Raw genomic sequence first — 81,659 nt, 5'->3', positions numbered from 1 at the left:
CGGTCGGGCCGTGCCGGAACCGAGGACGGAGCCGCAGCCCAGGCCCGCGTCCCAGCACAGGCCCCAGGCCGAGTCGCCGCAGCAGTCCCGGCCGGAGACGGCGAAGTCGCGGTGGGAGCGGTCGGCGACGGGTCCGGTGCCGGAGGCGGACTCCCGGCCGTCGGCACCCTACGGAGGAGCCGGGCGGTCCGGTCCGGAGCCCGTGGAATCGCAGTGGCAGCCGAAGCAGCCCGAGTCGGACTCGTCGGAGTCGGAGTCGGAGTCGGGGCTGCCCAGGTGGGAGGAGATCCCGGCGAGGCCGCAACGCCGGACGTACGCAGAGTCGGAGCCGGAGTCCGCATCGGAGTCGGACTCGACGGAGTCGGAGTCCGAACCCGAGCCGTCCGAGTCCGGATCCGAGTCCGAGTCCGAGCCGTCCGAGTCGGAGTCGGAGCAGGTCGAGGTGGTGGAGGCCGTGCCGAGGTGGGCGCGGGAGCTGCCCACCCGTCAGGTGCGGGTGTCGAAGGAGGAGCTGCGGCGGTCGACGGCCGAGCGGGAACAGCCGAAGTCCCAGTCGAGGACACGGTCGCTCTTCGGAGGGCGCCTGAGCGTGGAGCGGAGGAAGAGTGCGGCGGTGAAGACGTCGGAGCCCGTGCTGGTGCGGAAGAAGGCGAAGCCCTCCGGGAAGGCCCGGAAGCCCGAGCCGAAGAAGACGAGCTCGTCGGCGTCGAAGCCCAGGTCGCAGCCGCAGCCGCAGCCGCAGCCGCAGCCGAGGCCCCAGGCCGAGCCGCGACCGAGGCCACGGGTCGTGCCGGAGACCGTCCGGGTGGAGACCAGGACTCCGCAGTCGGAGCCCCGGTACAGGCGGCAGTCGCAGCCGGCGAGCCGGGACGAGCCGGAGATCGTGCGGGTGGAAACCCGGAGCCCGCGGTCGGCGCGGGAGCCCCGGTACAGGCCGGAGCCCGAGCGTCGGTACAGGCCGGAGCCGGAACCCCGGTACAGGCCGGAGCCGGAGCGGGAGGAGTTCCGCAGGCCGCAAGCGGCACGGCCGCAGGACCGGCGCGACAGCGCGCACTCCGAGGAACTGTTCAACCAGCAGTTCCGGGGCTCCGACGGGGTGAACCAGACGCTGGCCCGCTTCAGCAACCAGGACATCAAGCGGCGCCTGGACGCGTACCGCCGCCTCGGACAGGTGGAGTTCTGGGTCCAGTGGCAGCGACGCCCCGACGGGCGGCTGGTCGGCGAGGTCTACGCACTGCCTGAGAAACTGACCGGCCTGCAGCGGGTGATCTACGCCGGGCGCGGCCCGGTGCCGTCCCCGGACGCCGACGCGCGGCGGATGGCCGACCACCTGCCCATGGAGAGGGCACGCAGCCTGCTGATGCTGGAGAGCCGGGGGCAGCGGGTGCGGGCCCAGCACCTCGCGGAACGCTTCGGCCTGGACACGGTCGCGTACGCCCTGGGTGACGTGGCGGCGACATCCCTGCGCCTGCGCCAGCTCTACGACGACCTCGGGCCCTTCATCCACCTGCGCGAGGGCCCCTCCGGTGAGCCGATGCCGCTGCTCCTCGCCCACGACTACGAGGGTGGTCCGACAAGGGCGGCCACCGGGGAACCCGTGGCCGTGATCGACGAGCGCCACTACCCCCACCCGGACGACTGGAACACCGGCCGCGGGAGAGCCCGGTGAGGCGGCCCCTGCGTCCCGGGGCCTCCCCGGCTGTGCGACCCTGCGGTTCCCCGCCGCGTCCGGGGCACCGGAACCTCCGGCCCTCCCCGGCACGGTGGACGCCCACGGCCTTAGGGGTCCTTGCCATAGGCCCGCCCGGGTCGCGTGGTCTGGCACCGCACCTCTCGGCGTTGCCGAAAAGCCCTGGTAGCTCCGCTACGAGGACTCTCCGGCGCCTTGCGATGCACGGCACCGGATCACGCGGCTTCATCGGACGCTCATATGGCAAGGACCCTTACCCAGCCGGTTCCCGGCACCGACCACGCGGGCGCGCGTCGCACGACATGACCCCGCCACCCCCAGCACCCACGACGAAGCGCACCACAGAATGAGGGAAACGTGAGCAAGGCGACCGAGCAGAACGACGCCGCGGAGCAGGAGACGGCCGTGGACGCCGAGGAGACGGCGGCCGGCGAGGCAGCCGAGGAGATCGAGGGCGCCACGGAGAACATGCCGCCCGTCCCCGACTCGATCCGGGAGGCGGCCAAGCTGGCCCCCGACCACTGGCTCGGCATGGTCGACCCCACCTGGTCCGGCGAGGGCGCACCCCCCGCCTGGGCCGTCGTCGGGCAGTGGCGTTCCGGGCAGGACGGCGAGATCGCAGAGTGGCGGGACAACGAGGACTACCGGCCCTCCCCGACCGCGCTCGGCTGGCCGGAGCCCGCGGACGCGGCGGACGCCGCCGTGCAGCTCGCGGCCACCGGTTACGGCCCCGGCGAGGACGTGACGTCCGCCCTGGCCTCGCTGCCCGAGCTCGCCGTGTTCGTCACCGCCGACGGCGATCCGCTGGTCGCCGCCGCGCCGGACGGGGAGACGCCGGTGGTCCCGGTGTTCACCTCCCCGGTGTACCTCCACATGTCCGGCCGGCTGGCGTTCGAGCTGATGTCGGTGGCCGAGGTCCTCGACCGGCTCCCCGAGGGCCACCTGCTCTACCTCAACCCGTCCGCGCCGGTGAGCATGACGGTGGAGACCGAGGCGCTCCGCGAGGCGCTGAACGGGGGCGCGGACGAGGAGGAGTCCGGCTCCCGGATAAGCGTCGGCGGCGTCCCGGCCGAGCCGGTCACCGCCAGGGAGGAGCCGGCCGCGAAGAAGGGGACCGCCCGCAAGACGGCAAAGGCGGGCCCGAAGAACAAGGTCGAAGAGGTGGACGCGGCGGGGACCGACGCCGTCTGAGAAGCGCCCCGGCCGCGGCTCCCGGCTGCGGCCGGAACGAGGAGACCCGTGGCCGGCCCGCCGTGACCGGCCGGGGCTGCTCCGCCGCCCCGGCAAGGCGTCTCCGCGGGCAGCTCCTCCTCGCCACCCACCGCACGAGAGCGGGCGCCCTTGCAGCGGGGGCTGAGCCTGCGGCGGGCTCCGGTGGTGCCGGAAGCACTCCTCGGTTTGCCGCGTCCCCGGTGACAGCGCTGAACGGCGGCTCCCCCCACCCGGTCGCCGGGGCGGAGGAACTGCCGTCGCCCGTCCGCGGCACAGCACGAGGGCCCGGTCGCGCGACCGGGCCCTCGGTTCCGTCCGTCCGGTCCCCGCCGCCCCCCGACGGCGGGAGGGGGCTGTCGGACGTCAGGCGGTCCCGCCGCCGCGTCCCCGCCGCCGTACCGCGTAGGTGGCGACCGCGGCGCCGAGCAGGACGGCGGCTGCGGCTCCGACGGCGATCGGCGTGGTTGGCGTCGCGTCACCGGTCTCCGCGAGGCTCTCGGTGGCCGGGGTGTCGGAGAGGCCGCCCTGCGGTCGGGTGCCGCTGCCGCCGCCGGTGGCCGGGTGGTCGGGGACGGGGCCGGTGGAGGCGACGGAGCCGTCCTGCTTCAGCAGTACCTGCCGGTTGTTGGGATGCCGGAAGTCGAACATCGAGTCCAGCTTCCCGGCGCGCGCGTCGAAGGAGTGGTCGCCGATGCGGCCGGTGCCCCAGTTGTCCTCGATGAACTTCGTGATCGAGGTCTGCTCGGTGGCCGTGTGGTCGACGTGGTTGACCTTGCTCCAGGGGGAGATGACCAGGAGCGGCTGGCGGGTGCCGGGGCCGCAGCGGTCGGCGTAGCCACCGGCGGGTGCGGGGCCGCTCTGGCAGGCGGGGCTGTCCGTGGCCTTGCCGTTGGAGCCGGTGGCGGTGTCCTTCGAGCCGTTCTCCGGCTTGGCGTAGGCGTGGTCGTACCAGCCGTCGGAGTCGTCGTAGGCGACGACCACGGCGGTGTCCTTCCACTCCGGCGACTTCTGGATCTTGTTGATCTCCTCGACGAGGAAGTGCTGCTCGTCGACCGGGTCGCTGTAGGCGGCGTGACCGTCCTGGTACTCGGGGGCCTTCAGGAAGCTGACCGCGGGCATCGAGCCGGCCCGGAGCGCCGCGTCGAAGTCGGTCAGGTCGTAGTTGTGGTTGGCCTGCCCGCCGTGCCCGATCTCCGCGACCGACCTCGGCGGCAGGTGGTGCGGGTTGGAGGTCGAGGCGTAGTACTGGAACGGCGAGTGGTGCGGGCTGTAGTCGACGGAGGAGGCCCCGTTCACGTTGGCGTGGGTGGTGCCGCCGCACTTGGCGTACTCGCCGTCCTTGCCGCTCCAGGGCGTGCTGGGGCGGAAGCCGCCCTGGAACCAGCCCCAGGTGACGTCCTTGCTGTTCAGCAGGTCGCCGATGTTGCGGCCGGTCATCTTGGCCAGGGCGTTCTTGCTGGTGTGGTCGCTGTCGGAGCAGTCGTCGTAGGCCGGGTCGGGGTCGTTCACGACCGTGCCGACCCCCTTGTCGTCCGGGGAGGCCGAGGTGTAGGCGTCGGGCTTCGCCGTCTGCCGCGGGTGCTCGGTGCTGGAGGACGGGTCGGTGGAGACCACGCCGTGGGTCTGGCCGGAGACCAGGTTGAGCGCGCCCGGCGTCGAGGGACCGTAGGTGCTGGAGAAGGAGCGGTCGTTGAGCGCGTAGTGCTGGGCGTAGTTCCACAGGCCGGTGACGGTGTTGCCGTCGTAGTAGTCCATCACCAGGCCGGGCTCGCCGAAGAGGTTGCCCGAGCACTTGCCGGAGTCGGTGTTCTCCACGAACCTGTCGGCCCGGCCGCCGTTGTAGGCGTACTGCTCGGGGCCGTAGCTGTGGTTCTGGTCGCAGGTCACCGCCTGGCCCGGGGTCAGCCGCTTGGGGGTGTACTGGTTGGGGTTCTTCTTCAGCAGCCCCGCGGTCCGCAGGTTGTCGATGTCCCTGGGCGTGTCCTTGGCGGCCGTGAACTTCGTGCCGTCGGTGCCCGCGGCCTGCGGGTAGGTGGCGAAGTAGTGGTCGAAGGAGACGTTCTCGTCGAAGAGGACCACCAGGTGCTTGATGGGCGTCGTCGTCCGGGCGTCGTGCGGGGGATGCGCCGTGGCGGCCGTGGCGGGTACCGCTCCGGCCACGGCCAGGGCGGCGGCGCCGACCAGGGCGCCCGCCCGTGCCAGGGAGCGCCTGGCGCCGCGCTGTCTGCCTGTACCAGCCATGTCGTTCGTCCTCCCGAAAGCGGTGTGGGCCTCTCCTCACGGATCCTGTAGTCCGGTCGGTAAGCCCACACGGCGTCCGGATGACGGCCGGGTGAACGGGTGGTCAGCAAGGGGTTGGCCGCAGCTCGGGCAGCCCTTTGCCCTCCCCGGCCGCCCGTCCCCAGCACGCCCCGCGGCCCTCAGCCCAGCAGCGTCCGGCCGAACCAGTCCTCGGAGGAGCGCACGCCGGGCAGGGCGAAGAAGTAGCCGCCGCCGAACGGGCTGATGTAGTCGACCAGCGGTTCGCCCGCCAGTCGCTTCTGCACGGTCTCGAACTGGCGCGTCAGGTCCTGCTGGTAGCAGCAGAAGAGCAGCCCCATGTCGAGGTTGCCGTTGCTGTCCACGCCACGGTCGTAGTTGTAGGCCCGCCGCAGGATGCGCTGGTCGTCGGTGGGCGCCGAGCGGGGGTTGGCCATCCGGATGTGCGCGTCCAGCGGGATGACGTCGCCCTTGGGGTCCTGGGCGTACCGCGGGGTGTCGCTCTCCCGGTCGCCGTCCAGGGGGGCGCCGCTGTCCCGGCTGCGGCCGATCATCCGCTCCTGCTCGGTGAGCGAGACCCGGTCCCAGAACTCCACCAGCATGCGGATCAGCCGCACCACCTGGTAGCTGCCGCCGAGGGCCCACGCCGGTTCCCCGGAGCCCTTGCCGACCCACACCAGGCGCTCCATCTCCCGGCGGTCGGCGGTGTCGGGGTTGGCGGTCCCGTCCTTGAACCCCAGCAGATTGCGGGGCGCGCCCGAGGGCCGCGGCGGGCTCGTGAACCCGTCCATCCGCCAGCGGACCTGCATGCCGCCCCGGGTGTGGCGGGCCACGTCGCGCAGCGCGTGCAGCACGGTGTCGGGCTGGTCGGCGCTGAACTGCACACTGAGGTCGCCGTGGCACCAGTCGGGGTCGAGGTCGTCGTCGGGGAAGGACGGCATGGTCTTCAGCCGCCGCGGCCGCAGGTGGTCCAGCCCGAAGCGGTCCTCGAACAGGGAGGCGCCGACACCCACCGTGACGAGCAGCCCGTCCGCCGGCACGTCCGGACCGAGCACCCCGGAGTCGGGTGGCGGCGCGGTGATGCCGACGGGGTCCGGGGCGCCGCCCGAGGTCAGCAGCCGGGCCCGGTCGGTGACCGTGCGCAGCAGATCGGCCAGCTCGGCGCGGTTCTCGGCCGTCACGTCGAAGGAGACCAGCGCGCAGGCGCGGCCGGGCGCGGCGGTGACGCCTGCCTGGTGAGTGCCGTGGAACGGCCTGCGGGCGGGCCCGGCGCCGTCCGGTGCGGTGTCCGAGGCGGCGGCCGGGGTCGCGCCGTGGCCGGCGGCCACCAGGCCGGCGCCGGCCGCGGCCCCGCCGACGCCTGCTGCGGCGCCGCGCAGGAAGCCGCGCCTGCGCAGCCCCTGCGGCGTGTGCGGGCAGGTCACGATGTCCTCCGTACGTCGAACACGGCGGCGACCGGAGCCAGCCGCTCCACCGCCTCGTTCACGTCCGCGTCGACCCGTTGCCGGTCGGCGCGGTTCAGCTCCGCCAGGCCCTCCCAGTGGCCGTCGTGCGCGAAACCGTCCAGCGTGTGCCGGGTGCGGTCCAGCCAGGAGTCGATCTTCTTCAGCTGCCCGGGGATGCGGGCGGTCAGCATCGGGTGCAGGTGGTCCAGGACCGCGCGGGTGCCGTCGAGGTTGGCGCGGGCGGTGGCCAGGTTGGTGTGGCTGCCGTAGTCGGTACGGCCGGTCAGCTCGAACTGGACGGTGTTCTCCAGGATCTCGTGGGCGCGCAGCCCCATGTCCAGCGGGTCCATGCGCTCCTGGGCCCAGCTCTCCCGCAACGCCTCGACGTCCTTGACGAGTTGCGCGGTCGTGCGCCGGACGCCGGTGGTGGAGTCCTCGTGCCAGAGGCCGTACTCGATGCGGTGGAACCCGGTGAAGTCCTTGTCGTGGACGCCGTCGGCGAGCCCGGCGGTGGTCCCGTTGATCGCGCCGTCGGCGTCCCCGAAGGCGCCGTAGGCCGCGCCCATCCGCTCGTACACCAGGTGGGCGGTGAGCCAGTCCCGGCGCGCACCCGCGAGGTCACCCCGGTCCACGGCGGCGCGCAGCGTGCCGACCCGGTCGGCGAGTTCGTCCATGCGCCGCCCGACCCACTTCTGATAGTCGAGCGTGGCGGGGATGAGGTCGTGCTGGCTGACGGGGAGGGCGGCCGGCCCCGGGGAGCCGCCGCCGCTGACCCGCACCGTCTCACCCGTCACGGCGTCCGCGTCGTCCGGCAGGCACTTGAAGGCGTAGGAGCCCGCCCCGAGCCGGACCCGCAGCGGGCGGGTGGTGCCGGGGCCGAGCCCTTCGACCTCCCCGAGCACGGCGCCGCTGCGGGCGTCGGTCAGGTACACCTCGGTGGCCACCCCGGCCACGTTGTGCAGGTCGAAGACCTGGGTCCCGGTGTGCGGCCGGCGCCAGCCGGAGCCGCACCCGCTCTGTGAGACCTGCACCGAGGTGTGCGGCACACCGCCGGCGGCGGTCCCCCGCGCGTCGTCCGGTGCACCGTCCGGCAGGAGGACCGCGGTGACCACGGCGGCGACGACGACCGCCGCGCAACCGGTGATCACCACCGGCCGCCACTTCCGCCGGGGGGGTGGTTCGGTGTCCGACACGCGGTGACTCCTGGGACTGCCGTACTGACGCGGAGAGCTCATGCTCGGGACTGCAGACGGGCGGTACGTCGCCGCGGGGCGACGGCGTGGTGAAGCGCGGGTGAACGACTGGGTGGTGGGACGGGAGCGTAGCGCGGCCCGAGCCGCCCGGCGACCCCTCGCCGGGCGGCCACCAGACGCCGCTCCCCGGTCCGGCCTGATCCAGAAGAAAGACCTAGAGTCGGAGTCATGGGCGAGGACGAGACGAGCGTGCGCGTCGACAGCTGGATCTGGGCGGTCCGGCTCGCCAAGACGCGCTCGGCCGCGGCGACGGCCTGCCGCGGCGGCCATGTGCGGGTCAACGGGGAGCGGGTGAAGCCCGCGGCGAACGTGCGCCCCGGGGACGAGGTGCGGCTGCGCCAGGCCGGGCGGGAGCGGATCGTCGTGGTGCGGCACCTGCTGCGCAAGCGGGTCGGGGCGCCGGTCGCCGCCGAGGCGTACGTGGACAACAGCCCGCCGCCGCCTCCGCGCGAGGAGGTGCCGGTGATCGCCGTGCGGGACCGGGGCGCGGGCCGGCCCACCAAGCGCGACCGGCGTGAGACCGAACGGCTGCGCGGCGCCATGGGGTTGGCTCCGCGGCGCGGCAACGGCGGTCGCTCCGCCGGGGATGCGCGGGGCGAGGAGGACTGACGCCGCGAGGCGTGGGGCCGGGGCTGCGGAGCCCGGCCGGTGGACGGCCGGCCCTTCAACGCCCCCTGCGCCGGGTTGCGCGGGCGCCTCGCACGGGCGGCCCGGCGCGGTTGTGCACTGGCTGAGAAAGACCGGTGCGGACTGTGATGTTCCTGTGCAAGGGGCTGTTGGGATTTACGGCACTGCGACGGCGGGGCTAGGGTTCGTGCGATGTTCGAAGCTGCCACTCACCGCACATTCTCTGTTAGACGAGGGCGAAGCCTTCTGGGTTGCCTCCGGGAGGTCACATGACGAGTGAGATCGTCCCCCCCGCCGGAAACAGGCGCTCGCCGCTGCCCGAGGCCCAGCAGACGCAGACCGGCTTCGTGCCCCGCTCCCGGCCGGCCCCCTCGGTGGAGCAGGACGCCACGGCCACCGCTGCCGGGACGGGCGCCACCGCGACGCTGACGAGAACGGCTGCCACCGCGCGTACCCCGCGGACCACGGGCCATGCGGGCAAGCCGCAGGCGACGCCCGGCAAGCAGCGCGACGCGTTCTTCGACAACGCCAAGTACCTGGCGATCGTCCTGGTGGCCATGGGGCACTCCTGGGAGCCGCTGCGGGACGGCAGTCGGACGGCGAGCGCGCTCTACCTGATCGTCTTCGCCTTCCACATGCCGGCGTTCACCGTCATATCCGGCTTCATGTCACGCAGCTTCGACATGCGTGCCGACCGGCTCCAGCGGCTGATCACCGGTGTCGCCGTGCCGTACATCCTCTTCGAGACGGCGTACACCCTCTTCAAGCGCTGGGCGGACGACGACCCGACGTACCCCGTCAGCCTGCTCGACCCCTGGTACCTGACGTGGTTCCTGGCGGTGCTGTTCGTGTGGCGGCTGACGACCCCGCTGTGGAAGGTCGTGCGCTGGCCCGTTCCGCTCGCGCTGGCCATCGCGGCCCTCGCCTCGGTCTCGCCCGAGATCGGCAACGACCTGGACATGCAGCGCCTGCTGCAGTTCCTGCCCTTCTTCGTCCTCGGCCTGAACCTGAAGAAGGAGCACTTCAGCCTGGTGCGGAGCTGGCCCGTCCGGATCGCCGCGGTGCCGGTCTTCGCGCTCGCGCTGGTCTTCGCCTACTGGGCCGCCCCCCGCATGAACGCCGCCTGGTTCTACCACCGGGACGCGGCGCAGGAGCTGGGCGCCCCGTGGTGGAGCGGCGTGGTGATGACCCTCGCCACGTTCGGCTGCTCGATGGTGCTGACCGCCTGCTTCCTGGCCTGGGTCCCCGGCCGCCGCATGTGGTGCACCGCGCTGGGCGCCGGCACGCTCTACGGCTACCTGCTCCACGGCTTCCTCGCCAAGGGCTCCCGCTTCTGGAACTGGTACGACGTGCACTGGCTGCACACCCCCTGGGGTGCGGTCGTCGTGACCCTCATCGCCGGTGCGGTCGTCACCGTGCTGTGCACGCCGCCGGTGCAGAAGGTGTTCCGGTTCGCCATGGAACCCAAGATGAACTGGGCCTTCCGCCGGGACCCGGGCGCCGCCGCGCGGCACCGGGTCGGCAGCTGAACTCCCCCGGACACCTGCTCCGGACCTGACGGAGGGGGCGCGCGCACCACCGGTGCACGCGCCCCCTCCGCCTGTTCCCGGCACACCGGTCGCCGGCCGCGGCCCGGCCTCAGTCCTCCTTGGCGTCGGCGTAGCAGCTCACCACCGCGGTGGTGAACGGAAACCGGACGGGCGTGCCGGCGAAGACGACCTGTGCCGCCCGGTCGGCGGCCTCCTGGACGGCGGCCACGACGGCCGGTGCCTCCTCCTGCGGGCAGTGCACGATCACCTCGTCGTGCTGGAAGAACACCAGCCGGGCCCGCATCCCCGCCTCGTCCTCGCGCCACACCCCGCGGGCCCGCCCGCCGGCAAGCGTCTGCCGCAGGGCGGCCAGCATCAGCAGCGCCCAGTCGGCCGCGCTGCCCTGCACCACGAAGTTGCGGGTGAACCGGCCCCGGGCCCGGGCCGGTGCGTCCGGGCCGTACGTGCTCTCGGCGGAGGCCTGAGGCAGCCCCGCCTCCTCGGGCGGCTCCAGCGAGGCCGGCGGAGAGGTCCGGCCGAGCCAGGTGCGCACCAGCCGGCCCTCCTCGCCCGCACGGGCCGCCGCGTCGACGTACCCGACGGCTGCGGGGTAGCGGCGCCGCAGGTCCGCCAGGTGGGTCAGCGCGTCGCCCGAGGTCTGCCCGTACACCGCCCCCAGCAGGGCGAGTTTCGCCCGGGCCCGGTCCCCGCCGAAGGAGCGCTCGGCCAGGTCGGCGTAGAGGTCCCGCCCCCCGGACGCCACCTCCATCAGGCCCCGGTCCCGGGAGACGGCGGCCAGCACCCGCGGCTCCAGCTGTGCGGCGTCGGCCACCACCAGCCGCCACCCGGGGTCGGCCACCACCGCCCGCCGCACCACCCTCGGGATCTGCAGGGCGCCGCCGCCGTTGGTGGTCCACCGCCCCGAGACCGTGCCGCCGGGCAGGTACTCGGGACGGAACCGGCCCTCGTGCACCCAACTCCGCAGCCAGGCCCAACCGTGGGCGGTGTGCAGCCGGTAGAGGCGCTTGTACTCCAGGAGGGGCGCGACCGCGGGGTGGTCGATGCCGCTCAGCTCCCACTTCCGCGTCGAGCCCAGCTTGACGCCCGCCGCCGCGAAGGCCCGGACCACGTCCTGCGGCAGGTCGGGGCGGACCCGCACCCCCGGCCCGAACGCCCGGGAGACCTCCTCCGCCAGCTCCGCCAGACGCCGCGGCTCCCCGCCCCCGCCGTACCGTTCGCCGAGCAGCTCGGCCAGCAGCTCACGGTGGACGTCCGCGCGCCAGGGCACCCCCTCCGCCGCCATCTCCGCGGCCACCAGGGTCCCGGCCGACTCCGCTGCCAGCAGCAGCCGCAGCCGCTCCGGGTGGCGTGCCCGCCGGGTCCGGGCGACCTGCGCCGCGTAGACCTCCAGCAGCGCCTCGAACGGGTCGACGCCGGCGGGCAGCGGCACCGGGCCCGGGTCGAAGAGCGAGGGCTGGGTCTGTGCGGTCCGCGGCGGCGGGTCGTCGGGGACCGGCAGCCCCCGCAACCGTGCCCAGGCGGCGGCCAGTGACCTCGGCTGTCCGGCCTGTCCCTCCTCGTGCCCGATGAGCAGTGCCTCCGCGGCCTCGACGTCGTAGGCGCGCGCCACCCGCACCCCGGCCCGGAGCAGGGGGCGGTAGACGTCCGTGGTGCAGCGCCACACCCAGCGGTCCACCTCGGGCCGGGAGAGCACAGCGGTGGCCAGGTCCGGCTCCCGGCGGACGGGGCCCGCGGGCCGGCCGTCGGCCCCCAGCGGGCACAGCACCGCGCCGCCCTCGCGCCCCGGAGCCACCGCCCACCTCATGAGGTGAAGTCTTCCACCGGGCTCTGACAAGGGGCCGGAACGCCGGACGGGGACGGGTTCGGCGGCTGCCCACGGTGACCGGGGCGACGCACTGGGCCAACACCGCAGGGCCAGGTTCGACCCGCCGTGACAAGGCGCCTACGGGCGGTCGTGCACGTGCAGATGTGCTTGCAGACGCCCGTGCAGACGTACGGCCATCGACGTTATGATCCCCGGCAGTTGGTCAGTGTGGCCTGCACCCGTCCACCACTCGGCCCGCCGGGTCGGCGTACCGTCACCGTTCTATCCCGGGAGAGTCCAGTGCCCCACCACAACGGCATGGCCGCCTCGGAGCTGACGGGGGTCGTCTGGCAGAAGAGCCGGCACAGCAACTCCCAGGGCACCTGCGTGGAGTTCGCCAAGCTGCCCGGCGGCGACGTCGCGGTGCGCAACTCGCGCTTCCCGGAGGGGCCCGCCCTCGTCTACACGCCGGCCGAGGTCAGGGCGATGATCCTCGGGGTCAAGGACGGGGAGTTCGACCACCTGATGGCGGAGTGAGCGACCGGCCGCCTCTGGCGGCGGCCGGCCTTCGGGCTCAGGTCAGGCGGAAGCGTGCCCAGACCACCTTGCCGTGCGCTGCGTCGGTCAGCCGGTGCCAGCCCCAGGCGTCGCTGAAGCACTCCACGAGCTGGAGGCCGCGGCCGGACTCGGCGCACGAGTCCGCCTGACCGCCCGGCACGGGGGAGGCGTCGCTGGCGTCCCGCACCGCGCAGACCAGGTACCCGGCCCAGCGCATCAGGAGCAGTCGGCCGGCCTCGTTCGACGGGGTGTCGGGGCACAGACCGGGCAGGCCGTGGCGCAGGGCGTTGGTGACGAGCTCGGAGACGACCAGGGTGACGCCGTCCAGCAGGTCCTCGCTCCCCAGCCGCCAACCGACCAGGGTCTCCTGGGCGAAGCGCCGTGCCTGGCCGACGGCCTCACGGTGCGGGGGCAGCGGCCAGGAGGCGGACTGGGTCCGGTGCGCGGGAACGTCGGGGGGGAAGCCGTGCCATAACGGCGCGAGCATGGCCGAAACTGTGGTCCCCATGCGAGGCACTCCTGGCGTTCGCGGACGTCAAGGCCCGGGCGGCGATGCGTATCCGGCGGAATGATCACGAGCGTGCATGCGCTGCGCGTCCATGCTCCCGAAAGCCCCCGGGGGATGCAAGAGCAGATGCACGTGCACCTGAGATACCGCGACCGTTTCGCGCCACCCATCCCTTTTGTTCGTCGGGTTGCGCTCCGGCAGCAAGCGGAATCACGGCCTCCGTGGTGATTTCCGTAATCGCACGAGCACGCAACGGAGCCCACCCGTGGCACACTTCGGTGGCACATCTGCACGAGGGCGGCTCACGGGAGGGCCAGTGTCCGGAAACGAGTCGGGCGGATCGGTGGTGAGGCGCATCCTGCTGGGGTCCCAACTGCGACGGCTACGGGAGTCGCGCGGAATAAGCCGGGAAGCGGCCGGCTACGCGATCCGCGCCTCCGAGTCGAAGATCAGTCGCATGGAGTTGGGCAGGGTGAGCTTCAAACCGCGGGACATCGAGGACCTCCTGACGCTGTACGGCGTGACGGACGCCGAGGAGCGCGCGGCCCTGCTCGGCCTCGCCCGCGAGTCCAACGTCGCCGGCTGGTGGCACCGTTACGGCGACGTCCTCCCCGGCTGGTTCCAGACCTACGTGGGCCTGGAGGGGGCGGCCTCCCGGATCCGCACCTACGAGGTCCAGTTCGTCCACGGCCTGCTCCAGACCCCGGAGTACGCCCAGGCGGTCATCGCCCGGAGCCTGCCGGAGGCCTCCGAGGCCGAGGTCGACCGCCGCGTCGCCCTGCGCCAGGAACGCCAGAAGCTGCTCCTCGACGAGCGCGCCCCCCACCTGCACTGCGTCCTGGACGAGGCCGCCCTGCGCCGCCTCCAGGGGGGACGGGAGGTGATGTGCGGCCAGCTGCGCCACCTCATCGAGGTCTCCGAGCGCCCCAACGTCACGCTCCAGGTGCTGCCCTTCCGGATGGGCGGCCACGCGGGGGAGAGCGGCGCCTTCACCGTCCTGAGCTTCCCGCACGCCGACCTGCCCGACGTGGTCTACCTGGAGCAGCTCACCAGCGCCCTCTACCTCGACAAGGCCGACGAGGTGAGCGCCTACTCCGAGGTGATGGACGCCCTCGGCAAGGAGGGGCCGAGCTCCGCCGAGACCCGGGACCTGCTGCGGGGGATGCTCCAGCTCATGTGAGGCCGCCGGACACGCGGCGGCGCCGGCCGACCGCGGGGCGGCCGACCGGCGCGGGCCGGGCAGGGGCCGGGGCTCAGCGGCGCAGCGTCCGCACCGGGAGCATGCAGTGCGCCGAACTGGTCAGCATCTCCTCGTCCGCCACGAAGGTCCGCAGGTCCTCCTCGGTGACGACCTGCCCGGGCACACCCCGCGGCCACGGCCGGGTGGCGAACATGAAGTACACCTCGCCCCGCTTGACGGCGGCGTCCACCCACTGGGCGGGGGCCGGGTACTGGGCGGTGAACTGCGGCATGGTGAGCACCGCCTGGCCTGCCTCGACCAGCAGTGTCACGGGCACCCCCGGGGTCTCGGCGACACTGACCAGTTCACCGCCCACCGGCAGGCCCGCCCCCTCCAGCAGCGTCCGCAGCGCGCGCGTCGTCGCCTCCTGCCCTGCCGAGCCGTCCCCCAGCGAGTAGGCGAGGAGGAACGCGAGTTCGGCCCCGTCCTGCGGGTTCTGCCCGCTCCACCCGAGGACGGTGAGAGTGCCGAACACGTTGTCCCGGCCGCCGGCGGGTGCGGCATCGCGTGAGGTCATGGTCGGGGACCCTAGTGCGCCGCCGGCCCCGGCCGGACCCGTGTTCACCTGCGCGAGCGAGTTCGGCCCCGCAAACACCTCGAACGTGTCCCGCTCGCTCGGGTGTACTGACGCCACGCCTCTTGCCGTCCCCCGCTCCGGGGAGGCCCGAGGGCCGCCGGCGACCTCCCCGTCACGCTCGTGGCCTGCGGGAACGGGTGCCGGTGGGCAGACGGGAGGATTCCACCGATCGGCGTCAATCGGGTGATTCGCCGAATACCACCCGGAAGCGGGTTTCCTCTCTTCGGCCGCGGTCGTTATGCGGAGCGTCAATCGCGACGAGAACCGGCCACCTGGCGGACGTGGTCGCCTGTGGACCCCACCGGTACGTGCCGGACCCGGCCCCGCGTCACCGCCGTGGGCGAGGGGCGCAGGTGGTCCCGGCACCTGCGCCCGCCCCGGCCGGCGAGCCGCCGGCCCACGGCCGGACCGGTGCTCTCGCGTGAGGGGCTGAGGGGCCCGGCGGGCCGGCGCGCGGCGCCGGTACGCCGGGCCCGGGCCCGGGCGAGGCGCCCGGGTGCGGCAAACCGGAGGAGAGAAGACACGATGCGGCAGACCCTGAAGACCGGCGCGCTCGTCGCGGCGGCGGCGTCAGGCATCTTCATCAACAGCGGGACGGCCCTGGCGGACAGTGAGGCCGCGGGCGCCGCCGCCGGCTCACCGGGTGTGGTGTCCGGCAACGCAGTGCAGGTGCCGATCGACGTACCGATCAACCTGTGCGGGAACACCGTCGACGTGATCTCGGCGCTCAACCCGGCGTTCGGCAACACCTGCGTCACGCCCGGCGCCCACCGCGGTCGCGGCGGCCACCCGCACGGACCGGTGCGCCACGAGGACGGACCGGCCCACACCGAGCGCCACGGCCCCGTCCACTCGCGCGGGCCGGCCGCCGCGGAGCAGGACCGCGCCGGCCGGGACGGCGGCGCGCAGGCCTCCGGCACGGCGGCCCACTCCCCGGGCGTCGGCTCGGGGAACCTCGCACAGATCCCCGTGGACGTGCCGGTGAACGTCTGCGGCAACAGCATCGACGTCGTCGGCCTGCTGAACCCGGTCTTCGGCAACCACTGCGACACGGTGAGCCCCCACCGCCCGCCGGTGCGACACGAGCACCGGCCGCCGCACCACTGCTCGCCGCAGCACTGCCTGCCGCACCACCACCACCCGGACCGGCCCGGCCACGTCCAGCCGCCGGCCTCCCACCACGAGGTGCGGCACAACCCCCCGGCCCACCACGTCATGACGCCGGCACGCCCGGCCGTGGAGCGTCCGGAGCTCGCTGCCACCGGCGTCAGTGGCCAGACCGGCCTCGTCGCCGCGCTGGCCGGCGGGATGCTGCTGGGCGGCGTACTCCTCAAGCGGCGGGCCGGCGCGCTGCGTTGACCAGCCGTACGCGGTGCGTCCGCGACCGTGCCGTCGACGGGCAGGCTCGGCCCCACCCGGCACGGTCCGCACCGCCGGCCACATGAACAGACCATCATCCGGCCGCCGTTCGGGCTCCGCATCGTATGAGTGAAAGCCAGGAACCAGGCAGGCGCAGCCGAGTTGAGCAGGACGCACCGGAAACGGGCAGTCCGCTTCGAGAAGGGTAGATCACGTGTTCAAGAAGGTTCTCACGGGAGCCGCGATGGCCGTTTCCGTCGCCGGCGTGACCGCCGCGGCGGCCCCCCAGGCCATGGCGATCGGCAACGACTACGGCCCGACCTCCGTCAACGGCAACGGCGCCGCGCAGAGCTACGGCAACTCCACCACCCACGGCAACTGGAGCCCCCAGTTCGCGCTGATCCAGGGCTCCCTGAACAAGCCCTGCATCGCGCTGCCGGCCAAGGCCAACGTCGGGTCCATCCTCGGCCTCCTCAACATCGCCGTACAGGACATCAACGTGCTCTCCAGCCCGCAGACCCAGCAGTGCACGGAGAACTCCACCCAGCAGAAGGGCGACGAGGCGCTCTCACACATCCTGGAGGACCTGCCCATCCTCTCGGGCAACGGCGCCGGCAACCACTGACGGCACGCCACGTCCCGCCTGTGCCGCGGCCCGGCAGACGGACTTCTCGTCCGTGTGCCGGGCCGTCTGCCGTTCCTGCGTCAACCGGTGATTCGTCCGATACTCCGAGCGGGGGAAACGGGAAAAATCCCTGCCACCGCGTTTCGTTTGTCACCGGGCTTTCGTTAGGTCTTTCGCCAGCGGAGTTACGGGCATGGGAATCGCCCGTCCGGCACGAGATCCGTGACCGACACGAACACCGCTGCGGAAAGGGCTGAAAGTGAAGTACACGAAGGCTGCCGCCGTTGTCGCAGGCGCCCTCATCACGGCCGGTGCCGCAACCCCGGCGTTCGCCGACGCGGGCGCCGGCGGTGCCGCCATCGGTTCGCCGGGTGTCATCTCGGGCAACGTCATCCAGGTGCCGGTGCACGTCCCGATCAACGTGTGCGGCAACACCATCAACGTCATCGGTCTGCTGAACCCCGCGTTCGGCAACACCTGCGTCAACGACTGACTCGACGCATCTCTCTCGTCGCCGGGGCCCCGGGCACGCGCCACGTGTCCAGGGCCCCGCGGCTTGCCCGACGAAAGGCTCTTCCGATGCAGCACATGCGAACCCTCGCCGTGGTCGCCGGATCGGTCGCGGCGGCCCTCGGCGCCACCGCTCCCGCCTTCGCGGCGTCCGGCCCCCAGTCCACCATGACCAGCGGCAACTTCAACGCCGACAACATCCTGGTCGACGCCGTCCACAGCAACCCGATGGAGCTGGTGCGCGTCGACCCGCTGCGCCACACCGTCGCCGACGCGGCCCGCGGCGTCCACGAGCACGAGACCGCCCACGCCCTGCTGGGACAGACCAGTGACTGGCTCCACCGCAGCGCCCTGCTCGGTGGCGTCGGGCTCGGCGGACACTGACCACCGCACCTCGGAGGCGACCGCCCGGCCGGCCCGCCTCCGGGGCGGTCCGCCGCCGCCTCCCGTGCCCGAGCGGGACCGGGAGGCCGCCCCGGACGCCCGGCAGCCCCCGGCTCAGCCCCGGGCGTACAGCCGGACCGTGCTGCGCAACGGCAGCAGCAGGGCGCCGGCCGACGGCAGCGGCCGGGGAGTGCCCGTGGCCGGGTCCCAGGGCGGGGTGTCCCAGGCCATGCCGTGCGTGGGCGGGAGCGGCAGCGTCGTCCGGGTGGAGCTGAGCCGCAGTACCGCCCGCGCCCGCTCGGACAGCAGCTCGCCCAGTGCCACCGTCGACCCGGCGCGTACCAGCAGGGTCAGCTCCCGGTCGCCGCTCCACAGCGCGGGGAAGGCGTCCCCCTGACGGTCCAGTTGCACCAGCAGGGCGGAGCCGACGTCACGCGGCAGGGTCACCGTGTCGAACCGGCCGCCGCAGACCGTGAGCAGGGCGTCGTCGGGGTGGCGGGAGAGGTGGTCGCCCAGGGCCCGGGCCGGGACCGGCTGCTGCCGGCCGCCGACCAGCCGCCCTCCGGGGTTGGCGCAGTTCCGCGGTCTGCTGGTGCAGGCGCACGCCGGCACCCCGCGGTAGAGGGGCCACCCCAGCCTCTCGTAACCCGCCGCCAGCAGCGCCCTTGCGGTATCCGCGGGCCGGCTGACCTTCCCGATACCAGACATCCCTCACCTCGGCCGTGTCATCCCCGTGTCGTGTCCGTCGTCCCCGTGTGTGTCGCCCCGTGGTCCCGCACACCGCACCCACCGCACGCCCAGTGTGTTCGCCCGGATACGGAAAGTGACTGCTGTACGGCATTTGCCCACACAACACCCCGACCGATGCGTCTTGCCGGGTTCGTGGGCTGCATCACCTGTACGTGTGACGCCGGCCTTGCATTCCGCGGGAGAAGGGCCCTCGGACGGCCGTCGCCTGCCGGCCGGGGCAGGCGGGGGCCGGCCCTGATCAGTGGTGGAAGGCCGTGGCCATGTTCCGCGGTGCTCCGGCCGGCCCCTGCTGACCGTTCAGGTCGGGCAGGAGGCCGCGCAGGTCCGCCAGGAAGAGCTCGGCCAGGTCCAGGGTGAAGCCGTTGCGGCACACCACCCGCAGCACCGACAGGTCCGTGCGGTTCGGCGGGAAGGCGTAGGCGGGCACCAGCCAGCCGCGCTCACGCAGCCGGCGCGAGACGTCGTACACGTCGAAGGCCTCGATCCCGTCGGCGGTGGTGAAGGCGAAGACGGGCAACTGGTCGCCGCGGCTGAGCAGCCGGAACTCGCGCATCTCCCCGATCGCGTCGGACATCGCGCAGGCCACGTCCCGTGCGGTCTGCTGGACGGCGCGGAAACCGGACCGCCCCAACCGCAGGAAGGTGTAGTACTGCGCGGCCACCTGGGCCCCGGGCCGGGAGAAGTTGAGGGAGAAGGTCGGCATGTTGCCACCCAGGTAGTCGACGTGGAAGACCAGTTCCTCCGGCAGCACCGAGCGGTCCCGCCACAACGCCCAGCCCACGCCCGGGTAGACCAGCCCGTACTTGTGCCCCGAGGTGTTGATGGAGGCCACCCGCGGCAGCCGGAAGTCCCAGACCAGGTCCGCGTCGAGGAAGGGGGCCACCATGGCGCCGGAGGCCCCGTCGACGTGGACGGGCACGTCGAGGCCGGTGCGCTCGGCCAGGTCGTCCAGCACCGTGCAGAGTTCGGCGACCGGTTCGTAGGAGCCGTCGAAGGTCGAGCCGAGGATCGCCACCACCCCGATGGTGTTCTCGTCGCAGAGCTCCGCCGCGGCCGCCGGGTCGAGGTGGTAGCGGTCGCCCTCCATCGGCACCCTGCGCGGCTCGACCTCCCAGAAGGTGCAGAACTTCTCCCAGCACACCTGCACGTTGGCGCCCATGACGAGGTTGGGCCGGGCGGTGGCGGGATAGCGGTCGGCGTTGCGCTGCGCCCAGCGGCGCTTGAGCGCCATGCCGGCGAGCATGCAGGCCTCGCTGGAGCCGGTGGTCGAGCAGCCGATGGTGGTGTCCGGGTCGGGGGCGTGCCACAGGTCGGCGAGCATCGCCACGCAGCGCCGCTCCAACTCGGCGGTGAGCGGGTACTCGTCCTTGTCGACGATGTTCTTCTCCCGGCACTCCGCCATCACGAGGTCCGCCTCCGGCTCCATCCACGTGGTGACGAAGGTGGCGAGGTTCAGCCGCGCGTTGCCGTCCAGCATCAGCTCGTCGTGGACGAAACGGTGCGCCACCGAGGGGGACAGCGGGTCGTCGGGGAGCCGGTGGCGGGGCGGCGAGGCGGTCATCCCGCCCACCGGGTCGGCCTCGCCGTAGAAGGGGTTCACCCGACGCGGCCGGTCACCTGACGGTGCGCGGTCGCCCTTGTGCAGCGCCATGCGGCATCTCCTGGCCTGGAGGAGGGGCGGCCCGGGCCGGCGGTGCGGACGGGAGCGGACCGCGGGACGCTGCCGACGTTACGGGCGGTCACGGCGGCCCGCCCGTCCATCCGCCGGGCGCTGGGCCGATGTGCCGAGCCCGTTCACCCCTGCGCGGGTTCCGGCGCCCTGCCGTGGACGCGTCGCCCGCGCCGCGGGGGTCAGCCCGCGCTGCTCAGCGACAGCTTCGCCGCGAATCCCAGGAAGGCCAGGCCGGCCGTGGCCGAGAGGCTCGCGGTCAGCTTGCGACGGCGCCGGAAGGTGGCCGCCAGGTAGGTGCCGCTGAAGATGAGGACGGTGAGGTAGGTGAAGCTGAAGAGCTGGGCCCACGCGCCCAGGGTCACGAAGGACAGCACCGGGTGCGCGTAGTGCGGGTCGACGAACTGCACGAAGAAGGAGATGAAGAAGAGGATCGCCTTCGGGTTCAGGAGGCTGACCACCAGCGCCCGCCGGTAGGGCCGCTCCTCCCGGGGCGTCTCCTGCCGCTCCTCGGCCGCCGCCTCCGAGCGCAGTTCCGCCTGCCGCGCCCGGCGCTCCCGCCACAGCTTGGCCGCGCCGCGCAGCATCCCCACGGCGAGCCAGGTCAGGTAGCCGGCGCCGCCGAACTTCACCACGTCGAAGACCAGGGGGCTGGCCTTGAGCAGGGAGGCGACGCCCCCGGCCGACAGCGTCATCAGCACGGCGTCGCCGCAGAAGACCCCGGCGGCCGCGGTGTAGGCCACCTTCGGGCCGCGGCGCGCGGCGACCGAGACGACGTAGAGCGAGTTGGGGCCCGGCAACAGGATGATCACCGCTAGCCCGGCGAGATACGTCGGCAGATCCGTTATGCCCAGCATGGCCGCAGAATGCCACAGCCACCCCGGCACCGGCAGCGGCCATCCGCGATCCGGACTTGCCCCTCACGCGACGTGAGGCGGCACGGTGGGGGGCGAAAGCCGGGAAGCACCGGGCCGCAGACCGGCCGACCGCTGCCCGACGTGCTGCCGGGACGTGAGGAGACGCACATGGAGCCGCACCGCGGGCCGGCCGGCGGCCGGACGTACTCCGTCGGGGAGGTGGCCGCGCGTGCCCACGTCACCGTGCGCACCCTGCACCACTACGACGGCATCGGCCTGCTGGTCCCCGGCGCCCGGAACACCGCGGGCCACCGGCGCTACCGCGACGCCGACCTCGACCGGCTCCAGCGCATCCTCTTCTACCGCGAGCTGGGTTTCCCGCTGGGCGAGGTGGCGGCGCTGCTCGACGACCCGGACGCCGACCCGCACGCGCACCTGCGCCGCCGGCACGCCCTGCTCACCGACCGGGTCGCCCGGCTCCAGAAGATGGCCGAGGCCGTCGCACACGCCATGGAGGCACACAGGATGGGAATCGACCTCACCCCGCAGGAGCGCTTCGAGGTGTTCGGCGACGCCGACCCCGAGGTCCACGAGGAGGAGGTGCGCCGCCGCTGGGGGACGACCGACGCCTACCGGGAGTCCCGCCGCCGCACCGCCGGGTACGGCAAGGAGGACTGGCGGCGGGCGGTGGACGGCATGACGGAGATCCACCACGCCCTCGCCGAGCTGCTCGCCGCCGGCGTCCCGGCGCGCTCCGGGGCCGCCGCAGACCTGGCCGAACGCCACCGCCGCCACATCTGTGACCACTACTACACCTGCTCCCCGCAGACCCACCGCGACCTGGGGCGGACGTACGTGAGCGACCCGCGGTTCACCGCCGTCTACGAGGCGATCGCCCCGGGCCTGGCGGCGTACGTGTGCGAGGCGATCGCGGCCAACACCGCGCGGCAGGAGGGGGACGGCGAGGGCTGACCGGAGCGGCCGGCCGGGAACGCGGGGCCCGGGGACGCGGCCGGGCGGGGCCCCGGGACGCGGCGGCCCGGGGCGGCCTGCGGGCCCGGGCGGGCGGCCGGCGGGAACGGGGGCCGCCGTTGCCCCGTTGGTACTTTGGAGTCGGGCCGCGCCCCTGCGCCCGTACTGCTGCCGCCCGACGCCGGCGCCCGCATCCCCAGGAGCCCTCCCCCCGTGAACACACTCGCGCTCGGCCCCCAGTGGCTGGACCCCGACTACCTGATCAGTACCTTCGGGCTCATCGGTGTGCTGGTCGTCACCTTCGCCGAGTCCGGCCTGCTCATCGGCTTCTTCCTGCCGGGCGACTCGCTGCTGTTCACCACCGGCATGCTGGTGACGACCCACAAGCTGCACCAGCCGCTGTGGCTGGTGTGCGTCCTGGTGGCCCTCGCCGCCGTCCTCGGCGACCAGGTGGGATACCTCTTCGGGCGCAAGGTGGGGCCCTCGCTGTTCAGCCGTCCGGACTCCCGGCTGTTCAAGCAGGAGAACGTCGCCAAGGCGCACGAGTTCTTCGAGAAGCACGGGCCGAAGTCGCTGGTGCTGGCCCGTTTCGTGCCCGTGGTGCGCACCTTCACGCCGATCATCGCCGGCGTGAGCCGCATGGACTACCGCTCCTTCGTGGTCTTCAACCTCATCGGCGGCGTCCTGTGGGGCGTGGGCGTCTCGCTGCTGGGGGCGGCCCTCGGCGGGATCGCCCTGGTGCGCGACAACATCGAGGCGATGCTGGTCCTCATCGTGCTGATCTCGGTGGTCCCGATCGCCGTCGAGTACCTGCGGGCCCGCGCCAAGGCCCGCCGGGAGGGCCCGGCGGCGCCGGCGGAAGCCGCCCGGCCCGAACCGGAGAACGACTGGTCCGGACGGGGGTTCGATCGTGGTTACACTTCCGGCGAGTGGGGCAGTCGGGGTGGGCAGGACACGCACGACCGGTACACGCGCCACGACGAGACCATGCGTCTGACGGCGCAGTCCGACCCGAACCCGCCTGAGGACGGAACGGGACGCCGGGGCCGGCACGCCAGGCGCTGAGGCACTCCCTCACAGCCCGGTCCGCGTACCGGACCTCCCGCGCGCCCGTACAGCGGATCGGGCATCGTGTCCTTGTCAGACGAAGGACGCGAGGAGGACTGGAAAGACGTGGCGTCGGACCCGGAGGAGACTGAGGACCGCAAGTCCCAGTCGGACGAGGCGCACAGCGCCTTCACCCCTCCCCTGGGCGTGCCGTACCCGCCGGTGCCCGAGGAGGAGCACCCGACCTCGGAGTTCGCGCTGCCCGACGGCGCGCGGGCCGAGCAGACCGTGGAGACCGAGACCTCCGCGTTCGCCCCGCCGGGCAGCACCACCGGCACCACACCGCTGCCGGGCACCTCACGCGCCCCCGGCGGCTCCACGGCCCTCTCGGCCTACCCCGCGTTCACCCCGCCGCACGGCATCCCCAAGGTCACCCTCGCCAAGGAGACCCCCTGGCAGGACCGCATGCGCACCATGCTGCGGATGCCGGTGGGGGAGCGGCCGGTACCGGAGCGGGTGGTCCGCGCCGAGGACGAGAGCGGGCCCGCCGTGCCGCGCGTGCTCGACCTCACCCTGCGTATCGGGGAGATCCTCCTCGCCGGCGGCGAGGGCGCCGAGGACGTCGAGGCGGCCATGTTCGGCGTCGCCCACGCCTACGGGCTGGAACGCGTCGAGCCGACCGTGACGTTCACGCTGCTGTCGATCTCCTACCAGCCCTCGCTGGTGGACGACCCGGTCACCGCCAGCCGCACGGTGCGCCGGCGCGGCGTGGACTACACCCGGCTGTCCGCCGTCTTCGGGCTGGTCGACGAGATCACCTCGGAGAACGTCAGCCTGGAGGAGGCCTACCGCGGTCTCGCCGAGATCCGCCGTAACCGGCACCCCTTCCCCAGCTGGGCGCTGACCCTCGCCTCCGGGCTGCTGTCCGGCGCGGCGAGCATGCTGGTCGGCGGCGGGCTGACGGTCTTCCTCGCGGCGGCGGCCGGCTCGATGCTCGGCGACCGGCTCGCCTGGCTCGCCTCCGGGCGCGGCCTGCCGGAGTTCTACCAGTTCGTCCTCGCGGCGATGCCGGCCGCCGCGCTCGGCGTCGCGCTCAGCGCCTTCCACGCTCCGGTGCAGTTCTCCGCCATCATCACCGGTGGCCTCTTCGCCCTGATCCCCGGACGCGCCCTGGTGGCGAGCGTCCAGGACGGGCTGACCGGCTACTACATCACCGCGGCCGCCCGCCTGCTGGAGGTCGGCTACCTGATCGTCGGCATCGTCATCGGCGTGCTCAGCGTCCTGTACGCCGGTGTCCAGCTCTCGCCGACGTTCAGCAGACTCAACCCCGAACAGGCGCTGGGCACCTACGACGCCCCCGCGGTGCAGATCATCGCGGCCATGCTGCTGGCGGTGTCGTTCTGCGTGCTGCTGCAACAGGAGAAGCGCACGGTGGCCTTCGCCACCCTCAACGGCGGCATCGCCTGGGTGGTGTACGGGGCGCTGGCCAACGTCGTGAAGACCAACGCGGTGGTGGCCACCGCGATCGCCGCCGGCCTCGTCGGCCTCTTCGGGCAGCTGCTCTCCCGCTACCGCTACGCCTCGGCGCTGCCGTACGTCACCGCGGCCATCGGTCCGCTGCTGCCCGGTAGCGCCACCTACTTCGGCCTGCTCAACTTCGCGCAGGGCAACCTCGACGCGGGTATCTCCTCGCTGGTGCGGGCGGCGTCCCTGGCGCTGGCCATCGCCATCGGGGTGAACCTCGGGTCGGAGATGGCGCGGCTGTTCATCCCGACCCCCGGCGTCGGGGACGAGGACGCCAGCGCCCGGCGTGCCGCGAAGCGCACCCGCGGCTTCTGACCCGGCCCCGGAGCACGTACGAGGGGCGGACCACCGACGGTGGTCCGCCCCTCGTGGCGCGGGTGCGCGGTCGCCCGGGCACCCGTCGCGCCCCGCCCTCGGCGGGGCGGGAGCCGGCCCTCAGTGGCCGCCCTGCTCCTTGAGCCGCTTGTAGGACGCCTCGATCTCGGCGTCGGCCTCCGCGCGCCCCACCCAGTCGGCGCCCTCGACGGACTTGCCGGGCTCGAGGTCCTTGTAGACCTCGAAGAAGTGCTTGATCTCCAGGCGGTCGAACTCCGACACGTCCTCGATGTCCTGGAGGTGCGCCACCCGCGGGTCGTCCGCCGGGACGCACAGCAGCTTGTCGTCGCCGCCGGCCTCGTCGGTCATCCGGAACATGCCCACGGCACGGCACTTGACGACACACCCGGGGAACGTCGGCTCGTCGAGGATCACCAGGGCGTCCAGCGGATCACCGTCCTCGCCGAGGGTGTCCTCGACGAAGCCGTAGTCGGCCGGGTAGCTGGTGGACGTGAAGAGTCGGCGGTCCAGGCGGATCCGCCCGGTCTCGTGGTCGACCTCGTACTTGTTCCGCGAACCCTTCGGGATCTCGATGGTGACGTCGAACTCCACGGCTGGCTCCTCCATGATCAAAACATACGTCTGGTGGTTAAGTGTCCCCCACGGGTGTGCGTGGTGGCGAAAGGGGCTGGTCCGAGGTGCCGCAGGCCAGGGCGTGGCAGGTCAGGTGGGAGAAGCGGTGGCGTGCGGCGCGGCGCGAGGCCGTGCTGTGGTGGGCCTCGCTGGCCCGGGAGCGGCGGACCACCTGGCGGCTGGCCGCGGTCTCCGCCGTCCTGGGCCTGGCGCTCGCCGTCCTCGTCGTCACGGCCGCCGGCCCCTGGGAGGACGGGCAGCGCAGCGCCGAACGCGCCTGGGCGGCCGAGGCCGGCGCGCCCGCGGCCGGCGGCTCCTCCGACGACCGCCCACCGCGCCAGACGCCACGGGCCCCCGCCGTACTCGCCCCACTGGGCGCGCCGGTGGGCGGCAAGGAGGCCCGGGAGGCCGGCCAGGTGGTCCCGCCCCCCACCCGGGCGGGCCTGGCCGACGCCCTCTCCGCACTCGCCAAGGACCCCGCGCTCGGCAAGCTGCGCAGCGCCTCGGTGCTGGACGTGGCCACCGGCGAGGAGGTCTACGGCTCCCACCAGGGCGACACCACGGCCCCCGCCTCCACCATCAAGATCGGCACGGCGGTGGCCGCCCTCAGCCGTCTGGGGCCCGACCACCGCATCACCACGAAGGTCGTCGACGCCACACCCGGCGCCAAGAAGAAGGGGAAGCGGGCCGGACCCCGCCGCCTGGTGCTCGTCGGCGGGGGCGACCCCACCCTGACCGCCCGTCCCGCCCGCGGCGACGAGCAGCCGGCCAGCCTGCGCACGCTGGCCGCCGAGGCCGCCCGGACGCTCCGGCAGGCGGGCGTCAGCCACGTCAGCCTCGACTACGACACCTCGCTGTACTCCGGGCCCACCGACCACCCCATCAGCCCCAACGACAACATCTCGCCGGTGACCCCGCTGATGGCCGACGAGGGCCGGCTGAACCACACCGACCACGGCCCGGCCCCCCGCGACACCGACCCGGCGGCCACGGCGGCCCGCACCTTCGCCGGCTTCCTGCGCAAGGACCACATCACCGTCGACGGCACACCCCGCAACCGGAAGGCGCCCGCCGGCGCATCGGACCTGGCCACCGTCCAGTCCCCGCCGCTCTCCGCGATCGTGGAGCGGATGGAGACCAACAGCGACAACGACATCGCCGAGGCCCTCGCCCGGCAGACCGCCCTCGCCGCCCACCAGCCCGCCAGCTTCGCGGGCGGGCGCAAGGCGGTCCGCGCCACCCTCGACGGCCTCCGCCTGCCCACCCGCGGCGCGCTGTTCGAGGACGGCAGCGGGCTCAACCGCGACGACCGGGTCTCGGCGGCGCTCCTGTCGCACCTGCTCCTGCTGGCGACCTCCCCCGACCACCCCGAGCTGCGCCCGGTCGTCACCGGTCTGCCCGTCGCAGGTTTCAGCGGCACCCTGAGCACCCGGTACGCGGCCGGCGGGCCCGCGGCGGCCGGCACCGGCGCGGTCCGTGCCAAGACCGGCACCCTGACGGGCGTGAACACCCTCGCCGGCACGGTGGTCGACGCCGACGGACGCCTCCTGGTCTTCGCCTTCATGACCCGCGACACCACCGACGCCCTCGGCGCGGAGCAGAGCCTGGACCGGCTGGCGGCCTCCCTGGCCAACTGCGGGTGCCGATAGGGACACCTGCTGTGCCACCGCCCGGCACCGGCCCGCTCGGCGTTCGGCTACCAGGGGAGAACCGGACGCCGTACGGTGAACAACATGACTGGCATCGGCACGGAGATGGTCGACTGGAACCTGGCGGTCGCGACCGCCACCCGGTTCGTGCGACCCGGCCCGGAAGTGAGCCGCGACGAGGCCCGTGAGGTGGTCGCCGAACTGCGGCGGCACGCCAAGGCGTCCGAGGAGCACGTCCGCGAGTTCACCCGGATGGCCCCACCGGGAGCCGGCGGGGGTACGGCCGGGGAGTCGCCCGTGCTCGTGGTGGACCGCGCCGGCTGGGTCAGGGCCAACGTCGCGGGGTTCCGCGCGGTCCTGGGCCCGTTGCTCGGCAAGATGCAGCAGCGTCGCGCCGGCCTGCCCGGCGGCGTCGTGATGGGCGCGGTCGGCGGCAAGGTCACCGGCGTGGAACTGGGCATGCTGCTGTCCTTCCTCGGCTCCCGCGTCCTCGGCCAGTACGAGACCTTCGCCCCGGCCACCCGGGACCTGCCGGCCGCGGCCGGCGGCGGCAAGCTGCTGCTGGTGGCCCCCAACATCGTCCACGTGGAGCGCGAGCTGGAGGTCGACCCGCACGACTTCCGGCTCTGGGTCTGCCTGCACGAGGAGACGCACCGCACCCAGTTCGCCGCGGTGCCCTGGCTGCGCGACCACATCGAAGGCGAGATCCAGTCCTTCCTCGCCGAGACCGACATGGACGCCGGCACGCTCCTGGAGCGGCTGCGGGAGGCGGCCCAGTCGCTGGCCGGCGCACGGCCCGAGGGAGAGCGGGGCGAGGGCGGCGGACGCAGCCTCGTCGAACTCGTCCAGACCCCTGCCCAGCGCGAGATCCTGGCGCGGCTGACCGCCGTGATGTCACTGCTGGAGGGCCACGCCGACTACGTCATGGACGGGGTGGGCCCGCAGGTGGTGCCCTCCGTGGCGGAGATCCGCGAGAAGTTCCAGCAGCGGCGGGCCAGCGGGGCCGGCCGCCTGGACCAGGTGCTGCGGCGGCTGCTGGGGCTGGACGCGAAGCTGCGCCAGTACCGCGACGGTGAGAAGTTCGTGCGGGCCGTGGTGGACCAGGTCGGCATGGACGGCTTCAACCGCGTGTGGACCTCCCCCAACACGCTGCCCACCAAGCAGGAGATCGCCGCCCCCGCGGAGTGGGTCGCACGGGTCCACGGCCCCGACAGCCCCTGACCGGTCCCGGCCGCCTGCCGCCCGGGCCGGTCGGCGGACAGCGCGAGGAGCGGGCCGTCCGCACGTGGGGCGGCGGACGCCCGCCACGGGGCGCGGCGGGCGGGCCGGGGGCGTGACGGTGCCGGTGCTGCCGGCGGTGGCGCGCCGCCCGCCGGGCGCGGACGCGGCGCGCTCCGGGGGAGTGCACGCTGGAGGGGAGACACCGTAGGGGAACGGGAGCAGGACACGCCGGTTCCGACAGATGGCCGCCCCCTCAATCACTCTTCCGAGGGACCATCGGCGAGGGGAGGCCGTGCAATGCTCAAAGAACGACTCGCCTCTGTCACCATCGAAGCACTCTGTGTGACGACTTTCCCGGTGAGCGCAGAGTCGTCGACGGCTCCGGCCCCCGGGGCGCGCCTCCCCCTCAGTTGAACGATTGGAAACGGACATGGGTCCCCATCCAGCGGTCGCCGCGATACGCCTGGCGGTTCGCCGCGTACTCCAGGACGTCCTGAGCCCCCACCACGGCGTCCCCCAGGCGAGCCAGGCCACCAGCCTGTGCACTTCGGCGCAGGGCGGCGTCTCGCTCCCCGCCGGCGCGTCCGCCGCCGGCTCGACCGTCCTGCCCGCCCCGCCCGGCGCGGTCGGTGCGCAGTCGTCCCCGGCACAGACCCCGGACCTGCCGGGCCCCTACGTCCCCGCCCCGGCCGCGCAGGCGGACCTCTCCGCCCGGCGGCCCGACCCCCGGGCCCCGCTGATCCTGGTGGCCTGCTCCGGCGGTGCCGACTCCATGGCGCTCGCCTCCGCCCTCGCCTTCGAGGCGCCGCGACTCGGTCTGCGCGCCGGCGGCGTCACCGTCGACCACGGCCTGCAGTCCGGCTCCGCCACCCGCGCCGCCGAAGTGGTGGCGCGCCTGCGGGCGCTGGGCCTCGACCCCGTCGAGTCCGTCGCCGTCGACGTGGGTGAGGAGGGCGGGCCGGAGGCCGCCGCCCGCGCCGCCCGCTACGCCGCCCTCGACTCCGTCGCCGACGCGCACGGCGCCGCGGCGGTCCTGCTCGGCCACACCCGTGACGACCAGGCCGAGACCGTCCTGCTGGGGCTCGCCCGCGGCTCCGGCACCCGTTCGCTCGCCGGCATGGCCGCCACCGCGGGCCCCCGCGGCCGGTACCGCCGCCCCTTCCTGGGCCTGGACCGCCAGACCGCCCGCAAGGCGTGCCTGCTGCAGTCCCTGCCGGTCTGGGACGACCCGCACAACAGCGACCCCGCCTACACCCGCTCCCGCCTCCGGCACGAGGGCCTCCCGGCCCTGGAGAAGGCGCTGGGCAAGGGCGTGGTCGAGGCGCTCGCCCGCACCGCGCAGCTCTCCCGCGACGACGCCGACGCCCTGGACTCCTGGGCGGCGGAGGCCGAGCGGAGCGTGCGGGACGAGACGGGGGCCCTGGACGTGGCCCGGCTCCGCGTCCTGCCGGCGGCCGTGCGGCGCCGGGTGCTGCGCCGGGCGGCCATCGAGGCGGGCTCGCCCGCGGGCTCGCTGTTCGCGCGACACGTGGAGGAGGTGGACCGGCTGATCACCGCCTGGCGGGGGCAGGGGGTCATCAACCTGCCCGGGCGTGTGGGTGTGCGACGGCAGGGTGGCAGACTGGTGGTCCGGCAGGACTGAGGTGTCCCTCGCGGGGCGGTCCGGTCGGCAGGGCGACCAGAGCCTGAATCCGGTCCCACCCGGGCGGCCCACACGGCGCACGGGCAGGACCGGTCGAAACGCGAGCTACTCCGAAAGAGCGGGACACGGGTGGACACCACGGACATGGGCGCCGATCTTCAGTCGGTACTCATCACCAAGGAAGAGATCGACGCGAAGCTGGCGGAGCTGGCCGCGAAGGTCGACGCCGAGTACGCGGGCAAGGACCTGCTCATCGTCGGCGTGCTCAAGGGCGCGGTGATGGTCATGGCCGACCTGGCCCGCGCGCTGTCCACCCCGGTCACCATGGACTGGATGGCCGTCTCCTCCTACGGGGCGGGCACCCAGTCCTCGGGGGTCGTGCGCATCCTCAAGGACCTCGACACCGACATCAAGGGCAAGCACGTCCTGATCGTCGAGGACATCATCGACTCCGGTCTGACGCTCTCCTGGCTGCTGTCCAACCTCGGGTCGCGGGAGCCGGCGTCGCTGGAGGTCTGCACCCTGCTGCGCAAGCCCGACGCGGCCAAGGTGGCGATCGACGTGAAGTGGGTCGGCTTCGACATCCCCAACGAGTTCGTCGTCGGCTACGGCCTGGACTTCAACGAGAAGTACCGCAACCTGCCCTTCGTGGGGACGCTGGCCCCGCACGTCTACGGCGGCTGACCCCGTTCGGCGGGGGTGCATGACACCGTTTCGGACGGTATCGGCCCCCTCCCGGGCGGTCCGGGTGCCGTGCCTGCTCTCACACCGCCCGACGGGAACCCACGGCGGGCGCGCGCCGTTGGACCGGGGAGGACGCAATCCAGCTGTCCGTTGTTCGCCCTCGGCGGCGGCGCCGGGTGACAATGCTGGGGTACCGTCCGAAGGTCGGTCTTTTTTCGGGCCAGTAATACACCGTACGCACGACCAGCTCCCGCAGGGGCTGTTGTGCCTCACTGTGGCAGGAGGGACGGGGCCTAGCGCTCCGTATGGATGGACGTGAAGCGATACTTCCGTGGGCCGGTCATGTGGATCGTGCTGGCCGTCCTCGCCGTGGTCGTGTTGATGCAGGTCGTCTCTTCGTCAGGCGGCTACAAAACGGTGGACACCGGTCAGGTCGTCAAGACGATCGCTGACAACAAGGTGAAGTCCGCCGAGCTCACCACCGGCGACGACAACAAGATCAAGATCGAGCTGTCCGGTGACAACAAGGTCGAGGGATCGAACAAGATCCAGGCCAGCTACATCGGTGACCAGGGCTTCGACCTGGCCAAGCAGCTCCAGTCCAAGTACCAGACGGGCGACATCAAGGACGGTTACACCGTCTCGCCCTCCAAGCAGAACCCGTTCGTCGGCGTCCTGCTCTCCCTTCTCCCCCTCATCCTCATCGTCGTCGTCTTCCTGTTCCTGATGAACCAGATGCAGGGCGGCGGCTCCCGGGTGATGAACTTCGGCAAGTCGAAGGCGAAGCTCATCACCAAGGACACCCCCAAGACGACGTTCAACGACGTCGCCGGGGCGGACGAGGCCGTCGAGGAACTGCAGGAGATCAAGGAGTTCCTCCAGGAGCCGGCCAAGTTCCAGGCGGTCGGCGCCAAGATTCCCAAGGGTGTGCTGCTCTACGGCCGCCCGGGTACCGGCAAGACCCTGCTGGCCCGCGCCGTCGCGGGTGAGGCCGGCGTGCCGTTCTACTCCATCTCCGGCTCCGACTTCGTCGAGATGTTCGTGGGTGTGGGTGCCTCCCGGGTCCGCGACCTGTTCGAGCAGGCCAAGGCGAACGCCCCGGCCATCGTCTTCGTCGACGAGATCGACGCCGTCGGCCGGCACCGCGGTGCGGGCCTGGGCGGCGGCCACGACGAGCGCGAGCAGACGCTGAACCAGCTCCTGGTGGAGATGGACGGCTTTGACGTCAAGGGCGGCGTCATCCTCATCGCCGCCACCAACCGGCCGGACATCCTCGACCCGGCGCTGCTGCGTCCGGGCCGGTTCGACCGCCAGATCGCGGTGGACCCGCCGGACCTGGAAGGCCGCCTGGACATCCTGAAGGTCCACCAGAAGGGCAAGCCGATCGCCCCGGACGTCGACCTCAAGGCGATCGCCCGACGCACCCCCGGCTTCACCGGCGCGGACCTGGCCAACGTCCTCAACGAGGCCGCCCTGCTCACTGCCCGCAGCGAGAAGAAGCTGATCGACAACCACTTCCTGGACGAGGCGATCGACCGTGTGGTCGCCGGCCCCCAGAAGCGGACGCGCATCATGTCGGAGAAGGAGAAGAAGGCCACCGCCTACCACGAGGGCGGTCACGCCCTGGTCGCCGCGGCGTGCCCGAACTCCGACCCCGTGCACAAGGTCACGATCCTGCCGCGTGGCCGGGCGCTGGGCTACACCATGGTGCTGCCCGAGGAGGACAAGTACTCCTCCTCGCGCAACGAGATGCTCGACCAGCTCGCCTACGCGCTGGGCGGCCGTGCCGCGGAGGAGCTCGTCTTCCACGACCCGACCACCGGTGCCGCCAACGACATCGAGAAGGCGACGGCGACCGCGCGGGCCATGGTCACGCAGTACGGCATGACCGAGCGCCTCGGGGCGATCAAGTTCGGCCAGGACAACTCCGAGCCGTTCCTCGGCCGTGAGATGTCGCACCAGCGCGACTACTCCGAGGAGATCGCCGCACTGGTCGACGAGGAGGTCAAGCAGCTCATCGAGGCCGCGCACAACGAAGCGTGGGAGATCCTCGTCGAGAACCGCGACATCCTCGACAACCTCGTCCTGGCCCTCCTGGAGAAGGAGACGCTGGGCAAGGAGGAGATCGCGGAGATCTTCAAGCACGTGGTCAAGCGCCCCGCCCGCCCCGCGTGGACCGGGTCCTCCCGCCGCACGCCCTCCAGCCGGCCCCCGGTGATGTCGCCCCGCGAGCTCGCGCCCGCCAACGGCACCGGCCTCACCAAGGGTGACACGCAGGAGGAGAACGGCTCCGAAGGGTGACCCCACCCTCCTTCCGGACCTTTGACGGAAGCCCGGAATGAACGCAGCGCCCCCCAGGTTCTAGCCTGGGGGGCGCTGCCACGTGCGCAGGAAGAGCGCAGGCGCAACAGGAACGAGGGACCCATGACCGACCCGGTGACGCTCGACGGTGACCACACCGTCGGCAGGTTCGACGAGAAGCGCGCCGAGAACGCCGTGCGGGAACTGCTCCTCGCCGTGGGCGAGGACCCCGACCGCGAGGGGTTGCTGGAGACCCCGGCACGGGTCGCCCGCGCCTACCGCGAGATCTTCGCCGGTCTGTGGCAGAAGCCCGAGGACGTGCTGACCACGACGTTCGACATCGGGCACGACGAGATGGTCCTGGTGCGCGACATCGAGGTCTACTCCACCTGCGAGCACCACCTGGTGCCTTTCCGCGGGGTGGCCCACGTCGGCTACATCCCCTCGGTCGACGGCAAGATCACCGGGCTGTCGAAGCTGGCCCGGCTCGTCGACGTCTACGCGCGCCGGCCGCAGGTGCAGGAACGATTGACCACACAGATCGCCGACTCGCTGATGGAGATCCTGGAGCCGCGCGGCGTGATCGTCGTCGTGGAGTGCGAGCACATGTGCATGTCCATGCGCGGCATCCGCAAGCCCGGCGCCAAGACGCTGACCTCGGCCGTCCGCGGCCAGCTGCGGGACTCCGCCACCCGGGCCGAGGCGATGAGCCTGATCATAGGACGCTGACCCGCACGCGCCCCGCCGTGGAGCCGGCCGGGGTGCGCCCGTCTAGGCTGGGGCTCATGGTGGATATCTCGCGTGGCCGGGTCGAGGGTCTGCCGGACTGGGACCGCTGCGCGGTGATGGGCGTCGTCAACGTCACGCCCGACTCCTTCTCCGACGGCGGGCAGTGGTTCGACACCGACCTGGCGGTCAAGCACGGCATCGACCTGGTCGCCCAGGGCGCCGACCTGGTGGACGTCGGCGGTGAGTCGACCCGTCCCGGTGCCTCCCGCGTCGACGAGGCGGAGGAGCTGCGCCGGGTTGTCCCGGTGGTCCGCGAGCTGGCCTCGGCCGGGGTGCTGGTCTCCGTCGACACCATGCGGGCCAGCGTGGCCGAGCAGGCGGTCGCCGCCGGCGCCCGACTGGTCAACGACGTCAGTGCCGGTGCGGCCGACCCCCGGATGATCGCCACGGTCGCCGACGCCGAGGTGCCGTTCGTCGTCATGCACTGGCGGGGGCAGTCCCGCGACATGAACGCCCGGGCCGTCTACCGGGACGTGGTCGGGGAGGTCGTCGCAGAACTGCGCGAGGGCCTGGAACGGGCGGTCGCCGGCGGAATCGCCGAGGAACGCCTGGTCGTCGACCCCGGACTGGGCTTCGCCAAGCACGCCGAGCACGACCTGGACCTCCTCGCCCACCTCGACGCCGTCCGCGGGCTGGGACGCCCGGTGCTGGTCGCCGCGTCACGGAAACGTTTCCTTGGGCGGGTGCTGGCGGACGGCAGGGACGCCGTGCCGCCCGCTCGCGAGCGCGACGCGGCCACTGCCGCGGTCACGGCGCTCGCCGCCGGGGACGGCGCCTGGGCGGTGCGGGTGCACGAGGTACGGGCCAGCGCCGACGCGGTACGGGTGGCGCACGCCGTGGGCGGGGCCCGCCGGGCGGGCTGAGCCTGCCCGGCGCCGGCCGCCCCGGCCGGACGCGCCCGCGTGGGGCGCCCCCGGCCGGCGGAACCCGCGAGGAGCGGAGGCACGCGCCACGCGTCGGAGAGCACGGCAGCGGGTACGGCGCAGGGAGGAACGGCGTACACGGTGTTGACACACACCCCGTGCGCCCCCGACAGGACAGTGCGTGACGGAGAGGAGCGGTGTGAGCGGTACGGACCGACGGACGGACATCGAACTGGTCGAGCGGGCGAACACCGCCCTCTACGAGGCCGTCGAGAACGGTGACGCCGGAGCCCTGGCCGAACTGTGGCTGGACGACGAGGTCAGCGTCGTGCACCCCGGCTGGCCGGTGCTGCGCGGACGCGGCGAGGTGCTGCGCTCCTACGCGGTGATCATGGCGAACACGGAGTACATCCAGTTCTTCCTCACCGACGTGGAGGTCGACGTCCTCGGAGACACCGCACTGGTGACCTGCACCGAGAACATCCTCAGCGGCGGGCCGGCCGAGGAGGACGACGCGGTGGGGCCGCTGATCGGCCAGCTCGTCGTCGCGACCAACGTCTTCCGGCGCACCGAGGACGGCTGGCGGCTGTGGGCCCACCACGGGTCGCCGGTGCTCGCCGAGAGCGACGAGGACGACGACGAGGACGGCAACCAGGAGGACCTGGGGCTCGGCGGACCCGACGGCGGGGACGGCCCGCTCGGCGGGGTCTGAGGAGGCGCCCGGGACGCGGACCGCACCCGTCCGCCGTGCGGTGCGGCACCCGGCCCTCGGCCGCGCCGGACCGGCGGTGCCCTGCGGGGGTGACCCGGGGCCCGCTCCTGTGCGAGCCTCGGGGGCCGCGGGAGCCGCTCCGATCGGGCCACGGCTCATCCACCCGTTCGAGCCAAAGTCCGCAACGGGTAGGGGTGAGGCGTCACTTCCGGGGTAGGGGCCGCGGGAGCATGGCGGGACCGGCGACCCCGGACCCCGTCGTACGGGGCGAGAGGTTCACCACAGGGGCGGACGCCGTTCCCGCTCCGCGGCCCGGGCAGACGGGCGGCCGTCACCGGCGGCCCCGTCCCCGGGCCCTCGCTGTCGGCGTTCGCAGGTAGATTCGAGGGCCGGACGTGCGCCGGCGGGGCCGGAGGCGTCCTCCGTCATCCCGCCGAAAGGCGGACCATGGACCAGTGGGAGTGATTCGCGTGGACCGTGTCGCGCTGCGCGGGCTGAAGGCCCGGGGCCATCACGGGGTGTTCCCCGCCGAACGGGCGGAAGGGCAGACCTTCGTGGTCGACCTCGTCATGGGCCTGGACAGCCGTGCGGCGGCGGCAGGCGACGACCTGGGCAAGACCGTGCACTACGGCGTCGTGGCCGAGGAGGTCGTGGGGCTGGTGCAGGGAGAGCCCGTCGACCTGATCGAGACCCTCGCGGAGCGGATCGCGGAGCAGTGTCTGCGCCACGAGGCGGTACGGGAGGTGGAGGTGTGCGTGCACAAACCGGACGCCCCCATCACCGTCCCCTTTGACGATGTGACCATCACCATCACCCGGAGCCGAGTATGAACACCAGTGATCCGACCGTACAGCCGGTGCCCGCCTCCGTGGTGGAACAGGTGGACGCCGCCGACGTGACCCTCTCCAACCCCAAACGCGCGGTCATCTCGCTCGGCAGCAACCTGGGCAACCGCCTGGAGACGCTCCAGGGCGCCATCGACGCGCTGGAGGACACCCCCGGCGTGCGGATCAAGGCCGTCTCCCCGGTCTACGAGACGCAGCCCTGGGGCGTGGAGCCCGGCAGCCAGCCCTCCTACTTCAACGCCGTGGTGCTGCTGAAGACCACGCTGCCGCCGTCCTCGCTGCTGGAGCGCGGCCACGCCATCGAGGAGGCGTTCGAGCGGGTGCGGGACGAGCAGTGGGGTCCGCGCACCATCGACGTCGACATCGTCGCCTACCAGGACGTCCTCTCCGACGATCCGACGCTGACGCTGCCGCACCCGCGCGCCCACGAGCGCGCCTTCGTCCTGGTGCCCTGGCTCGACGTGGACCCCGAGGCGGAGGTGCCGGGGCGCGGGCCGGTGGCCGAGCTGGTCGGCGCGGTCGGTCAGGAGGGCGTCGTCGCCCGCACCGACCTGGAACTGAGGTTGCCGGAGTAGTCGTTAGGCTCTGCGGGTGCGGCGCCGCGCCACCGGGCACGGCGGGGCGCCGGGCGCACCCGGCAGGCGGACAGGACGGAAGGCGAGACGCTCGGTGAAGCAGCTACGGATCAAGGTGCTGGTCGGGCTGTTCCTGGCCGCCGGAGTGCTGGCCTGGGGAGGTGCCCGGCTCTGGGACTCCCTGGGCACCCTGCCCGGGGTGCCGCTGGCCGCACCGATCGTGCTGGCCGTGATCGCGGTCGTCCTGTTCGCCACCGCCCTGTCCTTCCGCAGCCGGCTCCGCGAGCAGCGGGACCGGCTGCCCGACGCCAAGGGCGTCGACCCGCTGGTGGCGGCACGTGCCGTCGTCTTCGGGCAGGCCAGTGCGCTGGTCGCCGCGATCGTCGCCGGCCTCTACGGCGGGACGGGCGTCTTCCTCGTCACCTCCGCCCTGGACGCCGGGCCGCGGGCGGACCAGGCGATCCACGCGGGACTCTCGGTGGTGGCGGGCGCGGCGGTCGTCGCCGCCGCCGTCTTCCTGGAGCGGGTGTGCCGGCTCCCGGACGACAAGGACGACGACTACCGCGGCGGCGGACCGGCCGGGGCGCGGCGCGACTCCTCCCGCTAGCTGTTGCGGGACGGGACGTTGTGGACGGTTTCGACGAAGTAGACGCCTGAACACCGGGCGCTTGCCGGAGGAAGGCGCGGCCGTCCGCGCCTGCTTCAGGCTGTCGGGTCCCACAGCCCGCCGGCTTTGCCGCGGGCGAGGTGCTCTGTGTAGACGCCGACCTTCCACGTGATGAGGGACCGACACTCCTCCAGTGCCTGGATCTGCGTGTCGACGCGCTGTCGATGAGCGTCGAGCAGGCGCAGGCGCTCTTCCTCGTTGCCCGGCCCTTGGCGCACCAGTTCGGCGAAGTGTTTGAGGTCGGCGAGCGGCATGCCGGATTCGCGGAGCCTGACGCAGATGAGCAGCCAGTCGACATCGGAGGAGGTGTAGCGGCGTCGGCCGCCCGAGGTGCGCTGGACCGGGCCGACGAGCAGGGCCTCGCGCTCGTAGAAGCGCAGGGCGTGCACGCTCAGTCCGGTCCGCTCGGCCACCTCACCGATGCTCAGTGACGGTGCGGCTGCTCCGGTGGTCGTCATGCCGCTCACTCCTGGACTTGATCTAGACCTCGCTCTAGATCGTAGCGTCCGCTGCATGACCGTTACTGAGCAGCAGCCGCTCGGCTCGCCCTTCTCCGCTGCCACCACCGCCGAGGACACCCTGGCCGGCCATGACCTTTCCGGCAGGACCGCTGTGGTGACCGGGGGCTACTCCGGGCTCGGCCTGGAAACCACCCGGGCGCTGACAGCCGCCGGGGCCCGGGTCATCGTTCCCGCCCGCCGCCCCGATGCCGCCCGTGCCGCTCTGAAGGAGGTGAAGGGCAGCGAGGTCATCCCCATGGACCTGGCCGACCTCGACAGCGTCCGCTCAGCCGCCGCGAACATCAGCGGCCGGTTGGACCGGCTCGAGGTCCTGATGAACGTCGCCGGCGTCATGGCCACCCCGGAGCGGCACGTTGGGCCCGGCTGGGAGAGCCAGCTCACCGCCAACCATTTCGGGCACTTCACCCTCGTCTGCGAGCTTTACCCGCTCCTGGCCTCCGCAGGCGGCGCACGCGTCGTCGTCAACAGTTCCGCCGGACATGCCCTGAGCGGCATCCGGTGGCACGACCCCCACTTCCGCACCGGCTACGACAAGTGGCTTGCCTACGGCCAGGCCAAGACCGCCAACGCCCTGTTCGCCGTGCACCTCGATGTCCTCGGGCGAGGTGACGGCGTCCGCGCGTTCAGCCTCCACCCCGGCAAGATCATCACCGGCCTCCAGCGGGAGATGACGCTCCGGGAGCAGATCGACCGCGGGTGGGTGGACGAAGACGGCAACGTGATCGGCGCAGACTTCAAGACCGCCTCCCAGGGGGCAGCCACCGGTCTGTGGGCCGCTACGTCCCCGCTCCTCGACGGCCTCGGCGGGCTCTACCTGGAAGACTGCGACATCGCCCGCGTTTCCGCCCCCGGCGCCGGCATGGATGACGGGGGGGTACGCGCGTACGCCATCGATCCCGAAGAAGCCGCCCGGCTCTGGGACCTGTCCGTCGCCGTGACCGGCGCGACACCGATCACCCGATGAACCCGCGTTCTGCAGATGCCGCTCTGCGTGCCACTGCGACGGGCAGCGCGGCATGGGCGCCTCTTGGGCTCGTCACAGCTGCCCCGAGCCAATCCGCCTGGGGATCCGCCGTCGGGCGCGCAGTGATACAGGCATGCCGCACCGTAAGGCACCTCTTACGATCGAAGGCCGACGACGCCTCGTTGAGCGGTGCCGCACTCGTCCGATCGCTCATGTCGCCGCCGAGATGGGCACCTTGCGGGCATCTGCCTCCAAGTGGGTCAGCCGATGGCGTCGACACGGCGACCTCGGTCTGCTCGACCGCTCGCCGAGCCCACCCCGCAGCCCACGTGCGACACCGGCATGGGTGATCGAGAAGATCGAATACTGGCGGCGACAGGAGAAGTGGTCCGCACAGCGGATCACTCACGAGCCGGCCAGGCTCGGTCACCCCGTCAGTCGACGCACCACCACCCGGCACTTGGCCAGGCCAGGACTGGGACTCCGCCGGATCCTCGACTCGTGCGGGGAGAGCAACCGGGAGCCCGGGGAGATCACTGCGCGCCGGCCGGGCCACAGGGTGCACCTGGGCGTCAAGAAGGCCGGAGGGATTCCTGACGGAGGTGGCCGGCGTGTCCACCACACAGCGGAGCGGGCGGTCGACCACCAGCTTCTCGACTCAAGAGCGGCGTCACCAACCTCTGGCCCTCCTACAGCCAACGGTCCGGCGCCGGGCCCCGCGGTGCGGAGCGGCGCCCCCGCACCGCGGCGGACCCGAGGCCGCTCGTGCCTCCCCCCGGCCGGGGTGACCTGTGAGAGAGACGGCGGCCGAGGGCGGCTCAGACTCCGGAGACCGTCTCCAGGGTGACCTCCGAGCGGTCGAGGTGGGCCGCGTCCGCCGTGGTGGACCGGCGCAGCGCCTCGTGAAGGCCGGCCGGGGTGAGCACGCCCAGGAAGCGGTCGCCGTCGAGCACCGCGATCCACCCGGCGTCGTGCTGGAGCATGGTGGCGAAGGCCTGCTTGAGCGGAGCGCCGAGCGGAAGCCATGCCTCCATCCGCCGGCAGTGGTCGGCGACCGTGCCGGTGGCCCCCTTCGTCCCCTCCTGCCCGGCCGCCAGGGCCTCCGCTGAGACCCAGCCGTGCAGGTCGCCCGAGGCCGACAGCACCACGGCCCAGCGCGCCTCCTCCTCCCGGAGCCGGGCCAGCGCGCCCGCGGCGTCGTCCGTCAGGCGCACCACCGGCGGCTGTTCGAGGTCGCCGGTCTCCACCGGGGTGACCGAGAGTCGCTTCAGGCCGCGGTCGGCGCCCACGAACTCCGCGACGTAGGGCGTGGCCGGGGCGCCCAGGACCGTGGCGGGGGCGTCGTACTGCTCGATGCGTCCCGAGCCGTACACCGCCATGCGGTCGCCGAGCCGGACCGCCTCCTCGATGTCGTGCGTCACGAAGAGGACCGTCTTGTGCAGTTCGGACTGGAGCCGCAGGAACTCCGTCTGCAGGTGCTCGCGCACCACCGGGTCGACGGCGCCGAACGGCTCGTCCATCAGCAGCACGGGCGGGTCGGCCGCCAGGGCGCGGGCCACTCCGACGCGCTGACGCTGGCCGCCGGAGAGCTGCTGGGGGTAGCGGTCGCCGTAGCGGGAGGGGTCGAGACCGACCAGGTCGAGGAGTTCGGCGGCGCGCTCCCGTGCCTTGGCCCGGCGCCAGCCCAGCAGGTGGGGGACGGTGGCGGTGTTCTCCAGCACCGTCTTGTGCGGGAAGAGCCCGACCTGCTGGATGACGTAGCCGATGCGCCGCCGCAGTTGGACGGGGTCGACGGACGCGGTGTCCTCGCCGTCCAGCAGCACGCGGCCGCTGGAGGGGGCTATGAGGCGGTTGACCATCTTCATCGTGGTGGTCTTGCCGCAGCCCGAGGGGCCCACGAGCGTGACCAGTTCGCCCTCGGCGACCTCGAAGGACAGGTCGTCGACGGCGGTGGTGCCGTCCGGGTAGCGCTTGGTGACGTTCTCGAAGCGGATCATGGCTCTCCCGTGGGGCTGGTCGGTGGCTCCGGGGCCGTGCCGTCAGTCTCCCAGTCGAAGGTCACCCGGAAGAGTGGGGCACCTCGACCGTAGCGGTGCGCCGACGTGGTCGGGACGGCGTGCGACAGGTCGTGCGGCGGCTCCGCCCCAGAAGCGATGCCCCCGGGGGCGCGTGGGAAACGGGTGCTCCATGAACGCGGTGTTGCGGGTCTCCGCGGGGGTAGGTCGGTTGTCGGTGGCGGGGGATAGGGTCACTGACGGTTGCGAACGCGCGTGCGGCATGCGGACGCGAATGCGGGGGAGGTGGGGGACGTGAGTGACTGCCTGACGGCCAACGACTGGATCTGCGGCGAGTACTTCCGCACCCGGAGTGCGGAGCTGGTCGACGCCACGGTGCAACACGTGGCGATCACCGCTGTCTCGGTGGCGCTCGGCCTGCTGGTGGCCTTTCCGCTGGCCCTGGCCGCGCGGCGGTGGCGACGCCTGGCCGGTCCGGTGCTGGGGCTGACGACCGTGCTGTACACGGTGCCCTCGCTGGCGATGTTCGCGCTGCTCACCCCGGTGTTCGGGGTCTCCGCATCCGTGGTGGTGACGGGCCTGGTGCTCTACTCGCTGACGATCCTGGTGCGCAATCTCCTCGCCGGGCTGGAGTCCGTGCCCGAGGATGTCAGGGAGGCTGCCCGGGGCATGGGGTACGGCCCGGTCCGGTTGCTGTTCCGGGTCGAACTGCCGCTGGCACTGCCCGCCGTCACCGCGGGGCTCCGCATCGCCACGGTCTCCACCGTCGCCATGACCACCATCGGGTCGGTGGTCGGCTACGGCGGCCTGGGCAACCTGATAGCCGACGGCCTCGGGGAGTTCTTCAAGGCGGAGGTACTGACGGCCTCGGTGCTGTGTGTGGTGCTGGCCGTGGTGGCCGACCTGCTCCTCCTCCTGGCGGGGCGGCTGCTCACCCCCTGGACCCGGACCGGCCGGCGCCGGCCCTCAACCCTGCGGCGAGAGGCGGTGGCCGCCGCGTGAACGCGCTCACGGGAGCCTGGAACTGGCTGGTGGACCCGGCGGACTGGGCGGGCGAGAAGGGCGTCTGGCACCGCCTCCTGGAGCACCTGTACCTCAGCGGCGTCTGCCTGCTGGTCGCCTGCCTCATCGCCCTGCCGCTCGCACTGTGGCTGGGCCACGTGGGGCGCGGTGGAGCCCTGGCGGTCAACCTCTCCAACGTGGGGCGCGCCGTCCCCACCTTCGCCGTGCTGGTACTGCTGACCCTCAGCCCGCTGGGTGCGCACGAGGACTGGCCGACCATCATCGCCCTGGTGCTCTTCGCGACGCCCCCGCTGCTGACCAACGCCTACGTGGGCATGCGGGAGGCGGACCGGGACGTGGTCGAGGCGGCGCGCGGCATGGGCATGTCGGGCGGGCAGTTGCTCTTCCGCGTCGAACTGCCGCTGGCGTACCCGCTCGTCATGACGGGGCTGCGCTCGGCCGCCGTACAGGTCGTGGCCACGGTGACCCTGGCCGCGCTGGCCGGCGGCGGTGGTCTGGGGCGGATCATCACGGCGGGGTTCGGCAACTACAACACCCCGCAGGTGGTCGCCGGCGCCGTGCTGGTGGCGGTGCTCGCCCTGCTGGTGGAAGGGGCGCTCGTACTGGCCGGGCGGTGGCTCGACCCGATGCGGGGCCGCCGGACGGACACCCCTCGCACCGCTCGCCGGGCCTCGGGCGGGCAGGGCCCGTCCGCCGGCCGCCGGCGTCGGGGTGAGGGCGAGGTGATCGCCGTGGGGGAGGGGACCTGAGAGGCGAACCGCACGGGACGCGGCCTTCCGGGCGAGGCCCCCGCCCCGGCCGTCGGCAGGGGCTTGCCGGCGGTTCCGGACCGTTCGGAGCCCTCGCGGCCCGTCCGACCACTCCGAGCCGTCCCCGGGTGCTGCCCGTGCCCTCCCGAGCCGACTCACCAGCCGAGCAAGCCACCACCGAGCAAGTCACACCGACCGAGTCACCACCCAGCAAGCCACCACCAGTGAGGAACCGTGATGACCACATCGATCAGGAAGACGAGCAGAGGCCCGGGAGTGCGGCGCGGGGTACGGGCCGTGTCGGCGGTGGCGGCCGTGGCGGCCCTGGGCGGCGCGCTCACGGCGTGCGGCGGGCAGAGCCTGGAGGACAAGGGTGGTGACGGAGGCAAGGGCGGTGGCAAGGGCACCCTCGTGATCGGCTCCGCGGGTTTCCCCGAGTCCGAGGTGCTGGCCCAGATATACGCCCGGGCCCTCGCCGACGCCGGGTACAAGACCTCGGTGAAGACCCTCACCAACCGGGAGCTGTACGAACCCGCGCTGGAGAAGGGACAGATCGACGTCGTCCCGGAATACCTCTCCACCCTCGCCGACTTCCTCAACGCGAAGGCCAACGGTGCCGACGCCGCTTCCGTCGCCTCGCACGACGCGGACGCCGCTGCCAAGGCGTTGGAGAAACTCGCCGCCCCCCGCGGGCTGAAGGTCCTGCCGCACGGGTCCGCCACCGACCAGAACTCCTTCGCCGTGGCGCGCGACTTCGCGGACAAGCACCACCTGAAGACGCTCTCGGATCTCGGGAAGTCCGGCCTCAAGATCAAAATTGCGGCGGGTGAGGAATGTGAGACCAGGCCGTTCTGCGCACCTGGCCTGAAGAAGACCTACGGCGTCGACATCACGGGAATCGACCCCAAGGGTGTGGGTACGATCCCTGCCAAGCAGGCGGTCAAGAACGGCACCGACCAACTGGTGCTCACCACCACCACCGACGCGACGCTCAAGGACTTCGCCCTCGTCGCCCTCAAGGACGACAAGGGCCTCCAGAACGCCGACAACGTCGTTCCCGTGGTGAACGCCAAGAGCGCCGGATCAAAGGACGTGGCCGCCGCGCTGGCGAAGGTCACCAAGACCCTCACCACCGCGGACCTGACCGAGCTCAACAAGAAGGTCGCCCAGCGGCAGAAGCCCGTGGACGTCGCGCGGACCTACCTGGAGGACAAGGGACTGGCCAGTAAGTAGGAACGTCCCGGAGGTAATTCCCGAGGTCCTTCGAGACGCGTCGAAGGGGAGACATCACCACCCGGATACGAATGGGCGGCCGGCTCCCCGGAATCCAGGTACGGAGGGTAAGTTTCAGGCCATGCCACGTGGACGCCATCGCCATTCCCCGCCTCTCCACCGGTTCCTCCCCCCTGCCGCTGTCGCCCTTGCGGCGGTGGTGTGCGCAGGCGCCGTCTGGTGGGTGCCGGACCTGCTCGTGGTGCGGATCCTGGCCGGCTGCGCGGCGGTGGCTGCGGTGGCCGGCGGCGTCATGGCACGTCTCTGGGACCGGGCGGCAGGCCGGCGGGTGGCGGACCTGGACCGGGCACGGACGCGTGACGAGTGGCGGGTCGAGGAACGTGTCGCCGAGCTGGAGGCGGAGGCCGAGGAGGAGCGGGAGCTGCGCGTCGCCCTGGAGACCAAGCTCCGGGCCAAACGGAGTGAACTCGCCCGGATGCGCAGCGAGCACGCCGAACTGCTGCGCCGTTATGCGACGGCCGAGACCAAGCGCGCCAACGCCCTGGAGGGCCGCCGCCGCCTCGAACTGGAGGCGGCGGTCCCGACGGGGGCGCCGCGGTCCGTCGCGGGCGTCATGGTCCCGGCCGCCGGTATCCGGCCGGTGACCTCCGAGGCAGCGGCTGCCTCCTCCCCCCGGGCGGCGTCCGGCGTGCCCGCCCTCCCCCGTTCCGTACCGGCGCAGGCCGGCGCCGTCGCACCACCGGGAGCCGGCGGCTCCGTCGCGTTGACCCCCGAGGCCTACCGGCAGGCGGCGCGGGCCCTGCACCGCTTTGCCCGCAACGCCTCCCGGCAGGCCTGGGACCGGGCGGCGGGACAGGACGACCAAGGGGTAAACGACCGTCCGGCGGGCGACGACCGTCCGTCGGGCAACGACCGTCCGGCGGGAGCCGGCCGTCAGGCGGACGCGGAGGGCGACCGGCGGACTCGTACGGCCGGTGGCGGCGCGGGGACGCGGGCCGGCGACCGGGCCGGGCGTGGGCGGGCCGTCGCGGCACTGGCGCCCCGGCGTGCCGCCTCCCGTGAGGTGGGCGGCTTCGACTTCTTCGGCACGGGCGCAGACCCTTCCGGGCCGGCGGCGGCACGTACGGAGCCGGCGGCGCGTCCGGAGCGGTCACCGCAGCCGGAGCGGTCAGCGCAGCCGGGGCGGTCAGCGCAGCCGGGGCGGTCAGGGCAGCCGACGGATCGTGAGCCCGGCCGTGATCTTCCCGGTGGTCTGGCCGAGGACCTTGCCGATGTCGTCGGGGACGAGGCGGTCGCCGACCGTGCGGCACGTTCCACCGACGACCGTCCCGCAGCTCGTCCCGCAGCCCGTCCCGCTCCGGGCGAGGTCATCGACCTGACGGCGCACGACGAGACGGAGCGCCTGGAGCTGGGCGGCCTCCGCAACTCCGCGTCCGGCTGAAGCCGGGCCGTTCCGCGACATCCGTCCGCCCGCCCGAACCCGGGCGGACGGACACGTCGTGCAGTGGGGCGGGCCGCCCGGCCGGAGGCCCAGCAGGCGGACCTGTCGAACGCGTCGGGAGGCAGCGTCACGGATCGTCCTGCGGCGTCGTCCGTCGCGCCGCCGGGGCCTGCCCGGCCCCGGCGTCACACCTCGCCCGCCGGCGTCACTTGTCGATGTCGCCGACGACGAAGAACAGCGAGCCGAGGATGGCGACCATGTCGGCGACCAGGGTCCCGGGCAGCAACTCGGTGAGGACCTGGATGTTGTTGAACGAGGCCGAGCGCAGCTTGAGGCGGTAGGGGGTCTTCTCGCCCTTGGAGACGAGGTAGTAGCCGTTGACGCCCAGCGGGTTCTCGGTCCAGGCGTAGGTGGCGCCCTCAGGGGCCTTCAGGACCTTGGGCAGGCGCTGGTTGATCGGTCCGGGCGGAAGCTCGGCGATGCGGTCCAGGCACGCGTCGGCCAGGTCGAGGGAGTTGTGGGTCTGCTCCAGCAGGCACTCGAACCGGGCCAGGCAGTCGCCCTCCTCACGGGTGACGACGCGCAGGGTGTCCTGGAGTTCCCCGTAGGCCAGGTACGGCTCGTCGCGCCGGAGGTCGAAGTCGACCCCCGAGGCGCGGGCGATGGGGCCGGAGACCCCGTAGCCGTGCACGATCGGCGGGGCCAGTACACCGACCCCGCGGGTCCGACCGCGGAAGATCTCGTTGCCCAGCACCAGGCGGTCGAAGACGTCCATGCGCGAGCGGATCGCGGCCACGGCGTCCCGGGCCCGGCCGAGCCAGCCTGCCGGCAGGTCCTCCTTGAGGCCGCCGACCCGGTTGAACATGTAGTGCATCCGGCCGCCGGAGAGCTCCTCCATGACGTTCTGGAGCTCCTCGCGCTCCCGGAACGCGTGGAACATCGGTGTGATGCCGCCCAGTTCCAGCGGGTAGGAGCCGAGGAACATGAGGTGGTTGAGCACCCGGTTCAGCTCGGCCAGCAGCGTGCGGGTCCACACCGCCCGCTCCGGTACCTCCATGCCGAGCATCCGCTCGACGGCGAGGACCACGCCGAGTTCGTTGGAGAACGCCGACAGCCAGTCGTGGCGGTTGGCGAGCACGATGATCTGCCGGTAGTCACGGGCCTCGAAGAGCTTCTCGGCGCCGCGGTGCATGTAGCCGACCACCGGCTCCGCCTCCCGGACGCGCTCTCCGTCCAGGACGAGCCGGAGCCGGAGCACCCCGTGGGTGGACGGGTGCTGGGGGCCGATGTTGAGCACCATGTCGGTGCTCTCCGCCGCACCGCCGATGCCGACTGTCGTCTCCGTCATGCCTGCCTCTCCCTCATGCCGACAGTCTGACAGCTCCGGCGCGAGCCCCGTCGCCCCCTCCCGAACCCACCGCCGCTCACGGCGCGAGGAGGCCGCCGCACTCCCGGCCGACCGGCTGCACCAGCCACCCGAAGGCACCCAGCCCCGCCGGGTCGGTCAGCTCGGCCGCCTCTCCGGCCTGGGCGAGGCGGCGCAGGTACGCCGTCGGGTCGGTGGTGGCCAGGGCGAGCGGCGGGCGGGAGCCGTCGACACCGAGAGCGTGCAGTGCGGCGCGCTGCGAGAGGACGATCGGCTCCGCGCCCGCCGTGGCCGCCGCCTCCTGACGTCCGGCGGTGCCCCCTCCCGCCTCCGACTCCGACCGGTGGACAGCGACGGCCTCCCGGTTCGCTGCCTTCCGGTTCGCGGCCTCCCTGTTCGCGGCCTCCCTGTTCGCGGCCTCCCGGTTCGCGGCCTTCCCGTTCGCTGCCTTCCGGTTCGCGGTCTCCCTGTTCGAGGCCTTCCCGTTCGTGGCTTCGGTCGGCTGCGCTGCCCGGGCCGGCTGCGTTGCCCCGGTGGCCTGGGGTGCTCCGGACACCTGCTCTGTGCCGGTGGCCTGCGCGGCGGCCCGGGCTCCCGCGCGGGCGCAGGCGTCCAGGGCCACGTGCGCGGTGATGTCGCAGGAGCCGTCGGGGACCGGTCGTACCTCGCGGCCCTCGCGGAACCCGGTCAGTGTGCCGAAGGGGGGTCGGGACGCCCGGTCGTGGGAGTAGTCGACGGCGACGGCCAGACCGGCCCGGAGCGTGGACACCGCCCGGCACCAGGCCGCATCGCGCGGGCCGCCCGGCTCGGCCCGACGTCGCACCCCGGCATGAGCCGGAGCCTCCGCTTCCACGGCGCCCCTCCCCGCTTCCACGGCGCCCCTGTCCGCTTCCCCCTCGTCCCAGCCCGCTCCCTCTACCGCGGCGGCCGGTCCCTTCTCCGCGGCGGCTGCTGCGGCTGCTGCGTCCGGGCCTTCCTTCTTCCCGTCCGGCCCCGCCGCGTCCGGCCCCGTCGCGTTCGGCCCCGCCGCGTCCAGCCCCTCCGCGTTCGCCCCCTCTGCGTTCGTCCCCTCCGCGGCCGTCGCTTCTGCGTTCGTCCCCTCCGGGTCCGTTTCCTCCGGGCGTGCTGCCTCCGGGCGTGCTGCCTCCGGGCCTGTTGCCTCGTCTCCGTCCGCGAGCGGCCACCAGGTGGCGAGCCAGGTGGCGTCCTGGCCGGTCACGGGGGTGCCCAGTGACTCGTCACCCTCCGCTGTCACCAGGACATACCGGGGCACGCCCGCGCCGTCGACCTCGACGACGTCCACGGGAACGTTGTCCAGCCACTCGTTCGCGAACAGCAGCCCGGCCACCGAACCGGGCGCCGGCAGCTCCGCATGCCACGTCACCCGCGGGTCGAGGCCCGCAGGCCGCGGACCGCGTTCCACCGCGCAGGGGCGGAGTCGGCCGGCCAGCGGGCGGGAAGCCGAGGCCGCCCCGGTCGCGCCCGAGGCGTTGCCGGTCGCCGTGGTGCGCGCCGCCTCAGGCGCTTCGGCCGTAAACAGGGACGCCGCCTCCTGGTCGAGTACCGCCAGCACCCCGGTCAGCAGCTCCCCGCGGCCCGCACCCACGTCGACCAGTGCGAGAGCGGACGGGTGGCCCAGTGCCCGGTCGACCTGGTGCAGCAGGGCGGCCACGGCCCGGGCGTACAGCGGGGAGACGTGGACGGAGGTGCGGAAATGGCCCGCCGGCCCGGGTCCGTCCGCCCGGCGGTAGAAGCCGTCCGGGCCGTAGAGCGCCTCCTCGGTGGCCTCGCGCCAGCCGCGTGCCCCCCGTCCACCGGCGGTCCGGTGGGCCATCCGGTCGGCGGTCCGGTCGGCGGCCGGGGCGGCAGTCCGACCGAGGGGCCGGCCGGTGGCCCGGGTGGCGGTCCGGTCGGCGGTCCGGCCGAGATCCTGGCCGGTCGGGTTGTCGCCGTCCCCGGCACTGCTGGGGCCCTCGCCCCCCTCGCCGCGGTCCTCGCCGTTCTTCTCGGCCCGCCCGTCCCTCTCGCCCGTCACGCCGTCGTCTCTCCCACTCACCGGCCCACCACGAGCCGGACGTCCGCGTCCTGCCTGCCGGTCGCCCACCGTACGGGTCGCCTCGTCCACGAGCCGGACGTCCGCGCCCTGCCTTCCGGTCGCCCACCGTACGGGGCGCCTCGCTCCTGGCCGGCCTTCCGCCCGCTCTCCGGACGGCCGCCCGAGGTGCCGGGCCGGGCGGTGGCGGTGTCCCCCGGGGCAATCCGCCTCCACCCTGGGGAGTAGGGCGGGCGGTGAGGATCGGTCCCTTGGGCGACCCCTTGCGCACCTCCCGCTTTCTACGCTGGTGGAGTGCAGCGCCTCTACGACTTCCTCCGCGGTCACCCGACGGGGGTGGACACCTTCTGGGCCGTCCTCCTCCTGGGGTTCTCCAGCCTGTGGGTGATGCGGTCGGGGCTGGACCGGTCCGAGCGGCTGGCGGACCTGGTGTGTGTCCTGGCGTGGTGCACGGCGGTGGCGCTGCGGCGCCGGCGCCCCCGGGAGGTGCTGGTGCTGGCCGTCGTCGCCGGGCTGGGCCAGCTCGTCGCGGGCATCCCCACCAACGCCGCCGACTGCGCGCTGCTGGTTGTGATCTACACCGCCGCGTCGGGGACCGTCCGGTGGGCCTCGCGGTGCGCACTGGCGGTGGCCGTGGCCGGGCCGACCCTGGCGCTCGTCCGGTTCCGTCCCGACCAGCCCTACCTGACCTCGGCCCAGCTGGTCGTCAACACCGTGATGGTCACCTTGCCCTTCGTCCTGGCCTGGGTGCTGGGGGACTCCGTGCGGACCCGGCGCGCCTACTGGGCCCAGCTGGAGGAGCGCGCCGACCGGCTGGAGCGGGAGCGGGAGACCCGGGCGCGGATCGCGGTCACCGCCGAACGCGCCCGGATAGCCCGGGAGCTGCACGACGTGGTCGCGCACAACGTGTCCGTGATGGTGGTGCAGGCCGACGGGGCGGCGTACGTGATGGACAACTCGCCCGACCAGGCGCGCAAGGCCCTGGAGACGATCTCCGGGACGGGTCGGCAGGCGCTGGGGGAGATGCGGCGGCTGCTGGGAGTGCTGCGCGACGACGACCGGCCGGAGAACGGCGAGTACGTGCCGCAGCCGGGCATGGCGCAACTCACCGACCTCGTCGAACAGGTCCGGGCCACGGGGCTGCCGGTGGACTTCCGCGTCGAGGGCGAACCGCGCCCGCTGCCGAGCGGCCTGGAGCTGACGGCCTACCGCATCGTCCAGGAGGCGCTGACCAACACCCGCAAGCACGGGGGGCCGGAAGCCGGCGCCACCGTGCGCCTGACCTACGACGCGGACGACCTCTCCCTCCTGGTGGAGGACGACGGGCGCGGCACCGGGCGGGAGGTCTGCGTGGGCGGTGGCGCGGACGGGCTGGGGCAGGGCCTCATCGGCATGCGGGAACGCGTCGGCATGGTCGGGGGCAGCCTCGAAACCGGTCCCCGCCCGGGCGGCGGCTTCCGCATCCGGGTGTCGCTGCCCCTGGGCCCCAGGGAGTGACCTCCGGCCGGCCCCCGACCTCGTCCGCGACGAGACCCCGCCCCGGACCGGCGGCCCCGCACCAGCGGTGCCCGGCCCCCGACCCCGGCCCACGCCCCCACCCCGCCCCCGGCCCCCGGCCCCTCCCCTCGTCCTCACCCCTCACCTCGTCACCCCGAAGGCACAGATGCCCCTCCCCGCCCCCGCCCCCGAGCCCACCCCCGCCGCCCTTGCCCCCGGCCCGGCAGCCGGCTCACCCGACGACCCCGTCCGCATCCTGCTGGTGGACGACCAGGCGCTGCTGCGGGCCGGTTTCCGGATGGTGCTCGACGCCCAGCCCGACATGGAGGTGGTCGCCGAGGCGGCCGACGGTGCCCAGGCGCTGGAGGCACTGGCCAGGACCCGGGTCGACGTGGTGCTGATGGACGTACGCATGCCGGTCATGGACGGGGTGCAGGCGACCCGGGCGATCCGGGAGCGGGGCCCGTGGGCCGGAGGTAGGGCGCCCGCCGTGCTCATCCTGACCACCTTCGACCTGGACGAGTACGCCTTCTCCGCACTCCGGGCGGGAGCCGGCGGCTTCCTGCTCAAGGACGTGCCGCCGGAGGAACTGCTGGCCGCGGTCCGCGTGGTGCACCACGGTGAGGCCGTCGTCGCCCCCTCCACCACCCGCCGGCTGCTGGACCGCTTCGCCTCCGCGCTGCCGGCGCCACCGGCCGACGGGGCCGCCCGGGGGCGGCTGGCTGCCCTGACCGCGCGGGAACACGAGGTGCTGCTGCTGGTGGCACGCGGCCTGTCCAACGCGGAGATCGCCGCGCAGCTCTCCCTGTCGGACGCCACGGTCAAGACGCACGTCGGCCGCATCCTCGGCAAGCTCGGCCTGCGCGACAGGGTGCAGGCAGTCGTCCTCGCCTACGAGACGGGACTGGTCCGCGCCGGTCGCCCCCCGGTGACCTGACGACGTCCCCGGCCCCGACCCGGCCGTATCCGCCCGGGCGCCCCCGGCCCCGACCCGTCCCTCCACCGGCACGCCCCCGGGCGCCCTCCCGGCCACCCGCCCCGCCCGGCTCCCGCCCCCGGCGTACGCCCCCTTCCGTCCCCAGCGGGCCGAGGCCGGGGCGGCCGCTCGCGTAGCATGACGGGAAATCGTCCGGTACCCGTGTCCGGCGGCGAAGCCGACCGGCGCATCCAAAGGACTGGAACGGAAGGCCGTCGCCGCGTGAACACCACTCCCTCCCCCGACCCCCGTGACAGACCCGCCCGCCTCACCGTGGGCGTCGTCGGCGCAGGCCGGGTCGGCCCCACCCTCGCCGCCTCGCTGAAGCTCGCCGGCCACCGCCCCGTGGCAGTCTCCGGCGTCTCCGACGCCTCGGTGCGCCGCGCCGAGGAACTGCTGCCCGGCGTCCCCCTCGTGCCACCCGCCGAGGTGCTGGCCCGGGCCGAACTGGTGCTGCTGACCGTCCCCGACGACGCGCTGCCGGACCTGGTGAGCGGCCTGGCCCGCACCGGCGCGGTCCGGCCCGGCCAGCTCCTGGTGCACACCTCCGGCAGGTACGGCGCCGGCGTGCTGGACCCGGCCACCCGCGTCGGGGCGCTGCCGCTGGCGCTGCACCCGGTGATGACGTTCACCGGTGCCCCCGTGGACGTGCAGCGGCTGGCGGGCTGCTCGTTCGGAGTGACCGCCCCCGAGGAACTGCGGCTGGCGGCCGAGGCCCTGGTGGTGGAGATGGGCGGTGAACCCGAGTGGGTCGCCGAGTCGGCCCGCCCGCTCTACCACGCAGCACTGGCCATGGGCGCGAACCACCTGGTGACCCTCGTGGCGCAGGCCCAGGAGGTGCTGGCACGCTCCGGCGTCGCCGCCCCCGACCGCATGCTGGGGCCCCTGCTCGGCGCCGCCCTGGACAACGCGCTGCGCTCCGGCGACGCCGCGCTGACCGGCCCGGTGGCCCGCGGCGACGCCGGGACGGTGGCCGCCCACGTCCGCGAACTGCACCGCCACGCGCCGGGCGCGGTCAGCGGCTACCTCGCCATGGCCCGCACCACCGCCGACCGGGCACTGGCCCGCGGCACGCTCGGCGCCGACCAGGCCGAGAAGCTCCTCGACGTCCTGGCGGACGCGGCCCACGGCCCCGAGGGCCCCGGCACACCCGGCGACCCGAGCTCCGGAGGCGAGCGATGACCACCCGTCCCGATCCGCGCCCCGAGCACCACCCCACCCCCGCCGACCTCGCCGGAACCAGCTCCTCCGCCAGGCCCGCCGCCGGCGCCGCCGCACCCGCGGCCCCCCGAGCCGCCACCGGGCAACGCCGCGACACCGGCCCGCAGCCCACGGCCGACCGCCCCCACCTCGTGCGCACCGCCGCCGAGCTGCGCGCCCTGACCAGGGGCACCGGCCCGCGCGTCGCCGTGATGACGATGGGCGCCCTCCACGCGGGCCACGCCGAACTGGTGCGGGCCGCCCGGGAACGCGCCGGCACCGACGGCCAGGTCGTGGTGACCGTCTTCGTCAACCCGCTGCAGTTCGGGGCCGGCGAGGACCTGGACCGCTACCCGCGCACCCTCGACGCCGACCTCGCCGTCGCCGCGGCCGCCGGCGCCGACGTGGTCTTCGCACCCCCGGTCGAGGAGGTCTACCCCGGCGGTGAGCCCCAGGTCCGGATCAGCGCCGGCCCCATGGGCGAGGTCCTGGAGGGCGCCTCCCGACCCGGCCACTTCGACGGCATGCTCACCGTCGTCGCCAAGCTGCTGCACCTGTGCGCCCCCGACGTCGCCTGCTACGGCGAGAAGGACGCCCAGCAGCTGGCGCTCATCACCCGCATGGTGCGCGACCTCAACTTCCCCGTCGAGATCGTGGGCGTGCCCACCGTCCGCGAGGAGGACGGACTCGCTCTCTCCAGCCGCAACCGGTACCTGGACGCCGCGGAGCGCCGCACCGCCCTCACCCTCTCCAAGGCCCTCTTCGCCGCCGTGGACCGGCTCGCCGCCGAGGCGGCGCTCCGGACCAGGGCAGCCGCCGGAGCCGGCCCCGAGGCCGCCGCCGCCCGCGCCTCCGGGCTCGCCGCGCTCGGCGAGGACCGGGAGGCCGCCGACGCCCTCGCGCTCGCCCACGCCGTAACCTCGCCGCCCCGCACCGCGGCCGTCGCCCGGGCCGCCGCGCAGAGCGTGCTCGACGAGGCGGCCGGTCTGCGGCCGCCACTGGAACTGGACTACCTGGCCCTGGTGGACCCCCGCGACTTCACCGAGGTCGACGAGGACCACACCGGCGAGGCCGTGCTGGCCGTGGCCGCCCGGGTCGGCACCACCCGCCTCATCGACAACGTCCGCCTCTCCCTCGGAGCGCGAGCATGACCCACACCGGCATACGCCTGCACGCCCCCGCCCCCGGCTGGGCCCTGGAGGCCGACGTGGTCGTCGTCGGTTCGGGCGTGGCGGGGCTGACCGCCGCCCTGCGGTGCGCCGCAGCCGGCCGGCGCACCGTCGTGGTCACCAAGGCCCGCCTCGACGACGGCTCCACCCGCTGGGCGCAGGGCGGCATCGCCGCGGCGCTCGGCGAGGGCGACACCCCGGCACAGCACCTTCAGGACACCCTCGTCGCCGGGGCCGGGCTGTGCGACGAGAACGCCGTGGACACCCTCGTCACCGAGGGCCCGGACGCCGTGCGGCGGCTGATCGCTGCCGGTGCGCGGTTCGACGCCGCCGCGGACGGCGAGGGGCTGGCCCTCACCCGCGAGGGCGGCCACCACCGCCGCCGCATCGCCCACGCGGGCGGTGACGCGACCGGCGCCGAGATCTCCCGCGCGCTGGTGGCCGCCGTCCGCGAGACGGCCCTCACCACCATCGAGAACGCCCTCGTGCTGGACCTCCTCAAGGACGCCGGCGGGCAGACCGCGGGCGTGACCCTGCACGTGATGGGGGAGGGCGAGCACGACGGCGTCGGCGCGGTCCACGCCCCGGCCGTGGTCCTGGCCACCGGCGGCATGGGCCAGGTCTTCTCCGCCACCACCAACCCGGCGGTCTCCACCGGTGACGGCGTGGCGCTGGCGCTGCGGGCCGGCGCCGAGGTCTCCGACCTGGAGTTCGTCCAGTTCCACCCCACCGTCCTCTACCTGGGGCCGGGCGCCGAGGGACAGCAGCCGCTGGTCTCGGAGGCGGTGCGCGGGGAGGGCGCCCACCTCGTCGACGCCGACGGGGTGCGCTTCATGACCGGCCTGCACGAGCTGGCGGAACTCGCCCCCCGCGACGTCGTGGCCAAGGCCATCACCCGCCGCGCCCAGGAGCAGGGCACGACCCACATGTACCTGGACGGCCGCCACTTCGGCGCCGCGATGTGGGAGCACCGCTTCCCCACCATCCTCGCCGCCTGCCGGGCGCACGGCATCGACCCGGTGACCGAGCCGGTCCCGGTCGCCCCCGCCGCGCACTACGCCTCCGGCGGGGTGCGCACCGACCTGTGGGGCCGCACCACCGTGCCCGGCCTGTACGCCTGCGGCGAGGTCGCCTGCACCGGCGTCCACGGCGCCAACCGGCTCGCCTCCAACTCGCTGCTGGAAGGCCTGGTCTACGCCGAGCGGATCGCCGACCACGTCACCGGCCGCGCCCCGGCGCCCGCCCCGCCCCCGCCCGCCGCGGCGACCGGCCGTCCCGCCCCCCGCGACCTGCCGCTGGTGCCCGCCGCGGCGCGGTCCGAGATCCAGCAGGTCATGACGGCGGGGGCCGGCGTGCTGCGCAGCGCGGCGAGCCTGACCGGGGCGGCGGCACGACTGGCCGCCCTGGCCGAGGGCGCTCGGGCTGACGGTCGGGCTGCGGAGGGTGGGGCGAAGCCGGCCGTGCCCGGCGTCGAGTCCTGGGAGACCACCAACCTGCTGTGCGTCGCCCGGGTACTGGTCGACGCGGCCCTGCGGCGCCAGGAGACCCGGGGCTGCCACTGGCGCGAGGACCGGCCCGACCGGGACGACGCGCACTGGCGCCGGCACCTGCTGTACACCCTCGACGCCTGCGGACACCCGGCCGCCGAGGACACCTCCCCGCCCTCCGGCGACGGCCTGCCGCTGCGCGTCGCCGCCACGGTGGGCCCCGAGTTCACCTCGGGAACGACCGCGATCCCCGGCGGACCGCCGAACCGGCCACCGCGGCCCTGACGTCCCCCACCTCGGGCACACCCCACCGCACCCCCTCATTTCGCACCCCGATACGGAGCCGAACCCGTGAGCAGCACCCCCGAGACCCCCGAGTCCACGACCGCCCCGGCCGCCGCCGGACGCCCGATCGACCTCCCCCTCCTCCAGATCGGCGGGCCCTCGGCGGGCGGGGACGGCGGCGGCTGCGGTGACTCCTGCGGCTGCGGCTCGGACGACCCCTACGAGCTGGACCCCATGGAGTGCGGCCTGGACCCCGACCTCGCCGCCCTCCTGGTGGACGCCGGACTGGACCCGGTCCAGGTCGAGGACATCGCCCACATGGCCATCGAAGAGGACCTCGACCAGGGGGTGGACGTCACGACGGTGGCCACCGTCCCCGAGGAGGCGGTGGCCGTCGGCGACTTCACCGCCCGCGAGAACGGGGTCGTCGCGGGGCTGCGGATCGCGGAGGCCGTGCTCTCCGTGGTCTGCACCGCCGAGTTCGAGGTGGAGCGCCACGTGGAGGACGGCGACCTGGTCACCGCCGGGCAGCGGCTGCTGAGCGTCACCACCCGCACCCGTGACCTGCTGACCGCCGAGCGCAGCGCGCTGAACCTGCTGTGCCGGCTCTCCGGCATCGCCACCGCCACCCGCGCCTGGGCCGACGCCCTGTCCGGCACCAAGGCCCGGGTGCGCGACTCCCGCAAGACCACGCCGGGCCTGCGCGCGCTGGAGAAGTACGCGGTGCGGTGCGGCGGCGGCGTCAACCACCGCATGTCGCTCTCGGACGCGGCTCTGGTCAAGGACAACCACGTCGTCGCGGCCGGCGGCGTCGCCGAGGCGTTCCGGGCGGTGCGCGAGGAGTTCCCCGGCGTGCCGATCGAGGTCGAGGTCGACCGGCTGGACCAGATCCCGCCGCTGCTCGCCGAGTCCGTCGACCTGATCCTGCTGGACAACTTCACCCCCGAGCAGACCCGGGAGGCCGTCGAGCTCGTCGCGGGCCGGGCCACCCTGGAGTCCTCCGGCCGCCTGCGCCTGGACAACGCCGTGGCCTACGCCGAGACGGGCGTGGACTACCTCTCGGTGGGCGCCCTCACCCACTCCTCGCCCATCCTCGACATCGGCCTGGACCTGCGCGAGGAGGCGGCGTGACGCCCACCGGAACCCGCCGCCCCCCGCACGCCCTCCTCCCCGGGACCACCGCATGCTGCTGACCATCGACGTGGGCAACACCCACACCGTCCTCGGCCTGTTCGACGGCGACGAGATCGTCGAGCACTGGCGCATCTCCACCGACGCCCGGCGCACCGCGGACGAACTGGCCGTGCTGCTGCGCGGCCTGATGGGCATGCACCCGCTGCTCGGCGGGGACCTGGGTGAGGGCATCGAGGGCATCGCCATCTGCTCCACGGTCCCCGCGGTCCTCCACGAGCTGCGCGAGGTCACCCGCCGCTACTACGGGGACGTCCCGGCGGTCCTGGTGGAACCGGGGGTGCGCACCGGCGTGCCCGTCCTGATGGACAACCCCAAGGAGGTCGGCGCCGACCGCATCGTCAACTCGCTGGCCGCCGTCGAGCTGTACGGCGGGCCGGCCATCGTCGTCGACTTCGGCACGGCCACCACCTTCGACGCGGTCAGCGCCCGCGGCGAGTACGTGGGCGGCGTCATCGCCCCGGGCATCGAGATCTCCATGGAGGCGCTCGGCATGCGCGGTGCCCAGCTCCGCAAGATCGAGCTGGCGCGGCCCCGCGGCGTCATCGGCAAGAGCACCGTGGAGGCCATGCAGTCCGGGGTCCTCTACGGCTTCGCGGGCCAGGTGGACGGCGTGGTGCGGCGGATGGCGCGGGAGCTGACCCAGCGCCAGGACGACCCGCTGGCCGACGTCACCGTCATCGCCACCGGCGGCCTGGCGCCCATGGTCCTCGGCGAGGCCGAGGTGATCGACGAGCACGAGCCCTGGCTCACCCTCATCGGCCTGCGTCTGGTCTACGAACGGAACACGGCACGCCGCTGACCCGCTTTCCGCACCTTCCACCGGGCGCCAAATATCCCTCTTGGGCGATTTGGATGCTTATTATCGGCTCATGCCCACGCCCTACGGAAACCGAGGCGGCCTGGCCCTCAGCGCCGACGAGCTGCGGGTGGTGCGCCGCGCCCTGTCCCGGGTGCTGACGGGAACCCGGACCTGTGAGACGCCCACCGCGCTCCACCGGCCGCGGCCCGCCCGTGCCGGGGCGCGCGAGGTCAGGGAGTGCCTTGACCTGGCGGAGGCCCTGGACACCGCGGCGGACGAGGGGCGGCGGCTGCGCCGCTTCCAGCGGGCCGACCTCGACCGCCACCGCGCCGCACTGCCCGGCGCCGCGCTCGGCTACCTCGACCGCCTCCAGGAGGCTCTCGCGGCCGGTTACCTGCCGGTGGCCGCCGACCTGGTCGCACTGCGCACCCTCACGGCGTCCGATCCCGCGGGGGGCGCGGGGACGACGGGGCCGGAAGGGGCGAGGGGCGCGGGGCCGGCCGGGTTCGAGCGTCGGCGATCGGCGTTGCTCCGCCGCTGTGAGGCCGTCGCCGAGCGGTCGGTCCGGGTGCGCCTGCGGGCTGTGCCCGGCGGCCGGGGCGGAGCCGTGGCGGCCGACGGGCCGGAGCGCGACCCCCGCCCCTCCCCGCCGCCTGCTCCCGCGCCCCGCCCGGAGCCGGGCACGGACCCCGGGACCGGGGACCGGCCGCAGCCGCCGCGCCGCCCGACGCGTCCGGTGCCCACACCGGGCGAGGTCTTCCCGCCACGCCGGAAGCCCGCCGCGCCCCCCGGGACACGTCCGGCCTGACCCGCTGCGTAATCTGGAAGGGTCGCAACCCTAGGAGGGTCCTCGTCATGGACTACATCGCCGCGCTGGTGCCGCCCCTCGTGATGGCCATCGCCTTCACCGCGCTGATCAGGACCATCGTCAAGAGCCAGGGTGGCGCCAACAAGGCCAAGGAGGACGCGGCCGTCGACGCTGCCCTCGCCCAGGCCGAGGCCACCCAGCAGGCCAGGCCCCAGGGCGCCTGACCCCGCCGCGGACCACCCGGCCCGCACCTCCTTCTCCGGCCCGGCCCGCCGGGCGCCCCTGCGGCGTCCCGGCGGGCCGGCGTGCTCCGGGAGGAGTCCCTCGTGGCCGTCCGCCGGGCGGGGCCGGCCGCTGCATGGGGAAGCGGGGGACGGGAGTATCAGCGGGGAACGGCGCCGCCTCACCATTCCCTTCCCCGGCGCCTCCCGATCGCCGCGACTGCCTTTTGTCCTAATTGCGGCAAATTGGCACAATCCACCACTTCGGCCACTAGAGTGCAGGTGTGCCGAGAAGACTGGGTGAGCTGGAAGACGCGGTGATGACGCGGATCTGGGAGTGGAACCGCCCCGTCACCGTCCGAGAAGTGCTCGAGGATCTCCGGAAGGAACGCTCGATCGCCTACACCACGGTCATGACCGTATTGGACAACCTCCACCAGAAAGGCTGGGTCCGGCGGGAGGCCGAGGGGCGGGCGTACAGATATGAGGCGGTCTCGACGCGGGCCGCCTATGCGGCCGCACTGATGAACGAATCCTGGTCGGCCAGTGACAACCCCGCTGCAGCTCTCGTGGCCTTCTTCGGCATGATGTCGCCCGAACAGCGCGAAGCGCTGCGCGAGGCCGTGCACATGCTGCGGATTGAGGAACCGGCGCCTTCCCCGGACGCCGGGCCGGCAGCCGGAAGCGAACAGGCCGAAGACCGCAGGGCGGCGACGGGGAACTCGGCCGGGGACCACGCGCCCGCGCAGGGGGGTTACGGGACGGGCGGGAGCGAGGGTTACGGCGGCGCGGCGGAAGCCCCCGACGAGCGAGTACCGGATTCGGCGGAATCGGCGGAGGGTGAAAACGCGGCGGCCCCGGGCGGGGCGGAGCCCCACCGCTCCGCCCCGGAGTCGGAGCGATAGCGTCGCCCTATGCCGAGCTCTCCGTCTGCCGACTCCCCAGCCCCCTCCACCTCCCCCACTACGGGCGGTGTGACCGTCCGCAGGGCGAGGACGACGGACGTCCGCACGGTGCGCCGGCTCATCGACTCCTATGCGCGTGACGGCATCCTCCTCGACAAAGCGATGGTCACGCTTTACGAGGACATCCAGGAGTTCTGGGTCGCGGAACGGGCCGGGGGCGCCGACGCGGGCGCCGTGGTCGGGTGCGGTGCGCTGCACGTGATGTGGGAGGACCTCGCGGAGGTCCGCACCCTGGCCGTCGACCCGGCCGCCCGGGGCATGGGAGTGGGGCACGCACTGCTCGACCGGCTGCTCTCCACCGCCGGAGACCTCGGGGTGCGACGGGTTTTCTGCCTCACCTTCGAAGTCGACTTCTTCACCCGCCACGGCTTCGTGGAGATCGGTGAGACGCCCGTCGACGGCGACGTGTACACCGAACTCCTGCGCTCCTATGACGAGGGCGTCGCCGAGTTCCTCGGTCTCGAACGAGTGAAGCCCAACACCCTGGGCAACAGTCGCATGCTTCTGCACCTGTGACCAACAGCGCTCTATGTCCGAATCGCTCCCCTATCGTGCCCTCGCTCCCCTCGCGCGTTCCCTGCTTCGAGCCTAACCGAACCCGGCCTGGGGTTTGTGTTTTTCGCAGAAAAGGGGTTTCCTTTCCGTCGTAATCCACATTCGATGAAAGGGTTTCCGGTGGCACAGAAGGTTCAGGTTCTTCTTGTCGACGACCTCGAGGGTGGCGAGGCCGACGAGACCGTGACGTTCGCGTTGGACGGCAAGACCTACGAGATCGACCTCAACACCGCCAACGCAGAGAAGTTGCGGGAGTCTCTCGCCGACTTCGTGAAGGCGGGACGGCGTACCGGGGGCCGGTCCACGGCCGGTCGCGGCAGCGGGAAGTCCCGCGCCTCTTCCGGTGGTAACCCCGACACCGCCAAGATCCGCGCTTGGGCCAAGAAGAACGGCTACAACGTCAACGACCGCGGTCGCGTTCCCGCCGACATCAAAGAGGCGTTCGAGAAGGCCAACGCCTGACCGGTCTCGGCCCGCCCAGGCGGCACATTACGACAGCGCGCCAACCAGGCCCGGTGGCATTCCGTCGCCGCCGCGCCCACCAGCCGCACGAGTCCGGCGTGCCCGGGCGGCCCCATGAGCGGGGTCGGCCCGCCGTCCGCCCGCCGGCCCCCGGCGGGCGCGGTACCCACCGGACCTCCCTGCCCGGGAGGCCGTACCCATCGGGCGGCCTCCCCGGTGCCACCACCGGCCGGCCGGCCCCGGCCCTCGCAGCCCGCCACCCCCGCGCCGGCCACCGCTTCCCCGGCCCCGGCGGGCACGGACAGCGACCGGGCCGGCAGCCACTCGGGGGCCGGCATGCGCTCGCCCGCTCCGAGCGCCGCCAGCTCCAGGGGCACGTCCCCCCACTCCAGCCACTGCAACAGCCCGGGCAGCTCCTCTGCGCTCCCCGGGGCGACCAGGGCCAGCAGACGCGGTCCTGCCCGGCCGCCCGTCGCCAGCGCCACGGGGCCGGACACCAGGCCGCGGCCGAGCAGCGCCGCCCCCGCGTCCGCGGGGAGGCTGAGCACGTCGAAGCAGAGCCCGGTGAGGAGCTCCAGCGGCTCCGTGCCCGAGGTGGCCCAGCCCAGCCCGTCCTCGTAGCGGCGGCGCCGGTCGTCCACCCGGTCGGCGGCGGTGGCCCCGGACGGGGCGGACGGGGAAGAGGCCATGCCCGGGCAACGCGGACCGGTGCCGCGGCGTCACGGCCACCGCGGCGCCCGGCCCGGAGCGTGGAGACTGCCCGGGCGGTCGGGGCGGACAACTGCTCGGGCGGTACGGGAGAGCGTGACCCGGACGGGCCGGGCCCGGAAACGGGGTCCACGGGAAGGGCCCGGTGTTCGCCCTCGGCGCACGCAAGCAGCCGGCCGGGGCGCAAGGGTGTTCGCCCGTAGCGGATGTGGTGGGGGTATGCCGCATGGAGTGCGGGGCGGGGCGGGTACAACATCCCCAGGGAGACGTCGGCGGCGGACAGGAAGCCGGGCACACACCGCGCAGGGTGCGTGCGGCGCGTCACGACAGCGCGACGAGCAGGACGGAAGTGCACCGCACCACCATCGGTGACCCCTTTCGGTGGCGGCGGTGCGAGCGGCGCGGAGACGGCGTCGCGGGGCGGGGCGGGGCGGCTCGGACCGGGCCGGTCACGCGGGGCCGGGGCACCACGGACCTGGCAGACGTTCGCCACGGGCGTAGCGGTGGTGGGCGTATATGCCTGGCCTGCGGGAACATCGTCTCGCACCATCTGGTTGGAGCAGGTGTCGGCTGACCGGGGCGGGAATCCCCTGTCGCAGTGGAGGGACGGGTCCCGGGTGTCGGCAGTTGGAATGAGCGGTCCCCGCTTGCGGGACTAAGCTGCGGAAGGACAGAGAGGGGACCGACCCCTTACTGCCTGACCGCTCTGAGGAGCGATACACGATGTTCGAGAGGTTCACCGACCGCGCGCGGCGGGTTGTCGTCCTGGCTCAGGAAGAAGCCCGGATGCTCAACCACAACTACATCGGCACCGAGCACATCCTCCTGGGCCTGATCCACGAGGGTGAGGGTGTCGCCGCTAAGGCCCTGGAGAGCCTCGGGATTTCGCTCGAGGCGGTCCGCCAGCAGGTGGAGGAGATCATCGGCCAGGGCCAGCAGGCCCCGTCCGGCCACATCCCCTTCACGCCCCGAGCCAAGAAGGTCCTGGAGCTGTCGCTCCGCGAGGCCCTGCAGCTCGGTCACAACTACATCGGCACGGAGCACATCCTGCTCGGCCTGATCCGCGAGGGCGAGGGCGTCGCCGCCCAGGTCCTGGTGAAGCTGGGCGCCGACCTGAACCGGGTCCGGCAGCAGGTCATCCAGCTGCTGTCCGGCTACTCGCAGGGCAAGGAGGCCGCCACCGCCGGTGGTCCCGCCGAGGGCACTCCCTCGACCTCCCTCGTCCTGGACCAGTTCGGCCGCAACCTCACGCAGGCCGCCCGCGAATCCAAGCTCGACCCGGTCATCGGGCGCGAGAAGGAGATCGAGCGGGTCATGCAGGTGCTCTCCCGCCGCACCAAGAACAACCCGGTCCTCATCGGTGAACCCGGCGTCGGCAAGACGGCGGTCGTCGAGGGACTGGCGCAGGCCATCGTCAAGGGCGAGGTGCCCGAGACCCTCAAGGACAAGCACCTCTACACCCTGGACCTCGGCGCGCTGGTCGCCGGCTCCCGCTACCGCGGTGACTTCGAGGAGCGCCTGAAGAAGGTGCTCAAGGAGATCCGCACCCGCGGCGACATCATCCTGTTCATCGACGAGCTGCACACCCTGGTGGGTGCGGGTGCCGCCGAGGGCGCGATCGACGCCGCCAGCATCCTCAAGCCGATGCTGGCCCGCGGTGAACTGCAGACCATCGGTGCCACGACGCTCGACGAGTACCGCAAGCACCTGGAGAAGGACGCCGCGCTGGAGCGCCGCTTCCAGCCGATCCAGGTCGCCGAGCCCTCGCTGCCGCACACCATCGAGATCCTCAAGGGCCTGCGGGACCGCTACGAGGCGCACCACCGCGTCTCGATCACGGACTCCGCCCTGGTCGCGGCGGCCACCCTCGCCGACCGCTACATCTCCGACCGCTTCCTGCCGGACAAGGCGATCGACCTCATCGACGAGGCGGGCTCCCGGATGCGCATCCGCCGGATGACCGCGCCGCCGGACCTGCGCGAGTACGACGAGAAGATCGCCGACGTCCGCCGCGAGAAGGAGTCCGCGATCGACTCGCAGGACTTCGAGATGGCCGCCGGTCTGCGCGACAAGGAGAAGCAGCTCCTCGCCGCCAAGACCAAGCGGGAGAAGGAGTGGAAGGCCGGCGACATGGACGTCGTCGCCGAGGTGGACGAGGAGCTGATCGCGGAGGTCCTGGCCACGGCCACCGGCATCCCGGTCTTCAAGCTCACCGAGGAGGAGTCCTCGCGTCTGCTGCGCATGGAGGACGAGCTGCACAAGCGCGTCATCGGCCAGCGCGACGCGATCAAGGCGCTCTCCCAGGCGATCCGCCGTACCCGCGCCGGCCTGAAGGACCCCAAGCGTCCCGGTGGCTCGTTCATCTTCGCCGGCCCCTCGGGTGTCGGTAAGACCGAGCTCTCCAAGACGCTGGCGGAGTTCCTCTTCGGCGACGAGGACGCGCTGATCTCCCTCGACATGTCGGAGTTCAGCGAGAAGCACACCGTCTCGCGGCTCTTCGGCTCGCCCCCCGGCTACGTCGGCTACGAGGAGGGCGGCCAGCTCACCGAGAAGGTGCGCCGCAAGCCGTTCTCGGTCGTCCTGTTCGACGAGGTCGAGAAGGCCCACCCGGACATCTTCAACTCCCTGTTGCAGATCCTGGAGGACGGTCGTCTGACCGACTCCCAGGGCCGGGTCGTGGACTTCAAGAACACGGTCATCATCATGACCACCAACCTCGGCACCCGGGACATCTCCAAGGGCTTCAACATGGGCTTCGCGGCCACCGGTGACGTCCGGACCGGCTACGAGCGCATGAAGGCCAAGGTCAACGACGAGCTGAAGCAGCACTTCCGCCCCGAGTTCCTCAACCGTGTCGACGACACCGTCGTCTTCCACCAGCTGTCCCAGGACGACATCATCCAGATCGTCGACCTGATGATCGCCAAGGTCGACGAGCGCCTCAAGGACCGTGACATGGGCATCGAGCTCTCCACGGAGGCCAAGAAGCTGCTCGCCAAGCACGGCTACGACCCGGTGCTGGGTGCCCGACCGCTGCGTCGCACCATCCAGCGCGAGATCGAGGACGCGCTCTCGGAGAAGATCCTCTTCAACGAGCTGCGCCCCGGCCACATCGTGGTCGTCGACATTGAGGGTGACGGCGAGGAGGCCAAGTTCTCCTTCCGTGGCGAGGAGAAGTCCCCGCTGCCCGACACCCCGCCGGTGGAGTCCTCGGCGGCTGGTGGCTCCGGCCCCAACCTGAGCAAGGACTGACCGCAGTCGCACACCCCCGCCGGGCGGCCCCCGTGGCCGCCCGGCGGACGTGTGTCCGGACCACCTTCGAGCGGTCCGGCCCCGTGACTCAGGCAGAGTCGGTGCGCGACGCTCCCGGGGCCTCCCCGCCAAGCTCCGTCCCGCCGGTCGCCGCGCGGGCCATGGCGGTGAGGGTCGCCCGCATGTTGGCCCGCAGCGTCGCCAGGCGCTTCTCCAGGGCACCGGGATCCCGGAGAGCCGCGTCCCGCGCCCCGCTCATTCCCGGGCCGTGCACGAAGGTCTGCCGGATCAGGGTGTGGCCGGCCTCCGCCGCCGGGCACAGCTCGTACCGCCAGGTCGACTGCGGCCGCTCCGCCGGGCCCGCCCCGTCCAGCACCTGCCAGGCGAACACCGACGGCCGCTCCACCTCCGTGACCACGCAGAGCACGCGGCTCCCGAAGCCGTCCGCGTAGCTGTTGCGGCCCTCGAAGCGCGCCCCGGCCCGGGGGCCCGGGGCCTGCGGGTCGCACCAGGCGCCGAAGGTGCACTCCGGGCTCCACTCGCCGTAGCGCGTCACGTCGGTCACCAGCCCCCAGAGCCGCTCGGGTGGCAGCGGCAGGGTGAGGACCACCTCGGCGGTGGCCCCGGTCACCAGGTCGGACGGTGCGGTCATCGCGTTCCCCCAGGCAGGTGTGCGCAGCAGCCCCGACCGCCGGGAGGCCGGGGCCGGTGGTGACCGGCAGGTTACCGGGCCGGGCCGGGGGCGTGAGGGGTTCGGCCTCTTCCGCGGGAAAAACCCGGAGCCGTCTGTTCGCCCGCAGTGCGCCGGATCACTTTCCCGGACGCATTCCAGTTGCGTCTCCCCGGCGCAACCGGTCGGTACTCGGGGGGCTCCCCGCGGAAAAGGAGGCGGGGGCGATGTGCCTTTCCCGGTGACGTGTGGCACAGCCTCGCGCCGCCTTACTATGCACCTTAGGAATAATGCCGGAACTCCTGGGGCCGCTTTCCGTCGGACGGGCATCAGCGTCGTCGCCGGCGGGCGGCCGGTCGCCCCGCACGATCACGAGGTGAGCTGGTCGTGGCCCAAACGAGTGGTGGGCCCGGGGTGTCGCCGCGGGGACTTCGGCGGGAGTGTGGCAGGGTCCGCGAACGTGAGCGGAACCCCTCCCGGAAGGTTTCTCTACGCCTTTGCCTAGTAGGTCACACGGTTGGCTGTGTTTCTCGGGCCGGTTACCAATGAATGGCGCTCCCGGTGTCGTGCCGGGGTTCTTCGTGTTTCCTGCCTGGAGGTCCCCCCATGCATCGCAACATCCTCAAGAAGCCGCATCTTCGTAAGCGTGCCGCGCTGCTCGCCACCGGTGTCGGCGCGTCGGTCGCCCTGGGCGCGGGTATCGCCGCCGCGGCCGACAGCGGTGCCGCCGCCGCGCCGCTCTCCTCGCTGTCCCCCTCGACCGACCACGCCCTGGCAGCGCAGGCCGACGCCCAGCAGAAGGCCGCCGACCAGGCCCGTGCGAAGGCCGCCGAGGCGGCGAAGAAGGCCGCCTCCTGGACCGCCCCCGTCGACCGGGTGCAGCTCGGCGAGCCCTACGGCGCTGCCGGCAGCCACTGGAGCCACCGCCACAGCGGCCAGGACTTCGTCGTCCCGACCGGCACGCCGGTGCACGCCGCCCACGGCGGCACGGTCGTGAAGGCCGGTCCCAACGGCGGCGGTGACGGCCCGGCCTACGGCAACGCCGTCGTCATCAGGAACGCCGAAGGGGTCTACACCCAGTACGCCCACCTCTCACGGATCGACGTGGGTGTCGGCCGGCACGTCACGACCGGCCAGGAGATCGGCCTGTCCGGCTCCACGGGCAATTCCACCGGCCCCCACCTCCACTTCGAGGTGCGCTACGGCCCCGACTACGGGCAGAGCGTCGAGCCGACGACCTTCCTGCACGCGCACGGCGTCCGCATCTGACGCCACCGTGCGCCCGACCTCACCCGGCAGGTGGTGAAGCCCCGGCGCAGCACCGCGGAGCGCATCCGGCCCCCTCCCCACACCGTGGGAGAGGGGGCCGGCGCGTGGGGTGGGGCCCTCAGGCGCGGGGGCGGTGCGCGGCGGCCACCAGCTCGTTCGCCACCTCGACCAGTGCCGCCTGCTTGCGCTCGGGGGTGTCGTCGATGTGCTCCGCCGCGAGGTCGTCGAAGAGGCTGATGACGATGTCCTCCTTGGTCCGGAAGTGGTAGTACAGCGCGGCCTTGGTGACGTCGAGCTGTTCGGCGATCTCCCGGAGCGAGGTCTTCTCGTAGCCGTGCTCGGCGAACAGCCCCAGGGCGACCTCCTGGATGCGTTCCCGCGTGTTGCCGCGACGCGCCTGCGCTGTGCCCATGGTGCTCACTCCTCGTGGTGCGGGCGTGCCGGACGCAGCGGCAAAGGCTCACTCGTCGCCCGGCTGGTGGCGGTCTGCCCGCGCCATCGTAGGCACTGGCCGGGCGACAAGTAAGGGGGTGGCCTCCCGGCAGGGAAGCACCGCCGGGGCGGCCCGCAGGCACTGCCCGAGGACGCGCAGCCGCAGACGCCGGCCCCCAGGCGGTCCGAGGCGCGCAGAGGCCTGAGCCCCGAGCGACCCGGCCCCTGAGGGCTCGCCGGGCCCCCGGGCTGTCCGAGCCGGACGGCCGAGCGGGCGGCAGACACAGACGGCGGCCCCGTCCCGGACCTCTCCGGGGCGGGGCCGCCGACGTCTGCGGACGTCGCCTCGGCTCAGGACGGCAGCCGGTACACCCCGCCGGGCAGCGGTTCGACGAGGCCGTCCGCCACCAGGCCGTCCAGTGCCCGGGCGCGCTGCACCGGCTCGTGCCAGACACCGTCCAGCCGGCGCTGCGAGACGGGGCCGGTGGCCTCCCGCAACACCGCCAGCAGCTTGCCGCGGACCTGGCGGTCGGTGCCCGCGTAGGTCTGGGTCCGGCGCGGCGGGCCCTCGTGCGCGGGAGAGCCGGCCAGCCGCCAGGCGCAGTGTCCGGCGATCGGGCACCGCACGCACTCCGGGCTGCGGGCGGTGCAGACCAGCGCCCCCAGCTCCATCGTGCCCGCCGCCCACCGCGCCGCGGTCGACTCGTCCTCGGGAAGCAGGGCGCGGGCCAGCTTCCGTTCCGCCGCGGTCGTCGCGTTCGGCGGGTACTGCCGTCCGCCCACCGCCCGGGCGAACACCCGGCGCACGTTGGTGTCGAGTACCGCGTGGCGCTGACCGTAGGCGAAGGAGGCCACCGCCGCAGCCGTGTACTCGCCCACCCCCGGCAGGGCCAGGAGCTGGGCGTGGTCCCGCGGCACGTCGCCGCCGTGCCGCTCCCTTATGGCGCAGGCCGCGGCGTGCAGCCGCAACGCGCGGCGCGGGTAGCCGAGCCGGCCCCAGGCCCGGACCGCCTCACCGGGCGGCTGGGCGGCCAGGTCCGCGGGGCGCGGCCACCGGCGGAGCCACTCCTCGTACACCGGCAGCACGCGGTTCACCGGGGTCTGCTGGAGCATGAACTCACTGACCATCACCCCCCAGGCGCCCGCTTCGGGGCGGCGCCAGGGCAGGTCGCGGGCGTGCTCCGCGAACCACGCGGTGACCAGCTCGTGCAGGACGGGCGCGTCGCCCGGCGCCGCCGTCGAGTCCGGGGTGCGCCCGGCCAGACCGCCGGCGGGACGGGTGGACGTCGCCACGGAGGGCACCACCGCGGTCAGCGGGGCCTCGTCCCCGGCCTCGGCGGGCGGGGGGGAGTCCTCCGGCCGGCCGGAGCCCGAGGGCGTGGCGGTCGGGGGAGCGGAGGCCGGGACCGCCGGGCCACCGCCCGGAACGGTCGCCCCCGGCACCCCGGGGGCGACCGCCCCCGGAGCGGACCCGCCGGCAGCCGGCACGGTACGGACCTCGCCGGCGGCCGGGGGCGCACTCACCTCGCCGGAGACCGGCGTCGCCCGGACGGCACCCGCAGCGGACAGGACGGTGGCCGGCACACCCGTGCCGGCAGGCGCGGTGTTGCGGGGCGCGGGCGTCGTGGGCTCCCCCGAAGGGGAGGACGGCGCAGCGGTGCGGCTCGGGGACGACGGGTCCTGCCGGCTTGAGCCGTCGGGCACGTCCGCCGCGTGCGGCTGCGCACCGGCCGTCGCGGCGATCCCGTGGGCGGACGCCGGTGACATCGGCGATCCGGTCGAAGTGGTCTCGGTCGAAGCGGACTCGGCGGGGGAGGCAGGAGTGGAAGTCATGGCTCTTTGATCCTGGCAGATCGGCAGCCGCCCCGGAAACGCACCGGGCACGCGTCGCCCCACGCCCACCCACTCGCCCTACGCCGAGCCCCGCAGCACGCCCGACGGGCAGGGCGGGGGAGGGGCGGAACGTCCCCGGCGGACGGCAGGGCGCTGACGGCCCACGCCCCCGCCGGGCGGACCGGAACGCCCGGCCGGACGCAGTGGCCGGCCGGGGGGAGGACCTGAGGTCAGGCCGGCCGCCCCGAACCGGCCGAGGCCGTCGTGGCGACGGCCCGCAGGTAGCGGGCGGCGCCACGGGCCTGGCACCACCGGGTGACCGGCCGCCCCCACCGGGCGTAGCGCGGTCCGGGCCGGGAGAAGGCCGTCACCTCGAACCACACCACGTCCTCGGCGTCCCGGCGGACCACGAACGCCTCCTCGCCGCGGAGCGGATGGCCCGGCAGCGTTCCGTAGGCGAAGCCGACCCGGTCGGCCTCCCGCACCGTCCACACCACCCGGCAGGGGATGACCAGCCGCGGAAACGGCAGTCCCGGGGGGCGCAGGACCACCAGCGCCGTCAGGCCGGGGGCCGCGGGCGCGCCCGGGTACACCTCGAAGCCCGCACCCCGCTGGGCGCCCCAGGCCAGGACGTACCCGCCGGCACGCTCCAGCGCCTCTCGCCCGCGGCCCACCCGGACCCGCCGGTGCGTCCGGTCGTAGCCTTCCGGCAGCGGGCCGGCGGTGGCGCCCACCTCCCGGTAGGTGAAGGAGGCGGCTGCCGCCCGGTGGTAGGTGGTGCGCAGGTCTGACGCCATGGGCAGACGGTACGACGAGGGGCGGGGGCGCAGCCGCACCCGGTGCCGGGCACCATGGACGGATGACCGACCAGCCCTGCCCGGACGCCATCCGACGGGCCCTGCGCGCCCACACCACCATGACCCTGGCCTACGGGGACGAGCACGGCCCCGGCGCCTGCGCGGTGCTCTACGCGCCCACCGACGAGGCGGCCCCCCGGCTGCTCTTCGTCACCGCTGCCGGCACCCGGCACGGCCGGGCCCTGCCGGACGCGGCCGTCGCCTTCACCGCGCAGCGCGACGGGCAGGAGTGGTCGGCGCTCACCGGCCTCCAGGGCACCGGGGTGTGCGCCGAGTTGACCGGCGCCGCCCGCGAGGCGGCCTGGCCCGTCTACCGCGACCGCTTCCCCTTCGTCGACGCCGACCAGACGCTGCGCGCGGCCATGGCCCGCACCGGGCTGTGGGAACTGCGCCCGACCTGGCTGCGGTTCATCGACAACGGCCGGGGCTTCGGGCACAAGGAGGAGTGGCGGGCCCCCTGAACCGGCACGGCCCCCGGTCCGCGGGGCCGGCGGGTGCTGGCCGGGGGCCGGGGGCGCATGACCGCCGCTGGGCCGGCACGGTGACGGGAAGTCACCGAACGGGTGCAGTCGTGCCCGGAGAGGGAAGGGCGCCCGGTTGGTGGCGGGTGCCCTCGCGGAAGGCGGGTTTCCGGGCGGTGGTGGCGCGGCGAGGGACGCGTCCATCAGCCGTGGCGTGGGCGGCCGTTGCACCCGGACGCACCAAAGGGCAGATGATGTGAAGAGTTGCGGCCCGGTGCGGCGGGTGGTGGCGGGTACGACAGCTGAACTCTCGTAGAGTTTCCGCGTGGGATCACTGCGCAATCCGATCGGGCCGCTTCCCTCTGCCATCTACTGGCGCCGGAGGGCGGTCGCGCTCGTCGTCCTCGCCCTGCTCGCCGCCCTGGTGGTGTGGGCCGTCTCCCTCGGCGGGAACGACGGCAGCGACGACCGCGCCAAGGGCCCCGGTGGCGGCGGCCCGGCGCCGTCCATCACCCCCGGACCCTCCGGTTCCGGCACCACGGGCGGCGGTACCGGTGGCGGTGACACCGGCGGGTCCGGCGGCTCCGGTGGGTCGGGCGGCGGCAGCGGTGGCGGCGGCGGAGCGGGTGGCGCGGCCTCCGGCTCGGGCGGCGGCAGTGGCAGCGGCGGTTCCGGGACGGGCGGCGCGGCAGCGGGCGCGGGCGGCCCCCTCGGTGTACCGCTGGGCAAGGCCTCCGGGGACGTCACGGTCGTCCCGTCCGACTCCTCGCTTCCCGACTGCGGGCGCGCGGACACCACGGTGAAGCTCACCAGCCGGCACGCCTCCTACCACCCCGACCAGAAACCGGTCTTCGAGGTGACGGTGGCCAACCGCGGTGACAAGGCCTGCAAGGTCAACCTCGGCCGCACCTCCGCGACCCTCACCATCAGCCCGGCCGACCACGACCAGGCGTTCTGGGACTCCGGCGACTGCCCCTCCGACACCCGCGCGGCGCTGGTGCGCGTCGCCGCCGACGGCAGCGTGAAGCGGATCGTCACCTGGGACCGCGCGGCCAGCGACAAGCGCTGCTCCACCGCCTCACCCGAGAAGGCCGCACCCGGCCACTACCGCGCGAAACTCAAGGTCAGCGGCATGACGGCGGTCACGACCACCTTCACCCTCACCGGCGACTGACGGACGGGAGCCACCGGGCGGCTGCACAGAGCGGCCTGGCGGTGCGGACGGGGCGCGGGGCAGCGGAGGCGCCCGCGGGGACGGCCGACGGGCGGCGGCCCCGGGGACCCCTCAGACGTAGCGTTCCAGGATGGAGGACTCCGCCAGTCGCGAGAGCCCCTCGCGGACGGACCGGGCCCGTGCCTCCCCGACACCCTCCACCGCCTGGAGGTCGTCGACACTCGCGGCGAGCAGCTTCTGCAGGCCGCCGAAGTGGTCGACGAGCCGGTCGATGACCAGACCCGGCAGCCGGGGAACCTTCGCCAGCAGCCGGAACCCGCGCGGCGAGACCGCCAAGTCCAGCGTCTCCGGCGCCCCGCTGTAGCCCAGTGCCCGCGCCACGACGGGCAGTTCGAGCAGCTCGGTGTGGGTGAGGGCGTCCAGCTCGGAGAGGGCCTCGGCGACCGTGCGCGATCGTTTCGCCGTCGGCTCGGGCACGTAGTCCCGCGCCACCAGCTCGCGTTCCGGCTCCACCCCGGCGATCAGCTCGTCCAGCTGGAGCGAGAGCAGCCGGCCGTCGGTGCCCAGCTCCACCACGTACTCGGCGATCTCCGTGGCGATCCGGCGCACCATCTCCAGGCGCTGCGCCACCGCGCTGACGTCCCGGACGGTGACCAGGTCCTCGATCTCCAGGGCCGAGAGCGTCCCGGCGACCTCGTCCAGCCGCAGCTTGTAGCGCTCCAGCGTGGCCAGCGCCTGGTTGGCGCGGGAGAGGATGGCCGCGGACTCCTCCAGCACGCGCCGCTCGCCGTCCACGTAGAGCGCGATCAGCCGCATCGACTGGCTGACCGAGACCACCGGGAAGCCGGCCTGGATCGACACGCGCTGCGCCGTGCGGTGGCGGGTGCCGGTCTCCTCGGTGGGGATGGAGGCGTCGGGGACGAGCTGGACGCCGGCGCGCAGGATCTTGGTGATGTCCTTGTCCAGCACCAGGGCGCCGTCCAGCTTGCACAGCTCCCGCAGCCGGGTCGCGGAGAAGTCCACGTCCAGGACGAAGCCGCCGGTACACATCGACTCGACCGTCTTGTCGAAGCCCAGCACGATCAGTCCGCCGGTGTTGCCGCGCAGGACGCGTTCGAGACCGTCGCGCAGCGCCGTTCCGGGAGCCACCGCGCTCAGTGAGGAACGCATCAGACGCTCGGTGCCGGAACCCCCGGACCTGCCGGGCGACGTCGCCCGGTCGTTGGCTGCCACTGCACTCCTCCGTCACACAGTCTGTCGGTGCCGCAGCCCGCCCCCGCAGACGTGCGGGGCGGACGACGCACGAAGCGCGCCACGTGCCCGCACGCCGGGTCGGCGAGCGGGAACGCCGCCGACCCCACCGGGGTACCGGCTCACCGGTCACGCGCCGGCGCGTCCGTCACCCACCCGTCGGCCGCCCGCGACGCCGGCCGGCCGGACGCCGGTCCGTGCACCGCCTGGCGCCTGCGGACAGGCGGGACCGGGACAAAGTCTACCGGCGTCCGCCGCGTCACACCGGGGCCTGCCGGGCCGAGCTCTCGCGCGGCGCTGCTTCCCGGCGCGGCCGGGCGGGCAGCACCCGCAGCGCCTCGCCCACGTCGGCCACCTCCTGCACCCGCATGCCCGCCGGGACACGGCCCGGATCGGAGGGCACCAGGGCGTGGGTGAAGCCGAGTCGGGCGGCCTCCGCCAGCCGCCGCTGGACACCCGTGACGCGGCGGACCTCGCCGGCCAGCCCCACCTCGCCGATGGCCACCAGGTTCTTCGGCAGCGGGGTGTCGCTCGCCGCGCTGGCCAGGGCGAGAGCGACCGCGAGGTCCGCGGCCGGCTCGGAGAGCTTCACCCCGCCGACGGTGGCGCTGTAGATGTCGCGCTTGCCGAGCGCCGAGATCCGGCCCCGCTGCTCCAGCACGGCCAGCATCATCGAGACCCGCGAGGTTTCCAGGCCCGAGGTGGTGCGGCGCGGCGAGGGGATCTGGGAGTCGACGGTGAGGGCCTGCACCTCGGCGACGAGGGGGCGGCGGCCCTCCAGCGTGACGGTCAGGCAGGTGCCGGGCACCGGTTCGGCCCGCCTGGTCAGGAACAGGCCGGAAGGGTCGGCCAGCCCGGTGATGCCCTCGTCGTGCAGCTCGAAGCAGCCGACCTCGTCGGTGGCGCCGTAGCGGTTCTTCACCCCGCGGACCAGGCGGAGCCGGGCGTGGCGGTCCCCCTCGAAGCTGAGGACCACGTCCACCAGGTGCTCCAGCAGCCGGGGCCCGGCGATGGCGCCCTCCTTGGTGACGTGGCCGACCAGCAGGGTGGACATGCCGCGCTCCTTGGAGGCGCGGATCAGCGCCCCGGCCACCTCGCGGACCTGCGCCATGCCGCCGGGCGCGCCGTCGATCTCGGGCGAGGCGACCGTCTGCACCGAGTCCAGCACCAGCAACGAGGGCTTGACGGTGTCCAGATGGCCGAGCACCGCGGACAGGTCGGTCTCCGCGGCGAGGTAGAGGTCGTCGTCGAGGGCGCCGATGCGGTCGGCCCGCAGCCGCACCTGGCCCGCCGACTCCTCCCCGGTGACGTAGAGGGTGCGGTGGTCGGCGGAGGCCGCCTTCGCCGCCACGTCCAGCAGCAGCGTGGACTTGCCGACGCCCGGCTCACCGGCGAGCAGCACGACGGCGCCCGGCACCAGGCCGCCGCCCAGGACCCGGTCCAGTTCCGCGACGCCGGTGGAACGGGCCGTGGCGCGGCGCCCGTCGACCTGGCCGATGGGGAGGGCCGCGGTGGTGACCCGCCCGGGCGCCGTGGTGCGGACCGCCGGGCTGCCGCCGGTCTCCTCGATCGTGCCCCACGCCTGGCACTCGGGACAGCGGCCCAGCCACTTCACCGTGGTCCAACCGCACTCGGTGCAGCGGTAGGACGGCCGTTCCCTGGGCGCAGTCTTTCGGGTTGCCATGGGGTCACGGTACTTCGGCCCACCGACAGCGCCGCCGCCCCGCCGCCCCGCCGCCCCGCCGCCCTGGCGGGAAGGCGGGACGGGGCTCTGCGGCCGGTCCCGGACGGGCGCCCGGGAAGGACGGCGGGAAAGTGCTCTGCTTGGCCCTGCAAAAGGGCACGTTCGTCCGGTATCGGCTACCTTCCTGTCCCCTTTCGAAGGAGAACGTCACCCGTAAGGCTTAAAAGTCAGGGAGTGCTACGAGACGCCCGGCACTGTCCGCCTACCTTCGCGGAGTGATGAGCAGCAGGTCCGACCAGCCACCGCACACCACCGGCACGCACCGTGCCCACTCCGGGCGCGACGCCGAGCCGGCACCGCGACTGCCCGAGCGGTACGCCCCTCTCCTCGACGGCCTCTACACGTACTGCCTGTCGGTGCTGTGCGAGCACGAGGCAGCGGCGAACGTGCTGGGCGAGGCGCTCGCGCTCGCCGAACGCCACCACGGCCGCCGCCCCTCGGACCCGGACCTCTTCCGTCCCTGGCTCTACGCCCTCGCCCGTTGGGCCTGCCTGCGCAGGCTCGCCGAACGCGCCGCCCGGACCGAGGCGGCCGACCCCGGCGAGCCGTCCCGGCCCGCCGGCCTCCCCCGCACCGACGGCCCCGCCCGCCCCCAGCAGCCGGCGCAGGGCCCGGCCCACCCCGCGGACCCGGTCCGCCCCGCGGACGGCGAGGCTCCCGCCCGCCGCCCGCCCGACAGCACCGCCGCGGACGACGTCGCCGCAGCCTTCGGCCACCGCGCCCGCCCCACCGCACCACCCGCCACCGACCCCCCGTACGGCCCCGGCCCCTCCACGGGGCCCGGCACCGGCACCGGCCACGGCACGGGGGCGGGCCGAGGCGGAACCACCGCCGACCGCCGTCCCGGTGAGGGACCCGCCCCCGGTGAGGGACCCGCCGGCCGGGACGGGGACGGCCACCGCGAACTCGCGCTGCTCGCCTGGCCGGAGGCGGCGGGTACCACCCCCGAGCAACGGGAGGCGCTCGAACTGGCCACCCGGCACGGACTGTCGGCCCGCGAGGTCGCAGCGGTCGTCGGCAGGGAGCTCGCCGCCACCCGCACCCTCATCGCCGCCGCCTCCTGCGAGGTGGAGCGGACCCGTGCGGCGCTGGCCGTCGTCGAGTCCGGCCGCTGTCCGGAGGTGGCCCGGTTCGCCGGGGACTCCCACGTCCTGCTGGGCGCCGGGCTCCGGCGCGAACTGGTGCGCCACGTCGACGAGTGCCCCGAATGCCGCCGCACCGCCGAGCGGGCGACCGCCCGCGGCCCCTGGCCCGGCACGGCCCCCGCCGGCTCGGCCACCCTCCCCGTCCTGACCGCCCCCCGGGACGCCGTCGCCGCCGCGATGATTGCCGCCCAGACCTCGCGCACCGGCCGCGCCGAGGCCACGTCCCGGCGCGCCACCCGGCCCCGCCGCGGCCCGCGCCACGCCGCCGGCGCCGCCCTGGTGGGTGCCGCCGCGGTCGGCAACGCGCCGCGCTACGACCGCAGCGGCTTCCCCGTCGGCCCCAAGGACCGCACGGCGCGCCGCCGCCGGCTCCGCAACCGCGCACTGACCACCACCGTGGTCGCCGCGGTCGTCGCCGCTCCGGTGCTCGCCCTGTGGGCCGCCTACCGCGGCGCACCCGTCCTCGGTGAGGGCCGGCACTCCACCCGCGCCTCGGCCGACGACCACGAGGGCAGGGACGAGATCGACGGCCGTCCCTACGAGAACGCGGGCAGCGCCCACACCACCCCCACCGCCTCCGACGGCCGGGCCCCGGACGTCACCGTGCAGGTGATCGGGGCCGACGGCACACCGCTCGCCCCCGGCGACGCCGGCCGCCCGGCCACCGGCCCGGGCCGCCTGACCCTCACCGCCCGGCCGAGCGGCGACGCCACCCTGATCACCCTCACCGCCTCCGGCGGCACCGCCGTGCACTGGAGTGCCGCGGCCAACGCCGACTGGCTCCGGATGAGCGCCAACCACGGCACCCTCCGACCCGGCCGGTCCACCACCCTGCGCGTCCTCATCGACCCGGCGCGGGAGCCGGCCCGCCACTGGGTGGCACGCATCGCCGTCGACCCGGTGGGGGCCGTCGTCACGCTGGAGGGCCACGGCTCGGCCGGGCCCGGCCACGGCTCACACCCCGGGGGCCACCACGGCCACGGCGGGGGACACCACGGGGGCCACGGCGGGCACCCGTCCGTGCCCCCGCACCCGCTGCCCTCCCCCGTCACCTCCACCCCGGGCGACCCGGGCACGCCCGCCCCGACGCCGACCCCCTCCGCCACCGACACCCCACCACCGGCCGGCTCCACCCCGGCCCCCGCACCGGACGGCGCAGCAGGCTGAGGCGTGGACCGGACGCAGGACGCAGGACGCGGCACAGCGGCGGACGGGACCCGGGCGGCCCCGCCGGGACGGGCCACCCGCACCCGGCCCGGCGAGCCGGCGGGCGCGTCCGCCGGGAGCCGTCAGCCGCAGGCGCGGGGGGTGGTCCGGGCGGGCAGGCCGGTACGGCCCGGCGGTCAGACGGCCGGCGGGTCCGCCGGGTGCGGGGCCATGGGAAGCGTCGAGGCGAGCCGCTCCTCACACAGCTCGACCAGCCGCGCATACCCCTTCTCGCCCATCAGCTCCCGCAACTCCGGCGCGTAGGAGCGGAAGACCGGCTCACCGGCACCGTGCGCGGACGTCGCCGAGGTGCACCACCAGTGCAGGTCGTGGCCGCCGGGCCCCCAACCGCGCCGGTCGTACTCGCCGATGGTGATCTGGAGCACCTGGGTGTCGTCCGGCCGCTCGATCCAGTCGAAGGTGCGGCGGACCGGCAGCTGCCAGCAGACGTCCGGCTTGGTCTCCAGCGGCTCGCGGCCCTCGCGCAGCGCCAGGATGTGCAGGGCGCAGCCGGCGCCGCCCTCGAACCCGGGCCGGTTCTGGAAGATGCACGACCCCTTGTACCGGCGGGTCTGCCGCTCCCCGTCGTCCTCGTCGACCTCGGTCCAGCCGCTCCTGGTGCCCACGTCGTGGAACTGCCAGACCTCGGGCGTGAGCCGCGCCACGTGCCCGGCGACCCGCTCCTCGTCCTCCTCGTCGGAGAAGTGCGCGCCCAGCGTGCAGCAGCCGTCGTCGGCCCGGCCGGCCTGGATGCCCTGGCAGCCGCTGCCGAAGACGCAGCTCCACCGGGAGGTGAGCCAGGTCAGGTCGCAGCGGAAGAGCTGCTCCTCGTCGGAGGGGTCGGGGAAGGTCACCCAGGCCCGCGCGAAGTCGAGATCGACCTCGTCGCTCACGTCCACCGTGAGGACCTCGCCCTCCTCGGCGGCCTGCCGGGCGCGGTTGCGCCCGGCCTTCCTGAGGGCTTTGTCGCGCTTCGCCTTGTTCGTCGTTGCCACCACCCCAGCGTAAGGGCGACGCCCCCGCCGGCCAGCGCCCCAACAGGTGACGTCTGCCCCGTCGTGGCGCCCGACCCGCCCTCTCCGCGCACCGGACCGTAACCCGAGCACGCCCAGGACGAGGGTTTCCGCCCGGCACACCCGGAGCACGCACCGGGCGCCGCTCCTCGACGGGCGGACGTCACCTGCCGGGGCGCTAGGTTTCCGCCATGAGACTCGGTGTCCTCGACGTGGGTTCCAATACCGTCCACCTGCTCGTCATGGACGCGCACCCCGGCGCGCGCCCGCTCCCCGCCTACTCCCACAAGGCGGACCTGCCGCTGGCCGAACTCCTGGAACCGGACGGCACCATCGGCGTGTCGGGCATCGGGAGGCTGGCGGAGGTGGTCGCCGAGGCGCGGCAGGTCGCCGAGGACAAGGGCGTCGAGGACCTGCTGCCGTTCGCGACGTCCGCCGTGCGCGAGGCCCCCAACGGCCCGGCGGTGCTGCACGAGGTCGCCGCGGAGACGGGCGTGGAGCTGCGGGTGCTGTCCGGGGAGGACGAGGCGCGGCTCACCTTCCTGGCGGCCCGCCGCTGGTTCGGCTGGTCCGCCGGCCGGCTGCTGCTCTTCGACATCGGCGGCGGCTCGCTGGAGATCGCCTACGGCCTGGACGAGGACCCCGACGTGGCGGTCTCGCTGCCGCTCGGTGCGGGCCGCCTCACCGGCAACCACCTGCCCGGCGACCCCCCGGACCAGGCGACCGTACGGACCCTGCGGCGCACCGTCCGGGCCGGGATCGCCCGGGTCGTGAGCGACTTCACACGCCACGGCACCCCGGACCACGTGGTGGCCACCTCCAAGACCTTCCGCCAGCTCGCCCGGATCGGGGGCGCCGCCCGCTCCGCCGAGGGCCTCTACGTGCAGCGGAGCCTGAACCGGAACGCACTGGAGGAGTGGCTGCCCAAGCTCGCGGCGATGACGGCGGCCGAGCGTTCCGCGCTGCCGGGGGTCTCCGCGGGCAGAGCGCGCCAGCTCCTGGCCGGAGCGCTGGTCGCCGACGCCGCCATGGATCTCTTCGGCGTCGACGAGCTGGAGATTTGCCCGTGGGCGCTGCGCGAGGGGGTCATCCTGCGCCACCTGGACCAGTTGGCGCCGGGGTAGCGGGCCGCACCCCGCGGTGGGGCGGCGGCGCCGCACCGTATGCCGCCGGTGTCCGCGGGGCCCGTACGCTGGGTTGCGTGTCAGAGCCAGTGGTGCGCATTCCGGATGTGAAGGTCGCCCTGTCCACGGCCTCGGTCTACCCCGAGTCGACGGCCACGGCCTTCGAGATCGCCGGCCGCCTGGGATACGACGGCGTCGAGGTCATGGTGTGGACGGACCCGGTGAGCCAGGACGTCGAGGCGCTGCGTCGGCTCTCGGACCACCACGGCGTCCCGATCCTCGCCATCCATGCGCCCTGCCTCCTGATCACCCAGCGGGTGTGGTCCACCGACCCGTGGACCAAGCTCCAGCGGGCCCGGACCGCCGCCGAGAAGCTGGATGCCTCCACCGTCGTCGTCCACCCGCCCTTCCGCTGGCAGCGCGGCTACGCCAGGGAGTTCGTACGCGGGATCTGGCGGATGGAGAGCGAGACGGACGTGCGCTTCGCGGTGGAGAACATGTACCCGTGGCGCTACCGGGACCGCGAGATGCTCGCCTACGCCCCGAACTGGGACCCCACCGAGGACGACTACCGCCACTTCACCGTCGACCTGTCCCACACCGCGACCGCCCGCAGCGACGCCCTGACGATGGCGGACCGCATGGCCGACCGCCTGGCCCACGTCCACCTCGCCGACGGCAACGGCTCCGGCAAGGACGAGCACCTGGTGCCGGGCCGGGGCAGCCAGCCCTGCGCCGAGCTGCTGGAGCACCTCGCGGTCTCCGGCTTCGGCGGCCACGTCGTGGTCGAGGTCAACACCCGCCGGGCCATGTCCGCCGCGGAGCGCGAGACCGACCTCGCCGAGGCCCTGGCCTTCGCCCGCCTCCACCTCGCCGCCCCCAGCCAGAGCCCCGGCCTGTGAGGACCTCGCAGGCCGCACCCCGGCCCCGGCCGCGCTGGACCGGGAACGCCTGACGGGAGAGGGCGCACGGCCGGGCCCGCACCCCGTCCGCGCAACCGGTCATATGTCTCACATGCCGGAGGGCCTGTCCGGATCCTGGATGAGGGGCGTAACCTCGTGACCGGTCGGCGTGTCCCGCGGCACGCGGAGAAGGCTGGCTGACGAAGACGTGACGCCCCGCACGGCGCAAGCGGCCCGCACGGCCGCACCCGCCCGGAACCGCGCGTCACGCGCAGACGAACCGAGGAGTGTTCACCGTGCCCGAGCTGAGGTCCCGCACCGTCACCCATGGCCGCAACATGGCCGGAGCCCGCGCCCTTATGCAGGCCTCGGGCGTAGCGCGCGAGGACTTCGGCAAGCCGATCATCGCGGTGGCCAACAGCTTCACCGAGTTCGTCCCCGGCCACACCCACCTCCAGCCGGTCGGCCGCATCGTCTCCGAGGCGATCAAGGAGGCCGGCGGCATCGCCCGCGAGTTCAACACCATCGCGGTCGACGACGGCATCGCCATGGGCCACGGCGGCATGCTCTACAGCCTGCCCTCCCGCGACCTGATCGCCGACTCCGTCGAGTACATGGTCAACGCGCACTGCGCGGACGCCCTGATCTGCATCTCCAACTGCGACAAGATCACACCGGGCATGCTGATGGCCGCGATGCGCCTCAACATCCCCACCGTCTTCGTCTCCGGCGGCCCCATGGAGGCCGGCCGCGCGACCCTCGTCGACGGCACCGTCCGCAAGCTGGACCTCATCGACGCCATGTCCGAGGCCGTCAACGAGTCCGTCTCCGACGCCGACGTGCTGCGCATCGAGGAGAACGCCTGCCCGACCTGCGGCTCCTGCTCGGGCATGTTCACCGCCAACTCGATGAACTGCCTCACCGAGGCCATCGGCCTCTCGCTGCCCGGCAACGGCTCGGTCCTGGCCACCCACACCGCCCGCCGCGCCCTGTACGAGAAGGCCGGCGCCACCGTCGTGGAGATCGCGAACCGCTACTACGGCGAGGACGACGAGAGCGTGCTGCCGCGCAACATCGGCACCCGCGCCTCCTTCGAGAACGCCATGGCCCTGGACATCGCCATGGGCGGCTCCACCAACACCATCCTCCACCTGCTGGCCGCCGCCCAGGAGGCCGAGCTCGACTACGACCTGGCCGACATCGACGAGGTCTCCCGCCGCGTCCCCTGCCTGGCCAAGGTCGCCCCCAACGTCGCGCCCGGCGGCACGTACTACATGGAGGACGTGCACCGCGCCGGCGGCATCCCCGCCATCCTCGGCGAACTCCACCGCGCCGGGCTGCTGAACGAGGACGTCCACAGCGTCCACAGCCCGAACCTCGCCGACTGGCTCAAGACCTGGGACGTGCGCGGCGGCTCGCCCTCCGCGGAGGCCGTCGAGCTGTGGCACGCCGCCCCCGGCTGCAAGCGCTCCGCCGAGGCGTTCTCGCAGTCCGAGCGGTGGGCGTCGCTGGACACCGACGCCGCCGGCGGCTGCATCCGCGACCTGGAGCACGCCTACTCCACCGACGGCGGCCTGGCCGTCCTCAAGGGCAACCTCGCCGTCGACGGCTGCGTGGTCAAGACCGCCGGCGTCGACGAGTCGATCCTCACCTTCGAGGGCCCGGCCGTGGTCTGCGAGTCCCAGGAGGAGGCCGTCGACCGCATCCTGAAGAAGCAGGTCAAGGAGGGCGACGTCGTCGTCATCCGCTACGAGGGCCCCAAGGGCGGTCCCGGCATGCAGGAGATGCTCTACCCCACCTCCTTCCTCAAGGGCCGGGGCCTGGGCAAGGCCTGCGCGCTCGTCACCGACGGCCGGTTCTCCGGCGGCACCTCGGGCCTGTCCATCGGCCACGCCTCCCCGGAGGCGGCCGCCGGCGGCACCATCGCCCTGGTCGAGGACGGTGACCTGATCCGCATCGACATCCCCGGCCGCACCATCGAGCTGGTCGTGGACGAGGAGGTGCTCGCCGCCCGCCGGGAGGCGCTCGGCGGCGTCTACGCGCCCCGCGACCGGCAGCGCACCGTCTCGCAGGCCCTGCGCGCCTACGCGGCCATGGCCACCAGCGCCGACCGCGGCGCCGTCCGGGACGTCAGCAAGCTCGGCTGACCACCGCCACGGCACGTCGGCCGCCCGGCACGGCCGAGGTGCCGGGCACGCAGCACACCGCCCGGGGGGGCGGGCGCGGGGACAGACCCCGGCCCGCCCCCCCGGGGGGCCCGCCGCCCCCCCCCCCGGGCCGGCAGGACCCCCCGCCCCCCCCCCGGCCCCCGGCCGGGGA

At 73.7% G+C, this 81,659-nt stretch carries 70 protein-coding genes and 6 pseudogenes; 50 read left to right on the top strand and 26 right to left on the bottom strand.

Features of this window, described 5'->3' with window-relative positions; all coding sequences use genetic code 11:
- Positions 1 to 168: 168 nt before the first annotated feature.
- Complete coding sequence (locus ACFV3R_RS00415; RefSeq protein ID WP_385572970.1) at positions 169 to 483, bottom strand: hypothetical protein; 315 nt, start codon at positions 481 to 483, stop codon at positions 169 to 171.
- 3 nt (positions 484 to 486) lie between these two features.
- Positions 487 to 1,071 carry a hypothetical protein gene (locus tag ACFV3R_RS00410; RefSeq protein WP_385572969.1) on the bottom strand — a complete coding sequence of 195 codons (585 nt, stop codon included), beginning with the start codon at positions 1,069 to 1,071 and terminating at the stop codon, positions 487 to 489.
- Between the two features lie 25 nt (positions 1,072 to 1,096).
- Here ACFV3R_RS00410 and ACFV3R_RS00405 point away from each other — a divergent pair, with 25 nt between their 5' ends.
- Positions 1,097 to 1,669: a hypothetical protein gene (locus ACFV3R_RS00405; protein WP_385572967.1), complete on the top strand. Its 573-nt coding sequence runs from the start codon at positions 1,097 to 1,099 to the stop codon at positions 1,667 to 1,669.
- Positions 1,670 to 2,047: 378 nt separating this feature from the next.
- The gene (locus ACFV3R_RS00400) at positions 2,048 to 2,881 is read left to right on the top strand and encodes a type VII secretion system-associated protein (RefSeq protein ID WP_385572965.1); all 834 of its coding nucleotides are present in this window, start codon (positions 2,048 to 2,050) and stop codon (positions 2,879 to 2,881) included.
- A 384-nt stretch (positions 2,882 to 3,265) separates the two neighbouring features.
- On the opposite strand, the gene ACFV3R_RS00395 is transcribed toward ACFV3R_RS00400, so the two are convergent.
- From ACFV3R_RS00395 to ACFV3R_RS00385, 3 genes are all read right to left on the bottom strand, one after another.
- On the bottom strand, positions 3,266 to 5,143 hold the full coding sequence (locus ACFV3R_RS00395) for a phospholipase C (RefSeq protein WP_385572963.1): 1,878 nt from the start codon (positions 5,141 to 5,143) through the stop codon (positions 3,266 to 3,268).
- Positions 5,144 to 5,322: 179 nt separating this feature from the next.
- On the bottom strand, positions 5,323 to 6,585 hold the full coding sequence (gene efeB, locus ACFV3R_RS00390; protein ID WP_385572961.1) for an iron uptake transporter deferrochelatase/peroxidase subunit: 1,263 nt from the start codon (positions 6,583 to 6,585) through the stop codon (positions 5,323 to 5,325).
- Complete coding sequence (locus ACFV3R_RS00385) at positions 6,582 to 7,841, bottom strand: EfeM/EfeO family lipoprotein (RefSeq protein WP_385572959.1); 1,260 nt, start codon at positions 7,839 to 7,841, stop codon at positions 6,582 to 6,584. Before ACFV3R_RS00385 ends, efeB begins: the two co-directional genes overlap by 4 nt.
- Positions 7,842 to 8,027: 186 nt before the next feature.
- Between ACFV3R_RS00385 and ACFV3R_RS00380 the strand changes: the two genes are divergently transcribed.
- Together ACFV3R_RS00380 and ACFV3R_RS00375 are read left to right on the top strand one after the other, a co-directional pair.
- Positions 8,028 to 8,468: an RNA-binding S4 domain-containing protein gene (locus ACFV3R_RS00380; protein ID WP_385572956.1), complete on the top strand. Its 441-nt coding sequence runs from the start codon at positions 8,028 to 8,030 to the stop codon at positions 8,466 to 8,468.
- Positions 8,469 to 8,755: 287 nt separating this feature from the next.
- Positions 8,756 to 10,015, top strand: a complete 1,260-nt coding sequence (locus ACFV3R_RS00375; RefSeq protein WP_385572955.1) for an acyltransferase family protein — start codon at positions 8,756 to 8,758, stop codon at positions 10,013 to 10,015.
- Between the two features lie 109 nt (positions 10,016 to 10,124).
- Here ACFV3R_RS00375 and ACFV3R_RS00370 read toward each other — a convergent pair whose 3' ends face one another.
- On the bottom strand, positions 10,125 to 11,840 hold the full coding sequence (locus ACFV3R_RS00370) for a bifunctional 3'-5' exonuclease/DNA polymerase (protein ID WP_385572953.1): 1,716 nt from the start codon (positions 11,838 to 11,840) through the stop codon (positions 10,125 to 10,127).
- A gap of 300 nt (positions 11,841 to 12,140) precedes the next feature.
- Here ACFV3R_RS00370 and ACFV3R_RS00365 point away from each other — a divergent pair, with 300 nt between their 5' ends.
- Entirely contained in the window at positions 12,141 to 12,377 is a 237-nt protein-coding gene (locus ACFV3R_RS00365) for a DUF397 domain-containing protein (RefSeq protein ID WP_385572951.1), read from the top strand.
- A 37-nt stretch (positions 12,378 to 12,414) separates the two neighbouring features.
- Here ACFV3R_RS00365 and ACFV3R_RS00360 read toward each other — a convergent pair whose 3' ends face one another.
- Entirely contained in the window at positions 12,415 to 12,906 is a 492-nt protein-coding gene (locus ACFV3R_RS00360) for an ATP-binding protein (protein WP_385572949.1), read from the bottom strand.
- Positions 12,907 to 13,222: 316 nt separating this feature from the next.
- On the opposite strand from ACFV3R_RS00360, the gene ACFV3R_RS00355 reads away from it, so the two are divergent.
- Positions 13,223 to 14,086, top strand: a complete 864-nt coding sequence (locus ACFV3R_RS00355) for a helix-turn-helix domain-containing protein (RefSeq protein ID WP_385572947.1) — start codon at positions 13,223 to 13,225, stop codon at positions 14,084 to 14,086.
- A 73-nt stretch (positions 14,087 to 14,159) separates the two neighbouring features.
- Here ACFV3R_RS00355 and ACFV3R_RS00350 read toward each other — a convergent pair whose 3' ends face one another.
- Entirely contained in the window at positions 14,160 to 14,663 is a 504-nt protein-coding gene (locus tag ACFV3R_RS00350) for a DUF5949 family protein (RefSeq protein ID WP_385572945.1), read from the bottom strand.
- 585 nt (positions 14,664 to 15,248) lie between these two features.
- Between ACFV3R_RS00350 and ACFV3R_RS00345 the strand changes: the two genes are divergently transcribed.
- The 4 genes from ACFV3R_RS00345 (at position 15,249) to ACFV3R_RS00330 (ending at position 17,601) form a co-directional block, all read left to right on the top strand.
- Positions 15,249 to 16,082 (top strand): chaplin, encoded by an 834-nt coding sequence (locus tag ACFV3R_RS00345; RefSeq protein ID WP_385572943.1) that lies wholly within the window; start codon positions 15,249 to 15,251, stop codon positions 16,080 to 16,082.
- Between the two features lie 214 nt (positions 16,083 to 16,296).
- On the top strand, positions 16,297 to 16,707 hold the full coding sequence (locus tag ACFV3R_RS00340) for a rodlin (RefSeq protein WP_385572941.1): 411 nt from the start codon (positions 16,297 to 16,299) through the stop codon (positions 16,705 to 16,707).
- 259 nt (positions 16,708 to 16,966) lie between these two features.
- Positions 16,967 to 17,200: a chaplin gene (locus tag ACFV3R_RS00335; protein WP_385572939.1), complete on the top strand. Its 234-nt coding sequence runs from the start codon at positions 16,967 to 16,969 to the stop codon at positions 17,198 to 17,200.
- Between the two features lie 86 nt (positions 17,201 to 17,286).
- Positions 17,287 to 17,601 (top strand): hypothetical protein, encoded by a 315-nt coding sequence (locus ACFV3R_RS00330; protein WP_385572937.1) that lies wholly within the window; start codon positions 17,287 to 17,289, stop codon positions 17,599 to 17,601.
- Between the two features lie 114 nt (positions 17,602 to 17,715).
- Here the strand turns inward: ACFV3R_RS00330 and ACFV3R_RS00325 are convergent, their stop codons facing one another.
- The 3 genes from ACFV3R_RS00325 to leuE all read right to left on the bottom strand — a co-directional run bounded on the left by ACFV3R_RS00325 (position 17,716) and on the right by leuE (position 20,877).
- Positions 17,716 to 18,309, bottom strand: a complete 594-nt coding sequence (locus ACFV3R_RS00325) for a hypothetical protein (protein ID WP_385572935.1) — start codon at positions 18,307 to 18,309, stop codon at positions 17,716 to 17,718.
- A 280-nt stretch (positions 18,310 to 18,589) separates the two neighbouring features.
- Positions 18,590 to 20,002: a glutamate decarboxylase gene (locus ACFV3R_RS00320; RefSeq protein WP_385572933.1), complete on the bottom strand. Its 1,413-nt coding sequence runs from the start codon at positions 20,000 to 20,002 to the stop codon at positions 18,590 to 18,592.
- 200 nt (positions 20,003 to 20,202) lie between these two features.
- A complete protein-coding gene (gene leuE, locus ACFV3R_RS00315) occupies positions 20,203 to 20,877 on the bottom strand; it encodes a leucine efflux protein LeuE (RefSeq protein ID WP_385572931.1) in 675 nt (224 codons plus the stop codon).
- A gap of 168 nt (positions 20,878 to 21,045) precedes the next feature.
- Here leuE and ACFV3R_RS00310 point away from each other — a divergent pair, with 168 nt between their 5' ends.
- The 3 genes and pseudogenes from ACFV3R_RS00310 (at position 21,046) to ACFV3R_RS00300 (ending at position 24,735) form a co-directional block, all read left to right on the top strand.
- Positions 21,046 to 21,849 carry a MerR family transcriptional regulator gene (locus ACFV3R_RS00310; RefSeq protein ID WP_385572929.1) on the top strand — a complete coding sequence of 268 codons (804 nt, stop codon included), beginning with the start codon at positions 21,046 to 21,048 and terminating at the stop codon, positions 21,847 to 21,849.
- A gap of 213 nt (positions 21,850 to 22,062) precedes the next feature.
- Positions 22,063 to 22,746, top strand: a pseudogene (locus tag ACFV3R_RS00305) (DedA family protein); the annotation flags it as partial.
- Positions 22,747 to 23,022: 276 nt separating this feature from the next.
- A complete protein-coding gene (locus ACFV3R_RS00300) occupies positions 23,023 to 24,735 on the top strand; it encodes a threonine/serine exporter ThrE family protein (RefSeq protein ID WP_385574198.1) in 1,713 nt (570 codons plus the stop codon).
- A gap of 120 nt (positions 24,736 to 24,855) precedes the next feature.
- Here the strand turns inward: ACFV3R_RS00300 and ACFV3R_RS00295 are convergent, their stop codons facing one another.
- Positions 24,856 to 25,347: an inorganic diphosphatase gene (locus tag ACFV3R_RS00295; RefSeq protein ID WP_385574193.1), complete on the bottom strand. Its 492-nt coding sequence runs from the start codon at positions 25,345 to 25,347 to the stop codon at positions 24,856 to 24,858.
- 152 nt (positions 25,348 to 25,499) lie between these two features.
- On the opposite strand from ACFV3R_RS00295, the gene dacB reads away from it, so the two are divergent.
- The 11 genes from dacB (at position 25,500) to ACFV3R_RS00240 (ending at position 37,256) form a co-directional block, all read left to right on the top strand.
- Complete coding sequence (gene dacB, locus ACFV3R_RS00290; protein WP_385574188.1) at positions 25,500 to 27,017, top strand: D-alanyl-D-alanine carboxypeptidase/D-alanyl-D-alanine-endopeptidase; 1,518 nt, start codon at positions 25,500 to 25,502, stop codon at positions 27,015 to 27,017.
- 84 nt (positions 27,018 to 27,101) lie between these two features.
- Complete coding sequence (locus tag ACFV3R_RS00285) at positions 27,102 to 28,238, top strand: zinc-dependent metalloprotease (protein ID WP_385572927.1); 1,137 nt, start codon at positions 27,102 to 27,104, stop codon at positions 28,236 to 28,238.
- A 430-nt stretch (positions 28,239 to 28,668) separates the two neighbouring features.
- Positions 28,669 to 29,880, top strand: a complete 1,212-nt coding sequence (gene tilS, locus ACFV3R_RS00280; RefSeq protein WP_385572925.1) for a tRNA lysidine(34) synthetase TilS — start codon at positions 28,669 to 28,671, stop codon at positions 29,878 to 29,880.
- A gap of 144 nt (positions 29,881 to 30,024) precedes the next feature.
- Complete coding sequence (hpt, locus tag ACFV3R_RS00275; protein ID WP_385574183.1) at positions 30,025 to 30,564, top strand: hypoxanthine phosphoribosyltransferase; 540 nt, start codon at positions 30,025 to 30,027, stop codon at positions 30,562 to 30,564.
- Positions 30,565 to 30,873: 309 nt separating this feature from the next.
- The gene (gene ftsH, locus ACFV3R_RS00270) at positions 30,874 to 32,865 is read left to right on the top strand and encodes an ATP-dependent zinc metalloprotease FtsH (RefSeq protein WP_385572923.1); all 1,992 of its coding nucleotides are present in this window, start codon (positions 30,874 to 30,876) and stop codon (positions 32,863 to 32,865) included.
- A gap of 123 nt (positions 32,866 to 32,988) precedes the next feature.
- Positions 32,989 to 33,594, top strand: coding sequence for a GTP cyclohydrolase I FolE (gene folE / locus ACFV3R_RS00265; RefSeq protein ID WP_385572922.1), 606 nt, complete (start codon positions 32,989 to 32,991; stop codon positions 33,592 to 33,594).
- A gap of 56 nt (positions 33,595 to 33,650) precedes the next feature.
- On the top strand, positions 33,651 to 34,517 hold the full coding sequence (gene folP / locus ACFV3R_RS00260; protein WP_385572920.1) for a dihydropteroate synthase: 867 nt from the start codon (positions 33,651 to 33,653) through the stop codon (positions 34,515 to 34,517).
- A gap of 199 nt (positions 34,518 to 34,716) precedes the next feature.
- Positions 34,717 to 35,229 carry a nuclear transport factor 2 family protein gene (locus tag ACFV3R_RS00255; RefSeq protein ID WP_385572918.1) on the top strand — a complete coding sequence of 171 codons (513 nt, stop codon included), beginning with the start codon at positions 34,717 to 34,719 and terminating at the stop codon, positions 35,227 to 35,229.
- A gap of 470 nt (positions 35,230 to 35,699) precedes the next feature.
- Positions 35,700 to 36,059 (top strand): dihydroneopterin aldolase, encoded by a 360-nt coding sequence (gene folB / locus ACFV3R_RS00250; RefSeq protein ID WP_385574177.1) that lies wholly within the window; start codon positions 35,700 to 35,702, stop codon positions 36,057 to 36,059.
- Positions 36,056 to 36,649 carry a 2-amino-4-hydroxy-6-hydroxymethyldihydropteridine diphosphokinase gene (gene folK / locus ACFV3R_RS00245; protein ID WP_385572916.1) on the top strand — a complete coding sequence of 198 codons (594 nt, stop codon included), beginning with the start codon at positions 36,056 to 36,058 and terminating at the stop codon, positions 36,647 to 36,649. The genes folB and folK overlap by 4 nt, the downstream gene beginning before the upstream one ends.
- Positions 36,650 to 36,743: 94 nt before the next feature.
- Positions 36,744 to 37,256 carry a DUF3180 domain-containing protein gene (locus tag ACFV3R_RS00240; RefSeq protein ID WP_385572914.1) on the top strand — a complete coding sequence of 171 codons (513 nt, stop codon included), beginning with the start codon at positions 36,744 to 36,746 and terminating at the stop codon, positions 37,254 to 37,256.
- A gap of 95 nt (positions 37,257 to 37,351) precedes the next feature.
- Here ACFV3R_RS00240 and ACFV3R_RS00235 read toward each other — a convergent pair whose 3' ends face one another.
- Positions 37,352 to 37,774 carry a MerR family transcriptional regulator gene (locus ACFV3R_RS00235; RefSeq protein WP_385572912.1) on the bottom strand — a complete coding sequence of 141 codons (423 nt, stop codon included), beginning with the start codon at positions 37,772 to 37,774 and terminating at the stop codon, positions 37,352 to 37,354.
- Between the two features lie 55 nt (positions 37,775 to 37,829).
- Here ACFV3R_RS00235 and ACFV3R_RS00230 point away from each other — a divergent pair, with 55 nt between their 5' ends.
- Positions 37,830 to 38,801, top strand: a complete 972-nt coding sequence (locus ACFV3R_RS00230; protein WP_385572909.1) for an oxidoreductase — start codon at positions 37,830 to 37,832, stop codon at positions 38,799 to 38,801.
- Between the two features lie 133 nt (positions 38,802 to 38,934).
- A pseudogene (locus ACFV3R_RS00225) lies at positions 38,935 to 39,420 on the top strand (helix-turn-helix domain-containing protein); the annotation flags it as partial.
- A gap of 199 nt (positions 39,421 to 39,619) precedes the next feature.
- On the opposite strand, the gene ACFV3R_RS00220 reads toward ACFV3R_RS00225, so the two are convergent.
- Positions 39,620 to 40,798 carry an ABC transporter ATP-binding protein gene (locus tag ACFV3R_RS00220; protein WP_385572906.1) on the bottom strand — a complete coding sequence of 393 codons (1,179 nt, stop codon included), beginning with the start codon at positions 40,796 to 40,798 and terminating at the stop codon, positions 39,620 to 39,622.
- 303 nt (positions 40,799 to 41,101) lie between these two features.
- Here ACFV3R_RS00220 and ACFV3R_RS00215 point away from each other — a divergent pair, with 303 nt between their 5' ends.
- The 4 genes from ACFV3R_RS00215 (at position 41,102) to ACFV3R_RS00200 (ending at position 45,262) form a co-directional block, all read left to right on the top strand.
- Positions 41,102 to 41,818 (top strand): ABC transporter permease, encoded by a 717-nt coding sequence (locus tag ACFV3R_RS00215; RefSeq protein WP_385572903.1) that lies wholly within the window; start codon positions 41,102 to 41,104, stop codon positions 41,816 to 41,818.
- Positions 41,815 to 42,588, top strand: coding sequence for an ABC transporter permease (locus ACFV3R_RS00210; protein ID WP_385572900.1), 774 nt, complete (start codon positions 41,815 to 41,817; stop codon positions 42,586 to 42,588). The genes ACFV3R_RS00215 and ACFV3R_RS00210 overlap by 4 nt, the downstream gene beginning before the upstream one ends.
- Before the next feature lie 237 nt (positions 42,589 to 42,825).
- On the top strand, positions 42,826 to 43,821 hold the full coding sequence (locus tag ACFV3R_RS00205) for an ABC transporter substrate-binding protein (protein WP_385572898.1): 996 nt from the start codon (positions 42,826 to 42,828) through the stop codon (positions 43,819 to 43,821).
- A gap of 223 nt (positions 43,822 to 44,044) precedes the next feature.
- Positions 44,045 to 45,262: a hypothetical protein gene (locus ACFV3R_RS00200; protein WP_385572896.1), complete on the top strand. Its 1,218-nt coding sequence runs from the start codon at positions 44,045 to 44,047 to the stop codon at positions 45,260 to 45,262.
- A 205-nt stretch (positions 45,263 to 45,467) separates the two neighbouring features.
- Here ACFV3R_RS00200 and ACFV3R_RS00195 read toward each other — a convergent pair whose 3' ends face one another.
- The 4 genes and pseudogenes from ACFV3R_RS00195 to ACFV3R_RS00180 form a co-directional block, all read right to left on the bottom strand.
- Complete coding sequence (locus tag ACFV3R_RS00195; RefSeq protein ID WP_385572895.1) at positions 45,468 to 46,610, bottom strand: NADH-quinone oxidoreductase subunit D; 1,143 nt, start codon at positions 46,608 to 46,610, stop codon at positions 45,468 to 45,470.
- Between the two features lie 76 nt (positions 46,611 to 46,686).
- Positions 46,687 to 46,896, bottom strand: a pseudogene (locus tag ACFV3R_RS00190) (hypothetical protein); the annotation flags it as partial.
- 318 nt (positions 46,897 to 47,214) lie between these two features.
- Positions 47,215 to 47,442 (bottom strand): annotated as a pseudogene (locus ACFV3R_RS00185) (SAM-dependent methyltransferase); the annotation flags it as partial.
- A gap of 357 nt (positions 47,443 to 47,799) precedes the next feature.
- Positions 47,800 to 48,462: pseudogene (locus ACFV3R_RS00180) on the bottom strand (SAM-dependent methyltransferase); the annotation flags it as partial.
- 513 nt (positions 48,463 to 48,975) lie between these two features.
- Between ACFV3R_RS00180 and ACFV3R_RS00175 the strand changes: the two are divergent.
- From ACFV3R_RS00175 to ACFV3R_RS00120, 12 genes are all read left to right on the top strand, one after another.
- Positions 48,976 to 50,178, top strand: a complete 1,203-nt coding sequence (locus tag ACFV3R_RS00175; RefSeq protein ID WP_385572893.1) for a histidine kinase — start codon at positions 48,976 to 48,978, stop codon at positions 50,176 to 50,178.
- Positions 50,179 to 50,344: 166 nt separating this feature from the next.
- Complete coding sequence (locus ACFV3R_RS00170) at positions 50,345 to 51,115, top strand: response regulator (protein ID WP_385572890.1); 771 nt, start codon at positions 50,345 to 50,347, stop codon at positions 51,113 to 51,115.
- A 261-nt stretch (positions 51,116 to 51,376) separates the two neighbouring features.
- The gene (locus tag ACFV3R_RS00165) at positions 51,377 to 52,336 is read left to right on the top strand and encodes a Rossmann-like and DUF2520 domain-containing protein (protein WP_385572888.1); all 960 of its coding nucleotides are present in this window, start codon (positions 51,377 to 51,379) and stop codon (positions 52,334 to 52,336) included.
- The gene (panC, locus tag ACFV3R_RS00160; protein WP_385572886.1) at positions 52,333 to 53,505 is read left to right on the top strand and encodes a pantoate--beta-alanine ligase; all 1,173 of its coding nucleotides are present in this window, start codon (positions 52,333 to 52,335) and stop codon (positions 53,503 to 53,505) included. Before ACFV3R_RS00165 ends, panC begins: the two co-directional genes overlap by 4 nt.
- The gene (locus ACFV3R_RS00155) at positions 53,502 to 55,295 is read left to right on the top strand and encodes an L-aspartate oxidase (RefSeq protein ID WP_385572884.1); all 1,794 of its coding nucleotides are present in this window, start codon (positions 53,502 to 53,504) and stop codon (positions 55,293 to 55,295) included. Before panC ends, ACFV3R_RS00155 begins: the two co-directional genes overlap by 4 nt.
- A gap of 126 nt (positions 55,296 to 55,421) precedes the next feature.
- The gene (nadC, locus tag ACFV3R_RS00150) at positions 55,422 to 56,426 is read left to right on the top strand and encodes a carboxylating nicotinate-nucleotide diphosphorylase (protein WP_385574173.1); all 1,005 of its coding nucleotides are present in this window, start codon (positions 55,422 to 55,424) and stop codon (positions 56,424 to 56,426) included.
- A gap of 52 nt (positions 56,427 to 56,478) precedes the next feature.
- Entirely contained in the window at positions 56,479 to 57,288 is an 810-nt protein-coding gene (locus ACFV3R_RS00145; protein ID WP_385572882.1) for a type III pantothenate kinase, read from the top strand.
- A 70-nt stretch (positions 57,289 to 57,358) separates the two neighbouring features.
- Positions 57,359 to 58,096: a hypothetical protein gene (locus tag ACFV3R_RS00140; RefSeq protein WP_385572880.1), complete on the top strand. Its 738-nt coding sequence runs from the start codon at positions 57,359 to 57,361 to the stop codon at positions 58,094 to 58,096.
- Positions 58,097 to 58,143: 47 nt separating this feature from the next.
- On the top strand, positions 58,144 to 58,320 hold the full coding sequence (locus ACFV3R_RS00135; RefSeq protein ID WP_385572878.1) for a hypothetical protein: 177 nt from the start codon (positions 58,144 to 58,146) through the stop codon (positions 58,318 to 58,320).
- A 317-nt stretch (positions 58,321 to 58,637) separates the two neighbouring features.
- Positions 58,638 to 59,222: a BlaI/MecI/CopY family transcriptional regulator gene (locus ACFV3R_RS00130; protein WP_385574168.1), complete on the top strand. Its 585-nt coding sequence runs from the start codon at positions 58,638 to 58,640 to the stop codon at positions 59,220 to 59,222.
- 9 nt (positions 59,223 to 59,231) lie between these two features.
- Positions 59,232 to 59,798: an amino-acid N-acetyltransferase gene (locus ACFV3R_RS00125; protein ID WP_385572876.1), complete on the top strand. Its 567-nt coding sequence runs from the start codon at positions 59,232 to 59,234 to the stop codon at positions 59,796 to 59,798.
- Positions 59,799 to 59,957: 159 nt separating this feature from the next.
- Positions 59,958 to 60,299: an Lsr2 family protein gene (locus ACFV3R_RS00120; protein ID WP_385572874.1), complete on the top strand. Its 342-nt coding sequence runs from the start codon at positions 59,958 to 59,960 to the stop codon at positions 60,297 to 60,299.
- On the opposite strand, the gene ACFV3R_RS00115 is transcribed toward ACFV3R_RS00120, so the two are convergent.
- Positions 60,230 to 60,988: an SCO3374 family protein gene (locus ACFV3R_RS00115; RefSeq protein WP_385572872.1), complete on the bottom strand. Its 759-nt coding sequence runs from the start codon at positions 60,986 to 60,988 to the stop codon at positions 60,230 to 60,232. The two genes, ACFV3R_RS00120 and ACFV3R_RS00115, sit on opposite strands and share 70 nt — an antisense overlap.
- A 742-nt stretch (positions 60,989 to 61,730) precedes the next feature.
- Here ACFV3R_RS00115 and ACFV3R_RS00110 point away from each other — a divergent pair.
- The gene (locus tag ACFV3R_RS00110) at positions 61,731 to 64,259 is read left to right on the top strand and encodes an ATP-dependent Clp protease ATP-binding subunit (protein ID WP_385572871.1); all 2,529 of its coding nucleotides are present in this window, start codon (positions 61,731 to 61,733) and stop codon (positions 64,257 to 64,259) included.
- 88 nt (positions 64,260 to 64,347) lie between these two features.
- Here the strand turns inward: ACFV3R_RS00110 and ACFV3R_RS00105 are convergent, their stop codons facing one another.
- Positions 64,348 to 64,911 (bottom strand): SRPBCC family protein, encoded by a 564-nt coding sequence (locus ACFV3R_RS00105; RefSeq protein WP_385572869.1) that lies wholly within the window; start codon positions 64,909 to 64,911, stop codon positions 64,348 to 64,350.
- Between the two features lie 624 nt (positions 64,912 to 65,535).
- Here ACFV3R_RS00105 and ACFV3R_RS00100 point away from each other — a divergent pair.
- The gene (locus ACFV3R_RS00100) at positions 65,536 to 66,198 is read left to right on the top strand and encodes a M23 family metallopeptidase (protein ID WP_385572867.1); all 663 of its coding nucleotides are present in this window, start codon (positions 65,536 to 65,538) and stop codon (positions 66,196 to 66,198) included.
- Positions 66,199 to 66,414: 216 nt separating this feature from the next.
- On the opposite strand, the pseudogene ACFV3R_RS00095 reads toward ACFV3R_RS00100, so the two are convergent.
- The 3 genes and pseudogenes from ACFV3R_RS00095 to ACFV3R_RS00085 all read right to left on the bottom strand — a co-directional run.
- Positions 66,415 to 66,610: pseudogene (locus tag ACFV3R_RS00095) on the bottom strand (TetR/AcrR family transcriptional regulator); the annotation flags it as partial.
- A gap of 371 nt (positions 66,611 to 66,981) precedes the next feature.
- Complete coding sequence (locus ACFV3R_RS00090; protein ID WP_385574164.1) at positions 66,982 to 67,893, bottom strand: A/G-specific adenine glycosylase; 912 nt, start codon at positions 67,891 to 67,893, stop codon at positions 66,982 to 66,984.
- An 800-nt stretch (positions 67,894 to 68,693) separates the two neighbouring features.
- Positions 68,694 to 69,260: a DUF1990 family protein gene (locus ACFV3R_RS00085; RefSeq protein ID WP_385572865.1), complete on the bottom strand. Its 567-nt coding sequence runs from the start codon at positions 69,258 to 69,260 to the stop codon at positions 68,694 to 68,696.
- Positions 69,261 to 69,322: 62 nt separating this feature from the next.
- Between ACFV3R_RS00085 and ACFV3R_RS00080 the strand changes: the two genes are divergently transcribed.
- Both ACFV3R_RS00080 and ACFV3R_RS00075 read left to right on the top strand, forming a co-directional pair.
- Entirely contained in the window at positions 69,323 to 69,781 is a 459-nt protein-coding gene (locus ACFV3R_RS00080; RefSeq protein ID WP_385572863.1) for a pyridoxamine 5'-phosphate oxidase, read from the top strand.
- A gap of 325 nt (positions 69,782 to 70,106) precedes the next feature.
- A complete protein-coding gene (locus tag ACFV3R_RS00075; protein ID WP_385572861.1) occupies positions 70,107 to 70,955 on the top strand; it encodes a hypothetical protein in 849 nt (282 codons plus the stop codon).
- Positions 70,956 to 71,066: 111 nt separating this feature from the next.
- Here ACFV3R_RS00075 and disA read toward each other — a convergent pair whose 3' ends face one another.
- Together disA and radA are read right to left on the bottom strand one after the other, a co-directional pair.
- Entirely contained in the window at positions 71,067 to 72,188 is a 1,122-nt protein-coding gene (gene disA / locus ACFV3R_RS00070; protein WP_385572859.1) for a DNA integrity scanning diadenylate cyclase DisA, read from the bottom strand.
- Positions 72,189 to 72,465: 277 nt separating this feature from the next.
- Positions 72,466 to 73,890, bottom strand: a complete 1,425-nt coding sequence (gene radA / locus ACFV3R_RS00065) for a DNA repair protein RadA (protein ID WP_385572857.1) — start codon at positions 73,888 to 73,890, stop codon at positions 72,466 to 72,468.
- 278 nt (positions 73,891 to 74,168) lie between these two features.
- Between radA and ACFV3R_RS00060 the strand changes: the two genes are divergently transcribed.
- Positions 74,169 to 76,262, top strand: coding sequence for a sigma-70 family RNA polymerase sigma factor (locus ACFV3R_RS00060; RefSeq protein WP_385572855.1), 2,094 nt, complete (start codon positions 74,169 to 74,171; stop codon positions 76,260 to 76,262).
- Positions 76,263 to 76,438: 176 nt separating this feature from the next.
- Here the strand turns inward: ACFV3R_RS00060 and ACFV3R_RS00055 are convergent, their stop codons facing one another.
- Positions 76,439 to 77,296, bottom strand: coding sequence for a hypothetical protein (locus ACFV3R_RS00055; RefSeq protein ID WP_385572853.1), 858 nt, complete (start codon positions 77,294 to 77,296; stop codon positions 76,439 to 76,441).
- Between the two features lie 209 nt (positions 77,297 to 77,505).
- On the opposite strand from ACFV3R_RS00055, the gene ACFV3R_RS00050 reads away from it, so the two are divergent.
- The 3 genes from ACFV3R_RS00050 (at position 77,506) to ilvD (ending at position 81,487) form a co-directional block, all read left to right on the top strand.
- Positions 77,506 to 78,438 carry a Ppx/GppA family phosphatase gene (locus ACFV3R_RS00050; protein WP_385572851.1) on the top strand — a complete coding sequence of 311 codons (933 nt, stop codon included), beginning with the start codon at positions 77,506 to 77,508 and terminating at the stop codon, positions 78,436 to 78,438.
- Positions 78,439 to 78,515: 77 nt separating this feature from the next.
- Entirely contained in the window at positions 78,516 to 79,340 is an 825-nt protein-coding gene (locus ACFV3R_RS00045) for a sugar phosphate isomerase/epimerase family protein (protein WP_385572849.1), read from the top strand.
- A 296-nt stretch (positions 79,341 to 79,636) separates the two neighbouring features.
- Complete coding sequence (gene ilvD, locus ACFV3R_RS00040; RefSeq protein WP_385572848.1) at positions 79,637 to 81,487, top strand: dihydroxy-acid dehydratase; 1,851 nt, start codon at positions 79,637 to 79,639, stop codon at positions 81,485 to 81,487.
- Positions 81,488 to 81,659: the final 172 nt, after the last annotated feature.

Source organism: Streptomyces sp. NPDC059740 (assembly GCF_042733155.1).
Classification (GTDB): Bacteria; Actinomycetota; Actinomycetes; order Streptomycetales; family Streptomycetaceae; genus Streptomyces.
This window is presented reverse-complemented; position numbering and strand designations above follow the sequence as displayed.

What these genes read in the sequence shown, in the direction of transcription:
- ACFV3R_RS00140 (WP_385572880.1), top strand. Translation starts at nt 57,359, where the DNA reads ATGCCCACGCCCTACGGAAACCGAGGCGGCCTGGCCCTCAGCGCCGAC.
- ACFV3R_RS00145 (WP_385572882.1), top strand. Translation starts at nt 56,479, where the DNA reads ATGCTGCTGACCATCGACGTGGGCAACACCCACACCGTCCTCGGCCTG.
- ACFV3R_RS00170 (WP_385572890.1), top strand. Translation starts at nt 50,345, where the DNA reads ATGCCCCTCCCCGCCCCCGCCCCCGAGCCCACCCCCGCCGCCCTTGCC.
- ACFV3R_RS00125 (WP_385572876.1), top strand. Translation starts at nt 59,232, where the DNA reads ATGCCGAGCTCTCCGTCTGCCGACTCCCCAGCCCCCTCCACCTCCCCC.
- ACFV3R_RS00370 (WP_385572953.1), bottom strand. Translation starts at nt 11,840, where the DNA reads ATGAGGTGGGCGGTGGCTCCGGGGCGCGAGGGCGGCGCGGTGCTGTGC.
- leuE (WP_385572931.1), bottom strand. Translation starts at nt 20,877, where the DNA reads ATGCTGGGCATAACGGATCTGCCGACGTATCTCGCCGGGCTAGCGGTG.
- ACFV3R_RS00100 (WP_385572867.1), top strand. Translation starts at nt 65,536, where the DNA reads ATGCATCGCAACATCCTCAAGAAGCCGCATCTTCGTAAGCGTGCCGCG.
- ACFV3R_RS00060 (WP_385572855.1), top strand. Translation starts at nt 74,169, where the DNA reads ATGAGCAGCAGGTCCGACCAGCCACCGCACACCACCGGCACGCACCGT.
- ACFV3R_RS00195 (WP_385572895.1), bottom strand. Translation starts at nt 46,610, where the DNA reads ATGACGGAGACGACAGTCGGCATCGGCGGTGCGGCGGAGAGCACCGAC.
- ACFV3R_RS00230 (WP_385572909.1), top strand. Translation starts at nt 37,830, where the DNA reads ATGACCGTTACTGAGCAGCAGCCGCTCGGCTCGCCCTTCTCCGCTGCC.
- ACFV3R_RS00330 (WP_385572937.1), top strand. Translation starts at nt 17,287, where the DNA reads ATGCAGCACATGCGAACCCTCGCCGTGGTCGCCGGATCGGTCGCGGCG.
- ACFV3R_RS00380 (WP_385572956.1), top strand. Translation starts at nt 8,028, where the DNA reads ATGGGCGAGGACGAGACGAGCGTGCGCGTCGACAGCTGGATCTGGGCG.
- ftsH (WP_385572923.1), top strand. Translation starts at nt 30,874, where the DNA reads ATGGACGTGAAGCGATACTTCCGTGGGCCGGTCATGTGGATCGTGCTG.
- ACFV3R_RS00050 (WP_385572851.1), top strand. Translation starts at nt 77,506, where the DNA reads ATGAGACTCGGTGTCCTCGACGTGGGTTCCAATACCGTCCACCTGCTC.
- ACFV3R_RS00130 (WP_385574168.1), top strand. Translation starts at nt 58,638, where the DNA reads ATGACGCGGATCTGGGAGTGGAACCGCCCCGTCACCGTCCGAGAAGTG.
- ACFV3R_RS00360 (WP_385572949.1), bottom strand. Translation starts at nt 12,906, where the DNA reads ATGGGGACCACAGTTTCGGCCATGCTCGCGCCGTTATGGCACGGCTTC.
- ACFV3R_RS00285 (WP_385572927.1), top strand. Translation starts at nt 27,102, where the DNA reads ATGACTGGCATCGGCACGGAGATGGTCGACTGGAACCTGGCGGTCGCG.
- ACFV3R_RS00115 (WP_385572872.1), bottom strand. Translation starts at nt 60,988, where the DNA reads ATGGCCTCTTCCCCGTCCGCCCCGTCCGGGGCCACCGCCGCCGACCGG.
- ACFV3R_RS00345 (WP_385572943.1), top strand. Translation starts at nt 15,249, where the DNA reads ATGCGGCAGACCCTGAAGACCGGCGCGCTCGTCGCGGCGGCGGCGTCA.
- ACFV3R_RS00325 (WP_385572935.1), bottom strand. Translation starts at nt 18,309, where the DNA reads ATGTCTGGTATCGGGAAGGTCAGCCGGCCCGCGGATACCGCAAGGGCG.
- ACFV3R_RS00395 (WP_385572963.1), bottom strand. Translation starts at nt 5,143, where the DNA reads ATGGCTGGTACAGGCAGACAGCGCGGCGCCAGGCGCTCCCTGGCACGG.
- folE (WP_385572922.1), top strand. Translation starts at nt 32,989, where the DNA reads ATGACCGACCCGGTGACGCTCGACGGTGACCACACCGTCGGCAGGTTC.
- tilS (WP_385572925.1), top strand. Translation starts at nt 28,669, where the DNA reads ATGGGTCCCCATCCAGCGGTCGCCGCGATACGCCTGGCGGTTCGCCGC.
- folK (WP_385572916.1), top strand. Translation starts at nt 36,056, where the DNA reads ATGAACACCAGTGATCCGACCGTACAGCCGGTGCCCGCCTCCGTGGTG.
- ACFV3R_RS00205 (WP_385572898.1), top strand. Translation starts at nt 42,826, where the DNA reads ATGACCACATCGATCAGGAAGACGAGCAGAGGCCCGGGAGTGCGGCGC.
- panC (WP_385572886.1), top strand. Translation starts at nt 52,333, where the DNA reads ATGACCACCCGTCCCGATCCGCGCCCCGAGCACCACCCCACCCCCGCC.
- folP (WP_385572920.1), top strand. Translation starts at nt 33,651, where the DNA reads ATGGTGGATATCTCGCGTGGCCGGGTCGAGGGTCTGCCGGACTGGGAC.
- ACFV3R_RS00135 (WP_385572878.1), top strand. Translation starts at nt 58,144, where the DNA reads ATGGACTACATCGCCGCGCTGGTGCCGCCCCTCGTGATGGCCATCGCC.
- ACFV3R_RS00320 (WP_385572933.1), bottom strand. Translation starts at nt 20,002, where the DNA reads ATGGCGCTGCACAAGGGCGACCGCGCACCGTCAGGTGACCGGCCGCGT.
- ACFV3R_RS00310 (WP_385572929.1), top strand. Translation starts at nt 21,046, where the DNA reads ATGGAGCCGCACCGCGGGCCGGCCGGCGGCCGGACGTACTCCGTCGGG.
- ACFV3R_RS00155 (WP_385572884.1), top strand. Translation starts at nt 53,502, where the DNA reads ATGACCCACACCGGCATACGCCTGCACGCCCCCGCCCCCGGCTGGGCC.
- hpt (WP_385574183.1), top strand. Translation starts at nt 30,025, where the DNA reads ATGGGCGCCGATCTTCAGTCGGTACTCATCACCAAGGAAGAGATCGAC.
- ACFV3R_RS00220 (WP_385572906.1), bottom strand. Translation starts at nt 40,798, where the DNA reads ATGATCCGCTTCGAGAACGTCACCAAGCGCTACCCGGACGGCACCACC.
- ACFV3R_RS00385 (WP_385572959.1), bottom strand. Translation starts at nt 7,841, where the DNA reads ATGAGCTCTCCGCGTCAGTACGGCAGTCCCAGGAGTCACCGCGTGTCG.
- ACFV3R_RS00375 (WP_385572955.1), top strand. Translation starts at nt 8,756, where the DNA reads ATGACGAGTGAGATCGTCCCCCCCGCCGGAAACAGGCGCTCGCCGCTG.
- ACFV3R_RS00235 (WP_385572912.1), bottom strand. Translation starts at nt 37,774, where the DNA reads ATGACGACCACCGGAGCAGCCGCACCGTCACTGAGCATCGGTGAGGTG.
- ACFV3R_RS00085 (WP_385572865.1), bottom strand. Translation starts at nt 69,260, where the DNA reads ATGGCGTCAGACCTGCGCACCACCTACCACCGGGCGGCAGCCGCCTCC.
- ACFV3R_RS00080 (WP_385572863.1), top strand. Translation starts at nt 69,323, where the DNA reads ATGACCGACCAGCCCTGCCCGGACGCCATCCGACGGGCCCTGCGCGCC.
- radA (WP_385572857.1), bottom strand. Translation starts at nt 73,890, where the DNA reads ATGGCAACCCGAAAGACTGCGCCCAGGGAACGGCCGTCCTACCGCTGC.
- ACFV3R_RS00110 (WP_385572871.1), top strand. Translation starts at nt 61,731, where the DNA reads ATGTTCGAGAGGTTCACCGACCGCGCGCGGCGGGTTGTCGTCCTGGCT.
- ACFV3R_RS00105 (WP_385572869.1), bottom strand. Translation starts at nt 64,911, where the DNA reads ATGACCGCACCGTCCGACCTGGTGACCGGGGCCACCGCCGAGGTGGTC.
- ACFV3R_RS00350 (WP_385572945.1), bottom strand. Translation starts at nt 14,663, where the DNA reads ATGACCTCACGCGATGCCGCACCCGCCGGCGGCCGGGACAACGTGTTC.